This window comes from Achromobacter sp. MYb9 (genome assembly GCF_002975275.1).
Lineage (GTDB): Bacteria > Pseudomonadota > Gammaproteobacteria > Burkholderiales > Burkholderiaceae_B > Achromobacter.
On record NZ_PCOQ01000001.1, the window covers coordinates 567,912 to 680,770 of the forward strand.

The 112,859-nt window shown below is 64.5% G+C and carries 108 protein-coding genes and 5 tRNA genes (2 of these 113 cut by a window edge); 57 read left to right on the forward strand and 56 right to left on the reverse strand.

The window, feature by feature from the left end; translation table 11 throughout:
- Positions 1–739: the 5' portion of a LysR family transcriptional regulator gene (locus CQ050_RS02560; protein WP_105555254.1), read on the reverse strand. 188 nt of this gene lie to the left of the window's left edge; only the first 739 of its 927 coding nucleotides appear in the window; the start codon lies at positions 737–739; its stop codon lies off the left edge, out of view.
- Between the two features lie 190 nt (positions 740–929).
- Here CQ050_RS02560 and CQ050_RS02565 point away from each other — a divergent pair, with 190 nt between their 5' ends.
- From CQ050_RS02565 to CQ050_RS02575, 3 genes are all read left to right on the forward strand, one after another.
- Positions 930–1,946 carry an RDD family protein gene (locus CQ050_RS02565; RefSeq protein WP_105555255.1) on the forward strand — a complete coding sequence of 339 codons (1,017 nt, stop codon included), beginning with the start codon at positions 930–932 and terminating at the stop codon, positions 1,944–1,946.
- A 24-nt stretch (positions 1,947–1,970) separates the two neighbouring features.
- Positions 1,971–3,506 carry a tetratricopeptide repeat protein gene (locus CQ050_RS02570; protein WP_105555256.1) on the forward strand — a complete coding sequence of 512 codons (1,536 nt, stop codon included), beginning with the start codon at positions 1,971–1,973 and terminating at the stop codon, positions 3,504–3,506.
- A gap of 465 nt (positions 3,507–3,971) precedes the next feature.
- Complete coding sequence (locus CQ050_RS02575) at positions 3,972–4,586, forward strand: PIN domain-containing protein (protein ID WP_105555257.1); 615 nt, start codon at positions 3,972–3,974, stop codon at positions 4,584–4,586.
- Between the two features lie 98 nt (positions 4,587–4,684).
- On the opposite strand, the gene CQ050_RS02580 is transcribed toward CQ050_RS02575, so the two are convergent.
- The 7 genes from CQ050_RS02580 to rpsO all read right to left on the reverse strand — a co-directional run bounded on the left by CQ050_RS02580 (position 4,685) and on the right by rpsO (position 11,797).
- Entirely contained in the window at positions 4,685–6,190 is a 1,506-nt protein-coding gene (locus tag CQ050_RS02580; RefSeq protein ID WP_105555258.1) for a tripartite tricarboxylate transporter permease, read from the reverse strand.
- Between the two features lie 9 nt (positions 6,191–6,199).
- On the reverse strand, positions 6,200–6,622 hold the full coding sequence (locus CQ050_RS02585; protein WP_105555259.1) for a tripartite tricarboxylate transporter TctB family protein: 423 nt from the start codon (positions 6,620–6,622) through the stop codon (positions 6,200–6,202).
- Between the two features lie 272 nt (positions 6,623–6,894).
- Positions 6,895–7,071 carry a hypothetical protein gene (locus CQ050_RS30800; RefSeq protein ID WP_158266033.1) on the reverse strand — a complete coding sequence of 59 codons (177 nt, stop codon included), beginning with the start codon at positions 7,069–7,071 and terminating at the stop codon, positions 6,895–6,897.
- Between the two features lie 59 nt (positions 7,072–7,130).
- Positions 7,131–8,348 (reverse strand): threonine ammonia-lyase, encoded by a 1,218-nt coding sequence (locus CQ050_RS02590; protein WP_105555260.1) that lies wholly within the window; start codon positions 8,346–8,348, stop codon positions 7,131–7,133.
- A gap of 15 nt (positions 8,349–8,363) precedes the next feature.
- Positions 8,364–9,089 (reverse strand): hypothetical protein, encoded by a 726-nt coding sequence (locus CQ050_RS02595; protein WP_105555261.1) that lies wholly within the window; start codon positions 9,087–9,089, stop codon positions 8,364–8,366.
- A gap of 181 nt (positions 9,090–9,270) precedes the next feature.
- Entirely contained in the window at positions 9,271–11,433 is a 2,163-nt protein-coding gene (pnp, locus tag CQ050_RS02600) for a polyribonucleotide nucleotidyltransferase (RefSeq protein ID WP_105555262.1), read from the reverse strand.
- A 94-nt stretch (positions 11,434–11,527) separates the two neighbouring features.
- The gene (gene rpsO / locus CQ050_RS02605) at positions 11,528–11,797 is read right to left on the reverse strand and encodes a 30S ribosomal protein S15 (protein ID WP_006223612.1); all 270 of its coding nucleotides are present in this window, start codon (positions 11,795–11,797) and stop codon (positions 11,528–11,530) included.
- Between the two features lie 297 nt (positions 11,798–12,094).
- Here rpsO and CQ050_RS02610 point away from each other — a divergent pair, with 297 nt between their 5' ends.
- Entirely contained in the window at positions 12,095–12,613 is a 519-nt protein-coding gene (locus CQ050_RS02610) for a hypothetical protein (protein WP_105555263.1), read from the forward strand.
- Positions 12,614–12,676: 63 nt separating this feature from the next.
- Here CQ050_RS02610 and pssA read toward each other — a convergent pair whose 3' ends face one another.
- The 4 genes from pssA to CQ050_RS02630 all read right to left on the reverse strand — a co-directional run bounded on the left by pssA (position 12,677) and on the right by CQ050_RS02630 (position 16,981).
- On the reverse strand, positions 12,677–13,450 hold the full coding sequence (gene pssA, locus CQ050_RS02615; protein WP_105555264.1) for a CDP-diacylglycerol--serine O-phosphatidyltransferase: 774 nt from the start codon (positions 13,448–13,450) through the stop codon (positions 12,677–12,679).
- Between the two features lie 166 nt (positions 13,451–13,616).
- Entirely contained in the window at positions 13,617–14,633 is a 1,017-nt protein-coding gene (ilvC, locus tag CQ050_RS02620; RefSeq protein WP_046807014.1) for a ketol-acid reductoisomerase, read from the reverse strand.
- A 76-nt stretch (positions 14,634–14,709) separates the two neighbouring features.
- Complete coding sequence (gene ilvN, locus CQ050_RS02625) at positions 14,710–15,201, reverse strand: acetolactate synthase small subunit (RefSeq protein WP_006217868.1); 492 nt, start codon at positions 15,199–15,201, stop codon at positions 14,710–14,712.
- A 10-nt stretch (positions 15,202–15,211) separates the two neighbouring features.
- Positions 15,212–16,981, reverse strand: a complete 1,770-nt coding sequence (locus tag CQ050_RS02630; RefSeq protein ID WP_255410149.1) for an acetolactate synthase 3 catalytic subunit — start codon at positions 16,979–16,981, stop codon at positions 15,212–15,214.
- Between the two features lie 428 nt (positions 16,982–17,409).
- Here CQ050_RS02630 and CQ050_RS02635 point away from each other — a divergent pair, with 428 nt between their 5' ends.
- Positions 17,410–19,635, forward strand: a complete 2,226-nt coding sequence (locus CQ050_RS02635; protein ID WP_105555266.1) for an FUSC family membrane protein — start codon at positions 17,410–17,412, stop codon at positions 19,633–19,635.
- A gap of 78 nt (positions 19,636–19,713) precedes the next feature.
- Here CQ050_RS02635 and yaaA read toward each other — a convergent pair whose 3' ends face one another.
- The 3 genes from yaaA to CQ050_RS02650 form a co-directional block, all read right to left on the reverse strand.
- Positions 19,714–20,487, reverse strand: coding sequence for a peroxide stress protein YaaA (gene yaaA, locus CQ050_RS02640; RefSeq protein ID WP_105555267.1), 774 nt, complete (start codon positions 20,485–20,487; stop codon positions 19,714–19,716).
- Between the two features lie 13 nt (positions 20,488–20,500).
- Complete coding sequence (locus CQ050_RS02645) at positions 20,501–21,283, reverse strand: 3-hydroxybutyrate dehydrogenase (protein ID WP_105555268.1); 783 nt, start codon at positions 21,281–21,283, stop codon at positions 20,501–20,503.
- Positions 21,284–21,386: 103 nt separating this feature from the next.
- The gene (locus tag CQ050_RS02650; RefSeq protein WP_105555269.1) at positions 21,387–22,604 is read right to left on the reverse strand and encodes a cation:proton antiporter; all 1,218 of its coding nucleotides are present in this window, start codon (positions 22,602–22,604) and stop codon (positions 21,387–21,389) included.
- Positions 22,605–22,900: 296 nt separating this feature from the next.
- Here CQ050_RS02650 and CQ050_RS02655 point away from each other — a divergent pair.
- A tRNA-Ser gene (locus tag CQ050_RS02655) sits at positions 22,901–22,991 on the forward strand.
- A gap of 134 nt (positions 22,992–23,125) precedes the next feature.
- Here CQ050_RS02655 and CQ050_RS02660 read toward each other — a convergent pair.
- The 4 genes from CQ050_RS02660 to CQ050_RS02675 all read right to left on the reverse strand — a co-directional run bounded on the left by CQ050_RS02660 (position 23,126) and on the right by CQ050_RS02675 (position 28,340).
- A complete protein-coding gene (locus CQ050_RS02660; RefSeq protein WP_304529339.1) occupies positions 23,126–24,730 on the reverse strand; it encodes a methyl-accepting chemotaxis protein in 1,605 nt (534 codons plus the stop codon).
- 360 nt (positions 24,731–25,090) lie between these two features.
- Positions 25,091–25,708, reverse strand: a complete 618-nt coding sequence (locus CQ050_RS02665) for a flavin reductase family protein (protein ID WP_105555271.1) — start codon at positions 25,706–25,708, stop codon at positions 25,091–25,093.
- Positions 25,709–25,711: 3 nt separating this feature from the next.
- Complete coding sequence (locus CQ050_RS02670; protein ID WP_105555272.1) at positions 25,712–26,671, reverse strand: carbon-nitrogen hydrolase family protein; 960 nt, start codon at positions 26,669–26,671, stop codon at positions 25,712–25,714.
- Between the two features lie 16 nt (positions 26,672–26,687).
- The gene (locus CQ050_RS02675; RefSeq protein ID WP_105555273.1) at positions 26,688–28,340 is read right to left on the reverse strand and encodes an MFS transporter; all 1,653 of its coding nucleotides are present in this window, start codon (positions 28,338–28,340) and stop codon (positions 26,688–26,690) included.
- 172 nt (positions 28,341–28,512) lie between these two features.
- On the opposite strand from CQ050_RS02675, the gene CQ050_RS02680 reads away from it, so the two are divergent.
- Positions 28,513–29,361, forward strand: a complete 849-nt coding sequence (locus CQ050_RS02680; protein WP_105555274.1) for an IclR family transcriptional regulator — start codon at positions 28,513–28,515, stop codon at positions 29,359–29,361.
- 25 nt (positions 29,362–29,386) lie between these two features.
- Here the strand turns inward: CQ050_RS02680 and CQ050_RS02685 are convergent, their stop codons facing one another.
- Together CQ050_RS02685 and CQ050_RS02690 are read right to left on the reverse strand one after the other, a co-directional pair.
- A complete protein-coding gene (locus CQ050_RS02685) occupies positions 29,387–30,373 on the reverse strand; it encodes a tripartite tricarboxylate transporter substrate binding protein (protein WP_105555275.1) in 987 nt (328 codons plus the stop codon).
- 73 nt (positions 30,374–30,446) lie between these two features.
- Positions 30,447–31,574 (reverse strand): mandelate racemase/muconate lactonizing enzyme family protein, encoded by a 1,128-nt coding sequence (locus CQ050_RS02690; protein ID WP_105555276.1) that lies wholly within the window; start codon positions 31,572–31,574, stop codon positions 30,447–30,449.
- Between the two features lie 162 nt (positions 31,575–31,736).
- Here CQ050_RS02690 and CQ050_RS02695 point away from each other — a divergent pair, with 162 nt between their 5' ends.
- Positions 31,737–32,621: a LysR family transcriptional regulator gene (locus CQ050_RS02695; protein WP_105555277.1), complete on the forward strand. Its 885-nt coding sequence runs from the start codon at positions 31,737–31,739 to the stop codon at positions 32,619–32,621.
- A gap of 12 nt (positions 32,622–32,633) precedes the next feature.
- Here CQ050_RS02695 and CQ050_RS02700 read toward each other — a convergent pair whose 3' ends face one another.
- Positions 32,634–33,872 (reverse strand): amidohydrolase family protein, encoded by a 1,239-nt coding sequence (locus CQ050_RS02700; RefSeq protein ID WP_105555278.1) that lies wholly within the window; start codon positions 33,870–33,872, stop codon positions 32,634–32,636.
- Positions 33,873–33,935: 63 nt separating this feature from the next.
- Positions 33,936–34,133 carry a hypothetical protein gene (locus CQ050_RS02705; RefSeq protein ID WP_199196731.1) on the reverse strand — a complete coding sequence of 66 codons (198 nt, stop codon included), beginning with the start codon at positions 34,131–34,133 and terminating at the stop codon, positions 33,936–33,938.
- Between the two features lie 189 nt (positions 34,134–34,322).
- On the opposite strand from CQ050_RS02705, the gene CQ050_RS02710 reads away from it, so the two are divergent.
- On the forward strand, positions 34,323–34,820 hold the full coding sequence (locus CQ050_RS02710) for a hypothetical protein (RefSeq protein WP_105555279.1): 498 nt from the start codon (positions 34,323–34,325) through the stop codon (positions 34,818–34,820).
- A 290-nt stretch (positions 34,821–35,110) separates the two neighbouring features.
- Entirely contained in the window at positions 35,111–35,455 is a 345-nt protein-coding gene (locus CQ050_RS02715; RefSeq protein WP_105555280.1) for a virulence factor, read from the forward strand.
- 299 nt (positions 35,456–35,754) lie between these two features.
- Here the strand turns inward: CQ050_RS02715 and CQ050_RS02720 are convergent, their stop codons facing one another.
- The 4 genes from CQ050_RS02720 to CQ050_RS02735 form a co-directional block, all read right to left on the reverse strand.
- Positions 35,755–36,003, reverse strand: coding sequence for a hypothetical protein (locus CQ050_RS02720; RefSeq protein WP_105555281.1), 249 nt, complete (start codon positions 36,001–36,003; stop codon positions 35,755–35,757).
- A 230-nt stretch (positions 36,004–36,233) separates the two neighbouring features.
- A complete protein-coding gene (gene serS / locus CQ050_RS02725) occupies positions 36,234–37,580 on the reverse strand; it encodes a serine--tRNA ligase (protein ID WP_105555282.1) in 1,347 nt (448 codons plus the stop codon).
- Positions 37,581–37,622: 42 nt separating this feature from the next.
- Entirely contained in the window at positions 37,623–38,963 is a 1,341-nt protein-coding gene (locus tag CQ050_RS02730; protein ID WP_105555283.1) for a replication-associated recombination protein A, read from the reverse strand.
- A gap of 90 nt (positions 38,964–39,053) precedes the next feature.
- A complete protein-coding gene (locus CQ050_RS02735) occupies positions 39,054–39,845 on the reverse strand; it encodes a deaminated glutathione amidase (RefSeq protein ID WP_105555284.1) in 792 nt (263 codons plus the stop codon).
- 176 nt (positions 39,846–40,021) lie between these two features.
- Here CQ050_RS02735 and CQ050_RS02740 point away from each other — a divergent pair, with 176 nt between their 5' ends.
- The 9 genes from CQ050_RS02740 (at position 40,022) to CQ050_RS02780 (ending at position 49,884) form a co-directional block, all read left to right on the forward strand.
- Complete coding sequence (locus CQ050_RS02740) at positions 40,022–41,290, forward strand: amino acid deaminase (RefSeq protein WP_105555285.1); 1,269 nt, start codon at positions 40,022–40,024, stop codon at positions 41,288–41,290.
- Positions 41,291–41,403: 113 nt separating this feature from the next.
- Entirely contained in the window at positions 41,404–42,963 is a 1,560-nt protein-coding gene (locus tag CQ050_RS02745; protein WP_105555286.1) for an ABC transporter substrate-binding protein, read from the forward strand.
- Positions 42,964–43,106: 143 nt separating this feature from the next.
- Complete coding sequence (locus CQ050_RS02750) at positions 43,107–44,048, forward strand: ABC transporter permease (protein WP_105555287.1); 942 nt, start codon at positions 43,107–43,109, stop codon at positions 44,046–44,048.
- Positions 44,049–44,186: 138 nt separating this feature from the next.
- The gene (locus CQ050_RS02755; RefSeq protein ID WP_369868242.1) at positions 44,187–45,038 is read left to right on the forward strand and encodes an ABC transporter permease; all 852 of its coding nucleotides are present in this window, start codon (positions 44,187–44,189) and stop codon (positions 45,036–45,038) included.
- 2 nt (positions 45,039–45,040) lie between these two features.
- Positions 45,041–46,048, forward strand: a complete 1,008-nt coding sequence (locus tag CQ050_RS02760) for an ABC transporter ATP-binding protein (protein ID WP_105555289.1) — start codon at positions 45,041–45,043, stop codon at positions 46,046–46,048.
- Positions 46,045–47,043: an ABC transporter ATP-binding protein gene (locus tag CQ050_RS02765; protein WP_105555290.1), complete on the forward strand. Its 999-nt coding sequence runs from the start codon at positions 46,045–46,047 to the stop codon at positions 47,041–47,043. Before CQ050_RS02760 ends, CQ050_RS02765 begins: the two co-directional genes overlap by 4 nt.
- 36 nt (positions 47,044–47,079) lie before the next feature.
- Positions 47,080–47,952 carry a MurR/RpiR family transcriptional regulator gene (locus CQ050_RS02770; RefSeq protein ID WP_105555291.1) on the forward strand — a complete coding sequence of 291 codons (873 nt, stop codon included), beginning with the start codon at positions 47,080–47,082 and terminating at the stop codon, positions 47,950–47,952.
- A gap of 14 nt (positions 47,953–47,966) precedes the next feature.
- Complete coding sequence (locus tag CQ050_RS02775) at positions 47,967–49,460, forward strand: amidohydrolase family protein (RefSeq protein WP_105555292.1); 1,494 nt, start codon at positions 47,967–47,969, stop codon at positions 49,458–49,460.
- Positions 49,461–49,470: 10 nt separating this feature from the next.
- The gene (locus CQ050_RS02780) at positions 49,471–49,884 is read left to right on the forward strand and encodes a RidA family protein (RefSeq protein WP_105555293.1); all 414 of its coding nucleotides are present in this window, start codon (positions 49,471–49,473) and stop codon (positions 49,882–49,884) included.
- A gap of 45 nt (positions 49,885–49,929) precedes the next feature.
- Here the strand turns inward: CQ050_RS02780 and lolA are convergent, their stop codons facing one another.
- Both lolA and CQ050_RS02790 read right to left on the reverse strand, forming a co-directional pair.
- Positions 49,930–50,553, reverse strand: coding sequence for an outer membrane lipoprotein chaperone LolA (gene lolA, locus CQ050_RS02785; protein ID WP_105555294.1), 624 nt, complete (start codon positions 50,551–50,553; stop codon positions 49,930–49,932).
- A complete protein-coding gene (locus tag CQ050_RS02790; RefSeq protein WP_105555569.1) occupies positions 50,553–52,937 on the reverse strand; it encodes a DNA translocase FtsK in 2,385 nt (794 codons plus the stop codon). The genes lolA and CQ050_RS02790 overlap by 1 nt, the downstream gene beginning before the upstream one ends.
- Before the next feature lie 42 nt (positions 52,938–52,979).
- On the opposite strand from CQ050_RS02790, the gene trxB reads away from it, so the two are divergent.
- The 5 genes from trxB to CQ050_RS02815 are packed head-to-tail and all read left to right on the forward strand — an operon-like array spanning position 52,980 to position 56,735.
- The gene (gene trxB, locus CQ050_RS02795) at positions 52,980–53,939 is read left to right on the forward strand and encodes a thioredoxin-disulfide reductase (protein ID WP_105555295.1); all 960 of its coding nucleotides are present in this window, start codon (positions 52,980–52,982) and stop codon (positions 53,937–53,939) included.
- Positions 53,926–54,594 carry a Smr/MutS family protein gene (locus CQ050_RS02800; RefSeq protein ID WP_105555296.1) on the forward strand — a complete coding sequence of 223 codons (669 nt, stop codon included), beginning with the start codon at positions 53,926–53,928 and terminating at the stop codon, positions 54,592–54,594. The genes trxB and CQ050_RS02800 overlap by 14 nt, the downstream gene beginning before the upstream one ends.
- Positions 54,591–54,920: a multidrug efflux SMR transporter gene (locus CQ050_RS02805; RefSeq protein WP_105555297.1), complete on the forward strand. Its 330-nt coding sequence runs from the start codon at positions 54,591–54,593 to the stop codon at positions 54,918–54,920. Before CQ050_RS02800 ends, CQ050_RS02805 begins: the two co-directional genes overlap by 4 nt.
- A gap of 23 nt (positions 54,921–54,943) precedes the next feature.
- Complete coding sequence (locus CQ050_RS02810) at positions 54,944–55,609, forward strand: hypothetical protein (protein ID WP_233213776.1); 666 nt, start codon at positions 54,944–54,946, stop codon at positions 55,607–55,609.
- Positions 55,596–56,735, forward strand: a complete 1,140-nt coding sequence (locus CQ050_RS02815) for a hypothetical protein (protein ID WP_105555299.1) — start codon at positions 55,596–55,598, stop codon at positions 56,733–56,735. The genes CQ050_RS02810 and CQ050_RS02815 overlap by 14 nt, the downstream gene beginning before the upstream one ends.
- On the opposite strand, the gene CQ050_RS02820 is transcribed toward CQ050_RS02815, so the two are convergent.
- Positions 56,732–58,822, reverse strand: a complete 2,091-nt coding sequence (locus tag CQ050_RS02820) for a sodium:solute symporter family protein (protein WP_105555300.1) — start codon at positions 58,820–58,822, stop codon at positions 56,732–56,734. The two genes, CQ050_RS02815 and CQ050_RS02820, sit on opposite strands and share 4 nt — an antisense overlap.
- On the reverse strand, positions 58,822–59,106 hold the full coding sequence (locus CQ050_RS02825; RefSeq protein ID WP_105555301.1) for a DUF4212 domain-containing protein: 285 nt from the start codon (positions 59,104–59,106) through the stop codon (positions 58,822–58,824). The genes CQ050_RS02820 and CQ050_RS02825 overlap by 1 nt, the downstream gene beginning before the upstream one ends.
- 932 nt (positions 59,107–60,038) lie before the next feature.
- On the opposite strand from CQ050_RS02825, the gene kdpF reads away from it, so the two are divergent.
- From kdpF to CQ050_RS02870, 9 genes are all read left to right on the forward strand, one after another.
- Positions 60,039–60,128, forward strand: a complete 90-nt coding sequence (gene kdpF / locus CQ050_RS02830; protein WP_039882847.1) for a K(+)-transporting ATPase subunit F — start codon at positions 60,039–60,041, stop codon at positions 60,126–60,128.
- Entirely contained in the window at positions 60,128–61,924 is a 1,797-nt protein-coding gene (kdpA, locus tag CQ050_RS02835; RefSeq protein ID WP_105555302.1) for a potassium-transporting ATPase subunit KdpA, read from the forward strand. Before kdpF ends, kdpA begins: the two co-directional genes overlap by 1 nt.
- 27 nt (positions 61,925–61,951) lie before the next feature.
- The gene (gene kdpB, locus CQ050_RS02840; protein ID WP_105555303.1) at positions 61,952–64,111 is read left to right on the forward strand and encodes a potassium-transporting ATPase subunit KdpB; all 2,160 of its coding nucleotides are present in this window, start codon (positions 61,952–61,954) and stop codon (positions 64,109–64,111) included.
- 58 nt (positions 64,112–64,169) lie between these two features.
- On the forward strand, positions 64,170–64,790 hold the full coding sequence (kdpC, locus tag CQ050_RS02845; RefSeq protein ID WP_105555304.1) for a potassium-transporting ATPase subunit KdpC: 621 nt from the start codon (positions 64,170–64,172) through the stop codon (positions 64,788–64,790).
- A gap of 51 nt (positions 64,791–64,841) precedes the next feature.
- Positions 64,842–67,628 (forward strand): sensor histidine kinase KdpD, encoded by a 2,787-nt coding sequence (locus CQ050_RS02850; RefSeq protein ID WP_105555305.1) that lies wholly within the window; start codon positions 64,842–64,844, stop codon positions 67,626–67,628.
- A gap of 12 nt (positions 67,629–67,640) precedes the next feature.
- The gene (kdpE, locus tag CQ050_RS02855) at positions 67,641–68,333 is read left to right on the forward strand and encodes a two-component system response regulator KdpE (protein WP_105555306.1); all 693 of its coding nucleotides are present in this window, start codon (positions 67,641–67,643) and stop codon (positions 68,331–68,333) included.
- A gap of 174 nt (positions 68,334–68,507) precedes the next feature.
- Entirely contained in the window at positions 68,508–69,290 is a 783-nt protein-coding gene (locus CQ050_RS02860; RefSeq protein WP_105555307.1) for a TorF family putative porin, read from the forward strand.
- A 143-nt stretch (positions 69,291–69,433) separates the two neighbouring features.
- Positions 69,434–69,769, forward strand: coding sequence for a hypothetical protein (locus CQ050_RS02865; RefSeq protein ID WP_233213777.1), 336 nt, complete (start codon positions 69,434–69,436; stop codon positions 69,767–69,769).
- Between the two features lie 9 nt (positions 69,770–69,778).
- The gene (locus CQ050_RS02870; protein WP_233213778.1) at positions 69,779–70,672 is read left to right on the forward strand and encodes a 4-hydroxy-tetrahydrodipicolinate synthase; all 894 of its coding nucleotides are present in this window, start codon (positions 69,779–69,781) and stop codon (positions 70,670–70,672) included.
- 9 nt (positions 70,673–70,681) lie between these two features.
- Here the strand turns inward: CQ050_RS02870 and CQ050_RS02875 are convergent, their stop codons facing one another.
- Together CQ050_RS02875 and icd are read right to left on the reverse strand one after the other, a co-directional pair.
- Positions 70,682–71,962 (reverse strand): O-antigen ligase family protein, encoded by a 1,281-nt coding sequence (locus CQ050_RS02875; protein WP_369868243.1) that lies wholly within the window; start codon positions 71,960–71,962, stop codon positions 70,682–70,684.
- A 117-nt stretch (positions 71,963–72,079) separates the two neighbouring features.
- Positions 72,080–73,336 carry an NADP-dependent isocitrate dehydrogenase gene (icd, locus tag CQ050_RS02880; RefSeq protein ID WP_050447222.1) on the reverse strand — a complete coding sequence of 419 codons (1,257 nt, stop codon included), beginning with the start codon at positions 73,334–73,336 and terminating at the stop codon, positions 72,080–72,082.
- Between the two features lie 250 nt (positions 73,337–73,586).
- Here icd and CQ050_RS02885 point away from each other — a divergent pair, with 250 nt between their 5' ends.
- Positions 73,587–74,012, forward strand: coding sequence for a DUF1841 family protein (locus CQ050_RS02885; protein WP_006223558.1), 426 nt, complete (start codon positions 73,587–73,589; stop codon positions 74,010–74,012).
- 73 nt (positions 74,013–74,085) lie between these two features.
- On the opposite strand, the gene CQ050_RS02890 is transcribed toward CQ050_RS02885, so the two are convergent.
- Both CQ050_RS02890 and CQ050_RS02895 read right to left on the reverse strand, forming a co-directional pair.
- On the reverse strand, positions 74,086–74,448 hold the full coding sequence (locus CQ050_RS02890) for a cytochrome c (RefSeq protein ID WP_105555309.1): 363 nt from the start codon (positions 74,446–74,448) through the stop codon (positions 74,086–74,088).
- Between the two features lie 11 nt (positions 74,449–74,459).
- On the reverse strand, positions 74,460–74,813 hold the full coding sequence (locus CQ050_RS02895; RefSeq protein WP_006217806.1) for a cytochrome c: 354 nt from the start codon (positions 74,811–74,813) through the stop codon (positions 74,460–74,462).
- Positions 74,814–74,991: 178 nt separating this feature from the next.
- Between CQ050_RS02895 and CQ050_RS02900 the strand changes: the two genes are divergently transcribed.
- Together CQ050_RS02900 and CQ050_RS02905 are read left to right on the forward strand one after the other, a co-directional pair.
- The gene (locus CQ050_RS02900) at positions 74,992–75,873 is read left to right on the forward strand and encodes a MoxR family ATPase (protein ID WP_105555310.1); all 882 of its coding nucleotides are present in this window, start codon (positions 74,992–74,994) and stop codon (positions 75,871–75,873) included.
- 25 nt (positions 75,874–75,898) lie between these two features.
- Positions 75,899–77,071 (forward strand): VWA domain-containing protein, encoded by a 1,173-nt coding sequence (locus CQ050_RS02905; protein WP_105555311.1) that lies wholly within the window; start codon positions 75,899–75,901, stop codon positions 77,069–77,071.
- 122 nt (positions 77,072–77,193) lie between these two features.
- Here CQ050_RS02905 and CQ050_RS02910 read toward each other — a convergent pair whose 3' ends face one another.
- From CQ050_RS02910 to CQ050_RS02920, 3 genes are all read right to left on the reverse strand, one after another.
- A complete protein-coding gene (locus tag CQ050_RS02910; protein ID WP_105555312.1) occupies positions 77,194–77,751 on the reverse strand; it encodes a GNAT family N-acetyltransferase in 558 nt (185 codons plus the stop codon).
- Between the two features lie 163 nt (positions 77,752–77,914).
- Positions 77,915–78,292, reverse strand: a complete 378-nt coding sequence (locus tag CQ050_RS02915; protein ID WP_105555572.1) for a hypothetical protein — start codon at positions 78,290–78,292, stop codon at positions 77,915–77,917.
- A 248-nt stretch (positions 78,293–78,540) separates the two neighbouring features.
- Complete coding sequence (locus CQ050_RS02920) at positions 78,541–79,140, reverse strand: GNAT family N-acetyltransferase (protein WP_105555313.1); 600 nt, start codon at positions 79,138–79,140, stop codon at positions 78,541–78,543.
- A 107-nt stretch (positions 79,141–79,247) separates the two neighbouring features.
- Here CQ050_RS02920 and CQ050_RS02925 point away from each other — a divergent pair, with 107 nt between their 5' ends.
- Together CQ050_RS02925 and CQ050_RS02930 are read left to right on the forward strand one after the other, a co-directional pair.
- On the forward strand, positions 79,248–82,004 hold the full coding sequence (locus CQ050_RS02925) for a pitrilysin family protein (RefSeq protein ID WP_105555573.1): 2,757 nt from the start codon (positions 79,248–79,250) through the stop codon (positions 82,002–82,004).
- A 286-nt stretch (positions 82,005–82,290) separates the two neighbouring features.
- On the forward strand, positions 82,291–82,680 hold the full coding sequence (locus tag CQ050_RS02930) for a DUF4148 domain-containing protein (RefSeq protein ID WP_105555314.1): 390 nt from the start codon (positions 82,291–82,293) through the stop codon (positions 82,678–82,680).
- Between the two features lie 422 nt (positions 82,681–83,102).
- Here the strand turns inward: CQ050_RS02930 and dnaJ are convergent, their stop codons facing one another.
- The 7 genes from dnaJ to hrcA all read right to left on the reverse strand — a co-directional run bounded on the left by dnaJ (position 83,103) and on the right by hrcA (position 89,856).
- Positions 83,103–84,236: a molecular chaperone DnaJ gene (dnaJ, locus tag CQ050_RS02935; protein ID WP_105555315.1), complete on the reverse strand. Its 1,134-nt coding sequence runs from the start codon at positions 84,234–84,236 to the stop codon at positions 83,103–83,105.
- Positions 84,237–84,345: 109 nt separating this feature from the next.
- Positions 84,346–86,271 carry a molecular chaperone DnaK gene (gene dnaK / locus CQ050_RS02940; RefSeq protein WP_105555316.1) on the reverse strand — a complete coding sequence of 642 codons (1,926 nt, stop codon included), beginning with the start codon at positions 86,269–86,271 and terminating at the stop codon, positions 84,346–84,348.
- A gap of 80 nt (positions 86,272–86,351) precedes the next feature.
- Positions 86,352–86,756, reverse strand: coding sequence for a thioredoxin family protein (locus CQ050_RS02945; protein WP_105555317.1), 405 nt, complete (start codon positions 86,754–86,756; stop codon positions 86,352–86,354).
- Positions 86,757–86,773: 17 nt separating this feature from the next.
- Positions 86,774–87,331 carry a nucleotide exchange factor GrpE gene (grpE, locus tag CQ050_RS02950; RefSeq protein WP_105555318.1) on the reverse strand — a complete coding sequence of 186 codons (558 nt, stop codon included), beginning with the start codon at positions 87,329–87,331 and terminating at the stop codon, positions 86,774–86,776.
- A 124-nt stretch (positions 87,332–87,455) separates the two neighbouring features.
- Positions 87,456–87,692 carry a hypothetical protein gene (locus CQ050_RS02955; protein ID WP_105555319.1) on the reverse strand — a complete coding sequence of 79 codons (237 nt, stop codon included), beginning with the start codon at positions 87,690–87,692 and terminating at the stop codon, positions 87,456–87,458.
- Positions 87,682–88,806: a ferrochelatase gene (gene hemH, locus CQ050_RS02960; protein ID WP_105555320.1), complete on the reverse strand. Its 1,125-nt coding sequence runs from the start codon at positions 88,804–88,806 to the stop codon at positions 87,682–87,684. The genes CQ050_RS02955 and hemH overlap by 11 nt, the downstream gene beginning before the upstream one ends.
- Before the next feature lie 45 nt (positions 88,807–88,851).
- On the reverse strand, positions 88,852–89,856 hold the full coding sequence (gene hrcA, locus CQ050_RS02965) for a heat-inducible transcriptional repressor HrcA (RefSeq protein WP_006223542.1): 1,005 nt from the start codon (positions 89,854–89,856) through the stop codon (positions 88,852–88,854).
- A 142-nt stretch (positions 89,857–89,998) separates the two neighbouring features.
- Here hrcA and CQ050_RS02970 point away from each other — a divergent pair, with 142 nt between their 5' ends.
- Together CQ050_RS02970 and recN are read left to right on the forward strand one after the other, a co-directional pair.
- On the forward strand, positions 89,999–90,898 hold the full coding sequence (locus CQ050_RS02970) for an NAD kinase (protein ID WP_105555574.1): 900 nt from the start codon (positions 89,999–90,001) through the stop codon (positions 90,896–90,898).
- 13 nt (positions 90,899–90,911) lie between these two features.
- Positions 90,912–92,573 carry a DNA repair protein RecN gene (recN, locus tag CQ050_RS02975; RefSeq protein ID WP_105555321.1) on the forward strand — a complete coding sequence of 554 codons (1,662 nt, stop codon included), beginning with the start codon at positions 90,912–90,914 and terminating at the stop codon, positions 92,571–92,573.
- Between the two features lie 176 nt (positions 92,574–92,749).
- Here the strand turns inward: recN and fur are convergent, their stop codons facing one another.
- Positions 92,750–93,169, reverse strand: a complete 420-nt coding sequence (gene fur, locus CQ050_RS02980) for a ferric iron uptake transcriptional regulator (RefSeq protein WP_006223539.1) — start codon at positions 93,167–93,169, stop codon at positions 92,750–92,752.
- 157 nt (positions 93,170–93,326) lie between these two features.
- On the opposite strand from fur, the gene CQ050_RS02985 reads away from it, so the two are divergent.
- Both CQ050_RS02985 and dapB read left to right on the forward strand, forming a co-directional pair.
- Positions 93,327–93,863 carry an outer membrane protein assembly factor BamE gene (locus tag CQ050_RS02985; RefSeq protein ID WP_105555322.1) on the forward strand — a complete coding sequence of 179 codons (537 nt, stop codon included), beginning with the start codon at positions 93,327–93,329 and terminating at the stop codon, positions 93,861–93,863.
- Between the two features lie 18 nt (positions 93,864–93,881).
- Positions 93,882–94,673 (forward strand): 4-hydroxy-tetrahydrodipicolinate reductase, encoded by a 792-nt coding sequence (dapB, locus tag CQ050_RS02990; RefSeq protein WP_105555323.1) that lies wholly within the window; start codon positions 93,882–93,884, stop codon positions 94,671–94,673.
- 105 nt (positions 94,674–94,778) lie between these two features.
- Here dapB and murB read toward each other — a convergent pair whose 3' ends face one another.
- On the reverse strand, positions 94,779–95,825 hold the full coding sequence (gene murB / locus CQ050_RS02995; RefSeq protein ID WP_105555324.1) for a UDP-N-acetylmuramate dehydrogenase: 1,047 nt from the start codon (positions 95,823–95,825) through the stop codon (positions 94,779–94,781).
- Between the two features lie 193 nt (positions 95,826–96,018).
- Between murB and CQ050_RS03000 the strand changes: the two genes are divergently transcribed.
- From CQ050_RS03000 to CQ050_RS03030, 7 genes are all read left to right on the forward strand, one after another.
- Positions 96,019–96,094: transfer RNA gene (locus CQ050_RS03000), tRNA-Gly, on the forward strand.
- Positions 96,095–96,302: 208 nt separating this feature from the next.
- Positions 96,303–96,378, forward strand: a tRNA-Gly gene (locus tag CQ050_RS03005).
- A gap of 102 nt (positions 96,379–96,480) precedes the next feature.
- The gene (locus tag CQ050_RS03010; RefSeq protein ID WP_105555325.1) at positions 96,481–97,095 is read left to right on the forward strand and encodes a hypothetical protein; all 615 of its coding nucleotides are present in this window, start codon (positions 96,481–96,483) and stop codon (positions 97,093–97,095) included.
- A 238-nt stretch (positions 97,096–97,333) separates the two neighbouring features.
- Positions 97,334–97,409, forward strand: a tRNA-Gly gene (locus CQ050_RS03015).
- A 55-nt stretch (positions 97,410–97,464) separates the two neighbouring features.
- Positions 97,465–97,538: transfer RNA gene (locus tag CQ050_RS03020), tRNA-Cys, on the forward strand.
- A 66-nt stretch (positions 97,539–97,604) separates the two neighbouring features.
- A complete protein-coding gene (locus tag CQ050_RS03025; protein ID WP_105555575.1) occupies positions 97,605–97,979 on the forward strand; it encodes a hypothetical protein in 375 nt (124 codons plus the stop codon).
- A 2-nt stretch (positions 97,980–97,981) separates the two neighbouring features.
- The gene (locus tag CQ050_RS03030; protein WP_105555326.1) at positions 97,982–98,578 is read left to right on the forward strand and encodes a DUF2946 family protein; all 597 of its coding nucleotides are present in this window, start codon (positions 97,982–97,984) and stop codon (positions 98,576–98,578) included.
- Here the strand turns inward: CQ050_RS03030 and CQ050_RS03035 are convergent.
- Together CQ050_RS03035 and CQ050_RS03040 are read right to left on the reverse strand one after the other, a co-directional pair.
- On the reverse strand, positions 98,575–99,006 hold the full coding sequence (locus tag CQ050_RS03035) for a nuclear transport factor 2 family protein (RefSeq protein WP_199196729.1): 432 nt from the start codon (positions 99,004–99,006) through the stop codon (positions 98,575–98,577). The two genes, CQ050_RS03030 and CQ050_RS03035, sit on opposite strands and share 4 nt — an antisense overlap.
- Before the next feature lie 131 nt (positions 99,007–99,137).
- On the reverse strand, positions 99,138–99,539 hold the full coding sequence (locus tag CQ050_RS03040) for a DoxX family protein (protein WP_105555327.1): 402 nt from the start codon (positions 99,537–99,539) through the stop codon (positions 99,138–99,140).
- A gap of 130 nt (positions 99,540–99,669) precedes the next feature.
- Between CQ050_RS03040 and CQ050_RS03045 the strand changes: the two genes are divergently transcribed.
- From CQ050_RS03045 to CQ050_RS03065, 5 genes are all read left to right on the forward strand, one after another.
- Positions 99,670–100,602 carry a LysR family transcriptional regulator gene (locus CQ050_RS03045; protein ID WP_233213779.1) on the forward strand — a complete coding sequence of 311 codons (933 nt, stop codon included), beginning with the start codon at positions 99,670–99,672 and terminating at the stop codon, positions 100,600–100,602.
- A gap of 10 nt (positions 100,603–100,612) precedes the next feature.
- Positions 100,613–101,194, forward strand: a complete 582-nt coding sequence (locus tag CQ050_RS03050; RefSeq protein WP_105555328.1) for an NUDIX hydrolase — start codon at positions 100,613–100,615, stop codon at positions 101,192–101,194.
- Complete coding sequence (aat, locus tag CQ050_RS03055) at positions 101,191–101,964, forward strand: leucyl/phenylalanyl-tRNA--protein transferase (protein WP_105555329.1); 774 nt, start codon at positions 101,191–101,193, stop codon at positions 101,962–101,964. Before CQ050_RS03050 ends, aat begins: the two co-directional genes overlap by 4 nt.
- A 40-nt stretch (positions 101,965–102,004) precedes the next feature.
- Complete coding sequence (locus CQ050_RS03060; RefSeq protein WP_105555330.1) at positions 102,005–102,739, forward strand: arginyltransferase; 735 nt, start codon at positions 102,005–102,007, stop codon at positions 102,737–102,739.
- A 75-nt stretch (positions 102,740–102,814) separates the two neighbouring features.
- A complete protein-coding gene (locus CQ050_RS03065) occupies positions 102,815–103,858 on the forward strand; it encodes a quinone-dependent dihydroorotate dehydrogenase (protein WP_105555331.1) in 1,044 nt (347 codons plus the stop codon).
- Between the two features lie 167 nt (positions 103,859–104,025).
- Here CQ050_RS03065 and phaP read toward each other — a convergent pair whose 3' ends face one another.
- Entirely contained in the window at positions 104,026–104,604 is a 579-nt protein-coding gene (phaP, locus tag CQ050_RS03070) for a TIGR01841 family phasin (protein ID WP_105555332.1), read from the reverse strand.
- Between the two features lie 382 nt (positions 104,605–104,986).
- On the opposite strand from phaP, the gene CQ050_RS03075 reads away from it, so the two are divergent.
- Positions 104,987–105,964: a tripartite tricarboxylate transporter substrate binding protein BugD gene (locus CQ050_RS03075; protein ID WP_105555333.1), complete on the forward strand. Its 978-nt coding sequence runs from the start codon at positions 104,987–104,989 to the stop codon at positions 105,962–105,964.
- A 55-nt stretch (positions 105,965–106,019) separates the two neighbouring features.
- On the opposite strand, the gene CQ050_RS03080 is transcribed toward CQ050_RS03075, so the two are convergent.
- The 3 genes from CQ050_RS03080 to CQ050_RS03090 form a co-directional block, all read right to left on the reverse strand.
- Positions 106,020–106,883 (reverse strand): IclR family transcriptional regulator, encoded by an 864-nt coding sequence (locus CQ050_RS03080; protein WP_105555334.1) that lies wholly within the window; start codon positions 106,881–106,883, stop codon positions 106,020–106,022.
- A 156-nt stretch (positions 106,884–107,039) separates the two neighbouring features.
- Positions 107,040–107,855, reverse strand: coding sequence for a molybdopterin-binding protein (locus tag CQ050_RS03085; RefSeq protein WP_105555335.1), 816 nt, complete (start codon positions 107,853–107,855; stop codon positions 107,040–107,042).
- Between the two features lie 35 nt (positions 107,856–107,890).
- Entirely contained in the window at positions 107,891–108,700 is an 810-nt protein-coding gene (locus CQ050_RS03090) for an EI24 domain-containing protein (RefSeq protein ID WP_105555336.1), read from the reverse strand.
- A 63-nt stretch (positions 108,701–108,763) separates the two neighbouring features.
- Between CQ050_RS03090 and CQ050_RS03095 the strand changes: the two genes are divergently transcribed.
- Positions 108,764–109,147, forward strand: a complete 384-nt coding sequence (locus CQ050_RS03095; RefSeq protein ID WP_105555337.1) for a thioredoxin family protein — start codon at positions 108,764–108,766, stop codon at positions 109,145–109,147.
- Between the two features lie 76 nt (positions 109,148–109,223).
- On the opposite strand, the gene CQ050_RS03100 is transcribed toward CQ050_RS03095, so the two are convergent.
- The 3 genes from CQ050_RS03100 to CQ050_RS03110 all read right to left on the reverse strand — a co-directional run bounded on the left by CQ050_RS03100 (position 109,224) and on the right by CQ050_RS03110 (position 112,104).
- On the reverse strand, positions 109,224–110,717 hold the full coding sequence (locus CQ050_RS03100) for a DEAD/DEAH box helicase (RefSeq protein ID WP_105555338.1): 1,494 nt from the start codon (positions 110,715–110,717) through the stop codon (positions 109,224–109,226).
- A 323-nt stretch (positions 110,718–111,040) separates the two neighbouring features.
- Entirely contained in the window at positions 111,041–111,376 is a 336-nt protein-coding gene (locus CQ050_RS03105; protein ID WP_105555339.1) for an AzlD domain-containing protein, read from the reverse strand.
- A complete protein-coding gene (locus tag CQ050_RS03110) occupies positions 111,373–112,104 on the reverse strand; it encodes an AzlC family ABC transporter permease (protein WP_199196717.1) in 732 nt (243 codons plus the stop codon). The genes CQ050_RS03105 and CQ050_RS03110 overlap by 4 nt, the downstream gene beginning before the upstream one ends.
- Positions 112,105–112,298: 194 nt before the next feature.
- Between CQ050_RS03110 and CQ050_RS03115 the strand changes: the two genes are divergently transcribed.
- Positions 112,299–112,859, forward strand: the 5' portion of a protein-coding gene (locus CQ050_RS03115) for a branched-chain amino acid transaminase (RefSeq protein ID WP_105555340.1). It continues 360 nt past the right edge of the window; only the first 561 of its 921 coding nucleotides appear in the window; it begins with the start codon at positions 112,299–112,301; its stop codon lies off the right edge, out of view.

Consider the following 112,859-nt stretch of genomic DNA (forward strand, 5'->3'; position numbering starts at 1 on the left):
TGCCGCGCGCGACCAGCATGCAGATGGTTTCGTGCGAACTCACGCGTGCACTGATGCGACGCGTCAGGCCCGCGTCTTTGGCCGCCTGCTCGAAGACGCTGCTGATGCCGTTGTCGCGGTTCAGCTCGATCTGTTCGAAAGGCAGCAGTTGGGCGTAATCCAATGCGTCGCGGTCCGCCAGCAGGTGCTGGCCCGGCACCACGGCGGCCAGCTCGCAATGACCGCAGGCGAACACCTGCAAGCCGTCATGACCGAAGTCCGATCCCGCCGCCACGTCGGCATGTCCGTCCAGCACGGCGCGGAACGCCGCTTGCGTCGTGTCTTCTTCCAGCGAGATGTCGATTTGTGGATACGCCCGGCGAAACGACTGGATCTGGGCAGGCAGGTCGCCCGACAAGGCGGCCACGCTGACGGCCAGCCGAATGTGCCCGCGCACGCCGGTCGCAAAGCCCGCCATCTCGCGATGCATGCGGTCCATGTCCTGCAGCAGCCGGCGTGCGTGGGTCGCCAGTGCATTGCCCGCCGGCGTGGGCTGCACGCCCTTGACGCCTCGCTCCAGCAGCGGCACGCCAAAGGCGTCTTCCATTTCCGACATGCGCTTGCTGACGGCGGACGGCACGATGTTCTCGCGGGCGGCGGCGCGCGCCAGACTCCCCTCCTCCAGCGCCGACAAGAACAATCGGAGCGAAACGGGGTCGATGTCGCGGGCGGCGGGAGATGCGGGCAGGACGGGCTTCATGGCACGAAGTGTCCTGCTTTGCCTGCCGCCGCAGGGATCGGGGTTTTCCCGCAGACAGGACCTGGGTATGATCCGCAGTCCGGCCGCGCTACGCGGCCTTCGTTTCGCGGATCACGCTTTCATGCAATGCCCACGCTGTAACTGGCAGAACCCGGCCTCCAATACCCTTTGCTTCAGTTGCCAAGCACCGTTGCCAGTTAAAACGGCTGCGGCCACGCCCGCGCCCACGCAGGCGCGCGCCAAACGGGCCGCCCCGGCGCAGGACGCGCCCGTGTTCCCCAGCATCTGGGTCCGGCTTGGCGCAACCGTCATCGACGGCCTGTTCATGGTGGCGGGGATCCTCACCCTGATCTGGGCGGCCTCGCTGACCTATGAAGGGTTGACCGGCCAGCCCCACCCCGTGCTGCTGTCGGTATTGGCGGGGCTGATCGGCTGGCTGCTGCCCGCCTTCATGGACGCCTGGGCAAACGGGTCCCCCGGCAAACGCCTGCTGAAGTTGCGCGTCGTGAACCGAAAGGCCCAAGCGCCCGGTCTGCTGCGGTCGATATGGCGCCACACGCTGAAGTACACGCTCAACCTTGCGCTGCCGGGCCTGTTCCACCACATCCAGCAAGCCATCTTCGGTGAACGGTCGATGCACAACGCCCTGGCCGGCACGCACGTCGTCGCCAGCCGGGCGCATCCGCGCGCGGTTCAGTCGGCGGTCGCCAAGACGCCCGCGGTCACCGGCACAGGAAAATTCCTGTTCTTCGTGTTCGGCGTGCTGGCGCTGGTGCTGGGTGGCGTGGTGATCGGCGTCGGCGTGATGAGCCAGGGCGATGGCGACAATCCCTTGCACGCGGACGTCCGCCGGTTCGACCTCGTGTCGGACCCCATCCGCATGCTGGTCGAGAACCACTACCGCAGCAAGAAGGCCTTCCCCGCAACGATGGCCGACATCGGCATGACCCAGGAATCGCTACAGAACAGCGGATTCTCCAAGCTGGAGTTCAATCCCGTCAACGGCGTGATGCGGCTGACGATCGCTGGCGAGCCTCGCACTGACGGGTTCCCCACGCTGGCCGGCAAACACTTGATGTACCTGCCGGAACTGCGCGCGGAAAAGAAAGGCGGCGGCATCCGCCGCTGGCAATGCGGCAGCGACGACATCGCCCGCGCCGATCGTCCCTACAGCTGCCGCCACGACACCGGCGCCTTTGTGCGCTAGCCCCTTGAATACGGAACGCCTTGCATGTCGAGTCTGATCGAAGCCATCCACCGCGCCGATGACGGCCATGACCACGCGCAGATGCTTGCCTTGTGCGAACGAGGCGTGCGCGAACAGCCCGGTTCCGCCGAAATGTGGGCCCTGCGCGCCCGCTATCACGACAAGCGCGGCGCCCACGCGCTGCGCGATGCCGACCTGGCCCGGTCGCTGGCATTGGACCCGCAGTGCAGCGACGCCCTGTGCGTACGCGCCACCGCGCTCTATGACGCGGGCGAACAGCAGGAGGCCTGGCGCATCGTGCGCGAAGGCCGTCAGCGCGCGCCCTCGCACTTCGGCTTGATGATGTCCGAAGCCTATCTGCTGATCAACGACCGCCGCCTGGATGCCGCCATCGAATGCTGGACCCGCGCCTCGCAATTGCGGCCGTCCGCCGCGGCGCCGCATTGCTATATCGGTTCCAACCTGCATAACGCTGGCCGCTACCAGGACGCGCTGCCCTACCATCAGCGCGCCGTCGCGCTGGCGCCCAATAACGGTGGGTTCCTGTACGACGCGGGCAACAACTACCGCCGCCTGGGCGACCTGAAGAACGCTATCGCGATGTTCGACCGCGCCCGCGCGATCCTGGGCGAGGAAAACGCCATCCAGCACAACCGGGCCTCGTGCCTGCAAGCGCTGGAGCGCCATGAAGACGCGGTAGAGGAATGGACCAGCCTGCTGCGCCGCGAGCCCGATTGGGATTGGCCGCTGGAAGGCAAGGCGCGGTCCCTGCACCGGCTGGGCCGCGCGGACGAAGCCGCGCCGCTGTGGCGGCATCTGGACGCGCTGTCGGACTCCGGCTGGGAAGGCCGCAAGGAACAGGCCCGCGAATTCGTGCGCAGCGGCGACCCCGAACTGGCCGAAAAGGCCTTGCAAGGGCTGGACCCGATGGAAAGCGGCGACGCCCAATTGCTGTTCGTGGCGGGCAACGCCCAGCGTGACCAGCGCAACTGGGAGCAAGCGTTGGCCTATTACCTGCGCGGCTACGAGATCGCGCCCGACAACGATTTCCTGCCCGGCAACGCCGCCGACATGCTGACCCGCCTGGAACGTTACGACGAAGCCCTGCCTCTGTCGGAAGTAGCGATTTCCCTGGACCCCGACTGGCTGAAATGGCGCCGGGTCCGCATCGACGCCCTGACGAACCTGGGCCGCGGCGCCGAAGCCGTGGCCGATGCCGATCGCGCTCTTGTGAAGTGGCCGGACAGCGGCCCGCTGCACGCCGAACGCATCAACGCGTTGAATGCGGCCAAGCAGTATGAAGCAGCCCTGGCCGCGTGCGACCGCCTGGTCGGGCTGGATCCCGACTACCGCAGTTGGGCCCTCTTTTCACGGGGAGAAATCTACGGCCACTTGAAGCGCCATGCCGAATCGGCCATGGCTTTCCGCCAGGCCGCCGCCTCGTACCAGCAGAACGGCAAAGCCAATTACCAGGACCTGTCGCTGCGCCGGGCCCAGGCCGCGGAAGAGGCCGCTGCCTCGCCGCGCGGGTTCCTGGGCCGCTTGTTCGGCCGGAAATAGGCGTTAAGCGGGGGCGTGCTTACCCGGATTTTCCCGGGGCGGGCCAATGCCCCTGCGCCCAAGATGGTATAGTCACGCCCGCTGCCGGCCCTGCATGGGCCGCGCAACGCCCGAGTGGTGAAATTGGTAGACACAAGGGACTTAAACTAATTTGAGCCCTTTGGAGGAAACTCCAAAGGTGTAGCCCGTCAAATTCGGCGAACGCCCTGGACCTGTTCCGAGCCAACGCCGAGCCAAGCCCCGGTTGAAAAACCGGGGAAGGTGTAGAGAGCAGACGGCGGGCACCTAAGGCCGCAAGGCTATGGTGAAGGCGTGCTCCAGACCACGAACAGCGTTTTCGCGCTGGCGGCGAAAGCCGAAGTGGTAAGAAAATCCCTCGGCCGCAAGGCCGTACCGGTTCGATTCCGGTCTCGGGCACCACTATTCTTGCCGTTAAAAGGCCTTGGCCTTTCACCCTCCCCCATCTTGACCGCTCCCGCCGCTCCTGCCCCCTTTATCGTCCTGGACGCCTGCGTGCTGATGTCCGGCATCCTGCGCCGGCTATTGCTGCGCCTGGCCGAGGCTGGCGTGTTCATTCCGGTCTGGACGGAGCGCATCGGCGAGGAGTGGCGCCGCAACGCCTCGCGCATCTGGGACATTCCGCCGGAAGTGCTGGCCGAGTTCTGGGCCGACATGAACGCCCGCTTTCCCCAGGCCAACGAAGCCGACACGCAGGTCTATGAAGCGTCGCTGCGCTACAGCGACCCGAAAGACTTCCATGTGATTGCCGCGGGCTTGGCCCGGCGCGCGCGCTGCGGCCTGCAACAGCCGCCCGTCGTGCAGATCGCCACCTGGAACCTGAAGGATTTCAATCGGTCGGAATTGCGCCGTCAGGGGCTGGATGTGTACAACCCGGACCGCATGCTGCTGCAATGGTGGCAAGGCAACGCCGAGCGCATGCGCGAAGCCATCGCCCAGATCCCCGCCGACTACGTCGCGCTGGGCCGCGAGCCCGAGCCGCTGTCCACGACCTTGCATCGTGAACGCCTGTATGGCTTTAAAAGCCTGGTGGCGCGCGACACGGACAAAAAAGCGGGCTGAAAAAAAGAGGGCTGAAGAAGCGGGCTGAAAAGCGCGCAAAAAAAGGGCCTGGCCGGCTTGCACCGCACCAGACCCGGAGCCAAGCTTGTTCCCCGCGGTCAGCCGACCTCGACGAACGTTTCTTCGCGCTTCTTGCGCAGCGCCGGCAGCATCACCAGTACCAGCAGAATGGCGGCCAGCGCCAGCAACGTGGCGGATAGCGGGCGCGTGACGAAGGTGCTGAATTCCCCTCGCGACAACAACAGCGCCCGGCGGAAGTTCTCTTCCATCATCGGACCCAGGACCAGGCCCAGCAACAGTGGCGCACCCTCGCAGCCCAACTTGCTCCAGACATACCCAATGACGCCGAAGATAGCGAACATGAAGATGTCGAACACGTTGTAGTTAAGTGAATACACCCCGATTGTGCAGAACACCAAAATCGCCGGGAACAGCATGCGGTAGGGAACGCGCAGCAACTTCACCCAGATGCCGATCAGCGGCAGGTTCAAAATCACCAGCATCAGGTTGCCGATCCACATCGACGCAATCAAGCCCCAGAACAGCTCGGGGTGGCTCGTCATCACTTGCGGGCCAGGCTGGATGTTGTGGATCGTCATCGCGCCCACCATCAAGGCCATGACGGCATTGCCCGGGATACCCAGCGTCAGCAGCGGGATGAAAGAGGTTTGCGCGCCCGCGTTGTTGGCGGATTCCGGGCCCGCCAGGCCGGCCGGATGCCCCTTGCCGAAACGCTCGGGTTGCTTCGACAGCTTCTTCTCAAGCGTGTACGAGGCGAACGCCGACAGCACGGAACCGCCGCCCGGCAAGATGCCCAGCGCCGAACCCAGGGCGGTGCCCCGGACGATGGCGGGCGCCGCTTCGCGGAATTCCTGCCGGCTGGGGTACAGGGAACCTACCTTGTCGGTAATCTCGACCCGGTTCTCTTTTTGCTCCAGGTTTGCCATGATTTCAGACAGCCCGAAAACGCCCATCGCGACGATGGCGAAGTCGATACCGTCCTGCAATTCCGGGATGCTGAAATCGTAGCGGGCAACGCCCGAATTGACGTCGGTGCCGACCATGCCCAGCAGCAGCCCCAGCAAGATCATGCAGATGGCCTTGGGCAGCGACCCCGAAGCCAGCACGACAGCGCCGATCAGGCCCAGGGCCATCAACGAAAAGTACTCGGCGGGTCCGAACGCAAACGCGACTTCCGCCAGCGGCGGCGCGAACGCTGCGATCAACACGGTGGCGACGCTGCCCGCGAAGAATGACCCGATGGCGGCAAGCGACAAGGCCGCGCCGGCCCGGCCGTTGCGCGCCATCTGGTGACCATCCAGCACCGTCACCACAGCGGACGTTTCGCCCGGCAGGTTCACCAGAATGGCCGTCGTCGAGCCTCCGTACTGGGTGCCGTAATAAATGCCCGCCAGCATGATCAAGCCGGCCGTGGGCGGCAGCACATACGTGATGGGAAGCAGCATCGCGATGGTGGGCACCGGGCCCAGGCCCGGCAACACACCAACCAGCGTGCCCAGCAGGCAGCCCAGGAATGCATAGCTGAGGTTTTCCGGCGTGAACGCCACGGAGAAACCCAGCATCAGGTTTTGCAGTAGTTCCATTGCGGTCTCCTAGTTGGCGAATGCGCTGGGCCACAGGGGAAAAATCAGGCCCAGGCCGCGTATGAACGCAAGGTAGGAGAACGCCACGAGGAACAGGCCGTTGGCAACGGCGACTTTCCAGTTGAATTCGTGGCTGGCGAGACTGCTGATGAGCACCAGCAGGAAAACTGAAAGGTAAAGCCCCAGGTGTTGAAGCGCGAAACCGTACAACACCACTGACCCCACCACCAGGAAGAGGATGCGGAAATCGTAACGGCTGATGGTGGTTGTCTGGGCGTTCTTTGCCAGTGCGCTGATCAGCACGACCGCGCCCATCAGCGCCAGCACGATGCCCAGCCAGAACGGGAAATATCCCGGTCCCATGCGGGCCGCGCTTCCCATGGAATATTCGGTGGCCTGCGCGGAAAAGGCCCCTCCTAAAGCAATAAACATGGCTCCGGACCAAAAGTCCTGTCTGTTTCTAATCAAGCTGCGGTCTCCCTAGTCTGACGCGCCGAACAATCACTGGAAACAACGGCGCGTGCTTATAGCGACGCCTTTCCGCGCTGAACGAATGACAGGCGGAAAAGCGAAGTGGGAGATGCTAAATCGCATGACGACATATCGAATATCCGGAAGAACCATAACTTTTTTCGGGATATCCCTAAGCCAAATAGTGGACAGTTTTTTCTCGATTGGCCGCGATGTCGGCTTTCAAATACCCTTCAACTTCCTTTCAACGCAGGCACCATGCGGATGTTCGCGATGGCAAAAAAAGTTCCAGGGGTGGCGCAGAAATTTTTCTGCCGCGCATGCGCCACACAAATTTTTTTCGACGACAGCCAACGGAAACGGGCAGCCCAAAGTGAAAACGCCCGCAAGATGCGGGCGTTCGGGATCAAGGTACGGTTGCGGTCAAGTCGGCATCAAGCCTCTGCTGCCGATGCCGCTGGCGCGGCCGTCAATGGTCGTGGTTGCTGGCCGCGAAGCCCGCAGCGTTCAGGATGTCGATCACTTCCAGGATGTGCTCCGGCCCGCGCGTCTGCAAGACGAAGTCCACCTCGACGTTGCGCACCGGCAATGACGTGAAGGCACGCTGGTGATGCACTTCGGTGATGTTGGCCTGCGCATCGGCGATCAACTTGGTGGCGTGGGCCAATGCGCCCGGCAGGTCGCGCAAGTCCACGCGGATGCGGGCCAGGCGCCCGGCGCGCACCATGCCGCGTTCGATCAGTTCGCCCAGCATCAGCGGATCGATGTTGCCGCCCGTCAGCACCAGTCCGATGCGCTTGCCCTTGAAGCGGTCGCTGCCCGCCTCCTGCGCGCGCAGCAGCGCGGCCAGGCCAGCCGCGCCCGCGCCTTCCACCACGGTCTTCTCGATTTCCAGCAGCACGACGATGGCGTGCTCGATATCGCTTTCACTGACCAGTTCGATCTGATCGACCAACCGGCTGACGATCGGCTGGGTCAGCGCGCCCGGCGACTTCACGGCGATGCCTTCGGCAATGGTGTACAGACCCTGCGGCATGGATACGCCCTTGACGGCGGCGTACATCGACGGAAAGCGTTCGGTCTGCACGCCCACGATCTCGATACCGGGCTTCAAGGCCTTGGCGGCCGTGGCGACGCCCGAGATCAGGCCACCACCGCCGATGGCGATCACCAGCGTGTCCAATTGGGGCTGGTCTTCCAACATTTCCAGCGCAACCGTGCCTTGTCCCGAAATGACGGCTTCATCGTCATAGGGGTGGATCATGATCAGGCCGCGCGCTTGCGCCAGCTCGTAGCCATGGGCCTTGGCATCGTCGAAGGTATCGCCAGCCAGCACGACCTCGGCGCCAAAGCGCCGGGTGTTGGCCACTTTGACCGTGGGGGTGAAACGCGGCATCACGATCACGGCCGGCACGCCCATGCGCTGCGCATGGTAGGCCACGCCCTGGGCATGGTTGCCGGCCGACACGGCGATCACGCCCTTGGCACGCTCGTCATCCGACAGGGTCAGCATGCGGTTCAACGCGCCGCGTTCCTTGAACGACGCGGTGAATTGCAGGTTCTCGAACTTCAGCCAGATCTCGGCGCCGAAGATGTCGGACAGCGTGCGCGACAGGGTAAAGGGGGTCTTCAGCACCTGGCCGCGCAAGTTTTCGCGGGCGGTCTGGATAGAGGCGATATCGATCACGATGGGTAGATCCTGTTAGCGCACGGGCAGGAAATTGAATAGCAGCAGGCCCTGCGCGTAGTTGATTCCGATGCGCCGCGAATTCTCGCCCAGCAAGTTGGCGATCAAGTCCAGCCGGCCGATGATGGCGCCGAACTCGCGCTCGAAGCTCAGGTTCGTGGCGTTGGGGGACATTTCATTGGCCAGCAATAGCAGCTCGCCTTGATTGTTGCGGCGCGATGCCAGCAACCAGGCGGCGGCCTCGACATTCCGTGCGGCATTGTAGACGCGCTGGCCGTCCAGCGCGTCGGTGGCGTACAGCCGGGTCTTGCCGTTGTGGGCCGCGATGATGGTGTCGGCCATGCCGTAGATGAAGGCGCCGACGCGGTCGCCGGTGTAGTTGGGGTCAAGGGAGACGGCCAGGATCTGGATGTCGCGCAGGCCGGCAAGATCGCCGGGCGGAATGCGGACTTCAATCGCGTGCTTGACCCGGTTGACGGCCTCTTTCTGGTCCGCCACGCCGGTCTTGCGCCATTCGCGGGGATTGCGGCGGTAGAGCTTGTCCAGCAGCGAATACAGGCTGGACAGGTTGTCGCGTACTTCCAGTGTGACGGTACGGTTGAAGTCGGTCTGGCCGAATTGATCGGCGGACATGCCTTCGCTGTTGGGTCCGCGCTGGCCCGGCCCCGGACCGCTCATGCAGCCGGCCAGCAGCACGGTAAGCAGCACCGCGGCGGTGGCGCCCCCCGGCCCTCCCGTCATACTAGGCTCATCCGATTCCCCCTTTCTCGCGCAAGACTTTACAGCAAGGTCGGCGAAGTTGGGAGACGTCGGCGGGTTGAAGTCGCAAGAAGATGAATCAGCGGCGGGCCCGGATTTTTGTGTGGTGCAATAAAAAAACGGCGCCTTGCGGCGCCGTTCTTCGTTCAATCAGCCTGCCAGCTTATTCAGCTTGCGGTTCCGACTGAGGGGCGGCTTCCGGCGCGGCAGCGGGCTGCTGCGCTTCGATGCCACCGATTGCCTTGATGGACAGGCGCAGGCGGCCCTTGTCGTCGGCCTCGATGACCTTGACGCGGACTTGCTGGCCGACCTTCAGCACATCGTTGATGTTCGCGATGCGATAGTTGGCGATTTCCGAGATGTGCAGCAGGCCATCACGGCCCGGCAGCACTTGCACGATGGCGCCGAAGTCCAGCAGGCGCAGGACCGAGCCTTCGTAGATCTGGCCCACTTCGACGTCAGCCGTCAGTTCGACGATGCGGCGCTGGGCTTCTTTGGCCTGCCCTTCGTCGACGCTGGCGATCACGATCGTGCCGTCGTCGGAGATGTCGATCTGCGTGCCGGTTTCTTCGGTCAGCGCGCGGATGGTGGCGCCGCCCTTGCCGATCACGTCACGGATCTTCTCGGGGTTGATCTTGATGGTCAGCATGCGCGGAGCGAAAGCCGAGAGCTCGCCGCGCGAACCGTCCAGCGCTTCCTTCATCTTGGTCAGGATGTGCAGGCGGCCTTCGCGGGCTTGCGCCAGCGCCACTTGCATGATTTCCTTCGTGATGCCCTGGATCTTGATGTCCATCTGCAGTGCGGTGACGCCGTTTTCGGTGCCCGCGACCTTGAAGTCCATGTCGCCCAGGTGATCTTCGTCACCCAGAATGTCGGTCAGCACGGCGAACTTGCCGCCGTCCAGGATCAGGCCCATGGCCACACCGGCCACGTGATCCTTGACCGGCACGCCGGCGTCCATCATGGCCAGCGAGCCGCCGCAGACCGAAGCCATCGACGACGAGCCGTTGGACTCGGTGATTTCCGACACGATGCGGATCGTGTACTGGAAGTCTTCCGGTGCCGGCAGCAGCGGGATCAGCGAGCGCTTGGCCAGACGGCCGTGGCCGATTTCGCGGCGCTTGGGCACACCGATGCGGCCCGTTTCGCCGGTGGCGAACGGAGGCATGTTGTAGTGCATCATGAAGCGGTCGCGGTATTCACCCATGAGCGCGTCGATGATCTGTTCGTCTTGCTTGGTGCCCAGCGTGGCAACGACCAGCGCTTGCGTTTCACCACGGGTGAACAGCGCGCTGCCGTGTGCGCGGGGCAGCACGCCCAGACGCACGCTGATGGGGCGCACGGTGCGGGTGTCGCGACCGTCGATACGCGGTTCGCCGTTCAGGATCTGACCGCGAACGATGGCCGATTCCAGCGAGAACATGATGTTGTCGACGGTCACGGCGTCGGGCACGGACTCGCCCTTTTCAGCAGCGGCGGCAGCCAGCTTGGCCGACACCTCGGCCGACACTTCGCGCAGCTTGGCGGTGCGGGCCTGCTTTTCGCGGATCTGGTAGGCGGCGTTCAGGCCGTCCTGGGCAGCCGAGGTCACGGCGGCGATCAGGGCTTCGTCCTTGGCGGGCGCTTGCCAATCCCAGTCGGGCTTGCCAGCGTCCTTCACCAGTTCGTGAATGGCGTTGATGACAGCCTGCATTTGCTCGTGGCCGAAGACCACGCCGCCCAGCATGATTTCTTCGGACAGCTGTTGGGCTTCCGATTCAACCATCAGCACGGCGTTTTCGGTACCGGCAACCACCAGGTCCAGCTTCGACGACTTCAGTTGCGAAGCGGTCGGGTTCAGGGCGTACTGGCCGTCGATGTAGCCCACGCGCGCGGCGCCGATCGGGCCGTTGAACGGGATACCCGAAATGGCCAGCGCGGCCGAAGCGCCGATCATGGCGGCGATGTCGGGATCAATCTCGGGATTGACCGACAGCGTGTGGATGACCACCTGGACTTCGTTGTAGAAGTCTTCGGGGAACAGCGGACGCAGCGGACGGTCGATCAGGCGCGAGGTCAGCGTTTCCTTTTCGGACGGCTTGCCTTCACGCTTGAAGAACCCACCCGGAATACGGCCGGCAGCGTAGGTCTTCTCGATGTAGTCGACGGTCAGCGGGAAAAACGTTTGACCCGGCTTGGCCTTCTTGGAAGCCACGACAGTGGCCAGGACGACGGTGTCCTCGATCGACACCACAACGGCGCCGGAGGCCTGGCGAGCGATTTCGCCAGTTTCCAGGACGACCGTATGCTGGCCGTATTGGAACGATTTTGTCACTTTGTTGAACATGACGATTATTCCTTACAAATGAAAAACCGTGGCCGTCGCGACAATACGTCGCACCGACCACGGTTATTGCGTCATGGGGAGCCAGCCCCGTCGATCACTTACGCAGACCGAGTTTTTCGATCAGAGCGCGGTACGAATCGGGATTGCGGCCCTTGAGATAGTCGAGCAGCTTGCGGCGACGGCTGACCATACGCAGCAGACCGCGGCGCGAGTGATGGTCCTTCATGTGTTCTTTGAAGTGACCAGTCAGTTCGTTGATACGGGCGGTGAGCAGAGCCACCTGAACTTCGGGGGAGCCGGTATCGCCTTGAGCGCGTTGGAACTGCGCAACGATATCGGATTTCTTGATGTCAGCTACAGACATTGATGACCTCTTCGGACATGCGACAGGGCCGAGGTGCCCTGACGTGGTTTGGAAAAAATTTGCGTAAATCCCGGCGATAAGCGTTTTTGCTTTCTCACTGCTGCTTCAATAGCTGCGAAGTGCCCCTTTGGAGCCCCCCTGCAGCCGGACTGCCGGCGCAAAGCATCTTGCAAAATCAATACACTTGATAAAGCTCGATGATTATAGCTGATTCGCTAGAATTACCCCAGAGACGGTTTCGGCCCCGCCGGCAGAGGCCGGCGGCCGCCCCGTGCGGCGCCCCTGAGGAGCAAATATATGTCTAAATATTACAACACAACCCGTATCGCCCTCGCCTCGCTGGCGCTGGCCGGGCTTGCCGCATGCGCCAACCTGGCCCAGGTGCCGCCCGGCACCCCCTACGCCGAGGTCCTGACGCAATTCGGCCAGCCCAACTTTGAATGCCCGCAGGCGGGCGGCGGGCGCCGTGTGATCTGGACGCAACAGCCCATGGGCCAGTACGCCTGGGGCACCAATGTCGGCACCGACGGCCGCGTGGGACAAGTGCTGCCCCTGCTGACCGACGCCCATTTCAAAGTGCTGGAGACCGGCGACTGGGGCCCCGACCGCGTGCGCTGCGAATTCGGCCCGCCCGCCCGCATCGAAGAAACCGGCCTGGGCGAGAAACGCGAAGTCGTGTGGTCGTACCGCTACAAGGAAAACGGCGTCTGGAATTCGCTGATGTACGTTTACATGAGCCGCGACGGCAGCAAGCTGACGCACTTCCACCCCGGCCCCGACCCCATGTACGACGACGAAAAATTCATGTGGCGCTGACGCTGCCCCCAAAAACACAAAACCCGCCGTTCCCGGCGGGTTTTGTCTTGTAGGGCCACGCAATCAGGAAGACTGGCTCCGGCGTTCTTGCGTCAGGCGGCGCGCCTTGTTCCAGCGCCAGCCCCACATGACCCAGCCCGACAGGCCATACAGCACGAACAGGCCGAATAGCACCACCGGGGGATCGCTGGACACGAACACGAACACGGCCACCACCAGCAAGATGCCCCAGAACGGCACGCTGCGGCCCAGGGCGAAGCTCTTGCCGCTGAAAAACGGCGCGTTGGACACCATCGTGATGCCGGCGTACATGGTCAGCGTGAACGCCACCCAGGCCATCAGGCTGTCATGGATGGGCAGCTTGTTATCCACGGCAAGCCAGACGAAACCCGCCACCAGCGCGGCCGCGGCCGGGCTGGGCAAGCCCTGGAAATAGCGTTTGTCGACGACAGCGATGTTGGTATTGAAGCGCGCCAGGCGCAGCGCGGCCCCGGCCACGTAGACGAAGGCGGCAAGCCAGCCCCAACGGCCCAGGTCGTTCAGGATCCACTCGTACATGACCAGCGCGGGCGCCACGCCGAACGACGTCATGTCCGACAGCGAGTCGTATTGTTCGCCGAAGGCCGACTGCGTATTGGTCAGCCGGGCGACGCGGCCGTCCATGCCGTCCAGCACCATGGCCACGAAAATGGCGATGGCGGCGACTTCGAAGCGATCGTTCATGGCCTGCACCACGGCATAGAACCCCGCGAACAGTGCCGCGGTGGTGAATGCGTTGGGAAGCAGGTAGATGCTTCGGTGGCGGTTCTCGGAATCGCGCATGGAAAAATTTGGCATGGTCTCAATAACTTACAACGGACGGTGAAAGGTTAACCCATCTGGCCCCGCTTGCGGGCTACAGCAAGCCGCATGCCTGAGCAATAAGCCAAGAAAAAGCGGCATGCCTTCGCAGGCATGCCGCTTTGAACGCTTACGCGCGGGGAAACCCGCGCCTGGGCATCGATCAGTTCTTGGACTTGTCCACCAGCTTGTTGGCGGCGATCCAGGGCATCATGGCGCGCAGCTTGCCGCCCACTTGCTCGATCTGCGATTCCGCGTTGATGCGGCGGCGCGAGGTCAGGGTCGGGGCGCCGGCGGTGTTTTCCAGGATGAACTTCTTGGCGTATTCGCCGGTCTGGATGTCCGTCAGGCACTGGCGCATGGCCTTGCGGGTTTCGTCGGTAACGATCTTCGGGCCCGTTTCGTACTCGCCGAATTCGGCGTTGTTCGAAATCGAGTAGTTCATGTTGGCGATGCCGCCTTCATAGATCAGGTCGACGATCAGCTTCAATTCGTGCAGGCATTCGAAGTACGCCATTTCGGGCGCGTAGCCGGCTTCCACCAGCGTGTCGAAACCGGCCTTGATCAGTTCGACGGTACCGCCGCACAGCACGGCTTGTTCGCCGAACAGGTCGGTTTCGGTTTCTTCGCGGAAGTTGGTTTCGATGATGCCGGCACGGCCGCCGCCGTTGGCGCTGGCGTACGACAGGGCCACGTCACGCGCGGCGCCCGACTTGTCCTGGTACACGGCCACCAGGTGGGGCACGCCGCCACCTTGCTTGTACGTGTTGCGCACCGTGTGGCCGGGGGCCTTCGGGGCGATCATGATGACGTCGATGTCTTCGCGCGGCACGACCTGGCCGTAGTGGACGTTGAAGCCGTGGGCGAAAGCCAGGGCGGCGCCGGCCTTGATGTTGCCGTGCACTTCCTTGTTGTAGACCGAGGCGATGTTCTCGTCGGGCAGCAACATCATGACGATGTCGGCGGCCTTCACGGCGTCAGCCACTTCCTTGACTTCCAGACCGGCGTTGGCGGCCTTGTTCCACGAAGCGCCGTCCTTGCGCAGGCCGACGATGACCTTCACGCCCGACTCATGCAGGTTCTGCGCGTGCGCATGGCCTTGCGAACCGTAGCCGATGATGGCAACGGTCTTGCCTTTGATGAGGGACAGATCGCAGTCTTTGTCGTAGAAAACTTTCATGGTTGTGCTCCAGATTCCAGTATTTTGGATATTCGATTAATTCAGATGTAGGGTGTGGCGTGGCCTGGAAGGCCGGTCAAATCTTCAAAATCCGTTCACCGCGTCCGATGCCGGACACGCCGGTGCGTACGGTTTCAAGGATGGCACTGCGGTCCAGGGCTTCCAGGAAGGCCTGTACTTTTTCCTGCACCCCGGTCAATTCGATGGTGTAGGACTTGTCGGTCACGTCGATGATGCGGCCGCGGAAGATGTCCGCCATGCGCTTCATCTCTTCGCGTTCCTTGCCGACGGCGCGCACCTTCACGAGCATCAGCTCGCGCTCGATGTGGGCGCCTTCGGTCAAGTCCACCACCTTGACGACATCCACCAGGCGGTTCAGGTGCTTGGTGATCTGTTCGATGACCTCGTCGGAACCGGTGGTCACGATGGTCATGCGCGACAGCGTGGCGTCCTCGGTGGGCGCCACGGTCAGGGTCTCGATGTTGTAGCCCCGCGCGGAAAACAGCCCCACCACGCGCGACAGCGCGCCGGGTTCGTTTTCGAGGAGGACGGAAATCACGTGCTTCATGGTGGCCTCCTTACAGGTCTTCAGAGCCAAGCAGCATTTCGGTCAGCCCACGGCCGGCCTTGACCATCGGCCACACGTTTTCGGTGCGGTCGGTGATGAAGTCCAAAAAGACCAGGCGTTCCTTGTGCTTGCCAAAGGCTTCGCGCAGCGCAGGTTCGACATCCGCCGGACGCTCGATACGCAGACCCACGTGGCCATAGGCCTCGGCCACCTTGACGAAGTCGGGCAGCGAATCCATGTAGGACTCGGAATAGCGCGAGCCGTAATCGATCTGCTGCCATTGCCGGACCATGCCCAGAAAGCGGTTGTTCAGGCAGACGATCTTGGGCGTCAGGCGGTATTGATGGCAGGTCGACAGTTCCTGGATGTTCATCTGGATCGACGCTTCGCCGGTGATGACGGCGACGTCGTGCCCAGGGTTGGCCATCTGCACGCCCATCGCGTACGGCAGCCCCACACCCATGGTGCCCAGGCCGCCGGAGTTGATCCAGCGGCGCGGCTTGTCGAACTTGTAATACTGGGCCGCCCACATCTGGTGCTGGCCCACGTCGGACGTGACGAAGGCGTCGCCGCCCGTCACTTCCCAGAGCTTTTCCACCACGTATTGCGGCTTGATGACTTCGTCCGAGTTGGCGAACTTCAGGCATTCCTTGCCGCGCCAGGTCTCGACCTGGTCCCACCACTTGGCGATGGGAGCCGGCTTGTGCTCGGCGGAGGCGATCTCGTATTGGGCGCTGAGGTCGGCCAGCACGTCCTTGACGTTACCGACGATCGGGACGTCCACGCGCACGCGCTTGGAGATCGACGACGGATCGATATCGATATGGATGATCTTGCGGGCGTTCTGCGCGAAGTGCTTGGGATTGCCGATCACGCGGTCATCGAAACGGGCCCCGATGGCCAGCAGCACGTCGCAGTGCTGCATCGCCATATTGGCTTCGTACGTGCCGTGCATGCCGGGCATGCCCACGAACTGGCCGCTGCTGGCCGGGTAACCGCCCAGACCCATCAGGGTGCTGGTGCACGGCGCGCCCAGCTGCGACACAAGCTTGTTGAGCTCGGGCGCGGCGTTCGACAGGATGACCCCGCCGCCCGTGTAGATCATCGGCCGCTCGGCGGCCAGCAGCATCTGCACGGCTTTCTTGATTTGCCCCTGGTGGCCCTTGTTGACGGGCGCGTAGGAACGCATCGAGATCTCGCCCTTGGGCGGCGTGTACTTGCACTGCGCGACGGTGATGTCCTTGGGGATATCGACCAGCACCGGGCCGGGACGGCCCGTGCGCGCGATGTAGAACGCGCGGCGCATGGTTTCGGCCAGGTCCTTGACGTCGCGCACCAGGAAGTTGTGCTTGACGCAGGGACGCGTGATGCCGACGGTGTCGCATTCCTGGAACGCATCTTCGCCGATGGCCGCAGTGGGCACTTGCCCGCTGATGATGACCATGGGGATGGAATCCATATAGGCGGTGGCAATGCCGGTGACGGCATTGGTCACGCCCGGGCCGCTGGTCACCAGGCAGACGCCAACCTTTTGCGACGAGCGCGAATAGGCATCGGCGGCGTGCACGGCAGCTTGCTCGTGACGAACCAGGATATGCTGAAATTTGTCTTGCTTGAAGATCGCGTCGTAGATGTAAAGCACTGCGCCGCCGGGATAGCCGAAAACGTGTTCCACGCCCTCATCGGCCAGGCAGCGCACGACGATATCGGCGCCATTCATTTCCATGTTGTATTTCCTTTCAGTACCGGCCCTGCAACCCTGACTGCTGCTCGCCCGGATACGGCGGCAACGGAACCCATACCGGCTACGACAACATGATCCGGCGCTTAGCGGCTCACGGAGCCACGCCACCCGGACACCCTGCCGACCCGGCACACGCTCGACAGAACGCAGTGCAAACGCCCCTTGGGGACGCTGGAGGTCGAAATGGAAGCTTCGGCAACACACGCTTGTGGCGCGGCCAACAGCAGGTATCACTGCGGCAGGATGGCTGGGAGGTGACCCTGACCATCCGCCTCAACGCGCCGGTATCGGATAGGCAGACCGGCGCAAGAGATGGAATTTACCGCGTTGCGTCAAAGGTAGCAAATCGATGTTTCGGGACCGTTGCACGCGCGATGCAGGGAAAGTCCGGTGCCCATCCGGCCCCAAAAAATCCACGGGCGTCTCTATACTTGTTCCGTTGCCTAGAACCCAGCCGCCGCCCCATGGATTTGCGCATTGCCAGCATTCGCCGCTTCCTCTACAGCCACTACTTCTTCGGAGGCGTGCGCCAGGGGGTCGGCATGCTGCTGCCTGTCCTGGTGCTGGGCGGCATCTTCGGCAACTACACCACGGGGCTGGTGGCGACCTTCGGCGCGCAATGCCTGGCGATCATCGATCAACCCGGCGGGCCGCAACGCCACCGCACCAACGAGATGCTGGGCGGCGCCGCGCTGGGCACGCTGACCGTCATCATCACGGGACTGGCATCGACGCACCCGGTGATGATCTGGCTGGTCGTCATCGCGCAATGCTTCGTCTATTCGATGTTCACCGTATTCGGCAAGCGCGGCGGGCTGATCGGCTTTGCCGGCCTGCTGCTGATGACCCTGACCATGCATTCGCCGCTGGAGCCGCACGAGGTGCTGGCGCACGCCGTGGCCACGCTGGGCGGTGCCCTGTTCTATGTGGTGTTCAGCCTGGGCTTTTCGCGCCTGTTCTGGCTGCGCGAGGAACAGCAGGCGATGTCGGTGGCGCTGTTCGCCACGGGCGATTACGTCGCCGCCCGCGCCGCCTTCTACGACGAGACGGCCGACCTGGACGAGGCCTATCGCACCCTGATCCAACGCCAATCCGTCATGACGGAAAAGCACCAGGCCGCCCGCGACATGGTGCTGCGCGCCCTGCCGCGCGGCAAGGGCGCGGGCGACCGCCAGCGCGTGATGATCTGGAACATGTTCGTCGACATGCTTCAGTTGCTGGACACGCTGGTCGCCACGCACACCGACTACGCCGCGCTGCGCCGCACGCTGGCCGGCAACGATTGCCTGATGTTCATGCGCGACGCGCTGGTGAAGATGTCGCTGGAGTTGAATCGCATTGCGCTGGACGTGTCGCGCGGCCGCCAGGTGCAGTACCGCAGCAGCGCCAAGGCGGAACTGCGCGCCATCGAATATGAAATCGAACAGCTTAAGCAGCAGGGCCTGGGCGAACGCGAACCCGAAATGCTGGCGCTGATCATCCAGGTGCTGCGCCGCCTGCGCAATTCGGCCCGGATCGTCGACCGGCTGGCCGACCACACGGCGGCTTCGCCGGATGCCAAGCCGACCGACGTGCTGCGCATCAACAAGTCGTTGACCCGATTCATCTCGCGCCAGGAATTCCGCTTTGGACTGCTGACCAGCAACCTGCGCCTGGATTCGCCGCATTTCCGCTATGCGCTTCGGGTGACGGCTGCCGCCGCCATCGCGATGACGCTGGCCAGCCGCTGGCTGTCGCCCGCCTTCTCGGCGCACAACTACTGGATCATGCTGACCATCGTCATCATCATGAAGCCCGGTTTCGCGCTGACGCGGCAGCGCAACGGCTGGCGGCTGATGGGCACCCTGATCGGCTGCATCTGCGCACTGCTGCTGTTCAACGTGACCGACCGGCCGGGAGTCCTGTTCGCCGTGCTGCTGGGCGCCTGCATCATGGGCAACAGCCTGGTGCAGCTGAACTACATGGCCAGCGCCATCTTCAACACGCTTTTCGTGGTGCTGGTCTTCCACTTCGTATCGCCGGGCACGGTGTCGATGTCCGTGATTGGCGAACGCGCCATCGACACGCTGCTGGGTTGCACGCTGGCGCTGGTTTGCAGCTATATCCTGCCGTGGTGGGAAGCGCGCTACCTGAGGCCGCTGGCCGCCGCCGCCACGCGCGCCAACCGCGAGTACCTGCTGGCCGGGCTGCGCTATGCCGACGCCATGCAGGCGCACGGCGCCCCGGCAGGCGGGGCCGCCGCCGAAACGCCAGCGGTGATCGACGCGGACCTGGCCTGGCGCCTGGCGCGCAAGAACGTGCACATCGCGTTCAGCAATTTCGCCGAAGCCTTCTACCGGATGATGAGCGAACCGAAATCGCATCAGGTCAGCGTGCCCGAGCTAAACAACCTGCTGATCCAGAACCACGTGCTGGCCTCGCAGATCACCGCCGCGATTCCCATCCTGGCCGCGCTGCCAAAAACACCCGAGGCGGTGCAGTTGGCGATGAACGGCATGGTCGACCTGCTGGATGAACGCCGCCCCGAGATCGCCGCGCCCCTGCCGACGCAGTTCGACACGGAAGGCGAACAGGCCGCGCTGGCCTACCCCGTCAAGCAGATGCTGAAGGCGTCCCACATGATCCGGCAAGAGTTGCGGGCCCTGGCCGACCCGGCGCATGCGCCACCGATGGCGGCCATGGCGTCTTGATCGAGACGGTGATCACGCAATAAAAAAACCGGCCTGGAAACAGGCCGGTTTTTGCTTCGCGCGGCGATCCGCCCCGGATCAGGCCAGCTTGCGCCGGAACACCAGTTTGTCGTCCGACGACGCCGACGCGTCATAGGCGTAGCCTTCCAGGTCGAAACCATGCAGGCCTTCGGGCTTGGTGACCTTGTGCTGGATCGCGTAGCGCGCCATCAGGCCACGCGCGCGCTTGGCGTGGAAGCTGATGATCTTCCAGGCGTCGTTCTTCCAGTCCTGGAACACGCACTGCACCACCCGGGCCTTCAGCGTTTTCAGGTCGACCGACTTGAAATACTCTTCAGACGCCAGGTTGACGATCACCGGCGATTTCTTGCCTTCCTGGCGCTCATTCAGGTAGCCCGCGATGGTCGATCCCCAGTACTCGTACAGGTTTTTGCCTTTGGGCGTTTGCAGCCGCGTGCCCATTTCCAGGCGGTACGGCTGCATCAGGTCCAGCGGACGCAACACGCCGTACAGGCCGCTCAGGATGGCCACGTGCTCTTGTGCCCAATCCAGCTGCTTGGCCGACAGGGTCGACGCGTCCAGTCCTTCGTACACGTCGCCATTGAAGGCCAGCACGGCCTGACGCGAATTGGTCTGTGTGAAGGTGCGCTTCCAGTGGGCGTAGCGCTGCGCGTTCAGCTCGGACAGGGCCGGGCTCAGGCTCATCAGTTCGGCAATGTCGTCCGCGGACTTGGTCTTCAGCACCTTGATCAGGCCGGCGGCCTGGTCCACGAACAGCGGCTGGGTGTGCGTCTCGATATGCAGCGGCGAGTCGTAGTCCAGCTTCTTGGCGGGGGAAAGCAGAAACAGCATTCGGGTTCCTTTATTAACGCGCCGTCCAGCCGCCATCGACCGAGACGGACGTTCCAGTGATTTGCGCCGCGGCGTCCGACGCCAGGAACACGGCGGTGCCGCCCAGTTGTTCGGGCGTCACGAATTGCAGCGAAGGCTGCTTTTCGCTGAGCAGTTCGCGGGCAGCGGTTTCCTGGTCGACGCCGTTCTTTTCAGCCAGCGCGGTGATCTGCTTTTCCACCAGCGGGGTGCGCACCCAACCCGGGCAAATGGAATTGGCGGTGATGCCCTGGCCGGCGGTTTCCAGCGCCGTGACCTTGGTGAAGCCGACCACGCCGTGCTTGGCGGCCACATAGGCCGACTTGTTGGCGGAGGCCACCAGCCCGTGCGCCGAGGCGATGTTGATGATGCGGCCAAAGCCCTGCTTCTTCATGTGCGGCAAGGCGGCCGCGGTGCCATGGAACACGGCCGACAGGTTCAACGCCAGAATGGCATCCCACTTTTCGGCGGGAAAATCCTCGATCAGCGCGGTGTGCTGGATGCCTGCGTTATTGACCAGGATGTCGATGCGGCCCAGCTGGCGGACCGTGTTCTCGACCAGTCCCCGCACCGCGTCGCCCTTGGACAGGTCGGCGCCGTCGTAGATGACCTTTACGCCATGCTTGTCGGCCAAGCCGGCGCGCACTTTTTCGATCTCGGCGGCGTCGCCGAAACCATTCAGGACGATATCGGCCCCTTGCTGGGCGAAGGCCGTGGCGATACCCAGACCGATGCCGCTGGTGGAACCGGTGACAAGGGCGACTTTTCCTTTGAGCATGACATTCTCCTGTGATCTGGCTTAGCGCGAGATGCGAAAACGGGGTTCAAGTGTAGCTGCCCGGCATGACGGCAATCATGCCATGCCCCCACACCCGGCGGGGTCAAGCTGCGGGGGGCGGGTTGCGGGGCTCGGCTGGCGCTTGCCCGTCGATGGCGACGGGCTCGGCGGTGGGCAGGTCGGCCATGCCGCCCCGGCTTTCCGGCACGCGCTCCAGCAGCTTGATCAGCACCGGCACCACGCCCATCGACACCGCCACCACCACCGCCAGCACGTCGCGCTGCTCCAGGTTCATCAGATGGTTGTCCCAGGCCTCGTTGAAAATGGCGAAGCTGAATTCCCCGCCCTGCGCCAGCACCATGGCAAACAGCAGGCGGTGATAGCGCGGCAGACCCAGAAAACGCGCAAAGCCGTACAAGACCAGCGCCTTGATCGCCAGCAAGGCCGCCACGCCGGCGATGATGAGCTTCCAGTGGACCGCCACCACCGCCAGATTGATGGACATCCCGATGGCCAGGAAGAACAGCCCCAGCAGCAGGCCCTTGAACGGGTCGATGGCCTTTTCCAGGTCGTGCCGGTAACGCGATTCCGCCATCAGCACCCCCACCAGAAAACCGCCCAGACCGGCGGACAGCCCCGCGTAGTCGAACAGCTGCGCCGCCCCCACCACCATCAGCAGCGCCGCCGCCGTGAACAGTTCGTTCAGTTCCGCTTTGGCGGCCCAGCCCAGCAGCCGCAGCCGATAGGCCACCGCCACCACCGCCACGGCGACCAGCGCTTCCTTGAACGACGGCGCCGACGTGCCGTCGGCTCCCAGCAGGCCGGCGGCCACCAGCATCGGAATCGCCGCCATGTCCTGGAACAGCAGGACGCCCAGCGCCGACCGGCCCAGCGGCGTGCGGGTCAGTGCGCGTTCGTCCAGCAGCCGCAGCGCCACCGCCGTCGACGACAACGCCAGCGACAGCCCGCACAGCACCGCCGCCTGCCACTCCATGCCCGCCAGGTGCCGTAGCGCCGCGCCAAACACCAGCCCCAGCAGCAGGCCGCACGCCAGCATCTGGAAGGATCCCAGCACGAAGACCTCGTTGCGCATCGCCCAGAGCCGCTTGGGCGACAGCTCCAGCCCGATGATGAACAGCATCATCACCACGCCCCACTGGGACACGTTGATCATGGTGTCCACATTGGTCACCAGCTTCAGGCAGGACGGCCCGATCAGCACGCCCGCGATCAGGTAGCCGGGGATGGCGCCCAGCCCAAGCCGCTGGGTGATCGGCACGCACAGGACGGCGGCAAGCAAGAGAATAAGGATCAGATCCATGTAGGGAAGAGGTTGCCTGGTGGGTGCGGGCCAAGGATCGAGATGCCCGCGTTGGGGGGAATTCTGGACAAAGATTGCCGGCGCCGGAAGCCCGGGGTAAGCCGCCGTAGAGATTTTTTTCCACCCCCTTTACACACAAGAAAAAAATCCTGTAGAATTGCGGGCTTCGCTGCTCCGACAACGAAGATCCTTCCGACCAGGGATCTTGGAGTGAGAAACCCGCCCTACTGCTTTAAGTCGTCTAGTTAAACGGCAAGAGCGAAGGCAGGAATTTCACCGTTACGGAACCCAGCAACGGAGAGGTGGCAGAGTGGTCGAATGTACCTGACTCGAAATCAGGCGTACGGTATCCCCGTACCGTGGGTTCGAATCCCACCCTCTCCGCCAGTATTCAAGAACGAAGCCCCTGAGAAATCAGGGGCTTTTTTCTTTTCGGCACATTAAGCCCGGGTAGGGGTAGCGGGCACTGATCCCCCCGACGCAACGCTGAAGTGGCGCCTGCCAGCAGGCGCCACTCCGTATCAGTATGCCGCGATCTGCTTCACGGGCGCGGCCAATCGCGCGTCTTGCGTGCGTGGCCCCACCGCATGCCCCGCCCCCGGCAGCTTGAACGCGCTGACCGCCCGCATCAGGTCGGCGGCCTGATCCTGCATGGAACCCGCGGCGGCCGCGGCCTCTTCCACCAGCGCGGCGTTCTGCTGCGTGACTTCGTCCATTTGGGACACGGCCCGATTGACCTGTTCGATGCCGTCGGCCTGCTCGGCGGACGCCGCCGCGATTTCGCCCATGATGTCCGTCACACGCTGCACCGAGCTGACGATTTCCTGCATCGTCGACCCCGCGCGTTCGGCGCTGACCGAGCCCTGGCTGATCTTCTGCACGGTGTCTTCGATCAGCGTCTTGATTTCCTTGGCGGCCTGCGCGCTGCGCTGCGCCAGGGTGCGGACCTCGGCGGCCACCACCGCGAAGCCCTTGCCCTGCTCGCCCGCCCGCGCCGCCTCGACCGCGGCGTTCAGCGCCAGGATGTTGGTCTGGAACGCGATGCCGTCGATAACCGACACGATGTCGGCGATCTTGACCGAGCTGGACGAGATCGCGCTCATCGTGCTGACGACTTCGGACACGGTGGCGCCGCCGCGGGACGCGGTGTCGGACGCCGTGGCGGCCAGCTGGTTCGCCTGGCGCGCGCTGTCGGCGTTCTGCTTCACCGTGGACGACAACTGTTCCATGGATGCGGCGGTCTCTTCCAGCGATGCGGCCTGCTGCTCGGTGCGGGACGACAGGTCGGTGTTGCCGGCCGCGATCTCGCTAGACGCGGACGCCATGCTGTCCACGCCGGTCCGGATGCGGGCGATGGTGCCTGCCAGGTTGGCGTTCATGGATTCCAGCGCCTGCATCAGCTGCCCGATTTCGTCGCGCGACGTCACGGTGACCGTGCTGGTCAAGTCATTGGCGGCGACCGTGCGCGCCACGCGCACCGCTGCGGACAAGGGGCGGGTGATGCCACGGGTCAGCAAAACGGCCAGTAGCAACCCGCTGACGACGGCAAGGGAACCGATCGCGATCATCCAGAAATTCGCGGTGGCGTAGGCGCCCTGGATCTCCGCCGCGCGCGCGTCGATGTCGGCGCGCTGCAGCGTCGACAGCTTGGTGATCTGGTCGATGAACTGGCGCGTGGCCGGCAGGAATTCCTGGGTGAATACTTTGTCGGCCGAGGTCAGGTCGCCCTCCTGCTTGGCTTTGAAGATTGCGTCGCGCGTGCGCAGGTAGTCCGCCCGGGATTTGCGGATACCGTCCCATAACTGCTTTTCTTCGCTGGTTTCGATCAACGGTTCGATCTGCTGCTGCAACGCCGAAGAATTACGGGAAGACGCGGCGGCTTCTTCGGTGAAAAAGCCGGCCAGGCTGGCGTCAGCGCTTTTGGCGATGGCGGTGGTCCGGGTGACCCCGGTCTGGATGTTGCGGGCCCAATCGCTGATCAGGCGCTCTTTGATCAGCGAGCGCTGGGTGACGGTCTCGACCGATTCGTTGATGTTGCCCAAACTGACCAACCCCACGATGCACATGACGATGATCAGGGCCAGCAACACGGAAAAGCCGCTCGCCAGACGGGTTCCAAGCTTCATATTTTTCATACTGCCTCCAGCATCCAGCCAGGCGCTGGGATGCGGGGTTCGGCAGTTGCCGGGCGCCGGCCAAAGGCCGCCTCCCCTGCAAGCCAGACGCCCGCAAGCCCCTGGATGATCCGCCCCCAAAATATTGGTGTTCGATGTGTCGAGAAAATGCCGCCGGAGAAGTCGGAATCGAGGATTCTCGCAACGGTCCAGCACATGCTAGCAGCCGGAATTTGGCGGGCATCGAGCGAACTGGAGACCTTTTTGACAGAAGCTCCCGCGTTTGCGTAACCGTCGCAAAGCAGCCATGGACGAACCGCCCCGGGGCCGCCGCAGGCAAAAAAAAGCGGCCTGATCGGCCGCCCTGGCACGTCAATCGGCGACGGTTGGCCGCGCCAGCTGGAACAGATCCGTGCTGCGGGCATACCACCCGCTGCCGTGCATGCGCGCCACCAGGCCCATCTCGGCGGTTTTCACGTAACCGCGCTCGGCGTCCTGCACAAAGGCGTCATCCACATGCGCGCCCAGCACCCGGCCGATGACCACGACCTGATGCGGCCCGGTCACGATCGTTGCCTGGCTGACGCATTCCAGCGACACCGGGCTGCCCTGGATCAGGGGCGGCCGCACATGCGCGGCCGGCAGCGCCGTCAGCCCGGCCTTGGCCAACTCGTCCACGCCGGGCGGATAGTCCGCGCAGGTCTGGTTCATCTGCTGCATCATCGACTCCGGCACCAGGTTCACCACGAACTCGCCGTTTTCGATGATGTTGGCGCTGGTGTCCTTGAGCTCGCCATTGGCGCGGCGCATCAGGCCGATGGCAACCGTGGGCGGTTCATGCCCCATGACGTTGAAGAAGCTGAACGGCGCCGCGTTCACGCAACCCTCGGCCGATATCGTGGTGACCCACGCGATCGGGCGGGGCGTGACGGTCGAGGTCAGAAGCTTATAGACCGTCTGCGAGGGCAAGGCGCTGAAATCGAAATGCATGACTCAGAGCTCCTGCTGGCCGATCGCGCCCTGGGCGGATACCGCCCGTTTTTCGCGGGTGTCGACGTGCAGCTGGAACACGTCCGGCCGCGCGTAATGGCCGGACACGTCGAAGTCGTACTTGCCGCGCAGGATCTGATTGGGGTTGATGTCGGCGTACAGGATCGTTTCGGCGGAAAAGTCCGGGCCGGCCAGCACTTCGCCCAAGGGGTCGATGATGGCGCTGCCGCCGCGCATCAGCACGGTATCCGGGCTGTCGCCCAGGGCGCATTCGAAGTCTTCCGGATAGGCGTCGCGGCGCAGGTGCTGGCAGGCGGTCAGCACATAACAGCGGCCTTCCAGGGCGATGTGGCGCATGCTGGGGATCCAGCTGTCGCGGTCATCCGCCGTGGGCGCGCAATACAGCGCCACGCCCTGGCTGTACATGTACATGCGCAGCATGGGCATGTAGTTTTCCCAGCAGATAACGGCGCCGATCTTGCCGTAGGGCGTGTCGAAGACGGGCATCGTCGACCCATCGCCAAAGCCCCAGATCAGCCGTTCGCCCGCGGTCGGCATCAGTTTGCGGTGCTTGCCGGCAAGCCCTTCCTGCCCGTTGAAATACAGCACGGTGCAATACAGCGTGCCGCCGTCGGCCTCGATGCAGCCCATCACGACGAAGGTACCGGTGTCGGCGGCGGCCTGGGCCACGACCGCCACTTCTTCGCCGTCCAGGCGGATGGCTTGCTGGTGATAGCTGGCAAAGGCGTCGCGGCCTTCGGCCTTGCGCATGCCGATGGGCGCGCCGAAGGAATTGCCCTTGGGGTAGCCGCCCAGGAAGGCTTCGGGAAACACCAGCACCCGGGCGCCCTGCTCCGCCGCCTGGCGGATCAGGGAGGCCGCCTTATGGGCGCAAGCCAGGCTGTCGGTCGGGATGGACGCCGCCTGAATGACGGCGGCCTTGAAGCTCGATTGCACGGACATGTTTCTCCTCGCTCTTTTAATGGTTGGGATCTTCGTCGATGGCCTGGGCGCGGGTGTTCGGCAGGAACAGGCTGCCAATGACGCCCACCACGACCATCACGGCCACCGGATACATCAGGCCACCGAAGATATTGCCGCTGGCCTGCGCCAGATAGGTTGCGGTGAACGGCACGATCCCGCCGAAGATACCGGCGCCGATGTGGTACGGGAAGGATAGCGCGGTATAGCGGATGCGGGCCGGGAACAGTTCGACCAGATAGGACGCGACCGGTCCGTAGACCATCGCGACGACGGCCGTCATCAACACCAGGATCAGGATGATCGTGGCGCGGTCGACCCGTGCGGGGTCGGCGCGGTCCGGGTAACCGGCGGCCGTCAGCGCGCGGGCGTAGCCGGCGCGGTCGAAGCCGTTGACGGTGACGCCGCCCACGCTCATGGCGATGTCCTGGCCGGGCAGCGGGGCCGCGTATTCGAAGTTGATACCCTTGCCGACCAGGAATTTCTTGGCCTGCACGCATACTTTCTTATGATCGGCATGGCTGCCGATCATGGCGGCCTGCAAGCCGAAGTCGCAGGCGCCGCCGCTCGTGTCGGCGTGCACGCGCACCGGCGTGCTTTGCATGGCCTGGGCCAGCGCTGGGTTGCCGGCCCTCAGCAGCACGTCGAACATGGAGTGATAGCCGATGGCGGCGATGAACAGGCCCGCCATCATGATCCATTTGCGGCCGATGCGATCGGACAGCCAGCCGAACAGCACGAAGGTCGGGGCGCCGATGATGAAGCCGATCAAGATCAACGTGTAGACGCTGGTCTGGTCGATCTGCACCGCCTGCTGCAGGAAGATCATCACGTAGAACTGCCCCGTGAAGTAGGTCGCGCCCTGGCCGGCGGTCACGCCGATCAGCGCCAGCAGCACCAGCCGCAGGCTGGACCATTGGCCAAACGTTTCCTTGATCGGGTTCTTCGACAGGCGGTTCTGCTGCTTCATGCGCGTGAAGACGGGCGATTCATGCAGCTTGGCGCGCACATAGATCGAAATGGCCAGCATCACGATCGACAGGATGAACGGCAGGCGCCAGCCCCATTGCCGGAAATCCTCGGCGCTCATGGCCGCCTGGGTGCACAGGATGACGATCAGCGACAGGATCAGGCCGGCCGACGAGGTGATCTGGATCCAGCCGGTCAAGAGGCCGCGGCGCTTGGGCTCGCAGTGCTCGGCCACGTAGATCACGGCGCCGCCGTATTCGCCGCCCACCGCCAGCCCCTGGATGACGCGCAGCGTCAGCAACAGAATCCACGACAGGTGGCCCGCCGATTCATAGGTGGGCAGGCAGCCGATCAACACCGTGGCGCCCCCCATCATCACGACCGTGATCAGGAAGGTGTACTTGCGGCCCCATTTGTCGCCCAGGTAGCCGAACATCACCGCGCCCAGCGGACGGATGATGAAGCCCACGGCCAGCGCGCCCAATGCGGCAAGCAGCGCCACCGTGGGGTTGTCCTGCGGAAACAGCACCTGGCTCATGAAGACGGCCAGGGTCCCGTAGATGAAAAAGTCATACCACTCGAACAGCGTGCCCAGCGTCGAGGCCACCACCACCTGGCGTTCCTCTTTCCTGCTGAGCGTCGGCCCGGCGTCTATCCGCTGCATTGCGACGTTAGCTTCCATGCTTGCATTCCCCAGTCGTTTTTAATTGATACTGCTGTACGCATTAACTATTATCAAACTTGAATCGAGGCGCGACATAGCTGGGGGAAACCCGGAAAACCTGTCCCCGCCACCGGCCGGAACAGGGCCGGGCCGCTGCTACACTGCCGCCAAAGACACCGTGGAGACAGTGATGGCAAGGCCCGCCGGCAAGGTTGAAAAGAACGCGGAACAGGCGCCGACCGCCGCGCGCCGCGGCATCCAGTCGATTGAAGTGGGGTTCCGGATCCTGGACGTGATCCGCAAGACGGGCCGCCCGATGCCCTTGAAGGAAATCGCCGACGCCTGTGAACTGACCGTGCCGAACGTGCACTATTACCTGGTCAGTTTCCAGAAAGTGGGCGTGGTGCAGCAGCATGCGGACACCGGGCACTATGGCCTGGGACCCTATGCCTTGCGGCTGGGGCTGGCGGCCCTGGAACAATTCGACGTGTTCACCACGGCGCGGCCCATCATGGCCGAGGTGGCCGCCGTCACGGGGCACACCGTGTTCCTGGGGGTGTGGGGCAACAAGGGGCCCACGATCGTCTACCGGGTGGAAGGCAGCCGCAGCCGCCCGTTGCTGGAACTACGCGTGGGCAGCGTGATGCCCTTGCTGTCGTCCGCCCTGGGCCGCAACTTCCTGGCCCATCTGCCGGATGCCCTGACCCGGGACCTGCTAGAGCAGGAGCTGGCCTCGGCGGTGCCGGAAAGCCATGGCGGCGCGCCCGGCAATTCCTATACGGCCAAAGATGTGCAGGCCATCCGCGACGAGGTCCGGAAGCACCACATCAGCCGCTGTCGTCACGCGCTGTTGCCGCACTTCACCTCCCTGTCGGCGCCCATCTTCGACATGCTGGGCGAAATGACCGCCGCCATCACCTTGATGGGGCCGGTGGGCGCGATCGATGATGAACTGGAATCCGGCACTGCGCGCCTGCTGCGCGAGAAAGCCCGCTCGATCTCGGCAATGGCGGGCTGGGTGGACCCGGACGCGCGCTAAGCCGCGTCGCGGGCCGTTCGCCGCGTCAGCTTTCGACGACGATCTTCGCGTCTTTGATCGTCTTCGCGTATTTCTGCTGTTCCTGGGTCATGAAGTCGGCAAAGCGCTGCACGTTGCCGCCGCCGTCTTCCGCGCCCACCTGCGCCAGCTTTTCCTGCACGTCCGGCATGGCCAGCACGCGGTCGATGTCGCGGTTCATGCGCTGGACCATGGCGCCGGGCATCTTGCCTGGCCCCACCATGCCGAACCAGATGCTGGCTTCGAACCCCGGATAGCCCTGCTCGGCCACCGTCGGCACGTCCGGCTGGCTCTTGGAACGCTGCTGCAAGGTCTGCGCCAGCGCGATCACCTTGCCCGATTGCAGCAACGGCGTCGCGGTCGTCATGCCTTCAAAGCAATACTGCACGTGGCCACCCATCAGATCGTTCATTAGCGGAGCCGATCCCTTGTACGGAACGTGCAGCACGTCGATGCCGGCGCGCGCCTTGAATATTTCCAGCGCCAGGTGCTGGGCCGATCCCGCGCCGGCCGAGCCGAACACGATCTTGCCCGGCTGCGCGCGGCACAGCTTGACCAGGTCGGGCAATGTCTTGGCCGGCTGCGACGCGCCGCCGATCAGGATGGTGGGCGTCTTGCCCACCAGCGCGATGGGCGAAAAATCGCGGTCCACGGAATAAGCCAGTTTCGGCTGCAGCCCCGGCGCGATGCCGTGGCTATTCACGTGTGCCATCAAGAGGGTGTTGCCATCATTGGGTTGCCGCGCCACCTGCTCGGCGGCGATGATGCCGGCCGCGCCCGCGCGGTTTTCCACGATGACGGGGATGTTCCACAACACGCCCAGCTTCTGCCCCAGCAAGCGGGCCAGCACATCGGTGCCCCCGCCCGCCGGAAAGCCGACCACGATCTTCACGGGGCCGGACGGCAAGTCCGGCTGTTGCGCCCGGGCCGCGGCGGGCAGGACGAGGCCCACCCCCAGCGCCGCGGCGCCGGTCATGAATTGCCTGCGTTGCATTCTTGTCTCCTCGCGCCGGTCCCGTAGGCCGGCGGCTGGTTTTAGCAAAGCACTGCCTGCTTGCGGTGCGGCCTCAACGGCCGACCCGGACCCACTTCCCGAACCGTTCTACCATGCGCTCGTCGAACCCGAAGCCCAGGCCGGGCTCCTGGTGCAACACCACGCGCCCTTGCTTGTGCGTCAACTGACGATCAACCAGTTTGCGGAAGTTCAGCACCTGGTCGTCCCAGAAGAATTCGACGTAGCGCGCGTTCGGCGTGGCCGCGACAAGCGGCGCATGCACGTCGTGGAACCAGTGCGGGCAGACGACCACGCCATAGCTGGCGGCGGTAGCCGCGATGCGCTTCCATTCTGTGATGCCGCCGCACACGGCGGCGTCCGTCTGCAGGATGCCGGCCGCTCCCTTGTCCAGCAGCTCCTTGTGATACCAGCGGCCATAGCCAATTTCGGCGGTCGCGATCGGCAGGTGCGTCAGGCGCGCCAGCTTGGCATGGCTGTCGATGTCGTCCGGGCTGAAGGGCTCTTCGATGAAATAGGGCTCGTACTGTTCGAAGCGGCGGATGTACTGCATGGCCTGGGTCACGTCCTGCCAGGCGTTGTTGCAGTCCATCATCAATTCGACGTCCGGACCCACGGCCTCGCGCGCAGCCTTCAGCCGCGCTTCTTCCTCGCGCGGCGACAGGCGGCCAGTCTTCATCTTGACGGCACGAAAGCCCTTGTCCACATAGCTGGCCATTTCTTCGCCCAGATGCTGCGGCGTCTTTCCGTCCAGGTAGTAGCCGCCGCTGGCGTAGGCGGGCACGGTTTCAAGTTCCATCGCGCCCAGGAATTTGTGCAGCGGCAGGCCGGCGGTCTTGGCGTTCAAGTCCCACAACGCGATGTCCAGCGCGCTCAGTGCGCGCATCACGGTGCCCTGGCGGCCTTGCAGCAGCGCCTCCTGGTACATGGATTGCCACAGGCCTTCAACGGCATGCGAATCCTTGCCCAGCAGCACGGGCCCCAGCAGGCTTTGCACCGCTGCCTCGAAGATGGCGCCGCCGGCGCTGCCCACATAGCAAAAGCCGATGCCTTCCACGCCATCGGTGGAACGCACCTTGACCAGGCCATAGTGCCGCGTCGAGACGGTGCGGTTCGAGAACGAGGTGACTTTGTCCAACGGCACCGCGGCGGCGCATACGTCGATGGATTCAATGATGGGCACGGCAGGCTCCTTGAGAAAGGGAAATTCCGATAGGCGGCGCCAACGCGGTCTTGCGCAGGCTGAATGCTCTGGACGTATTCTTCCCTTCGCCAAAGAAAACAACAATTATCGTCACGCATCTTTAGAATACGGATATTCCATCTTCCCAAAAGGCTTGCCGCCGTGGATTCGCGCTTCCTGCAAACCTATGTGCACGTGGTGGAACTGGGCTCCATCGCCCAGGCCGCGCGGCACCAGGGCCTGACGCCCGCCACGGTGCAGCAGCGGCTGCGGGCGCTGGAAGCCGACGTGGGCAGCGCACTGATCGCCCGCTCCGGGCGCACCGTCAAACCCACACCGGCCGGTCTTCGCATCCTGGAGCGTGCGCGCCAGATCTTGCGCGACGTGCGCGACCTGCGCTCGGCCGCCAGCGACACCGAGCTGCCCGCCGGCCCTTTGCGGCTGGGCGCCACGCCCACCGCGCTGACCGGCATCATGCCGCCCATACTGCGGACCTGGGTCGCTCGCCATCCGCATATCGAGATCTATATCGAGCCCGCTCCCACCACCCTGCTGTACGGCAAGGTGCTGTCGGGCGAACTGGACGGCGCGCTGCTGGTGCACCCGCTGTTTCCGTTGCCCAAGACCTGCGCGTGGCGCGATCTCCGGCACGAACCCCTGGTGCTGGTCACCCCTGCCGACATGACGGTGCGCGATCCGCTGGCGGTGATCGCGCGCGAACCCTACATCTGCTATGACCGCAGCGTGGTCGGCGGCAAGATGGCGGACGACTATCTGCGGGCGCGCAACCTGCGGCCGCACGTGCGCTTCGAGCTTGATGGAATCGATTCCATCGCCAAGCTGGTTTCGGAGGGATTGGGGGTGGCGTTGCTGCCCGACTGGGCCGCCTCCGACACGCCGCCCGCGCGGGTCAAACGCTGGCCGTTGCCCGCGCCGTGCCCGGTGCGCACCGTGGGCGCGATCTGGCTGCGCGCGGGCGTGCGGTCGGAATTGATGCGGGCGTTCGTGGAACTGACCGAGTCGCAACTCGGCCTGTCCCCGCCCTAGCGCCCTGGCACCTCAGGCGATGGCATCCAGGCCGTTGCGTGCGACGATGGCGCCGCCCGCCACGACCAGGCGGCGGGGCTTGCGGGTCACCACGGCTTCGGCCACGCAACTGGCGTCCACCAGGACCAAGTCGGCGCGCGCGCCAGGGGTCAAGCCGTAATCGGCGAACCCACAGGCACGGGCAGCCGCCCCGGAGACGCAATCGAACGCCCATTCGACCTCGTCGTCGCGCCGCAGGTCGTTGCGCAGGCCGATCATCATGGCGCGCGCCAGCATGTCGGGGCTGCCATAGGGCGTCCAGGTATCGCGGATGCCGTCATTCCCGCCGAAGATCGTCACGCCGGCCTCGCGGCAGGCGCGCACGGCCGGCACGGGCCGCGATGGCGGCGCGGTGGTCAGTACGGCCGTGTCCAACGCGGCCAGGCGCCGCAGCAAGCCGTCCAGCCGCTTGGCGTCGATCCCGCCCAGACAGAAAGCATGGCTGATGACCACCTTGCCTTGCATGCCCAGTGCGGCCACGCGGTCCAGAATCAGGTCCAAGGTGAACGCGCCCAACTCGCCGGGTTCGTGCAGATGGATATCCACCGGCTTGCCATGTTTGTCCGCCAGGCCGAACAACACGTCCAGGGATTTCGCGGGATCGCGGTCGATGGCCGAGGGGTCCAGCCCGCCCAGCACGTCGGCGCCCTGCGCCAACGCCTGATCCAGCAATTCGGCGGTGCCTGGCCGTATCAGCAAGCCCGACTGCGGAAACGCCACGGTCTGGATGTCGACACGGCCGGCCAGTTCCTCGCGGATGGCATGCACGCCGTCCAGATGGCGCAAGCCGGCGTCGGTGTCCACATCGACGTGGCTGCGGATTCGGGTGGTGCCTTCACGCAGGAAGGCCAACGCCAGCGCGCGCGCGTGGCTGCCCGCGTCGTGGCCGGTGCTGGCCCGCCAGGCGCGCTCGTTGTCGATGCGGTCCGTCAGCGCGGACCCGACCTCGTTCACGTACCAGGGCGATTCCCAGTTCGTCTTGTCCAGGTGGGTGTGCCCTTCGATCAAGCCAGGCAGCAGCAAGGCGCCACCGCCGTCTTCCACCAAAGTATCGGCCGCCGCAGCACCGGCTGCCGCAGCATCGGCTGCCGCGGCACCAGCCGCCGCAGCATCGACGCCGGGGCCAATCCGGACGATGCGGCCCGCCCGCACCAGCACGTCCACCGCATCGTCGCGCGAGACGCGGACATTCTTCAATAACAGGTCGGTCATGGCATGTTCCGCACAAGCGCAAGCAGCCGGCCCGAACGGCCGGCTAGGACACCCCCTTGGGCATCAGGCTTGCGGGGGTTCGATCCAGAAGAAGCGTTCGCCCTGGCGAACCATATCGGCCACGCCTTCGGCGCCAATACGGTAGTCGGTGCCCATGAGGGAAGCGCCGCCGTCTTCGTGGATGTGGATGACGGCCAGCGGATCATTCGCCATGGTGTACCAGTAGTAGCCAGGCTTGAGGTCATGCAGGTCTGTATTCATGCCTTGAGTATACAAATAACGACGCCGGTACAAAAAGACAACACTCATACAAACCGTGCCTGACATCGCGAAGACGACAGGTCATACTTGCCCGCACCTAGATAAAAATAGCTGGTGCACGAGTCACACATCGATTGGACGCACTGCCGAAAATGGTCGGGGGTTAATCGATAGGAGAATAGCGAGCGCATGAAAAGGCAGCCACTTCAATTCAGCGAACCGCTTAAACAGGCCGTGTTGGACGGCTCCAAAGTGCAGAGCCGCCGCATTTTGAAGCCGCAGCCGACTAAACCCACGACCGTCTGGTACGCCGATGCCGAAGACTCCGGCAGGTGGGTGGCCATGGGTCCGAACCGAGATAATCCCGCCGAGTTGCGCAAAACGTCCAGCTGGGTGCGATGTCCCTACGGAAAATCCGGCGAGAGCATCATATTGACGGATGAAGCCGGCCAGCCGTTCGCCAGCGCGGTGATCGTGGGCGTGCGCATACAGCGTTTGCAAAACCTGACCGAAGCCGACGCGCGTGCCGAAGGCACGCAAGCGCTGTATGAGTCATCGGCGTTGCTACCGGGCGTACCGCTTCAAACGGCGTTCGCGCTGACGTGGTGTGAACGCTACGGTTCGCATGCCTGGGCGGCGAATCCGTGGGTCTGGGTCGTGGAATTCCGGCGCCAGCAGGCCGAATAAGCGCGGCGCCCCTCCGCCCGCGCCTGGCGGGCCATGCCGGGTTGGTGACGGCGTGTAACTCGCTACCCGGACTTCATCTCATTCCACTTGATTTCAATCCATTTCAAGTGCGGGTTTACCAGGGCGGGCGCACCACGCCGCAGTGCAGCACCTGCCTGGATTCATACAGGGCAGCAGTTGCGGATTGTCGCTATTGAGGGAGGCTCGCTTACGAAAAGCGTGCCGGAAAGCCCGAAAATAGGGCCGTCGAATACTCAACTTTGCTGCGTCATGCAGCAGGCAGGTGCAACATGAAAAAATGGCTTATCGCAAGTGTTGGTGCCGCGGGTCTGCTGATCTCCAGCGTCGCACTGGCCCGTGTGGATGTGGGCATTTCCATCGGCATCCCCGGGGTGGTCTATCCGGCGCCGGTGTATGTCGCACCCGCCCCGGTCTATGTGGCCCCGCCACCGCCCGTCTATTACCGTCCGGCGCCGGTGTATGTCGCCCCGCCGGTGGTATACCCCGCCCCGGTCTATTATCGCGGCGGCCCCTACTGGCGCGGCGGCCCGCCGCAACGTTACTACGGCGGCAACGGCCATTACCGTGGACATGGACACGGACATGGGCACGACCGCGGCGATTGGCGCCGTTGAAAAAGGCAAAGGCCACTCGAATGAGTGGCCTTTTTTGTCGCCCGGCGGTCCCAACATAAAAAGGACTCCCTGGGGAGCAAACATACGAAGCATCCGAGGCCTGGGGCCATGATGCCGTTCCGTCAGGGCATTGTCCGGTGCCCTCGCTGGAACCCAGTCAGGCTGCGGGAGCCTGTACCGGTTTGCCAACCAGGACGGCCGGCTTCTGCACTGCCACATTGGCCTTGTTGGCCTCTTGCGACGATTCCTGAACAAGATCAATCCATCTGCGGGGCGCGCTTGACGCCCGCCACCAACCATTATGCGGACGCATGAGCAAACTCCGGTTCACCATTGAAACGCACGCCATTGATTTCTTGGAACAGTTGGCGGCTTTCCTGTTCTGCTTCGTGCAAGTCCGAGAACGGCGCCTGTCCGGGCACTGTCCAGCATTTTTCCGGTGCGGTACCGCCGACTCGGCGTGTCCATATCTGCACGCGGTAGCCCTGCTCTTCTTCATGAGCGACAGAGCATCTCACACGAAAATCTCCAATCTTTCTTGAAGTCATGGACAACTCCTTGTTTTATATGTGAATGAAGCGTGTAGAACGCGGGTGTATTGTGCCGTAACTATCCGGCCCTTTTATTAAAAATACACAATTGCTCACATCAAAATCAAGCACACACGCGAGTGAGCATAATCAGGGAAAGCGACAGGAATATGTCGCATGATAAAAAAAAACGGAGCCCGCAGGCTCCGTCTTTTTATCCTCCAAATGGAGGATAGGCGCGATACGCGTCAGGGTTTCAGTACCGTCAAGCCGCCCATGTAAGGCTGCAAAGCTTCCGGGACATGCACGCTGCCGTCGGCTTGCTGATGATTTTCCAGCACGGCCACCAACGCACGGCCGACCGCCAGGCCCGAACCGTTCAAGGTGTGCACGAATTCCGGTTTACCTTGTGCATTGCGGAAACGCGCTTGCATGCGGCGGGCCTGGAATGTCTCGCAGTTGGACACCGACGAAATCTCGCGCCAGGTGTTTTGCGCCGGCAACCAGACTTCCAGGTCGTAGGTCTTGGCGGCGCCAAAACCCATGTCGCCCGTGCACAACAGCATGACGCGATACGGCAGGCCCAGCAATTGCAGCACGCGCTCGGCATGGCCGACCATGTCTTCCAATGCCTCGTAAGACTGGTCCGGCTGCGTGATCTGCACCATTTCGACCTTGTCGAACTGGTGTTGACGGATCATGCCGCGGGTATCGCGGCCGCCGCTGCCGGCTTCGGAACGGAAGCACGGCGTGTGGGCGGTGAGCTTGAGCGGCAGGTCGGCGGCGGACTGGATGGTGTCGCGCGCCACGCTGGTCAGCGTGATTTCCGACGTGGAGATCAGGTATTGGTCTTCCCGCACGTACGGATTGCCCGCGGCGTCCACCTTGGGGTCGTCATCGCCGCCGCCCTTGGAGACCGCGAACATGTCGTCCTTGAATTTCGGCAACTGCCCGGTTCCGTAAAGGGTCGAGGCGTTGACGATATAGGGCGTGTAGCACTCGGTGTAGCCGTGCGTGCCCGTTTGCAGGTCCAGCATGAACTGGGACAGCGCACGGTGCAGGCGGGCGATCGGGCCGCGCATGAACGAAAAGCGCGCACCCGACAGCTTGGCCGCCATGTCGAAATCCAGGCCCAACGGTTCGCCGATGGCGACGTGGTCGCGCGCGTCGAACGCCAGGGCCGGCGGATTGCCGTCGGCGCCAGCGGCGCCCGGCAGCCAGCGGCGGACCTCGACGTTGTCGTCGGCGGACTCGCCCTGCGGCACGCTGGCGTGGGGCAGGTTCGGCACTGACATCAGCAGGTCGTTGAGCGGAGCCTGCAAGGCAGCCAGCTCTTCTTCCAGTTGCTTCAGGCGGACCGGCACGGCCTGCGATTCGGCCATGACGGCGCTGGCGTCTTCGCCCTTCGCCTTCAACTGACCGATCTGCTTGGCCAGCGCGTTGCGGCGGGCTTGCAGGGACTCGGTTTCGGTCTGGACGGCCTTGCGGCGAGACTCCAGATCGTTGAACCGTTCCGTGTCGAAGGACACGCCACGGCTCTTGAGGCGGTCTACGACGGTTTGCAGGTCTTTACGCAGCAGTATCGGGTCTAGCATGGTGATGTCAGTGAGGTTGCGGAAGGCGAAGGGCGTGGCCCATCACCGGTTCTTGGCGCGTTCCTGCGCGTCCAGCTCACGCAGGAATGCCAACTTTTGCTGGATTTTAGCCTCCAGGCCGCGATCGGTCGGCCGATAGAAGGAAGGCTTCAGTCCATCAGGGAAATATTGTTCGCCCGCGGCGTAGCCATGCGGCTCGTCGTGGGCATAGCGGTAGGCCTTGCCGTGCCCCAGTTGCTTCATCAGCTTGGTGGGCGCGTTGCGCAGATGGATGGGCACCGGCGCGCTGCCGTGCTCCGCCGCAAACTGGCGTGCCTGATTGTAGGCGTTGTAGACGGCATTGGATTTGGCCGCGCAGGCCATGTAGACCACGGCTTGCGCCAGCGCCAGCTCGCCCTCGGGCGAACCCAGGCGTTCATAGATGTCGGCGCCATTGACCGCCAGGTCGGTGGCGCGCGGATCGGCCAGGCCGATATCTTCGACCGCCATGCGCACCAGCCGGCGCGACAGGTATTTGGGATCGGCGCCGCCGTCGATCATGCGGCAGAACCAGTAGAGGGCGGCGTCCGGGTTGGACCCGCGCACCGATTTATGCAGCGCGCTGATCTGGTCGTAGAAGGCGTCGCCGCCTTTGTCGAAGCGCCGCAGGTTCTGCGACAGCGAGATCTCCAGCCAGGCGGCGTCCACCGAGTCGCGGCCCGCCGACTGTGCCGATTCGGCCACGACTTCCACCGCGCTGATAAGACGACGGGCGTCGCCGTCGGCCCAGGCCGCCAGTTGTTCGCGCGCGTCGGCCTCCACACGGATGGCTTCGCCCTCTTCCAGCCCATCGTTCAACGCAGCGACCGCGCGGTCGACCAGTTGCTGCAGTTCTTCGGGCGAAAGCGATTGCAGCACGTACACCCGCGCCCGCGACAGCAAGGCCGAGTTGACCTCGAACGAGGGGTTCTCGGTGGTGGCGCCGATAAAAGTGAACAGCCCGCTTTCCACGTAGGGCAAAAAGGCGTCCTGCTGCGCCTTGTTGAAGCGGTGCACCTCGTCGACGAAGAGGATGGTGCGGCGGCCCTGGCCTTGCGCCACTTGCGCCACCGTGACGGCCTCGCGAATGTCCTTGACGCCGCCCAGCACGGCCGAAATGGCGATGAACTGCGCGTCGAAACCGTCGGCCATCAGGCGCGCCAGCGTGGTCTTGCCCACGCCCGGCGGCCCCCAGAAGATCATGGAGTGCGGACGGCCGGATTCGAAAGCGACACGCAGGGGCTTATCGGGGCCCAGCAGGTGCGATTGCCCGACGACGTCGGACAACGTGCGCGGGCGCAGGCGCTCGGCCAGGGGCACGTAAGGCCGATGGGCGGGATCGGCCGCGAAGAGATCGTTGCTCATTGGCAGCAGATGAGGGAAGACAGCAAGAAGTTCAAGTGGGTATTACACCATGACCGCCGCCGCGGGCCCGGCCCCGCGGCCCGCGGCCGTTCAGGACAATTCCGGCGGCGCGAAGCGGCGGTTGGCCAACACCGGCAGCACGCGGCGGGCATGCGCCAGGCGCTCGGGGTCGATGTCCGCGAACACCAGCGCCGGCGCCTCGCCCGCGCGCGCCGTCACGACGCCCAAGGGGTCCACCACCATGCTGCAACCGATATTGCGTTCGCCGCATTCGCCGGTAGCCGCCACATAGCAGGTGTTCTCCAGCGCGCGCGCCGTGACGAGGACTTCCCAGTGCATTTCCTTCAGCGGGCCGCGTACCCAGGCGGCCGGCAACACCAGCAGGTCCGCGCCGTCCAGCGCCAGGCGGCGCGCCATTTCGGGAAAGCGCACGTCGTAGCAGGTCATCAGGCCCACGCGCAGGCCGCCGATTTCAAGCAAGGGCGGGATTTCAGTGCCAGGCGTGACGTTGGTGGACTCTTTCATGTTGAAAGCGTCGTACAGGTGCAGCTTGCGGTACTGCGACACGATTTCGCCGTCACGCAGCGTGACAAGCGTGTTCCAGACCCGCCCTTCTCCGGTGGGGATGTGCACGCACATCATGGTCGACAGGGACGAACCCCGGCTTGCCGCAAGCAAACGGCTCATGAACGGACCATCGAGCGGTTGCGCGGCCTTCAACACGATCTGCGGATCGGTGATGTCGCGAGCCAGGATGCCTTCGGGCAGCACCAGCAGATCGGCTCCGCCCGCGCGGGCGCGCTCCATCAGGTCGACGCAGACTTGGGCGTTCTCTTCCCAGACGCGGCTAACGGCGAACTGGCCCAAAGCAACTTTCAGCATGGCTTTTCCTTGTGCGGATCAGTATTTTCCGGCTTGTGCCCGGCATTTCCTATTGTCGCGCCAACTGGTCCGACGTGCCGACTACGGGTAACTCCTAGCTCCCGCTTGTAAATTTCTTTCACGATAATGAAAAAAATAGACTTTGACGTAAATATTTTCCATAACCGACGCCCGCCATGACGAACTCCTCCTCCCCCGCAGCCTTGTTGGACGTGAACGGCAAAGGCCTGGGCGCGTTCCCCGAGTCCTGTACCACCGCCGACGTGGCGGCCCTGAACTGGAACCTGCTGGACGAAGACGTCAGCCTGCCGGTAGCGGTGCTGTACGAGGCCCGCGTCCGCCACAACCTGCAGTGGATGCAGCAGTTCATGGAGGCCTACCACGTCAAGCTGGCGCCGCACGGCAAGACCACGATGAGCCCTGCCCTGTTCAAGCGCCAGATCGACAACGGCGCCTGGGGCATCACGCTGGCGACCGCGCCGCAGGTGCTGGCCGCGTACCAGCACGGCATCCGCCGCGTGCTGATGGCCAACCAACTGGTTGGCCGCGCCAACATGGCCATCATCGCCCGCCTGCTGCAAGATCCCGCCTTTACCTATTTCTGCATTGTGGATTCCGCCGCCAATGCTGCCCAGTTGGGCCAGTTCTTCGGCGAGCAGGGCCTGACCTTGCCCGTGCTGATCGAACTGGGCCCCGCAGGCGGACGCACGGGCGTGCGCAATGACGCGCAGTTCCAAGCCGTGGTCGAGGAAATCGGCCGGTGGCCCGGCCTGGCGCTGGCCGGCATCGAAGTTTATGAAGGCGTGCTGCAGGAAGAAGGCGCCATTCGCGCCTTCCTTCGCCGCGCCACCGACGCCCTGCGCGCCCTGGCCACCGCCGGGCGCCTGCGCAAGAGCGGCCCCGCCGTGATTTCCGGCGCCGGCTCGGCCTGGTTCGACGTGGTGGCCGAAGAGTTCTCGCAGCTGGACATCGGCGCCCCGCTGGAAGTGGTGCTGCGCCCCGGCTGCTATCTGTCGCACGACGTAGGCGTCTACCGTTCGGCGGCGGAACGCATCAACGCCCACAACCCCGTGGCACGGAAGATGGAACCGGGCCTGTTGCCCGCCTTGCAGGTCTGGGCTTACGTGCAATCGCTGCCCGAACCCGGCCGCGCCATCATCGCCATGGGCAAGCGCGACGCGGCGTTCGACGCCGGCCTGCCCACGCCCGCCCTGCAATTCCGCCCCGGCCAGAACGCGCCCGCCGACGCGCCGCCAACATGGAAGCTGACCGCCATGATGGACCAGCACGCGTTCATGCAGATTGGCGAAGGCGACGACATCCAGGTCGGCGACATGATCGCTTTCGATATTTCCCACCCCTGCCTGACGTTCGACAAGTGGCGCCAGGTGTTGCTGGTGGACGAGCAGTACCGCGTCACCGACGTGGCCGAAACCTTCTTCTGAACGTCCCCCGCCCGCCGCACCGCGCCAAGCCCGAGGGGGCGGTAAGACCCGGGATCCAGGCGCTTGACCGATACCCCGCGACAACCTGTTTTTGACCCTCTGGAGAGAGAATCATGAACTTCCGACCCTCCCGGCGAGGCGGTAGGCTGACCAGCCTGCTCGCGGCCGGCGCAATTGGCTTGACCGCATTGTCGTCCCCCGCCCTCTGTGCCGCGCCCGTCAAGGGAGGCACGATATCCGTCGCCACCATCGGCGAGCCGCCGACGCTGGATCCGATGACCAGCACCGCCGATCTGGTGGGCATCCTGACGCAGCATTTCTTCGAAACGCTCTACACCTTCGACGCCAAGTGGAACCTGACTCCGCTGCTGGCCGACAAGATGCCGGACGTTACCCCCGACGGCCTGATCTACACCATCCCGCTGCGCCAGGGCATCACGTTCCACGATGGTTCCAAGATGGACTCGTCGGACGTGCTGGCATCGCTTAAGCGCTGGACCGAGACCGCCACGCGCGGCAAGGGCGCCGCCAAGGTGATCAGCAGCATCGAAGCGCCCGACGCCAACACCATCCGCATCACGCTCAAGCAGCCCTATGCGCCGCTGACCGCGCTGCTGGCCATGAACAACGCCGCGGCCGTCATCATGCCCAAAGGCAAGATTGCGCCGGTGCTGACCGAAATCGTCGGCACGGGGCCCTACCAGTTGAAGGCCCGCGTGCCGGACCAGTACATCCAGCTGGTGCGTTTCGAAGGCTACAAGCAGCGCGAAGGCGAGCCCGACGGCTATGGCGGCGCGCGCAAGCAGTACCTGGACGAAATCCGCTTCGTGCCGGTCAGCAACGCCAATACCCGCTCGGAAGCCGCTGCCGCCGGCCAGTTCGACTATGTCGACTCGCTGCCGGTGGAAGCGCTGGACAAGCTCAAGGGCGGCCGTTCGGACCCGGTGATGCTGAAGCCCTTCGGCTGGCCGCGCCTGGTGCTCAATACCAAGCAAGGCATCATGTCCAACCTGGCCGTGCGCCAGGCGGTGCAATTGGCGCTGAACGAAGAAGACATGCTGTTCGCCGCCTTTGGCAACAAGGACTTCTACAAGCTGAACGGCGACCTGTATCCGGAAGGCTACCCGTGGGCCACGTCGCTGGGCGGCAAGGTCTACAACAAGGCCGACTCCGCCGCCGCCAAGAAACTCTTGGACAGCGCCAACATGGCCGACAAGAAGATCCGCATCCTGACCAGCCAGCAATACGAGTTTCATTACAAGATGGCGCTGGTGGCCGCGGAATACCTGAAGGCCGCCGGCTTCACGGTGGACATGCAGGTTGTGGATTGGGCCACCCTGACGCAACGCCGCCAGGACCCCGCCGTGTGGGACATCTTCATTACGCACAGCGTTTTCCTGCCGGAACCCGCGCTGATCGACTTCCCCTCCAAGGATGCGCCGGGCTGGTGGGACACGCCGCGCCGCGCACAGGTGATGGACGCCTTCAACCAGGCGCGCACGCAGGAAGAGCGCATCAAGCGCTGGGCCGACGTGCAACAGGCCGTGTATGACGAGATTCCCTTCGTCAAGGTCGGTGACTTCAATGCCCAGGCTGCGCGTTCCCCGTCGCTGCAAGGCACCAAGCCCGCCCCGTGGCCGTTCTTCTGGAACGCCTGGAAGGCCCCCAAATAACGGCGCGCGGTACCTGGGATGAGGGACAGCGCGGCAGGGCAAGGCAGGAACCCGCCTGCCTGCCGCGCAAAACCCATCATTGGACGGTGGTGCCGTGGTTGGCTCCACGCACCGTCCCGAATGACGTTTTTTAGGACATCATCGTGTTGCGTTATCTCTTAAACCGGCTGGTCGGGCTGGTGGCCGTGATGTTCATCGTCGCGACCATCGTGTTCGTCATCATCCGCGTCACGCCCGGCGATCCGGCGGCCGTGATGCTGGGGCCGCAGGCCAGCCAGCAGGACATCGCGGCGCTGCGCACGCAGTTGGGGCTGGACCAGCCGATGGCGATGCAGTACCTGTCGTGGCTGGGCAAGCTGGCGCAGGGCGACCTGGGCCAATCCATCTTCATGAACAAGCCCGTGCTGTCGGCGCTGGCGGACCGCGCCGAGCCCACGATCTTGCTCACCCTGATGTCGCTGCTGATCGCCAGCGCGATCGCGCTGCCCGTGGGCATCCTGTCCGCGGTCAAGCGCGGCACCACGCTGGACCAGTCAGTGCTGTCGTTCTCGATGTTCACCTCCAGCGTGCCCAGTTTCTGGTTGGGCCTGCTGCTGATGCAGATCTTCTCGGTGAAGCTGGGCTGGCTGCCGGTATCCGGTTATGGCGGCCCCGACGCATCGCTGGCCACGCGCCTGTCGCACCTGATCTTGCCCGCCGTGGTGCTGGGCCTGGTGAATTCCGCGCTGATCACCCGCTTCATCCGTGCCAGCATGCTGGACGTGCTGCGCGACGACTATGTGCGCACCGCGCGGGCCAAGGGCCTGCCGGAAAGCAAAGTCATCCTGAAGCACGCGGTGCGCAACGCGCTGATCCCCATCCTGACGGTGCTGGGCCTGACGACCGCCCTCCTGATCAGCGGCGCCGTCGTGACCGAGACCGTGTTCGGCCTGCCCGGCGTGGGCAGCCTGGTGGTGTCGGCGGTATTGCGCCGCGACTATCCCGTCATCCAGGGCGCGTTGCTGGTCATCGCGGCGATCTACGTCCTGATCAATCTACTCATCGACCTGCTGTACCTGGTGGTCGATCCTCGGGTCCGTTACTAATGATGCGCCCCACCCCCGAAGCGCCAGCGGCGCTTCCCCCTCAAGGGGGCGCCGCCTGCGGCCCGGCAAAGCCGGCTCCGCGCGGCCCCGATCCGATGCACCGCAAGTGGAGCAACTGAAATGACAACCGGATCTACTATGAATTCCGGAACCGACCGCTGGCAGGTGCTGCGCCTGCTGGTGTCCCGCAAGACGGTTCTCGTCAGCCTGATCGTGATCATCGTGCTGGTGGCCGCCGCGCTGCTGGCGCCGTGGGTCAGCCCCTACGACCCATTCAAGCTGTCCATCATGAACCGGCTGAAGGCGCCGGGCGCCGCGCACTGGTTTGGCACCGACGACTTCGGGCGCGACGTGTTCAGCCGCGTCATCCACGGCGGCCGGCTGTCGCTGATGGTGGGCTTTTCCGTCGTGATCGTGTCCAGCGTGCTGGGCATTGCGCTGGGGCTGGTTGCCGGCTTCTTCCGGTCGGCCGACAAATTCGTATCGCGCCTGATCGACGCCATGATGGCGTTCCCCGACATCCTGCTGGCAATTTCGCTGGTGGCCGCGCTGGGGCCGTCGCTGATCAACGTGGTGATTGCGCTGGGCATCGTCTACACGCCGCGCCTGGCCCGCATCGTGCGCGCCTCGACGCTCGTGATCCGCGAGCTGCCCTTCGTGGAAGCGGCCCGCGCGCTGGGCGTGCCCACCTGGCGCATCGTCACCGTGCACGTGCTGCGCAACCTGGTGTCGCCCATTCTGGTGCAAGGCACGTTCATCTTCGCCTACGCGATCCTGGCCGAAGCCGGGCTGTCGTTCCTGGGCGTGGGCGTGTCGCCAGACATCCCCACCTGGGGCACCATGATCAACGCCGGCCAGCAGTACATGGGCTCGGCTGACTGGATCATGATCTTTCCCGGCATCGCCATCGTGCTGTCCGTGTTGTCGCTGCAACTGGTCGGCGACGGACTGCGCGACGTACTCGATCCGCGCCTGCGCAAGGAGCTGTAATCATGACGGCAAGCACCCGAGACGTCGTGCTGTCCGTGGAAGGGTTGAAAACCTGGTTCCACAGCCGCGACGGCATCGCCAAATCCGTGGACGGCGTCACGTTCGACCTGGCCCGCGGCGAAACGCTGGCCATCGTGGGCGAATCCGGTTCCGGAAAGTCCGTGACCAGCCTGTCCATCATGGGCCTGCTGCCCAAGCCGGCCGGCCGCATCGAAGGCGGCAAGATCCTGTACCGCGACCGCCGGGGCACGCAGCACGACCTGGCCCGCGCCACGCCCGCCACCCTGCAGAAGATCCGCGGCGCTGAAATCGCCATGATCTTCCAGGAGCCGATGACCAGCCTGAATCCGCTGTACACGGTGGGCGACCAGATCGCCGAAGCGGTGCTGCAGCACGAAGGCGGGTCCCATGCCGCGGCGATCCGGCGCGCCCGCGAAATGCTGGAACGCGTGGAGATTCCCGCCGCCGACCGCCGCGTCAACGAATACCCGCACCAGATGTCCGGCGGCATGCGGCAACGCGTGATGATCGCGCTGGCGCTGGCCTGTAATCCCGCCGTGCTGATCGCGGACGAGCCCACCACGGCGCTGGACGTCACCGTGCAGGCGCAGATCCTGGACCTGCTGCGCCGACTGCAGCAAGAGATGAACATGAGCATCCTGTTCATCACGCACAACCTGGGCGTCGTGGCCGAAATCGCGCATCGCGTGGCGGTTATGTACGCCGGACGCGTGGTGGAAGACGCCGGCGTCTACGACCTGTTTGAAAAGCCCACGCACCCGTACACCCGCGGCCTGTTGTCCTGCCTGCCCACCGCCGCCCTGCTGGCCTCGGGCGAACGCCTGCGCGCCATCCCGGGCAACGTACCCAGCGTGCTGTCGCTGCCGGCCGGCTGCACCTTCGCGCCGCGCTGCGAACTGGCCGCCGACGACTGCCGCTCCGCCGTGCCCGAACTGATCGCCGTGCAACCCGAACATCGCGCGCGCTGCATCAAGGTGAACCCGATATGACGAGCCCCCAAGTGACCGTGCGCGCCGAAGACCCGCTGGTCCGCATCGAAGACCTGAAAGTCCACTTTCCGACCTCGCAGGCGCGCAACGCCCCCGTGGTGCGGGCCGTGGACGGCGTGAGCTTCGATGTGCCGAAGAACACCATCGTGGGCCTGGTTGGGGAATCAGGGTCGGGCAAGACCACCACCGGCCGCGCGCTGCTGCGGCTGTTCGCGCCCACGGCGGGCCGCATCCTGTTCGACGGCCACGACATCACCAAGCTGAACGAAAAACAGATGCTGCCGTGGCGCCGCCGCATGCAGATCGTGTTCCAGGACCCTTACGCCAGCCTCAATCCCCGCATGACGGTGGCCGAGATCCTGGGCGAGGCGCTGGACACGCATCGGCTGGCGCAACACCGCCGCTCGGCGCGTATCGGTGAACTGCTGGAGCGGGTGGGCCTGAACGCCGACCACAGCCGCCGCTATCCGCACGAGTTCTCGGGCGGCCAGCGCCAGCGCATCGGTATCGCCCGCGCGTTGGCGGTGGAGCCGGATTTCATCGTGGCGGACGAACCCGTATCCGCCCTGGACGTCTCGGTGCAGGCGCAGGTGCTGAACCTGCTGCAGGATCTGCAGCGCGACCTGGGGCTGACCATGCTGTTCGTGGCCCACGACCTGGCGGTGGTGGATTATCTTTGCGACGAAGTCGTCGTGATGTATCTGGGCCGCGTCATGGAACGCGGGCCGACCAGCGAGGTCTACGCCCGGCCGCGCCATCCCTATACCCGCGCGCTGCTGTCCGCCGCGCCGGTGCCGGACCCGCGCGCCCCGCGTTCGCGTATTCTGCTTAAAGGCGATATCCCCAGCCCCGTCAACCCGCCGTCCGGCTGCGTGTTCCGCACACGCTGCCCGCACGCCATCGATGCTTGCGCGACGATCGAAGCGCAAGCCGTCGAGGTGGATCCGGGCCACTTCGTGGCCTGTTCACGCATCGGCGCCCCCGAGCTGGCCTAACCTTCGCCCCGTCCAGATCTGATCCAGGAATCCCACATGAACATCATCCGCGACATCGTCTTCCAGATACGCAGTCGGCGGGACGCACTGAGCGTGACTGAACGCAAGGTTGCGGACGCCATCCTGGACGACATCATGTGGGGCGCCAGCGCCACGGTCGACCAGCTGGCCACGAAGGCCGGCGTCAGTATCGCCACCATCTCGCGCTTTGCGCGCACGGTGGGCTGCGACGACACCCGCGACCTGAAGATGAAGCTGGCGCAGGCCAGCACGGTGGGCAGCCGCTTCCTGGACCCCAGCGCGCCCGCCGAGGAAAGCACGTTCTACGCCCGCATCTACGCCGACATCGAAAGCACGCTGCGCGCGCACTTGCCCACCTTCACGGAACAGTTGTTCGAGCAGGCATCGGCCATCGTCGATGGCGCCCGCATGATCTACGTGTTCGGCATGGGCGGCGCGTCCGCCGTGCTGGCGCAGGAAGTGCAGTCACGCCTGGTGCGCCTGGGGTACCCCATCGCCGTCTACAGCGACGCCGTGCTGCTGCGCATGGTGGCCGCCACGCTGGACGAGCGCGACGCCGTGCTGATCCTGTCGGCCTCCGGCCTTACCCCCGAAATCGTCGGCGCCGCCCGCATCGTCAAGCAATACCGCGCCCGCATCGTCGCCATCACGGACGCCACGTCCGAACTGGCCCAACTGGCCGACGTGGTGCTGCCGATTCGCACCGACGAAACCGATTTCATCTACAAACCCTCGGCATCGCGCTACGCGATGATGCTGGCCATCGACCTGCTGTCGACCGAGCTGGCCATGTTGAACCAAGAGGAAAACCGCGAACGCCTGCGCCGCATCAAGCTGGCGCTGGACGAGCACCGCGGTGGCCCGAACCGTTTGCCGCTGGGCGATTGAACCTGGAACCCAAGATGTACGACACCCTCATTGGCAACGTCCGTGTCCTGGACGGCACCGGCGGCGCCGAATACCGCGCCAGCGTGGCCCTGGCCGATGGCCGCATCGCCGCCATCGGCCCCCTGCCCGGCGCGCAGGCCCGCCACATCGTCGACGGCACGGACCTGGCGCTGGCCCCCGGCTTCATCGACGTGCACACGCATGACGACACCAACGTCATCCGCACGCCCGGCATGCTGCCCAAGCTGTCGCAGGGCGTGACCACCGTGGTGGTGGGCAATTGCGGCATCAGCGCATCGCCCGTGTCGCTGCCGGCGGAGCCTCCCGACCCCATGAACCTGCTGGGCGGCCGCGAAGACTTCAGCTACCCCACTTTCGCCGACTACACCCGCGCCATCGAAACCGCGCGGCCGGCGGTCAACGTTGCCGCGCTGGTCGGCCACACCGCCTTGCGCAGCAACCACATGGACCGCCTGGACCGCGCCGCCACGCCGGCCGAAGTGCTGGCCATGCGCGAGCAGTTGCGCGATGCGCTGGCGCATGGCGCGATCGGGCTGAGCACCGGCCTGGCCTACGCGTCCGCCATCGAGGCCGACACGGACGAAGTCAAATTGCTGGCCGAAGCGCTGGACGAATTCGGCGCCCTGTACACGACGCACCTGCGTTCGGAGTTCGCGGCCATCCTGGAAGCCATGCAGGAGGCGTTCGACATCGCCTTGCACGCCCGCGTGCCGGTGGTGGTGTCGCACCTGAAATGCGCGGGCGCCGGCAACTGGGGCCGCACGAAGGAAGTGCTGTTCAGCCTTGAGAACGCGGGCCGCCTGCAGCATGTGGGGTGCGACTGTTATCCGTATTCGGCCAGCTCGTCCACGCTGGACTTGAAGCAGGTCACCGACGAATTCGACATCGACATCACGTGGTCCGTGCCGCACCCCGAGCAGGCGCGCCGCAAGTTGGCCGCCATTGCCGCCGACTGGGGCGTGACGCTGCTTGCGGCCGCGCGCCGCCTGCAACCGGCCGGCGCCGTGTATCACAACATGCATGAAGACGACGTGCGCCGCGTGCTGTCGCACCCGTTGACGATGGTGGGTTCGGACGGTCTGCCCAACGACCCGATGCCGCATCCACGGCTGTGGGGCGCGTTCCCCCGCGTGCTGGGCCATTACAGCCGCGATGTCGGGCTGTTCCCGCTGAGTCAGGCGGTGCACAAGATGACCGGCCTGTCCGCCGCCCGCTTCGGCCTGGCCGACCGTGGCCTGGTGCGCGAGGGCTATCACGCCGATCTGGTGCTGTTCAATCCGGACACCGTCATCGACCGCGCCACCTTCGCCGCGCCCGTCCAGACCGCAGCCGGCATCGAAGCCGTGTGGGTGAACGGCGCCTTGTCTTACCACCAGGGGCAGCCTACTGGCGACCGCGCCGGGCGCTGGCTGCCGCGCAACGGCGACCTCCGCGCGAGCTTCGCGGCGGCGTCTTCCCTTTCTCCGGCATCACCCCCATCCCAATAAGGAGCCATCCATGAGCAATGCCCCCACCCCCGACAAGAACGGCATCACCCGCTACGGCGTCGCTGGCGGTACCGGCCAGGGCGGTTCCCACATGCCGTTCGCGCGCGCCGTCGCCGCCGACGGCTGGCTGCACGTGTCCGGCCAGGTGCCAATGGAAAATGGCGAGGTGATCGAAGGCGGCACCGTCGCGCAATGCCACAAGGCCATCCAGCAACTGCTGGCCATCCTGAAGGAAGCGGGCTATGGCCCGGAACACGTCGTGCGCTGCGGCGTATGGCTGGACGACGCCCGCGACTTCCCGTCGTTCAACAAGGTGTTCAAGGAATACTTCGGCGAAAACCCGCCCGCCCGCGCCTGCGTGCAGTCCAGCCTGATGGTGGACGCCAAGGTCGAGATCGATTGCGTGGCGTACAAGCGTCCTTGATGGGGCCTTGCCAAGAAAATGGCCCGGTGATCATCGGGCCATTTTTTACATCTTCACCACATCGACGCCTTTGGGCGCCGTGAACTGGAATTCCTTGTCCGCCAACGTGGGGTTGGGGGCGATCGCCGACAAATCGACGCGGGTGGTCTGGCCGAACGAATCCAGCAATTCCACGCGGACCGGCAGATTGTCCTTCATGCCGATATCCACGCGCGAAAAACCCGCGTCGGCCGTGCGCGGCTTGGCGCGCAGCCACTCCACGCCGTCCTTGGACGGCAGCGCCGACACGTCGAACGATTGCTCGAGCGAACCGGAACCGAACAGGATGGCGGCGGGAGACGTGCCGATGGCGGCGTCCACCTTGCGCTCGGTTACCTGAGCCAGGTCGGGATCGAACTGGAACACCGTGCGGCCGTCGGAGATGACGAGCTGCTCGTACGGCTTTTGCACCGCCCACTTGAACTTGCCCGGACGTTGGAACGAAAACACCCCGGTCTGCGCGGGCTGCGTGCGGCCCTGATTGTTCACCGTGTATTGCGAGAACGAGCCGGTAGCCGCCGTGACGGTCGAGACAAAGGCCTTCAATTGCTCTTGCGCGCTGGCGGCGAACGCCAGGGCGGGCGCCAGGCTCAAGGCGGTGGCGATGGCCAGGCGGCGAAACGTCTTCATCATGCTTCCTCTCGGGCGGCAGCGGCGGCGGGGACCAGGATCTCCCGGTTGCCATTGGACTGCATCGCCGACACCATACCCGATTGCTCCATTTGCTCGAGTAACCGGGCCGCGCGGTTGTAACCAATGCGCAGATGGCGCTGCACCAGCGAGATCGAGGCGCGGCGGTGCTTCAGCACCACTTCGCATGCCTGGTCGTACATCGGGTCGGACTCGGCGTCGCCGCCGATGCCGGTGACGCTGCTGGCACCTTCGCCGTTATCGCCCTCGAGCCCGCCTTCCAGCAGGCCTTCGATGTAATTCGGTTCGCCCTGCGCCTTCAGGCTTTCCACCACGCGGTGCACTTCATCGTCGCTGCAGAACGCGCCGTGCACGCGTACCGGCAGGCCAGTGCCCGGCGGCATGTAGAGCATGTCGCCCTGCCCCAGCAGGGTTTCAGCGCCCATTTGGTCGAGAATGGTGCGCGAGTCGATCTTGGACGACACCTGGAAGGCAATGCGCGTGGGGATGTTGGCCTTGATCAGGCCCGTAATGACGTCCACGCTGGGACGCTGCGTGGCCAGTATCAGGTGGATGCCGGCGGCGCGCGCTTTCTGCGCCAGGCGGGCGATCAGTTCTTCGATCTTCTTGCCCACCACCATCATCAAGTCGGCCAGTTCGTCGATGACCACCACGATGGTGGGCAGCGGCGACAGCGGCTCGGGCGCATCGGGCGTCAGCGAGAACGGGTTCGGGATGGGTTCTTCGCGCTTGATGGCGTCGCGGATCTTGGTGTTGTAGCCCGCCAGGTTGCGCACCCCCATCTTGCTCATCAGGCGGTAGCGTTTTTCCATTTCGCCCACGCACCAGTTCAGCGCGTTGGACGCATGGCGCATGTCGGTGACGACGGGGGCCAGCAGGTGCGGGATGCCCTCGTAGACGCTCATTTCGAGCATCTTCGGGTCAATCAGGATCAAGCGGGTATGGGACGCGTCGGCCTTGTACAGCAAGGACAGGATCATGGCGTTGATCCCCACGGACTTGCCCGAACCGGTGGTGCCCGCCACCAGCAGGTGGGGCATCTTGGCCAGATCGGCCACGACCGGGTTGCCGGCGATGTCCTTGCCCAGCGCCATCGTCACGACCGAGTGGCTGGCGTGATAGGTCTGCGAGCCCAGGATTTCAGACAGGCGCACCATCTGGCGGCGCGGGTTGGGCAGTTCCAGGCCCATCAGGTTCTTGCCGGGAATGGTTTCCACCACCCGGATGCTGACCAGGCTGAGCGCGCGCGCCAGGTCCTTGGCCAGGTTCACGATCTGGCTGCCTTTCACGCCGGTCGCCGGTTCGATCTCATAGCGCGTGATGACCGGGCCGGCCTGCGCCGCCACCACGGTGACGGACACGCCGAAGTCGGCCAGCTTCTTTTCGATCAGGCGCGACGTGAATTCGATGGTCTCGGCCGAGACGGTTTCCTGGTTCGTCAGCGGGGGATCCAGCAGGCTGATCGCCGGCAGGTCGCCTTCGGCGCCGCCCGAGGGCGCGAAGAACAGCGATTGCTGCTTTTCCTTTTCGACGCGTTCGGACTTGGGCACCACGGTAATCGCGGGTTCGATGCGTACCGGCTGCTCGTGCACCAGCTTTTCCTGCTTGGCCTCGACCTGCTCGGTGCGCACGGCCTTGGCCACCTGGCCGACCTTGCGGTCTTCGCGGGCGGCGTAGGAATTACGGATGCGGCGGACAAGGCCTTCCATCCAGGAACCCACGCGTTCCGCCACGGCCAGCCAAGAGAACGAGAAGAACAGGCTAAGGCCGATGGCCAGCATGACCAGGAAGGCCAGCGTGCTGCCGGTGAAGCCGATGCTGCGGCTGATCAGGTCGGCCAGCGTGTGGCCAATGACGCCACCGGCGCCACTGGCATTTTCGGACGCACCAGGCAGATGCGTGCCGCGGCTGGCCAGGCGCAAGGCTTCCATGCCCAGCGAGCCCAGCAGCAGCAGGAAGAAGCCGATGCCCTCTTCCCAGTGGACACGGGGCAACACTTCCGGTTGTTTACTATTAGTTACCTTAAGCTGGCTGGCCAGACGGCGGTAGCCCGCGCGCACCCGGTGCAGCAGCAGGACGACCCACCACCAGGCCGAGAAGCCAAAGAGATAGAGCAGGATGTCCGCCAGATAGGCGCCCAGCCGTCCCCCGTGGTTGCGCACGACGTCGCCGGGCACGGAGTGCGACCAGCCAGGGTCGGATGCGCTCCAGGTGGCCAGCACCAGGGTGAGCCAGGCCGCCAGGGCGGCAAATAGGATCCAGCGGGCCTCGCGCAGCAACGCGGAAATACGCGTTTGTAGCGGCGAAGGCCCGTTGCGGGTGTTGCGCGAGGCGCGGGGAGAAGCAGTCGAGATACGCGGCATGCGGCTCATTATAATTGGGCGTTAACCTAAAGATACCCGCCCATGTCCACGCCCACGCACGCTAAAGTTTTGATACTCGGTTCCGGCCCTGCCGGTTACACGGCGGCCGTCTATGCGGCACGCGCCAATCTGAGCCCTGTTCTCGTTACAGGTCTGGCCCAAGGCGGCCAGCTCATGACCACCACGGATGTCGACAATTGGCCGGCCGACGCGGATGGCGTGCAGGGTCCGGACCTGATGCAGCGCTTCCAGAAGCACGCCGAACGCTTCAACACCGAGATGCTGTTCGACCACATCGCGAAGGTCGACTTGTCCAAGCGCCCGTTCACGCTGACCGGCGACACCGGCAAGATCTACACCTGCGACGCCCTTATCATCGCTACCGGCGCTTCGGCCAAGTACCTGGGCCTGCCGTCCGAGCAGTCCTTCATGGGCCGCGGCGTGTCCGGCTGCGCCACGTGCGACGGCTTCTTCTACCGCAACCAGGACGTGGTCGTGGTCGGCGGCGGCAACACCGCCGTCGAAGAAGCCCTGTACCTGTCGAACATCTGCCGCAAGGTCACCCTGATCCACCGCCGCGACAAATTCCGCGCCGAACCGATCCTGGTCGACAAGATGATGGCCAAGGTCGAGAACGGCAACATGGCGCTGAAGACGTTCCACACGCTTGAAGAAGTGCTGGGCGACGACAGCGGTGTAACCGGCGTGCGCGTTCGCCACGTGGACACTGGTGTCACCGAAGACATGGCCGTCACCGGCGCCTTCATCGCCATCGGCCACCAGCCGAACACGGAAATCTTCCAGGGCCAGCTGGAAATGAAGGACGGCTACATCGTCACCAAGAGCGGCCTGTCGGGCATGGCCACGATGACTTCCGTTCCGGGCGTGTTCGCCGCGGGCGACGTCCAGGACCACGTCTATCGCCAGGCCATCACCAGCGCCGGCACGGGTTGCATGGCCGCCCTGGACGCTCAACGGTGGTTGGAGAATGCGGGGCAGTAAGGTCGGCCTGGCCGACCTGAAACGCCTGAAGAAAGACCTGCAGGCCGAGCGCGAGCGCGAAGCGCTGGCCAAGCGGGTCGCGGTGCTGAAGAAGCCGGAAAGCCCCCCCATGGATGACATGGCCGCTTTCCGACGCACGATGAAGTCCGTCACGCCGATCAAGGCGGACGCCCGGGTCGAGCACAAGCCGGCGGCGGAACCCGCCCCGGCGCTGCGCCGCGCCAACGCGCTGGGCGAAGCCCCGTCCCGCGCGGACGCCGGCGTGTCCGACGGCGGCGAAATCATGCACCTGCTGTCCGAGGGCGGCACGGCCTTCGTGCGCAGCGACGCCGCGCCCGACACGGCCCGCAACCTGCGGCGCGGCCAATGGCGCGCGGGCGCGGAACTGGATCTGCATGGCTTGCGCGTCGAACAGGCCCGCCACGCGCTGCTGTCTTTCCTGGACGAATGCCAGGAACACGGCATCCGCTGCGTTCGCGTCGTGCATGGCAAGGGCTATGGTTCGCAAGGGCTGGAGCCGGTGCTGAAAGACAAGGCGCGCACCTGGCTGGTGCAAAAGAATGAAGTCCTGGCGTTTTCCGAAGCGCCCGAGCGCGAAGGCGGCGCAGGCGCGCTGCTGGTGCTGTTGCGGCAATCCGAAGGAATGCGCAAATGAAATGGCTCTACCTGGGCGTGGCGATCATCGCCGAGATCTTCGCCACCAGCGCCCTCAAGGGCTCCGAAGGCTTCACCCGCCTGGTGCCGTCGCTGATCACGGTGATGGGCTACCTGATCTCGTTCTATTTCCTGTCGCTGACGCTGCGCGAGATCCCGGTGGGCATCGCCTACGCCATCTGGTCCGGCGTGGGCATCGTGCTGATATCGATCGTGGGCGCCGTGCTGTTCAAGCAACAGCTGGACACGCCCGCGCTGATCGGCATTGGCCTCATCATCGCCGGCGTGGTGGTGATGAACGTGTTCTCCAAATCCGTTTCGCATTGAACCGCCGCGCCGAACCGCCGGCCGTGTCCCGGGTCCGCCGCTGGACGGCGGCCAGATGGTGCGCGGCCAGGTGGTGCGCGGCCTGGTTTTGCGTAGCCTGGCTGGGCGTGGGCGGCCTGGGCTTGCTGCCGGCCGGCAACGCCTGGGCGGCGGGGTTCGACCGCGCCGCGGAACTTGTCCGCTACCGCGCCTGGCTGACGGATTTCAAACACGACCTGGACCGCTTTTCCGCGTCGCCGCGCGCGCTGTCCGACGCCGAGCTGGACGCCCTGTTCGCGCGCACGGTGGTGCCCGGTTCACGCGGGGCCGCGTTCATCCGCCAGAGTTTCGCCCTGCGCGGCAGCGACGGCGCCTATTTCCCGCAGACCGGCCCGCGCACCGTGTTCCTGGGCGTGCTGGACAGCGGCATCCCAGCCGGCCAGGGCGGCCTGTACCCGGAATCCGACCCGGCGCTGAAGGTTGCGGATCTGACCGTCTGGTACCTGCATGTGGACGTAGGCGACATGACCAATACCTACCTGCTGTCGGACAAACACTTTACGCCGTACCGGCTGCCGCCTCCCGGCAAGCTGGAACGCAACGCCTACCCGTTCCTGCTGATGGATACCCGCGACGTCGCGCTGCGCCTGGGCGGCGTCAGCAGCGAACTCTGGGGGCTGATCGTCTACCTGCACAATGCCGCGCGCTGAATCCGCCCTGCGCCTGCTTGCGCTGACGGCCCTGTCGATGGCGCCCGGGCTGGCCAACGCCCTGTGCGAACCGCTGGCGGCCTCCGCGCAGCGCCAGACCCTGGTGACGGACATCTCGCTGGACAGCACCCATACCTTGCTGGCGCTGGACGGTTCGCGCATTCCTTCCTGGCAAGCCGCCGTCACCGTGGAAATCGGCGCGCAGGCCAGGCCTGTCGTCTGGGCCGAACGCGTCGACTGGTCGGTGTATGCCGCCGCGCCGGATGCACGCATTGGCGTCACGATGCTGCGGTTCGAGACCGGCGCCAACGGCCGCCGGCATCTGTGCGGCATCGCGCGCTACAGCGCCAGTGCCGTGGATGCCGCTCGTGAAGCCGGCAAGGCCGCCCTGCCGGCACCCGACGCGGAAACCCGCTACTACTATGGCGATGGCGACCGGCTGACCGGATATGAAGAGCGCTCCCGCGCGGCCGATGGCCGCCCGAACCCGCCAGTACGCTACTGCCTGCGCTATGACGAACACGGCTGGCTGGCCGAGCTGGGCGCCAACGATTGCGCCGCGCCTTCCCAGCCGATCACTCGCTATGTGCATGACACAGCGGGCCGGCTGCAGCGCGTCATCACCTATCAGGACGCCTCCGGCGAGGCGTCCCAGGTCGACACGTACGATGGCCAGGGGCGCCGGACGCAGCGCCATGCCCGTCAAAAGACCGGCTGGACAGACGGAGTGCAAACCTTGGGGCTGCCCTATCGCGAGGTCCCAAGCGAATACGCCGTGCTGGTGTTGCCCGGCCCCGCGTGGCAACCGCCCGCGCTGGATTCCTACCACTATGACTGGGCCATCGTACGCCCCAGGTCCGACAACGGCGACCACGACGTCTATGCCGCCAAGCGTGACCCCGCCCAGGTGCTGGCCAAAGGCAACAGCGGCAACGGCAGCCAATTCGCCCTGACGGCCGTGCAGAAGCAGCGCATCTGGGACGCCGCCGGCAAGACGCCGGGCGGCGTGCAATGGCTATGGGCACCCGGCCAGATCTTTACCTTGCTGCAAGCCCTGCCCCGCGCGGCGTGGGCCGCCTGCACCGACCCCGCAAACCGCACGGCCGACGCCTGCGGAACGCCTTAGGCGTTTTCGGCTGGCGGCCGGGGAGCCGCCGGGTGGCGCAGATAATCCACCAGCGCCAGCGTCGCCCGGTCGGGCGGCGGCGTCAGCAACGACACCACGATGATGGTCAGGAAGGCGACCGGCGCCCCGAATATGCCGGCCGCGATCGGCTGGATCCCCCACCACAGGTCTACCGGCTGCGTGCGCGAAATGCCCAGCACCCACTCGCGCAGCCAAGGATGCGTGTGCGTCATGTAGGCGAAGGTCGCGGCCAGGCCCGCGGCCATGCCCAGGGTAGCGCCCCATTTGTTGGCGCGCCGCCAGAACACCCCCATCACCAGCGCAGGGAAGAACGACGAGGCGGCGAACGAGAACGCGGCGGACACCATGAAGAGAATGTCCGCGGGCTTGCGCGCGGCGACCCACGCCGCGCCAAACGCCACCACCAGCAGCAGGATTTTCGACACCATCACCCGGCGCGCGGCCGACATGCGCGGCGACACCATCCGGTACCACATGTCATGCGACAGCGAATTGGACAAGGTCAGCAGCAGACCGTCGGCGGTGGACAGCGCGGCCGCCAGCCCGCCAGCCGCGACCAGCCCTGAAATCACATACGGCAGCCCGCCGATCTCGGGCATGGCCAGCACGACCACATCGGCGCCCATGCTGATCTCGCTTAATTGCACGACGCCGTCGCGGTTGATATCGGTGACGTCCAGCAGATTGGCATCCACCGCGCTCCAGGCATGCACCCAATTGGGCAGGCTCAGGAAATTCGAGCCGACCACCTGCGTATAGACCTCGTACTTGACCAGCAGGGCCAGCGCAGGCGCCATGAAATACAGCAGCAGAATGAACAGCAGCGACCAGCACACCGATTTGCGCGCCTCGATCACCGAGGGCGTGGTGTATGAGCGCATCAGGATATGCGGCATGCCCGCCGTCCCCAGCATCAGGCACAGCACCAGCGCCAGGAAATTGATGCGCATGTTGCGCCGCTCTTCCGGATCTTTGGCGGGGAATGGCTCGGCGTGCGGGGTGGGCGGGGCCGCCCGGGCCTCGAAGGTCGTGCGCGCTTGCGACCAGACCACGCGCGCATCCTCCACGCTGGCCGGATAGGCGGCCAGCTCGCGCTCCGCGGAACGGATCTCGACCATTGGCGCGTCGCTGGCGTTCAGTTGGGCCAGGCGGCTGCGCAGCTTGTCCTTTTCCAGCGCCCAGGATTCCGGCAGCGCCTGCACCCGCTGCGCCATCTGGTCGGCGTGCTGCTGCCAAAGCCGGCGCACTTCGATTTCGGACGGGTCGTTCTGCAGGTAGATCTCTTTCTCGGTCACCTGCTGCAGCACCACGCCGGCCGACAACTGCGGCACGGGCATGTTGGTGTGCTTGACGGACAACCACACCACCGGCACCAGATAGGCGATGACCAGGATGATGTACTGCCCCACCTGCGTCCAGGTCACGGCGCGCATGCCGCCCAGGAACGAGCAGACCAGCATGCCGCCCAACGCCACGAAGATGCCGAGTTCAAACGAAATGCCGGTCATGCGCGTGGTGATGATGCCCACGCCGTAAATCTGGGCCACCAGATAAGTGAATGAGCACAGGATGGCGCAGGCCACGCCCGCCAGCCGCGGCATGTTGCCGCCGTAGCGCGCGCCCATGAAGTCGGGAATGGTGTACTGGCCGAAGCGCCGCAGATACGGCGCCAGCAGCATCGCCACCAGTACGTAGCCGCCGGTCCAGCCCATGATGTAGGCCAGCCCGCCGTAGCCGGTCAGGTACAGCGTGCCCGCGACCCCGATGAAGGACGCCACCGACATCCAGTCGGCGGCCGTGGCCATGCCGTTGTAGATGGCGGGCACGCGCCGTCCAGCCACGTAGTATTCGACCTGGTCCGAGGTCCGGCACACGATGCCGATGCCGGCGTACAGGCTGACGGTGACCAACAGGAAGACATAGCCGATCCAGTTGCGCGGCATCCCCAGGATCTCGGCCAGCGCCATCAACAAAATCATCAGCGCGAAGCCGGCGGTGTAAAGCACGTAGATGCGGCGCAGGCGGATCCGGAATTGCTGGGGGGTATCTCCGGTGAAAAACGGCATCAGCGATCCCCGCCGGCGGCGTCGGCCTCGGCCCGCTCATCGGCCCGGTTCATGACGCGGGCGTATACGCCGATGATGATCAGGTAGGCCAACGGCGCGCCGTAGGCCGCCATCCAGAAGGCAAACGGCCAGCCGATGAAATCGAAGGTCAGGCTGCGGGCAAAAAAGGCGGGAATAAACGTCAGCGCCGCCCAAACGGCAAGCAGCAACAGGATCAGCCGCAAGTTGCGGCGCCAATACGGAAGGGAAACGGGCTTGGAGGTCGGAGCGCGGGGTTCGGGCATAGCTAGGATGTAGAGACCCTACCTGGATAGCGCGAAACGCTGCGTCTGAAAAGCCCCTGCGGATGAAATCCAGGCTTTTTATGCGACAACGGCTGGCACTGCCTGGTGCCAGCCGTTGTGCGTTTTGCTTTTTTTGAGTACTGCTTTACTTTTTTTATGTACCGGTGCCGCCGGTATTTGCCCATGCAGGGCTTTGTCTCCTCACCTGCATGGGAAGAGATTCTGCACCAAGTGCGGGAATGCCACACTAGGGGAATGCCCTAAGACGGAGCATTCATTTACATATTCCATGCACCACAACAGTGCAATTTGACGACAAAGTTCTAAATATTGGGATTTTTTGGCCAAAAAGCCCGAATTGAGCCAAATTCAGAAATCCGTCCCATCCCGAAATATGACGCCCGCCACCGCACCATGCCCGGAATCGGGCGCGGCCCGCAATCGGGCCAGCCCTTCGCGCCCCGGATGCAAACCTGCGTATAAGAAGAAGGGAAAGGCGCCTGCGAAACCATAAGCCAGCTTTCAAAAGCACCCGCAGCCTCAAGAAGAACGCCCCAGACCCCAGAAAAATAGCCGCGCCGCCGCCGGGCCGCCCCAAGGCGGCGCAGCCCCCTCGGGGGGGCTGCAAGCGTGCGGAGCATGCGCAGCGTGGGGGTCCCCGCCCCGGGGGCTCTTTATTTTTTGTTTACACCCCCCTCCCCAACCTATATCCCATTTTTACCCCCTGCTCCGTAACCTGCCGGTGTCCTGATTGGTCACCTGGCCTGCCCGGCGCGCATCCGCTGTTGCCGCGCAGGCCCGTCGTTCGAAGGGAGCCGCGCTCCCGGGAGGAAAAACGTGGATGCCATCTATATCGCCGTCTTCGCCGTCATGGCCGGGCTGATTGCCGCCCTGCTGCGGTTCTGCGAAGCCCTGTCTACGGGAGAGCCGTCATGAACTGGCTCTATTGGATCAGCGGCCTGACCGCCGCGCTGCTGTTCGTGTATCTGCTGGTCGCCCTGTTCAAACCGGAGAAATTCTGATGACCGCCGAATTCGTCGGATTGCTGGTCCTGTACCTGGCAGTCCTGCTTGCGATTGCGCCCCTGCTCGGGCGCTACATCCGCATCGCCATGGAAAACGGGCAATCCCGGCTGACCGCCTGGGGCCGCCCGTTCGAGCGCGGCATCTACCGGCTTGCGGGCATCGACCCGCAAGCCGAGATGGGCTGGAAGCGCTACACCGTGGCCGTGCTGGCCTTCAACATCATCGGCATCCTGGTGGTTTACGGCCTGCAACGAGTCCAGGGCATGCTGCCGCTGAACCCGGCAGGGATGGGCGCCGTGACGCCGGACTCGGCCCTGAACACCGCCATCAGCTTTGTCAGCAATACGAACTGGCAGGGCTACGGCGGCGAAGCCACGATGAGCTACCTGACGCAGATGCTGGCGCTGACGGTGCAGAACTTCTTTTCGGCCGCCACCGGCATCGCCGTGCTGTTCGCGCTGATTCGCGGCTTGGCGCGCCACTGTTCCGCCACCGTCGGCAATTTCTGGACCGACATCATCCGCTGCACGCTGTATGTGCTGCTGCCGCTGTCCTTCGTGCTGGCACTGGCGCTGGTCAGCCAGGGCGTGATTCAGAACTTCAGCCCCTACCAGGACGTGCAGACCGTTGAAGCCCTGCACTATGACCAGCCGCGCGTGGACAGCCAGGGCCAGCCGGTGCTGGACGCCAACGGCCAGCCCGTGACCGCCCCCGCCGTCACGTCGACGCAAACGCTGGCGATGGGCCCGGTGGCCTCGCAAGAAGCCATCAAGCTGCTGGGCACCAATGGCGGCGGCTTCTTCAACGCCAACTCGGCGCATCCGTTCGAGAACGCGACGCCGCTGGCGAACTTCCTCGAGATGCTGGCCATCCTGATGATTCCCGCCTCGCTGTGCTTCGCCTTCGGCGAGATGGTGGGCAGCCGGCGCCAGGGCATCGCGATCCTGGCGGCGATGACCGTGCTGTTCGCGGTCTTCGCGCTGGGCACCGCCTACTTTGAACAGCAGCCCAACCCCATGGCGGCGCAGGCCGGCGCCGACAGCGCCATGACCGCGTTCTCGCCGGGCGGCAACATGGAAGGCAAGGAAACGCGCTTCGGCATCGCCGCCACGTCGCTCTTCGCCGTCATCACCACGGCCGCATCCTGCGGCGCGGTCAACGGCATGCACGATTCCCTGACCGCCATGGGCGGGCTGTCGCCGATGCTGCTGATGCAGTTGGGCGAAGTGGTCTACGGGGGCGTGGGGTCCGGCCTGTACGGCATGCTGGCCTTCGCCATCCTCGCGGTCTTCATCGCCGGCCTGATGATCGGCCGCACCCCGGAATACCTGGGCAAGAAGATCGAGGCGCACGACATGAAGATGGTGTCCATCGTCATCCTGGCCACGCCGCTGCTGGTGCTGGGCGGCACTGCGCTGGCCGTCTCCGTGTCGGCGGGCCAGGCCGGCGTGCTGAACCCCGGCATCCATGGCTTCTCGGAAATCCTCTACGCGCTGTCCTCGGCCGCCAACAACAACGGCAGTGCGTTCGCCGGGCTGTCCGCCAACACGCCCTTCTACAACGTGTTGCTGGGCATCGCCATGTGGTTCGGCCGCTTCGCCGTGATCGTCGCCGTGATGGCGATGGCCGGGTCGCTGGCGGCCAAGCGCCGGCTACCCGCCGGCCCCGGCAGCATGCCCACGACCGGCCCCCTCTTCGTGGTGCTGCTGATCGGCGCCGTGCTACTGGTGGGCGCCTTGACCTATGTGCCCGCCCTGGCCCTGGGCCCGGTCGCCGAACACCTGCAACCTTGAATGCAACACAACAGGCTAGGAAAGAAAATGGCCAAGATTGAAATGCCAACAACCAGCGCCGGCGGCGGTGCCGCCCGCGCGCCCGAAGCAGCCTCGCAAGACCGTCCTTTCGGCATGTGGTCGCGCTCGCTGGTCGGGCCCGCCGTGCTGGACAGCCTGCGCAAGCTCTCGCCCGCCGCGCAGTTGAAGAACCCCGTGATGTTCGTCGTCTACGTCGGCAGCATCCTGACGACGCTGTTGTGGGTCGTGGCCTTGCGCGGCCAGGCCGAAGCCCCCGCCGGCTTCATCCTGGCCATCTCCGTATGGCTGTGGTTCACGGTGCTGTTCGCCAACTTCGCCGAAGCCTTGGCCGAAGGTCGCGGCAAGCAGCAGGCGGCGACGTTGCGCGGCCTGCGCACCACCATCAACGCCCGGCTGCTGAAGAACTTCCGCGACGCGGACATCCGCGACGCGCAGCCCGGGCAATGGCGCGAGCAAGCTGTCAGCCAGCCCTCGGGCCTGCTGCGGCGCGACGACGTGGTGCTGGTCGAAGCGGGCGAGACCATCCCGGGCGACGGCCAGGTGATCGCGGGCGTCGCCTCGGTGGACGAAAGCGCCATCACTGGTGAATCCGCGCCCGTCATTCGCGAGTCCGGTGGCGACTTCTCGTCGGTCACGGGCGGAACGCGCGTGCTGTCCGACTGGATCTTCGTACGCATCGCGGCCGATCCCGGCGAGAGCTTCCTGGACCGCATGATCGCCATGGTGGAAGGCGCCAAGCGCCAGAAGACCCCGAACGAACTGGCGCTGACCATCCTGCTGGTCGGCCTGACCGTGGTGTTCCTGCTGGTGGTCGTGACGCTGATGCCGTTCTCGATCTACGCGGTCACCGCGGCCGGCGGCGGTTCAGCGGTCACGGTGACCGTGCTGGTGGCGCTGCTGGTGTGCCTGATCCCGACCACCATCGGCGGCCTGCTTTCGGCCATCGGCGTGGCAGGCATGAGCCGCATGATGAGCGCCAACGTCATCGCCACGTCGGGCCGCGCGGTGGAAGCCGCGGGCGACGTCGACGTGCTGCTGCTGGACAAGACCGGCACCATCACGTTCGGCAACCGCCAGGCTTCCACGTTCCTGCCCGCGCCGGGCGTGTCGCCGCGCGAACTGGCCGACGCGGCCCGCCTGGCCTCGCTGGCCGACGAAACGCCGGAAGGCCGCAGCATCGTGGCGTTGGCCGACAAGACCCTCCATGCGCCGGCGTCCGCCATGGCCGGCGTCGAATTCGTGCCCTTCACGGCGCAGTCGCGCATGAGCGGCGTGAACCTGGGCGACCGCCTGATCCGCAAGGGTGCGGTCGACGCCATCCAGGCCTGGCTGGCCGAGCAAGCAGCCACCGTGCCCGAACAGGTCGTACGCCTGGCCGAAGACGTGGCCCGCCGCGGCAGCACGCCGCTGATGGTCAGCGACGGCAACCGCGCGCTTGGCGTGGTGGAACTCAAGGACATCGTCAAGCCCGGCATCCAGTCGCGCTTCGCCGAGTTGCGCCGCATGGGCATCAAGACCGTGATGATCACGGGCGACAACAAGCTGACGGCAGCCTCCATCGCCGCCGAAGCCGGCGTGGACGACTTCCTGGCGGAAGCCACGCCCGAGGCCAAGCTGAAGCTGATCCGCGCCTATCAGGCCGAAGGCCGGCTGGTGGCGATGACCGGCGACGGCACCAACGACGCCCCCGCGCTGGCGCAGGCCGATGTGGCGGTGGCGATGAACTCGGGCACGCAGGCCGCGAAAGAGGCCGGCAACATGGTGGACCTGGACTCCAACCCCACCAAGCTGATCGAGATCGTCGAAATCGGCAAGCAAATGCTGATGACCCGCGGTGCGCTGACCACCTTCAGCGTGGCCAACGATGTGGCCAAGTACTTCGCCATCATCCCGGCCGCGTTCGCCACGGTCTATCCGCAGCTCAACGTGCTGAACATCATGGGCCTGGCCACGCCGGCCTCGGCCATCCTGTCGGCCGTGATCTTCAACGCGCTGATCATCGTCGTGCTGATCCCGCTGGCGCTCAAGGGCGTGCGCTACCGGCCGCTGGGCGCTTCCGTGCTGCTGCGACGCAACCTGCTCGTCTACGGCCTGGGCGGCCTGCTGGTGCCGTTCGTGGGCATCAAGCTGGTCGACATGGTGCTGGCCGCGCTGGGCTGGGCGTAGGCCCGGCCTCAAGCCCGACCGCTACACCATGCCCCACCCTGAAAAATAGGAATCCATCATGAAACACGCAACGCAATCTGCTCCCGCCCTGCCCCGCCCGGGCGGCATCCTGCGGCCGGCGCTGGTCGTCTTCGCCGCCTTGACCCTGGTGACCGGCCTGGCCTACCCCTTCCTGACGCGCGGCGTGGCCGCCGCCGTGTTCCCGCACGAAGCGGCGGGTTCGCTGATCAAACAGGGGGACAAGGTCGTCGGTTCGGAACTGATCGGCCAGTCTTTCACATCGCCGCAGTACTTCTGGGGCCGCCCTTCGGCCACCGCGCCGATGCCGTATAACGCGGCCGCTTCCGGCGGGTCGAACCTGGGTCCGCGCAACCCCGCGCTGGCCGAAGCCATCCAGGCCCGCATCGCGGCCCTGAAGGCGGCCGACCCGGAAAACCCCACGCCGGTGCCGGTGGACCTGATCACGGCGTCGGGCAGCGGCCTGGATCCGCACATCAGCCCGGCTGCGGCAAGCTACCAGGCGGCCCGGGTGGCCCGCGCCCGCCAGCTGCCGCGCGCGCAGGTCGACGCTTTGATCCAGGCCAATACCGAAAAGCCATGGCTGGGCGTGCTGGGCGACCCGGTCGTCAATGTGCTGATGCTGAACCTGGCGCTGGACCAATTGGGCACGGCGCGTTGATGACGCAGCGTATAGTATTGCCAGCTTTCCCCACCCCACCCTTGCGCGTTCATGGCTGACATTGCTGGCGAGCGTCCCGACCCCGACGCGCTCTTGAAGACCCTGGACGACGCCGCGCGCCAGGCGGTGCACGGCAAGCTGCGCGTGTACTTCGGGTCGTCGGCCGGCGTGGGCAAGACCTACGCCATGCTGGTCGCGGCACGGGCGCAGGCCGCGCAGGGGGTCAGCGTGCTGGCAGGCATCGTCGAGACCCATGGCCGCCGTGAAACCGCCAGCCTGCTGGACGGCCTGGCGGTCCTGCCGTTGAAGGAAGTTGCGTACCGCGGCCATGTCCTGAAGGAATTCGACCTGGACGGCGCCCTGGCGGCGCGGCCCGGCCTGGTGCTGGTGGACGAACTGGCGCACTCGAACGCGCCCGGCTCCCGCCACGCCAAGCGCTGGCAAGACATCCAGGAATTGCTGTCGGCCGGCATCGACGTCTGGACCACGCTGAACGTGCAGCATCTGGACAGCCTGAACGAAGCGGTGAGCAGCATCACCGGAGTGCGTGTCTGGGAAACCGTGCCGGACGAGGTGTTCGACGCCGCCGACGAGGTCATTCTGGTGGACCTGTCTGCCGACGAACTGCTGCGGCGGCTGAAGGAGGGCAAGGTCTACCTGCCCGAACAGGCCCGGCATGCCACCCGGAATTTCTTCCGCAAGGGCAATCTCATCGCCCTGCGCGAACTGGCGCTGCGCCGTACCGCCGACCACGTCGACGATGACGTCCAGGCCTACCGGCGCGACCGCGCCATCGAACCCGTCTGGCGCACCCGCGAGGCCGTGGTCGCCTGCGTCGGCCCGGACATCGACGCCGAATACGTCATTCGCAGCGCGCACCGGCTAAGCCAGCAGCTGGAATGCGACCTGCATGTCGTCACCATCGATACCCCGCGCGCGGCGCCCACGCCACAGGCCGAGCAAGACCGCATGCAGCGCAGCCTGGCCTTGGCGGATTCGCTGGGGGCCCGCACCGAAACCCTGGCAGGCGGCGACATGGTCGATGCCGTGGTGCGCTACGTGCGCCGGCACAACATCACCAAGGCCATCGTCGGCCGCACGCGCGCTACCGGCCTGCAACGCCTGCGCCTGTCGGTGTCGGCCCTGCTGACCGCGGCCATCACGCCGGGCTGGCTGTGGCGCCGGCACAGTTTCGCCGACATGCTGGCCGCCGGCTGCCCCGAAATCGACATCATCCGGCTGGGCGCCCCGCCGCTTCCGGCCAGCGCCGCCCCCGGCCGCAACCCCCTCACCCTGGCTCGCCGCGCCGGCCTGGGCGCCGATGAACGCAATGGCCGGCCGCTTGCCGGCTACGCCTGGGCGCTGTGCTATTGCGCGGCCGCCACTGGCCTGTCGATGCTGGCGTTTCCCGCGCTGCACCAGACCAACATCGTCATGCTGTTCCTGCTGGCGGTCATGGGCGTGGCGCTGCGTCACGGACGCGGTCCCGCCGCGCTGGCGTCCGTCGTCAGCGTGGGACTGTTCGATTTTTTCTTCGTGCAGCCGCTGGCCTCGTTCGCCGTTTCCGACGTGCAATACCTGCTGACCTTCGCCGTGCTGCTGACGGTGGGCCTGCTGATCGGGCAACTGACGGCCGGGCTGCGCCTGCAGGCGCAGGTGTCGGTCAAGCGCGAGGCCGATGCGCGCAGCCTGTACGAATTCGCGCGGGAGCTGTCGTCCGCGTTGCTGCCCGAGCAGATCGTGGCGTCGGCCGGCGCTTTCGTCCACGCCACCTTCGGCTCGCGGTGCGCGCTGTACATCCTGGGCCTGGACGACCGGCTGAAGCTGGCCTCGCCCGCTGCCGACGACATGCCGCCCCTGGAATCGGCGCTGGCCCAATGGGTCTATGACCATGGCCAGCCCGCGGGCGCAGGCACGCCAACGCTGTCCAACAGCGACCTGCTGTACCTGCCGTTGAAAGCGCCCATGCGCACGCGCGGCGTGCTGGCGTTGGCGGCACCGCGCCGCAGCCTGTTCACCCATCCGGATTCCCGGCGGCAGATCGAGGCCTACGCGACACTGATCGCCATTGCGCTGGAACGGCTGCATTACGTGGAAGTCGCGCAGCAAGCGCTGGTCAGCATGGAATCGGAGCGGCTGCGCAACTCGCTGTTGGCGGCCGTCTCGCACGACCTGCGCACGCCGTTGACCAGCCTGATCGGCATGACCGACACCTTGACCCGCCAACAGGCGGCGTTGCCCCTTGATGTGCAAGACACCGTGCGCGCCATGCGCGACCAGGCGCAGCGCATGCACGCGCTGGTCGTCAACCTGCTCGACATGGCGCGGCTGCAAAGCCGCGACACGCCGTTGCGCCTGGAATGGCAGTCCATCGAAGAACTGGTGGGCGCGTCGTTGGCCGCCATGCGCGAACCCCTGGCAGGCCACCACGTCGCCGTGGACAGCCTGTCGCAGTTGCCACTGGTGGAATGCGACGGCGTGCTGATCGAACGCGTGCTGTGCAACCTGCTTGAGAACGCGGCCAAATACACGCCTCCGGGCAGCACGCTGCGCATTCACGCCGCCGTGCACGAAGAAGAACTGCGCGTGGCCGTCAGCGACAACGGCCCCGGCGTGGCGCCAGGCGCCGAACGCCGCATCTTTGAAAAATTCACGCGTGGCGAACGCGAATCGGCCACGCCCGGCGTCGGATTGGGCCTAGCCGTTTGCGAAGCCATCATCTCGGCCCACCATGGCCGCATCTGGGTCGAACACACGCCGGGGCTGGCCTCTGGCGCGCAATTCGTCTTCAGCCTGCCGCTGGGCACGCCGCCCGCGATTCAACCCGAAACCCTTTGACCGGCCATCCGCATGTTCGACTACCAACCTACCGTCCTGATCATTGAAGATGACGCCAACATCCGGCGCTTCGTCCGCCAGGCGTTGGAAAGCGAGGGGTGCGCCGTGCACGAGGCCGACACCGTCAAGCGCGGCCTGATCGAAGCCGGCACCCGCCAACCCGATGCCATCGTGCTGGACCTGGGGCTGCCCGACGAAGACGGCATGACCCTGATCCGGGAACTGCGCGGCTGGACCGAAGTGCCCGTGCTGGTGCTGTCGGCCCGCAGCGCCGAAGCCGACAAGGTAGCCGCGCTGGACGCCGGCGCCGACGATTACCTGACCAAGCCGTTCGGCGTCAGCGAACTGCTGGCCCGGCTGCGCGTGCTGCTGCGCCGGCATGCGCGAGGCGGCGCAGGCAACGCGGCCGAGATCGCCTTTGGCGACGTGCGCGTCGACTTCTCCAAGCGCGTCGTCGAACGCGCCGGCCAGCACGTGCATCTGACCGCCATGGAATACCGCCTGCTTGCCGCGCTCTTGGCGCACCGCGGCAAGGTCATGACGCATCGCGAACTGCTGCGCGAGGTCTGGGGCCCCTCCCACGTGGAAAGCAACCACTACCTGCGGATCTACATGGGCCATCTGCGCCAGAAGCTCGAAGCCGATCCTGCCCAGCCCGTCTACCTGTTGACCGAAATCGGCGTGGGCTACCGCTTCGCGGGCTGAATTCCGCGCCATCCGTGCCGCGTTGGCGCGTGGTACATGGTACGTCGCATCACAGGCCCTCACGCGGCCTCACGCGGCCTTTACACGGCCGATATGCGGATGGCGCGAGTCTTGTCTCGGGCTTTATGCCGATCCTCCTATTGTTGCGATCCCGTTCAACAACCGGAGCATCCCATGTCCCGCCATCCCCTGGCCGCGCTGCTTTTATTGACCCTGGGCGCCACCGCTCACGCCAGCGACACGCCGGCCGCCACGGCCCCCGCCACCGCCGCCTCCGCCTCCGCCTCCGACCTCAGCCTGAGCGCCAACGTCACGCTGGCCAGCCAGTACCGCTACCGCGGCCTGATGCAGTCGAACAACAAGCCCGCCATCCAGGGCGGCTTCGACCTGGCGCACGCCAGCGGCTTCTACCTGGGCAACTGGAATTCCAGTATCAGCTGGCTTGGCGACACCAACAGCGAGGTCTCCGCGCCCGTGGAAATGGACTTCTACGGCGGCTACAAGGGCAACCTGACCGACAACGTGCCCGTCGACCTGGGCGTCTTGCAGTACTACTATCCCGGCGACTACCCGTCCGGCTACACCAGCCCCGATACCACCGAGCTATACGCCGGCATTGGCTATGGCCCGGTGATGTTCAAGTACTCCATTGCCCTGACCAATCTGTTTGGTTTCGCCGACAGCAAGTACAGCCAGTATTTCGACCTTTCCGGCAATATCGACACCGGCGTCTGGGGCCTCGTGGTCAACGCGCATGTGGGCCGCCAGGTCGTGCGCAACGTCGACAACGGCACCTACACCGATTGGAAGCTCGGTCTGACCAAGGACTTCGGCCAGGGCCTGTCGGTCTCGCTGGCCTACCTTGACACCAATGCGGACCGCGCCGTCTACACCAACACACGCGGACGCGACATGGGCCGCGCGACCGGCCTGCTGTCAATGACCAAGACCTTCTGAACAGCCCGGGGCGTTGACGCGTTTTTTACGCGCCGCGCCTGCTTTTATCGGCAGGATTTACGGTGCGGTTCCTATAGTGGAATCGTCATCAACCAACCGGAACCGCGGATCGCGCCTTACCGCGCACCGCCCGCCTCACCGCCATGATTCCCCGACTGGATCGCCGCAGCCACGTTTCCCCCGACCATTCCCCGGCCGCTTCCCTGCCCTTGGCGCCCTTGCCGCAGTCCGACAGGGTGGCCCTGACAGTCAGGATCGACACGCTGGACGCCTTGAAGGTCCGCCTGGCGCTGCATCGAGAACTGGGCGACCGCATCGGCGTATACCTGCTATCGGTGGACCACGCCCATGCCCAGAGCGTCCTGCAACTGCAATGCGCCCGAGGCGAACTCGATGGCTTGATGCAAGCGATCATGCGCGGCCTGCCCCAAGCAGAATTCGGCCCGGTGCGCCCCGCGTCCGCAGTCACGGTGCAATAAGCCATGGACATGCCAGCCAAAACGGTTTTCGACGGCATCTGGTTGCCGATGATCACGCCACTGCGTGGCGGCTATGTGGACCTGGACGCCGCGCAGGCGCTGGCCCGCTACTACCGCAATGCCGGCATCGCGGGCCTGGTCCTGTTCGGCTCCACCGGCGAGGGCAATCTACTGAGCCTGTCGGAGAAGACCGACATGATCGAGGCCATCGCCAGCGACCCGCATGCGTTGCCGCTGGTGTTCGGCGCGGGCGGCGTCGATACGCGCGGTGTCGCCACCGCCATCCGCCGGCTGGACAAGTACGCGCCCGCCGGCTATCTGGTGCCACCGCCCTATTATCTGGGCCCGTCGCAGCCCGGCATTCTCTGGCACTACCGTCAGATCGCCTGGGCCACCGAACGCCCGATCATCCTGTACAACATCCCCAAGCGGACGGGCGTCACCATGACCGTCGAAACCATGGAGACGCTGGCGCTCTTGCCCAACTTCACGGCCGTCAAGGAATGCAATCCGTCGGTACTGGCCACCTTGAACGCGCGCGGCAAGCTGCACGCGCTATGCGGCGAAGACCTGGCGCTGCTGGACCACTGGCTGGCCGGCGGCCGCGGCGCCATCCCGGCCGCGGCGCATCTGTATCCCGAACGCTACGTCGAAGTCATGCAGCTGGCGCGCGACGGCCATGCCGAGGCCGCGCGTGAACTGTTCGAGCCCTTGCGCGGCCTGATCCGATTGCTGTTCGCCGAACCCAACCCCGCGCCGCTCAAGCGCGCCCTGTCGTTGCAGGGGCTGATCGCCGACGAGCTGCGCATGCCCATGATGCCGGCAAGCCGGGAACTCACCTCGCGGCTGCAACGCGCCATGAGTGCCGTCCAGGCGTCGCCCAGCCGGCTGCAGACCGCTTAACCAGACCGCTTAACCCGGGTGCGAGACCGGGGCCTGGTCGGCCCCGACGGCACGCGGCAAACGAGGCGTCGTCAACGCGATCAAGGTCACGACGATGAGCGAATAGTTGGGCACGCTGCGCATGTTGCGGAACATCATCTCGGTCAGGCTGAAGGCGCAAAAGCCCAGACAGAACAGCAGCCCCAGTTGCGCCCCCACGCGGATCACCCGGTCGTCGCTGGCCAGCCGCCGGAAGAAGATGGCCGCCGGCAACAGGTATAGCGTCAGGATACTGATCAGGCCCAGCAGCCCGTAACCGGACAACGCGGCCAGCAGATCGTTGTGGGGTTCGCCGAATCCCTCCACCACTTCCTCGGTCACGACGCCCTGGCTTTGCAGTTGCAGCAGCTCCTCGCGGAACTTGCTGGGGCCGATGCCGACGATAGGGCTTTTCTGGAACATCAGCGTCGACGCGTGCCATAGCTGCAACCGGATGCCGAACGACGTGTCGCGGTTGGCCGACGTCGCAAAGCCGTCAACGTCTTTCGCGATTTCATGCATGCGGCTGCTGAATGTCCAAATGGCGGCAGCGCTTGCAGCAAGCGCCGCACAGACCGCCAGCGCGCAATACACCTTGTGGCGGCGCTTCCAATTGCGCAGGCCAAGCAAGAAGACCAGCCCAAGAATGGGCAATAGCATCCAGCTGCTACGCGTCTCGGACTCCCAGGTCGCGACAATGCTCAACACCACCGCCAACAGCTTCACACCCGTCTCGACACGCGGCCAACGCGTGCTCGCGCCCCACCCCAAGGTCAGCAGGGTCATCGCACCAAACAGCAACGTCATATTCGCGAACGCCACCGCGTTGTAACGCCCGCCCACATCGATCACGCCTCCGCGCCCTAGCTTCGCCATGGTCACGATCAACAGCACAGAGCCCGCAAACGTGCCCACGACGATGCTCCACTGCACCAGCTTGAGCCGGTGCTGAGGCGCACGCAGCAAGAGCCAGAGCACCGGAATTGCAAGCGCAAACCGCAGCAGCTTTTCCAGTTCGGAATTACTCCACACTCCTCGGACGAGGAATGTGACGAACATACAGGCCAGTGGCAGCAATAGCGCCAGCGCCATCGGCCATAAGGCTTTGAAGTCCATCGGTTCGTAGTGCTTTACGGCATTGACGGCCAGCGCGATCAGGGCGAGTCCCCCCGCCAGATAGACAACGGCGGGGCCCCCCACGGGACTGGTCAATGCCAGCGCGGGAACCAGCAACACAAGCCAGGTGGCCAGGGATACATACAATCGGGGCACAGCGATCAACCTAGTAGTAACAGCGGGACACGACGAACATCTTGCGGGTCAGGCGGACAAAACCCGCCCGCCATGACGGCGGGCGGGTTCAGCGGGACTTGCCGAGCCGGACGGAATTTACATGTTTTCGATCATGACCTGGCCAAAGCCCGAGCACGACACCTGGGTCGCACCTTCCAGCAGGCGGGCAAAATCGTACGTCACCTTCTTGGACAGGATGGATTTCTCCATGCTGGAGATGATCAGGTCGGCCGCTTCGGTCCAGCCCATGTGGCGCAGCATCATTTCCGCCGACAGGATTTCGGAACCCGGGTTCACGTAGTCCTTGCCGGCGTACTTGGGCGCCGTACCGTGGGTGGCTTCGAACATGGCGACCGAATCCGACAGGTTGGCGCCCGGCGCGATGCCGATGCCGCCCACTTGCGCGGCCAGCGCGTCGGAAATGTAGTCGCCGTTCAGGTTCAGCGTCGCGATCACGTCGTATTCGGCCGGGCGCAGCAGGATCTGCTGCAGGAAGGCGTCGGCGATCACGTCCTTGACGATGATCTCGCGGCCGGTCCTCGGGTTCTTGAACTTGCACCACGGGCCGCCGTCGATCAGTTGGGCGCCGAATTCCTTTTGCAGCAATTCGTAGCCCCAATCACGGAAACCTCCTTCCGTGAATTTCATGATGTTGCCCTTGTGCACCAGCGTCAGCGACGTGCGGTCGTTGTCGATGACGTACTGGGCGGCCTTGCGCACCAGGCGCTCGGTGCCTTCGCGCGACACCGGCTTGATGCCGATGGAGGACGTGTTCGGGAAACGGATCTTCTTCACGCCAAGCTTGGTCTGCAGGAACTGGATCAGTTCCTTGGCCTGCTCGCTTTCGGCCATGTATTCGATACCGGCATAGATGTCTTCCGAGTTCTCGCGGAAGATCACCATGTTGGTCTTCTCGGGTTCACGCACCGGGGACGGCACGCCCTTGAAGTACGCCACCGGGCGCAGGCAGACGTACAGGTCCAGTTGCTGGCGCAACGCCACGTTCAGCGAACGGATGCCGCCGCCGACCGGGGTCGTCAGCGGGCCCTTGATGGACACCACGTAGTCTTTGACGACTTCCAGGGTTTCATCGGGAAGCCAGACGTCCGGGCCGTAGACCTTGGTGGCCTTTTCGCCGGCATAGACTTCCATCCAGTGGATCTTGCGCTTGCCGCCATAGGCTTTCTGCACGGCCGCGTCCACGACCTTGATCATGACGGGGGTGATATCTGCGCCCGTGCCGTCGCCTTCAATGAAGGGAACGATGGGCTGTTCAGGCACATTCAGCGAGAAATCGGCGTTGACCGTGATTTTCTGGCCGCCAGCGGGAACCTTGATATGTTGGTAGGACATGAATGCTCCATTTGCTCCGGGTGGTTTTTCTGCACGCGCCGCATCGGAAAGCGTCCGATTCCGCGGGGAGACCGACCTCGCGAACCGCACACAGGATGGCGGATACCGATCAATTCTATATCGCAAAGGGCCCGCCGGGCCCCACCCCTTCCCGAGCAATGAAAAAAAGCCCCCGCAGGCGCGCTTTTTTGCCTGCGAGCGGCCGAGCGGTAAAATACCCGTCTTCCCCCCGTATTCCGCCCCCTCGCAGATGTTCAATCCCTCCCGCGACCAAGTTCGCGAATTCTTTATCGATACCTGGCGCAAGCACCGCGCAAACGAGGTGCTGACGCCGCTTGAGGCCATGGCCCTGGACTGGATCATCGAGCATCCCGAATACCACGGCGACCTCGAAAGCCCGGATGCCATGACCATGGAGTACGCCGTGGAGAAGGGGCGCACTAATCCCTTCCTGCATCTGTCCATGCACCTGGCGATCGCCGAGCAATTGTCCATCGACCATCCGCCGGGCATCCGCCGCGCTTACCAGCAGCTGACCGCGCGCTCCGACGCGCACCAGGCCGCGCACGAAATCATGGAATGCCTGGGACAGGTGGTATGGGAAGCGCAGCGCCTGGGCACGCCCATGGACAGCGACACGTACATCGACCTGATCCGCCGCCGCGCCAGCCTCTGAAGAAGCCGCCGGCCCCATGAAAAAAACCCTCGGAAAGCCCCGAGGGTTTTTTGTTGGCCGAGTCCGGCTGAGCCTACTTGCGCACGCCCAGGTCGCTGGGCAGGGACGCCAGCCAGGCCGACACGTTCGAGATGTCCTGGTCGGACAACTGCGTGGCGAAAGCGCCCATGATGGGGTTCTTGCGCACGTTGGCCGTGGCCGCGCTGCCGGAAGCGCCGCGCTTGTAGGCCTTCAGGGCGTGAGCCAGGTAGTCGGCGTGCTGGCCGGCCAGCGTCGGGTAGGCCGGGTCCACCGCCGTCTTGGCGTCGGCGCCATGGCAGGACGCGCAATTGAATTTGTCGAAAACGGCCTTCCCGGCCGCCAGATCCTGCGCCTGGGCGGCGGTGCCCGCGATGGCCAGGGTCGCGCCCGCAAGGGCAAGCATGGTGCGGTTCATGGTTTTGCCCCTTATTTGAGATTCGAGTAGTACGCGGCCAGGTCGGCGATGTCCTGGTCGGACAGGCTGCCGGCAATGGCGTCCATCGTGGGATGGCTGCGCGCGCCTTTCTTGTACTCGTTAAGGGCGGTCTCGATGTATTTGGCGTTCTGGCCAGCAATCATCGGCACGTGATAAAGCTCGGGAAAGGTCGCCTTGTAGCCTTCGATGCCGTGGCAGCCGATGCACATGGAAACTTTGTCGCGGGCGTTCTGGATGTTGCCGACAGGCGCTGCGTCAGCAGCAACAGCCTGGCCGGCGATCGCACAGGATGCCATCGCGGCCAACACGGAAACCGTGCACTTCAGAGAGGTTCGCAACTTCATTGGAATGGCTCTTCTTGGTATGGCTTAAGGACTAGGGCCTGCATCACACGAAAAGGCCCCCTGCAAACACGTTGCGGGTCGAACCCAACTGCAAAACCGCCTGATTGTACGATAATTGCTCAGGATTAATACCTTACGATGGTATTGATCACCGTCAATCCTCGGAAGCCATCAGACAATGTCCGCAGCCCAATCCGCCTCTTCGACCTCGCCCGCCCGCTTCAACGGAACCGACAGCTACGTCGCCACCGATGACCTGAAGCTGGCCGTCAACGCCGCCCTGACCCTGCAGCGGCCGCTGCTGATCAAGGGGGAACCCGGCACGGGCAAGACCATGCTGGCGGAAGAAGTGGCGCGGGCGCTGGGACGGCCATTGCTGCAATGGCACATCAAGTCCACGACCAAGGCACATCAGGGCCTGTACGAATACGATGCGGTGTCGCGCCTGCGAGACTCGCAGCTGGGCGACGAAAAAGTCCGCGACATCCGTAACTACATCGTGCAGGGTACCCTGTGGCAGGCCTTCCAGGCCGATGAACCCGTGGTGCTGCTGATCGACGAGATCGACAAAGCCGACATTGAATTTCCCAATGACCTGCTGCGCGAATTGGACCGCATGGAATTCCATGTGTACGAAACGCGCGAGACCATCGCCGCGCGCCACCGCCCGCTCGTCATCATCACGTCCAACAACGAGAAAGACCTGCCGGACGCCTTCCTGCGCCGCTGCTTCTTCCACTACATCCGCTTCCCCGACCGCGAGACCATGCGCGACATCGTGGCCGTGCACTACCCGCACCTGAAGCAGGATGTGCTGCGTGCCGCGCTGGACACGTTCTTCGCGCTGCGCGACGCGCCGGGCCTGAAGAAAAAGCCGTCCACCTCCGAATTGCTGGACTGGCTGCGCCTGCTGCTGGCCGAAGACGCCAGCGCCGCCGAGATCGACGCCCACACCGCCACCGCCGTGCCGCTGATGGCCGGCGCGCTCTTGAAAAACGAGCAAGACGTGCACCTGCTGGAACGCCTCGCGGCCATGACCCGCGGCGGCCAGCGCCGGTGATCTTGCAGCGACTGGCGGCCCGCACATGCTGATCGATTTCTTCTATCACCTCCGGGCGCACAAGCTGCCCGTCTCGGTCAAGGAATACCTGACCCTCGTGGACGCATTGCGCCAGGACCTGATGGCGCCCACGCTGGACGAGTTCTACTTCCTGGCGCGCGCCACGCTCGTCAAGGACGAGTCGCTCTACGATCGCTTCGACAAGGCTTTCGGCGCCTACTACAAGGGCATCGAAGCCGCCTTGCCAGCCGGCAAAGAGATTCCCCTGGACTGGCTGATCAAGCAGTTCGAGAAGAGCCTGTCGCCCGAAGAAAAGGCCGCGATCGAAAAACACGGCTGGGACAAGCTGATGGAGCTCTTCAAGGAACGCATGGAAGAGCAGAAAGAGCGCCACGCGGGCGGCAGCAAATGGATCGGCACCGGCGGCACCTCGCCGTTCGGCAACGGCGGCTATCACCCCGAGGGCATCCGCGTGGGCGGCGCCTCGGCGGGCAACCGCTCGGCGGTCAAAGTCTGGGACATGCGGCAGTTCAAGGACTACGACGATCAGGTCGAACTGGGCACGCGCAACTTCAAGGTGGCGCTACGCAGACTACGCCGCTTCGCGCGCCAAGGGGCCGAGCTGGAGCTGGACCTGGACGACACCATCGCCAGCACCGCGCGCAACGCCGGCCATCTGGACCTGCGCATGGTGCCCGAACGCCACAACACCGTGAAAGTGCTGATGTTGCTGGACGTGGGCGGCAGCATGGACGACCACATCGGCCGCGTGGAAGAACTGTTCTCGGCGGCGCGCAGCGAATTCCGCAATCTGGAAGTCTATTATTTCCACAACTGCCCCTACGAAAGCCTGTGGCAAAGCAACCGCCGGCGCCAGAACGAACGTTTCGACACCTGGGACGTGCTGCGCAAGTACAACCCGGACTGGCGCCTGATCATCGTTGGCGACGCCACCATGAGCCCCTACGAAATCCTGCAACCCGGCGGCTCTGTCGAACACTACAACAAGGAACCCGGCGCGCAATGGATGCGGCGGCTACTGGACGCCTGGCCCAAATCGGTCTGGCTGAACCCCGAACCCACGGCCTCCTGGCAATACCGGCAATCCATCGCGCTGATGCGCGACATCATGCAAGACCGCATGTACCCGGTCACCGTCGCCGGGCTTGAACAGGCCATGCGCGTCCTGTCCAAGTAGGCACCGGGTAGCGCGGCAGGCGCGGCTCAAGAACGCGGGCCCGGTCCGCGCCAGATCCGCGCCAGGTCCGCGCCAGATCCATGCCCGATCCGCGCGCAAGCCATCGAATCAGTCTTCAGCCCTCAGCCGTCCACCGGCTGTTCGGGCGTATCCAGCGTCAGCTGATAAAACGCCAGATCCAGCCAGCGTCCGAACTTGAAGCCGGCTTCCTTGATGGTGCCGGAGTGTTTGAAGCCCAGCTTCTCGTGCAGGCGAATGCTGCCCTCGTTCGAGGCGTCTATGCCGCCGACCAGCACGTGCACCTGGTTGGCGCGCGCCCGTTCAATCAGCACGCGCATCATGGCCTCGCCCAGGCCCATCCCCCGGAACCGCCCGTCCACGTAGACCGAGTGCTCTACCGAGTACTTGAACGCGGGCCAGGCACGGAACGTGCCATAGCTGGCGAACGCCATCAGTTCGCCCGCCGCGTTTTCGAACCCGACCACCGGAAAGCCCCCCTGCTGCTTGGCCTGGAACCAGCCTAGCATCGCTTCGCGCGGCCGCGGCTTGTAGTCGTACAGCGCGGTAGACGTCGCAATGGCGTCGTTGAAGATGGCGAGTATCTGATCCGCATGACGTTCATGCGTACAGTCGACCAGGATGGCGCCGTCTGGCGCGAGGGAGTCAGCGGTCAAATTCATGACGAAGGATTGTACGCCCCCACGCTTCACCCACTCCGTGGGTTCGCTGCCCCCAAGGGGGCTGTTTTTCCTTGGGGCGGCCCGGCGGAAAAACGGCCCCGGGGTGCCAAAAAAAACCGGCGAATTCGCCGGTTCAGTGAGTTGCTGCCGCTTCTGGCCACTCTCAGGCGGCGCGGCTCTCCACAGATCGATGGGCGGCGGACGCGCGACGCAAGCCGGGACACTGGCGCCACGACAGTTCGTCGGCGTCCATGTCCAGGTCAAACAGGTCGTTGGCGGCCGGCCAGGGATGGTGGCGCGCCGCGGCGCCTTCCATTTCCAGCACATGTCCGGCAAACCCGCGGGGCGAACCTCCGCACTCCGCGAAATACCGTTGAGTGCTCAGGTCCACCACATAGGTGGTCATGTCATGCGTCAATATGGCCACGAATTGGCCGTCATCACTGGCATAGGCGTACTGGAATTGCCCTTTGATCCCGTCACCGCTCAAGGCGTTGCCGGTCAATTGGGACAAGGCACGCGTGACGATCTCGGTCAGCATGGGTCGTTCCTCCGAAAAATGCGCCGGCAGGATGCCGGCAGCGAAGGCGCGAACGACAAGCACCGGCACCGCGCTCGCGGCGGCGTCTGGCGTTGGACGGGAAGCCGGTAGACGGCTGTCGCGCATCCCGTCGGCAACAGCTACTACATGCGTCAAAGCTTACACCCGCGCGGCCAGCCACCCAAATTTGCCTTGTGCGCTAACGATGTTGCATCGCAGCACCCTATGCCGATGCGGTTTTCGGGCGATTATGCGGCGGCGACCGGCGTTCCGCCTGGGTCTGTGTCACCGTTTTGATGGCTGCGCCACTGTTCCCGGTCCATGCGGTACAGCACATGCCGACGCAGCGGATGGCCTTGCGGAACGGCGGGATGATCGAAAGGCTCGGCGTCCTGCCGCATGCCCAGGCGGGCCATCACCGCCCGCGACCGCTGGTTGCCCACGGCGGTAAACGCGACGATCTCCGCCAGCCCAACCTGCTCGAATCCCACGCGCAACGCAGCCCACGCCGCCTCGCTGGCGTAGCCGCGCCCCCAGAACGGCCAGGCCAGGCGCCAGCCGATCTCGACGCCCGGGGCGAACGGCAACGCCGGCGGCATCGGTTTGATGCCCACGAATCCCACGAAAGGCGCCACGCCAGGCGCCTCTACCGCCCAGAGGCCCCAACCATGCTCGTCGATCCCTGCCGCCAGCCTGCTGGCCAGCGCATCGCTTTCCGGCGCGGTGAGCGGCATCAGGAATTCCGTGACGCGCGGGTCCGCGTTCATCTCGGCAAACGGCTTGCGGTCATCGGCGCGCCATTGCCGCAACACCAGGCGCGGCGTTTCTACTTCCAGCGATAAAGACATATCTGATTTCCTTGCCGTACGGCGGCAGGCGCTGCAGGAGCGGCCCTTGAACCATTGCCAACGTATACACTCCAACGGATTCTGCCATGCCAAAGGAATTGTCTGCCATGCGCCTGTCCCTATCGAAGCTGCCGCGCCCGCTGGGTGTGCTGCTGTTTTCCTCCTTCCTGGCCTTCCAGGCCGGGGCCGCCAGCCTTCCGGCCGGCGTCTCGGAGGCCGCCTCGATTGAAGGCATCACCGAATACCGATTGGCCAATGGCCTGAGAGTGCTGCTGGTTCCCGATGAGTCCAAGCCCTCGACCACGGTCAACATGACCTACCTGGTGGGCTCGCGCAACGAAAACTACGGCCAGACCGGCATGGCGCACCTGCTTGAACACATGCTGTTCAAAGGCACGTCCACCACCCGCAACGCCATGGGCGAGTTCTCGCGCCGCGGCCTGCAAGCCAACGGCTCGACCTCCAGCGACCGCACCAACTATTTCGCCAGCTTCGCCGCCAACCCCGACACCCTCAAGTGGTATCTGGGCTGGCAAGCCGACGCCATGGTCAATTCCCTGATCGCCCGGGAAGACCTGGATTCGGAAATGACCGTGGTGCGCAATGAAATGGAAAGCGGCGAAAACAGCCCATCCCGCATCCTGATGCAGAAGATGCAGGCCGCCGCGTACCAATGGCACAGCTATGGCAAGAACACCATCGGCGCCCGCTCCGACGTGGAAAACGTGGACATCGGGCAACTGCGCGCCTTCTACCACGAGTATTACCAGCCCGATAACGCCGTGCTGATCGTGGCCGGCAAGTTCGACCCGCAGACCACGCTGGCCGACATCGAGGCCACGCTGGGCAAGCTGCCCAAGCCTGACCGCAAGCTCCCGCCCGAATACACCGTCGAACCGGTGCAGGATGGCGAACGCTCGGTGACGCTGCGCCGCACCGGCGGCACCCCGCTGGTGGCCGCGATGTACCACATCCCCGCCGCCGGCAGCCCCGATTTCGTCCCGCTGGACCTGGCCACCGTCATCCTGTCCGACACGCCGTCGGGCCGCCTGTACCACGCGCTGGTCGCCACCAAGCTGGCCTCTGGCGTGTTCGGCTTCACCATGGAAAACCGCGATCCGGGCCTGGCGATGTTCGGCGCGCAATTGCCGCCGGGCAAGAGTCTGGACACCGCCGTGAAGGCCCTGACCAGCACCCTGGAAACGCTGGCCAAAAAGCCGTTCACGCAGCAGGAATTGGACCGCGCCCGCAGCAAATGGCTGACGGCATGGGAACAAACCTATAGCGATCCCGAGCAAGTCGGCGTGGCCCTGTCCGAAGCCATCGCCGCGGGCGACTGGCGCCTGTTCTTCCTGCAGCGCGATCGCGCCCGCAAGGCCTCGCTGGCCGAAGTCCAGCAAGCCGCCGTCACGTACCTGGTGCAAAGCAACCGCATCGAAGGCCGCTATATCCCCACGGAAAAGCCCCTGCGCGCTCCGCAGTTGCAGCGCGAGGACCTGACCGCCGTATTCAAGGACTACAAGGGCGATCCGGACTTCAAGGCCGCTTCCGCGTTTGATCCCACCCCGGGCAACATCGACAAGCTGACCCAGCGCAAAAAGCTGGACCTGCCCAACGGCCCGGTCCAGTTGGCCCTGTTGCCCAAGGCCACCCGCGGCAACCGGGTGCAGGCCCAGATGCTGATCCAGTTCGGCAACGAAAAAGACCTGCTCGGCCAGCGCGTGAACTCCAGCGCCGTGGCCGACCTGCTGACCCGTGGCACGCCGAAGCTGTCGCGCCAGGACATCCAGGACCGCCTGGACAAGCTGCAGGCCGAACTCGGCTTCAGCGGCGGCGGCACCACCCTCAAGGTCGCCATGTCGACCAAAGGCGAGAACCTGCCCGAACTGACCGCGCTGGCGCTTGAAATCGTGCGCAACGCCAACTTCCCGAAAGAGCAGCTGGACGAATACCAACGCCAGCTTGAAACCTCGATCCAGAACGCCATGACCGAGCCTTCGGCGCTGGCCGGCCGCGCGTTGGCCCGCCAGGATAATCCGTGGCCTGCCAACGACCTGCGCTACGTGCCCACGTTCGAAGAATCGCTTGCCAGCGTGCGTGGCCTGAACCGCGACGCCCTGGTGAAGTTCCACGCCAAGTTCTACGGCGCGGGCAAGATCGAGTATTCGGCCGTCGGTGACTTCGAGCCGGAAGCCGTGGAAAAGGCCATCAAGGCCGGCCTGGCCGGCTGGAAGAAGGCGCCCGCCTATACCCGGGTCGCCAATCCGTACCGCGACATCCCCGCCAAGCAATTCGACATCGACACGCCCGACAAGGCCAACGCGTTCTACATCTCGCGCATGCCGCTGAAGTTGCAGGACACGGATGCCGATTACGCGTCCCTGTACCTGGCCAACTACTTGTTCGGCGCGTCCGAAACCTCGCGCCTGTGGAATCGCGTGCGCGAAACCGAGGGCCTGTCCTACAACGTGCGCAGCTCGCTGTCGGTGTCCTCGTTCGAACCCAGCGCCAGCTGGACCATGTACGCCATCTATGCGCCCCAGAACCGCGAACGCCTGGAAAAAGCCATCAACGAAGAGCTTGCCCGTGTCTTGAAAGACGGTTTCTCAGAGAAGGAAATCTCGGACGGCATCAACGCCCTGCTGAACTACCGCAACCTGGCCCGCGCGCAAGACGACATCCTGGCGGGCACGTGGCTGGACTACCTGCAACGCGGCCGCACGTTTGAATGGTCGGCCGAGATGGACAAGAAGATCTCGGCGCTGACGCCCGACGCGGTCAATGCGGCGCTCCGCAAATACCTGCGTGCGGACGGCTTCAGCACCGCGGTCGCCGGCGACTTCAAGAAGAAAGCCGCGCCCTGACGCCTGCGCGCGCCCCATCCGCCCCTGCCTCGGCAGGGGCTTTTTTTTGCATGATGAAACGTCGCCGCTTCCGCGCCCCGGCCTTCGATTCGGCAAAACCATGCCACCAACGGGGAAATTTATGCATAACCGATCGATTACTCGGTTATTTGGAAAGATGTTTTCAGGGAATACGGGTTTATCCCAGGTGGGATAACGCGCAGAATTCAGTCATCGGGAAACGAAACGAACCACGACGGAGGGCCGCCGGATTCGGTCCCCACTTGAAAACGATTGGAGGTCTACCATGAAAACCCTAACCACCACCCTGTTGCTATCCCTGGCCCTGGTTGGCGTCGGCGCCCAAGCCGCCGGCGTTGAACAAGGCAAGACCCGCGACCAGGTCGCGACCGAGCTGCAGCAAGCCAAGGCCACCGGCCAATACACCTTCGGTGAGCTGGACTATCCGCCCGCCTTGCCGCAAGCCGCCAGCCTGAGCTCGCAAGACGTGCAAGCCCAATTGCAACAAGCCAAGATCAGCGGCCAATACACGTTCGGCGAACTCGAATACCCGCCCGTCGTCGCCGCACCGGCCGCCGTCAAGACGCGCGCCGAAGTCCAGCAGGAATTGGCCCAAGCCAAGGCCAGCGGTCAATACACGTTCGGCGAACTGGAATATCCGCCGATCACCCGGTGAGCTGCTTGCTGTAGCCCGGCCGGCCTCAGGCGGCATCATGGCTTGGGGCCGGTTTTTTCGGATACAGCGGCAACCGCAGTAGTAGCTGTTGAAGTACTGGAAGTTGCTGTTGAAGTACTGGAAGTTGCTGTTGAAGTTCGAAGTCGAAACTGAAGTCGATGTAGAAGTTGCAGTTGCAGTAAAGAGGTGCAGTTGCAGTAAAGAGGTGCAGTTGCAGTAAAGCAGTTGCTGTCGTAGTAAAGAAGTTGCAGTAGCAGTGAGGCCGCGGCGAATGCCGCGGCCTTTTTCATTGCGGGACGCGGCCCTATCGGCGGCGCTTGCGAAGCCGACCCGCGCCAATGAAAACACCCCGCAGCCGGATAGCGGTTCCGGTCTGCGGGGTGCATGGGTCAACGTTGGCGGCCAGGGCCGCCTGGCGCGATCTAGCTGAAGAATTCCTTCACGCGGTCCGTCCAGGACTTGCTTTGCGGCGAGTGGCGGTCGCCCCCGTCGTTCAGCGACGTCTCGAATTGGCGCAGGATGCTCTTCTGGTCTTCGCTCAGGCGAACCGGCGTTTCCACGACGACGTGGCAGTACAGATCACCCGGATAACTGCCCCGCACGCCGCGGATGCCCTTGCCGCGCAGGCGGAAGGTCTTGCCGGACTGCGTGCCTTCGGGAATCGAGATCTCGGCCTTGCCGCCCAGCGTGGGCACCTGAAGCTCGCCGCCCAATGCCGCCGTGGTGAACGGGATGGTCAGTTCGCAGTGCAGATCGTCGCCGTCGCGCTGGAAGATCTTGTGCTGCTTGATGTGGATTTCCACATACAAGTCGCCCGGAGGGCCGCCATTGATGCCCGGCTCGCCATTGCCGCTGGAGCGGATGCGCATGCCGTCGTCGATGCCGGCCGGAATCTTGACCTGCAAGGTCTTGTTGCGGCGGATGCGGCCCACGCCATCGCAGGACGGGCACGGGTCGGTAATTTCCTTGCCGTTGCCGTGGCAAGTGGGGCAAGTCTGCTGCACGCTGAAGAAACCTTGCTGCATGCGCACGGCGCCCGAACCGCCGCAGGTGCGGCAGGTCTTGGGCGAAGTGCCGGCCTTGGCGCCAGAGCCGTGGCAGGTATCGCAGTTTTCCCAGCTGGGCACGCGGATTTCGGTATCGAAGCCGGCCGCGGCCTGTTCCAACGTGATTTCCAGCGCGTACTTCAGGTCGGCGCCGCGGTACACCTGCGGGCCGCCGCCGCGACGGCCACCGCCGCCGGCACCGCCGAAAATTTCGCCAAAGATATCGCCAAAGGCGTCGGCGAAGCCGCCGCCCATGCCCGCTCCCCCCATGCCGGCGGAGTTCGGATCGACGCCCGCATGGCCATAGCGGTCATACGCGGCGCGCTTCTGTTCGTCACCCAGGACCTCGTAGGCTTCCTTGGCTTCCTTGAACTTCTCTTCGGCTTCTTTGCTGTCCGGATTGCGGTCCGGGTGGTACTTCATGGCCAGCTTTCGATAGGCCTTCTTGAGTTCGTCGTCCGCGGCGTTTTTCGCTACGCCCAGGACTTCGTAATAGTCGCGTTTTGCCATGATCCGTGGGCTCAAAAACGAGCCATCTTTTCAGTGCTACAGAATGAGTACGCCCGGTAGGCGGATTTCTCCGGCTACCGGGCGGCAGAGGCTGGTCAGTGCCCGGCCATTATTGGTCGCGCTTGACTTCCTTGAAGTCGGCGTCGACGACGTTGTCGTCCACCGGCTTCGCGTTGTCGGCCGCTTGCTGCTGGCCGGCGGCTTGTTGCGCCTGCATGTCGGCGTACATCTTCTCGCCCAGCTTCTGCGAGGCGGTCGACAGGGCTTCCGCCTTGGCGTCGATCGCGGCCTTGTCGCCATCCTTCAAGGTGTCTTCCAGGTCCTTGATGGCGGCTTCGATGCTTTCCTTCTCAGCCGCTTCAAGCTTGTCGCCATACTCGGTCAACGACTTGCGGGTGGCGTGCACCAGCGCGTCGGCCTGGTTGCGCGACTGCGCGAGTTCGGCAACGCGGTGGTCTTCCTCGGCGTTGGCCTCGGCATCCTTGACCATGCGCTGGATCTCGTCTTCCGACAGACCCGAATTGGCCTTGATGGTGATCTTGTTTTCCTTGCCGGTGCCCTTGTCCTTCGCGGACACATGCAGGATGCCGTTGGCGTCGATGTCGAACGTGACTTCGATCTGCGGCATGCCACGCGGCGACGGCGGGATCCCTTCAAGGTTGAACTCGCCCAGCGCCTTGTTGCCCGCGGCAATTTCGCGTTCGCCCTGGAACACCTTGATCGTCACGGCCGGCTGGTTGTCGTCGGCGGTCGAGAAGGTCTGCGAGAACCGGGTCGGGATCGTCGTGTTCTTCTGGATCATCTTCGTCATCACGCCGCCCAGGGTTTCGATACCCAGCGACAGCGGCGTCACGTCCAGCAGCAGCACGTCCTTGCGGTCGCCCGACAGCACGGAACCTTGGATGGCGGCGCCAGCGGCGACGGCTTCATCGGGGTTCACGTCCTTGCGCGGATCCTTGCCGAAGAATTCCTTCACCTTTTCCTGGACCTTGGGCATGCGGGTCATGCCGCCGACCAGGATCACGTCATCGATGTCGGAAACCTTCACGCCGGCGTCCTTGATGGCCACGCGGCACGGCTCGATCGTGCGTTCGATCAGTTCTTCGACCAGCGCTTCCAGCTTGGCGCGCGTGATCTTCAGGTTCAAGTGCTTCGGACCCGAGGCATCCGCCGTGATGTACGGCAGGTTGATTTCGGTCTGCTGAGCGGACGACAGTTCGATCTTGGCCTTTTCAGCGGCTTCCTTCAGGCGTTGCAGCGCCAGCACGTCCTTGGACAGATCGACGCCTTGCTCTTTCTTGAACTCGGCGATGATGTAGTCAATGATGCGCTGGTCGAAGTCTTCGCCGCCCAGGAAGGTGTCGCCGTTGGTCGACAGCACTTCGAACTGCTTTTCACCGTCAACGTCGGCGATTTCGATGATGGACACGTCGAACGTGCCACCGCCCAGGTCATAAACGGCGATCTTGCGGTCGCCCTTTTCGGTCTTGTCCAGGCCGAACGCCAACGCGGCCGCGGTGGGCTCGTTGATGATGCGCTTGACTTCCAGGCCGGCGATGCGGCCGGCGTCCTTGGTGGCCTGGCGCTGGCTGTCGTTGAAGTAGGCGGGCACGGTGATGACGGCCTCGGTCACTTCTTCGCCCAGGTAGTCCTCGGCGGTCTTCTTCATCTTGCGCAGCACGTCGGCCGACACTTGGGGAGGCGCCATCTTCTTGCCGCGCACTTCCACCCAGGCGTCGCCGTTGTCGGCGCGGGCAATGGTGTAGGGCATCAGGTTGATGTCCTTTTGCACCGCTTTTTCTTCAAACTTGCGACCGATCAGGCGCTTCACCGCATACAGGGTGTTGCGCGGGTTGGTCACGGCCTGGCGCTTGGCGGGAGCGCCGACCAGGGTCTCGCCGTCGTCCATGTAGGCGACGATCGAGGGGGTGGTGCGAGCACCTTCCGCGTTTTCAATGATTTTGACCTGCCCGCCGTCCATGACAGCCACGCAGCTGTTGGTCGTGCCCAGGTCAATGCCAATAATCTTGCTCATGGTGGGTACCTTGAATTAAATCTATGAAAATAGAGGGAAACTTCTTGTCCCCACATAACTGGGGCTACTCGCAGGGTTTTTCAAGACGCCTGGCCGGAATTTTCCGCACCCGGGTCCTGTAACCGCTGGATGGCCGCCGTGAACTGGGGCAATCCGGGCCAGCCGGTGATACGTCCAAGCCGCTTTCCAGCCCGGAACAATACAAAAGTGGGGACGCCATGCAGGGAAAAGCGACGGCCCAGGGGCTCGTCCGCATAGACATCGGCCTCGAACCAGGTCAGGCCCAGGCCTAGCAACGTTTCCTGGTGCAGCAACGCCGCCTGCTTGAAAAGATTGCAGTTATAGCAATCCTGGCCCCACAAAAACACGCAACGCAGGTCCGACCCCGGCGCCAGGACCACGGCCGCATCGAATCCGCCAGAGTCGACATGACGCATGCCGTACACCTGGAAGACCTGAGCCGGATCGAAACGAGGGTCGGTCATGGCGCGCTGGGCCGCAATCAGCCTTGGCCCGCGGACACCACCACCAGCGCCGGGCGCAGAGTACGGTCGGCGATGGCGTAGCCTTTTTGCAGCAGCTGCAGCACGGTGTTGGCGGGCTGTGCGTTGGGGATCGACGAAATGGCTTGATGCAGGTGCGGGTCGAACTTGTCGCCCTGGGCCGGCGCGATTTCCTTGAGCAGATTGCGCTCAAAGGCCGCGGCCAGTTGCTTCAGGGTGACTTCGACGCCTTCACGCAACGTTTCGACGGTCTGGTCGGGCTGGGCCAAGGCGGCTTCCAGGCTGTCCTTGACCGGAACCAGGCTTTCAGCGAACGACTCGATGCCGAATTTGCGCGCTTTGGACACTTCTTCCTGAGCGCGGCGGCGCACGTTCTCGGCTTCGGCCTGCACGCGCAGAAGCTGGTCGTGCTGTTCATTGACGGTGGCCTGGGCCGCGTCCAGCTGGGCGCGCAACTCGTCCAGCTCGGCCTGCGCGGCGTCCTGGGCGGCGGGGGCCGCGTCGGCGTTCTGGCCGACTTCGGGCGTCTGATCAACAGGCTCGTGGGGTGCCGTCATGGGGAATCCTCCAAAAAGAATGGCTTTCGCAGACATGAATGGGGGCCAATACCCCTATTTCAAGCCCGGGATAGCGAAATATTCCCTGACGGCGCCCGCCCGGACGCCCGGGCGGAGCACCCGCTTACTTCTTGTGGGGTTGGGCCGGCGCGACCGGGTCGCTGGCGGGGAAACTCTCTTTCAATGCGCGATCGACCCGGGCGTCGTCTTCGTCCGGCTCCGGCCGGACCGCGATGGGATCGCTGGCGGGAAAGGTCTCGGCCAGCGCTTCGTCCAGGTCGTGCTCGACCTGATCTTCGTCAACCGGGGTGGTAACCGTCCCCTTTTTCACGACCTTGCCGCTCTTGGGATCATGGTGCATGCGCCTTCTCCTTCAAGTCCGTGGTGGCCCGGGATGTCAGCGGCCAGCCCTGCAAGTTTCGTTCCACTATGCCGGCCAGGCCGGCGATCCAGGCGGGATCGTCGTTCAGTGCAGGGATGTAGCGGAATTGCTTGCCGCCTGCCTCGACAAACGCGTCGCGGCATTCCAGGCTGATCTCTTCCAGGGTTTCCAGACAGTCTGCCACAAATCCCGGGCACACCACATCCACCTCGGTCACCCCCGAGGCCGCCAGCGCCTTGAGCGTGGGTTCGGTGTAGGGCTCCAGCCAGCGGGCGGTGCCGAAGCGGCTCTGGAAGGTCACTTCGATCTGTTCGCGCGGCAGGGAAAGGCGTTGCGACAACAGGCGCGCGGAGTCCATGCAGTCGCGATAATAGGGGTCGCCCAGCTCGATCGAGTAGCGCGGCAGGCCGTGAAAGCTCATCACCAGCTTCTGCGGCTTGCCGTGTTCACGCCAGAAGGACTCGATCCGCGCGGCCAACGGGTCCAGCCACGCCGGGTCTTCGTGAAAGCGCTTGGTGAAGCGCAGTTCGGGCTGGTCTCGCAGGCGCCCGGCGTGCCGGGTCACCGCGTCGACCACCGTGGCCGTCGTGCTGGCGGCATATTGCGGATACAACGGCACGGTCAGGATGCGCTCGCAGCCCGCAGCGCGCAGGCGCGTGATCGCATCGGGAATCGACGGATTGCCATAGCGCATGCCCAATTCCACCACGGCATCAATGCCCGCCGCCTGCAACGCCGCGCGCACGCCGTCGGCCTGCCGCTGGCTATAGACCATCAGGGGCGAGCCCTCTTTCAGCCACACCCCGGCATAGCGCGGCGCCAGCTTCTTGGGACGCATGGTCAGCACCAGCCCATGCAGGATGGGCTTCCACAGGTAGCGGGGAATTTCGATCACGCGGGGGTCGGACAGGAATTCGCCCAGGTATTTCTTGATGCCCGCCTTGTCCGGGGTATCGGGCGTGCCCAGGTTCACCAGCAGCACGCCAACCTTGCCCGGGCCGCGCGGCGGAGGGTCTTCGTTGAAGGGGTCGTCCTGCTCGGTTTCCGGCAGATAGCGTTCAGGCCACAAGTACTTGAACAGGCGAAGAAACACGAAGACTCCCCTTCCTCCGCGAGGAGGATGTAGCTTTGAATGGAACTACTGGTTGTGGCTGAGCGCGTTGGACAACAGGCGCGCCGTGATGTCCACGATGGGAATGACGCGCTCGTAAGCCATGCGGGTGGGGCCGATCACGCCCAGCGTGCCCACCACCTTGCCATCCACGCCGTACGGCGCGGTAATGACCGAGACCTCTTCCATCGGCACAAGCTGCGAGTCGCCGCCGATGTAGATCTGCACCCCCTGTGCGCGGCTGGACACATCCAGCAATTGCAGCAGATCGGTCTTTTTTTCGAACAGCGAGAACATCTTGCGCAGCCGGTCCATATCGGACGCGATGTCCGTCACGTCCAACAGCTTGCGCTCGCCGGAAATAATCATGGCGTCGCCGTCTTCGGCCGCCTCCGCGCTGGCTTCCACCGCCGCCTGCATCAGGCGCGAGATATCTTCGCGCAGTTGGGCAAGTTCGGTGGACAGGGTCTGCCGCACGGCATTGAAGGACTTGCCGGCAAAATGCATGTTGAAGAAATTGCCGGCTTCCAGCAATTCGGCTTCGACATAATCGCGCTGCACGAACAGGATCCGGTTCTGGACGTCGCCATCGGGCGTGACGATGATCAGCAGCACCCGCTTGTCGGACAGACGGATGAATTCGATCTGGCGGAACACCTGGGCGCGCTTGGGGGTCAGCACCACCCCCGCGAACTGCGTCAGGTTCGACAGCAGCGCAGCCGCCGCATTGACGGCGCGGGTGGGTTCCGCAGCCGACAGCATTTCGCCCATATTGTGCGGCTGCAGCTGATAGGACTGCACGGCCAGCAAGGAATCGACGAACATGCGGTAACCCCGCGGCGTGGGGACACGGCCGGCGGACGTATGCGGGCTATGGATCAGCCCCAGCTCTTCCAGGTCCGCCATGACATTGCGGATCGTGGCCGGGGACAAGTCGAAGACTTTCGATAGCGTCCGCGAGCCGACGGGCTGCCCATCGGCGATGTAGCGTTCTATCAACGCTTTCAGTAGTGCGCGTGCGCGGTCATCCATAACAGGTATTTTAGGGAATCTTTTCCGATTAAGGCGATTTTTGTCCTGCACGCCGATATGCGGCCCCATATAATCGGCAAATCAGCCCGCCCCGGCGGGTTCCGGCATCCTGGTTTTGCCCTTTTTCGATAAGCACGCATCCATGCACTTTCCTACCGTCGCCCTGATCGGCAGATACCAGGACACCGGCCTGGACACCCCGCTGAGAGCGCTTGCGCACGCGCTGACGCAAGCGGGCCGGCACGTGCTCATCGACGCCGATACCGCCCGCAACACCGGCTTGACCGAGTATCCCGTCGCGACGCTCGAAGAAATCGGCAAGCGCGCGTCGCTGGCCGTCGTGATGGGTGGCGACGGCACCGTGCTGGGCGCGGGCCGGCATCTGGCGCCTTTCGGCGTGCCGCTGGTCGGCATCAACCACGGCCGATTGGGCTTCATCACCGACATCCCGCTGCAGGACGCGCATGGCGCATTGGCACGCGTGCTCGAAGGCAGCTTCCAGATCGAAGAGCGCATGCTGCTGGAAGGCAGCGTGTGGCGCGGCGACCAAAAAATGTATTCCGCGTCGGCCTTGAACGACGTCGTGCTGAACCGCGCCGGACGCGGCGGCATGATCGAGGTGCGCGTCGAGCTGGACGGCGCGTTCATGTACACGCAACGCGCCGATGGCCTGATCATCGCCACGCCCACGGGTTCCACCGCGTACGCGCTGTCCGCGAACGGTCCCATCCTGCACCCCGGCATGAACGCCATGGTGCTGGTGCCCGTGGCGCCGCAAACGCTGTCGAACCGCCCCATCGTGATTCCCGACACCGGCGTGCTGAACATGACACTGACGGCGATGGGCCGCGTGGAAGTTGGCGCCAGCGTGCATTTCGACATGCAGACGTGGTCGGACCTGCAACCCGGCGACCGCATCGTCGTGCAACGCGCGCCCCACACCATCCGCTTCGTGCATCCCGAGGGGTACAGCTTCTTTTCCACCCTGCGCCGCAAGCTGCACTGGAACCTGATGCCCCAAGCCACCGACAACGTAGAGTAGTAAGCGCCCCGACATGCTGCGCACCCTGCATATCCGCGACTTCGTCATCGTCGAACAGACCGAAATTCATTTTGGCCCCGGCTTCACCGTCTTCTCCGGCGAGACCGGCGCGGGCAAATCCATCCTGGTGGACGCGCTGGCGCTGACGCTCGGCGAACGCGGCGACGCCAGCATGCTGCGCGAAGGCGCGCCGCGCGCCGACATCACGGCGGTCTTCGACACGCCCAAATCGCTGCACGCCTGGCTGGCCGAGCGCCAGATCGACGCCGACGACGAACTGTCGCTGCGCCGCGTAATCGACGCGCAGGGCCGAAGCCGCGCCTACATCAACGGCACGCCCGCCACCGTGGCTCAGCTCCGCGAGCTGGGCGACAGCCTGGTCGACATCCACGGCCAGCACGCCCATCAAAGCTTGATGCGCCCCGATGCCCAGCGCGACCTGCTGGACGCCCACGGTGGCCATGGCGACCTGCGCCAGGCCGTCGGCCAGGCCTGGAAACAATGGCGCGCGGTGGCCCGCCAACTCGAGGCCGCCGAAAAAGACGCGGCCAGCCTTGCCACCGAGCGCGACCGCCTGCAATGGCAGGCCGACGAACTGGACCAATTGGCCTTGGGGCCCGACGAATGGGACGCGCTGCAATCCGAGCACACCCGCCTGTCGCACTCCCAATCGCTGTTGGACGGGGCGTCGCAAATCCTGGAAGCGCTGGACGGTGAAGGCGATTCCGCGCACCACCGCATCACGGCCGCCAACCACCGGATTCAGCAGATGCTGCGGCACGACCCGGGCCTGCAAGGCGTCCACGACGAGCTGGAATCCGCCCGCATCGCCATCAGCGAAGCCGTGTCGGACCTGAACAACTACGTCAGCCGCGTCGATCTGGATCCCAAGCGCCTGGCCGACGTGGAAGCGCGGCTGGGCCTGGTGTTTGAAACCGCGCGCAAATTCCGGGTCGAACCCAATGCGCTATGCGAACTGCGCGACTCGCTGCACGCCGAATTGGCCGCCTTGCAGGCCGCGGGCGACATCGACGCCTTGCGCGCCCAGTCCGCCGCCGCCCAGGCGCAATACGATGCCATGGCCGGCAAGCTCAGCACCGCCCGCCGCAAGGTTGCGAAAGACCTGGGCAAGCAGGTTACGCTGGCCATGCAGACGCTGGCCATGCAAGGCGGCAAATTCGAGCCCACGCTCACCGCGGCCGCGCCCTCGGCCCACGGTAATGAACAGGTCGAGTTCCTGGTGGCTGGCCATGCCGGCACCACGCCCCGCCCCCTGGCCAAAGTGGCCTCGGGCGGTGAACTGTCGCGCATCTCGCTGGCGCTTTCCGTCATCGCCAGCCGCGCGGCCCGCGTCCCCACGCTGATCTTCGACGAAGTCGACAGCGGCGTCGGCGGCGCGGTGGCCGAAGCCGTCGGCAAACTGCTGCGCGAACTGGGCGAACGCCATCAGGTGCTGTGCGTCACCCATTTGCCGCAGGTCGCCGCCTGCGGCAACAACCAATTCCTGGTCAGCAAGACCGAATCGCGCGGCACGACCCGTTCCAGCATCAAAGAGCTGGACGCCCCCGCCCGGGTCGAAGAGATCGCCCGGATGCTGGGCGGGATCAAGCTCACCGCCACCACCCGCGAACACGCCCGGGAAATGCTGGAAGGCTTCGGCCAACCGGCCGCCTGATTTCCGCTTACGCCTCACATCCCCTCCGCCCCGCCCGCTGCAATCACCACCCCCCCGTGGCCTGCGGGGCGTATTGCCGCGCCCATGAAAAAGCCCCTTCTACAGGAAGGGGCTTTTACTCTCACTCACCCGCGACGAGCGCGGCCGCGGGCGGTGCGACGGGGCGGCTTGGCTGCTTAGCGGCCTTTCAAGCAGCTGCCGCAGATGCCGTAAAGCACCATCGCATGGCTTTCCAGCGCGAAGCCATTGTCTTTGGCGATCTTTTGCTGGCGCTTTTCGATGTCCGGATCCGAAAACTCGACAACCTTGCCGCAGTTCGTGCAGATGAGGTGATCGTGGTGATCGCCATCATTGAGTTCGAACACGGCCTTGCCGCTGTCGAACTGGCTGCGGGCCAGGATGCCGGCCTGCTCGAACTGCGTCAGCACGCGATAGACAGTCGCCAGGCCGATTTCGACGTTTTCGCCGATCAGGGCGCGATAGACGTCTTCGGCGCTAAGGTGACGCTGGTCGGATTTACGGAAAATATCAAGAATCTTCAGGCGGGGAAATGTCGCCTTCAAACCCATGTTCTTCAGTTCGCTTTGGTCGCTCATGGTGTAATCGCTCTCCGTCCGCGTTGGCATGGGCAAGGATGTGGGGCGCGCCGCGAGCCGGCTCCCCTGAATTCATGCCGCCCCGCGGAACTATCCTTATGAAACCTTTATGATAACGGTTTTGTCTGCTTCCAAATAATAGGGGCGCGTAGTGTCCATGATTGCACGAATTCCCTCCCGCTCGCTGAAGACCGGATTGGCCGTTGCCGCCCTGGCCGTCGCCCTTGCCGGCTGCTCCGGGGACAAGTGGGGCTTCCCCTACAAGGCCGGCGTCCAGCAAGGCAACTGGATCACCCAGGAACAAGTCGCTCTGCTGCAGCCCGGCATGACGCGCGAACAGGTGCGCTTTGCGCTTGGCAGCCCCACGCTGACCAGCGTGCTGCACGCCAATCGCTGGGACTACCCCTACTACTACAAGCCCGGCTACGGCGAAGCCCGTGAACGCAAGTTCACCGTCTGGTTCGAGAACGACCGGCTGACCCGCTGGGAAGGCGACAAGCAGCCCGACCTGCAACCCTATCAGCTGAATACGCCCAGCGCCACGTCCGACGAAAAGGCCGACAAGCGCCTGGACCAGGACGAGGCCCGGTTGAAGGAAGAAGCGGACCAGCAGAAGCGTGATTCGGCCGCCCCGGTCAGCCCGCTGAACCAATACCCCGGCCAGCCCGGCAACGCGCCCGAGCCGCTCCGCTAACTCCAAGGATTCTTCTACATGCGTATTGCAATTGCCGGCGCCAGCGGCCGTATGGGCCAGATGCTGATCGATGCCGTCCTCAAGTCCTCCGGCCTGCAACTGACGGTTGCGCTGGACCGCCAGGGCTCGTCCGCCTTGGGCCAGGATGCCGGCGCCCCGCTGGGCCAACAGACCGGCGTGCCCATCACCGATGACCTCGACGCCCTGGCCCAAGCCGACTGCCTGATCGACTTCACCCGCCCCGAAGGTACGCTCGAGCACTTGCAAGCCTGCGTCAAGCACGGCACGCGCGCCGTGATCGGCACGACCGGCTTCGACGACAACGGCCGCGCCGCGATCGAAGTCGCCGCGCAGAAGATCGCCATCGTGTTCGCACCCAACATGAGCGTCGGCGTCAACGCCACGCTCAAGCTGCTGGACATGGCTGCCCGCATCCTGAATTCCGGCTACGACGTCGAAGTGTTCGAAGCGCACCACCGCAACAAGGTCGACGCGCCGTCGGGCACCGCCTTGAAGATGGGCGAAACCATCGCATCAGCCTGGGATGTCGCCCTGCCCGACGTGGCCACCTGGAGCCGCCATGGCGACACCGGCGTGCGCAAGCCCGGCACCATCGGCTTTTCGGTCTTGCGCGGCGGCGATATCGTGGGCGACCACACGGTGTCGTTCTGCGGCATCGGCGAACGCATCGAGATCACTCACCGTTCGGCCAGCCGCGCCACCTACGCCGAGGGCGCGCTGCGCGCCGCGCGCTTCCTGGAAGACAAGCACAACGGCCTGTACGACATGCAATCCGTGCTGGGCTTCTAAGGCCGGGCCGACACGAAAAAGGATCCCTCGGGATCCTTTTTTTTTGCCCGGAGAAAAGGCGGCCCAGGGCGGGCGAATACCGGAGGCGTCGGCAGCGGCCGCCGCTCAGACGACGACCGGCTCGGGCTCCAGCCTGACGCCATAGCGGTCGGCGACGGCCTGCTGAATCGCTTGCGCCAACCCCATGATGTCCGTCGCGGTGGCCCCGCCGCGGTTCACCAGCACGAGCGCCTGCCGGTCATGCACGCCCGCCGCGCCCAACGCCCGTCCCTTCCAGCCGCACTGATCAATCAGCCAGCCCGCGGCCAACTTGTAGCCCCCGTCCGGCTGGGCATAGGACACCAGCCCGGGAAACCGCTCCGCCAGGCTGTCGCGCACGCCCGCCGAGACGATGGGATTCTTGAAGAAGCTGCCCGCATTGCCGGTCACGGCAGGGTCGGGCAATTTGGCGCGACGGATCTCGCACACGGCGTCGAAAATGTCGCGCGCGGCCGGCGCCCCTTGTGCCAGTCGCGCATGGCGTTGCAGGTCCGGGTAGCCCAGCACGGGCTGCCATGGCCGGGGCAATGCGAAGCGCACGCTGACGATGATCCAGCGGCCGGGCGCGTCGTGCTTGAAGGCACTGTCGCGATAGGAAAAGCGGCAATCGTCCGCCTGCATTTCAACGAGCCGTCCCGCCGGCACGTCCCACGCTGTCAGGCTATGGAAGCGCGCATCGAACTCCACGCCATAGGCGCCGATGTTCTGCACGGGCGCAGCCCCCACCGTACCGGGGATCAGTGCCAGATTTTCCAGGCCGTCCCAGCCGTTGTCCACGCAGGTTCCCACGAAGCGATGCCAGTTCTCGCCGCCCGAGGCCTCGACCAGCCACGCATCGGGTCGCGCCTCAAGCAAGCGCACGCCCTTGAACGCCACCTGGGCCACCAGGCCCGGCACTCGCCGCGGCAGCACCACATTGCTGCCGCCCCCCAGCACAAGCAGCGAGTCGGCCTGCCGCGCAAGCGCCGACAACGCGGGCAATTGCGCAGGGTCGCTCAACGTGACGAACGCGTCGGACTGGGACACCAGGCCCAAGGTATTGAGCCGGGTCAGGTCTTGGGCAGCGGGGATCAACGCAACAGGCGCGGCGTTGGAGGGGGCAGGATTTGACATGGGTGCTACTGGCTATGCTATAGTTTCTGTCTTCGCTCATATTACTTGATTGAGTGTTTGGGCCTGATGTTCACGCAACGCCATGCTCATGACAAACTCAAAAAAATCATGTAAGATGCGCGCCTTCTGATCGATAACCAAGTTGATCAGAGTGAATAAGAAAAAGGTTCTGGATCGTTTTTTCAGAATCCACGCGGGAGTAGCTCAGTTGGTAGAGCGCAACCTTGCCAAGGTTGAGGTCGCGAGTTCGAGACTCGTCTCCCGCTCCAAATTCAGATTTGCAGCGTTTTTTTGAAAATTCTGCAAATCATTAAAAAGGGCCTGCGGGCCCTTTTTTCATGCCCGCTCGATACGCATGCATGTCGCAAGCTCTCCTCGCCGCGTGCAAACTTTTTAAATTTCTGTATACTTCCGCCTCTCTTGCAAAGAACAACGTTTCGGGTTGCACAAATCCAGATGTCTTCAGCGCGGGAAAATGCGGGAGTAGCTCAGTTGGTAGAGCGCAACCTTGCCAAGGTTGAGGTCGCGAGTTCGAGACTCGTCTCCCGCTCCACATTCAAAAAGGCCCAGACTTCGGTTTGGGCCTTTTGCTTTGTGTGCGGGTTTAGCCATGGCGGGTTTAGCAACGGCGGATTTTGCAAAGAGGACATAGGCGATGGACAGCGTATTAATCCTGCTGATGGTGGCCTTGGCATGGCAAGTGTTGCGCGTGCGCTACCAGCGCGCGCGCATCGCCTTGCTGGGGCGGCATTTGGGCAGCTTGCAGCTTGAGCGTCACATGGAAACGCTGACGCAAGGCTACTCGCGCGCCATTCGCGAAGAAACCGAATCGCGCCAGCTGCAGGTGCTGGAAACTTTTGCCCAGACCGAACGCGCCATGGCATCACAGGCAAACTCGCTGGCCAACGCGATGCAAAAGGAAAGCCCGCAGGCCGCCCGCATATCTATGCTCTCGCTTTGCGTGCCGTACATCGAACGCTTTGTTCCTGCGGTAACCCGGGATTTTCGTGAACTGCTGCACATCCACGCAGCCGGGCTGCGTCACGTCGTGGACAACGAAGATCACCTGGACGCGAAAGCCCGCGCGTTCCAACTCTCGGCAGAGCTATATCTGCTGCAGCACAGCTGCCATTGGTTCTGCAAATCTCGCGCAGTGGCCGATGCGCGATTGATGCTGCGGCATCAGGTCAACCATCAAAAAGTGCTGGAATCGGTATCTGCGGCGACCCGCCACGCCTATCAGCAATGGCAGCGTGGCGATGAACGCTAATTCCGCCCCGCCCCTTTTTCCACACAAGCCAAAATTTTCGTGTATAATTGCTGTCTTTGGTGGAGACGGGTTCGGAGATAACTTCAAAGAACCAGCAAGCAGAGAACAAGCAAAAAGCTTCTGCGGACCTTCACCAAACATGCAGCGATGCATGTGGTACTGATGTATGGGGTACCGATGCATGTAGTACCAATGCATGCGGTACTGAAATAGGTACCAAGCAATATAGCAGTACAAAGCGGGAGTAGCTCAGTTGGTAGAGCGCAACCTTGCCAAGGTTGAGGTCGCGAGTTCGAGACTCGTCTCCCGCTCCAAATACAAAAAGGAAGCAACGGCCAACACCGCGCTTCCTTTTTTCTTGCAAGTGCTGGCGCAATGGCAGAGTGGTCATGCAGCGGATTGCAAATCCGTGTACGTCGGTTCGATTCCGGCTTGCGCCTCCAGCATCTTTTCCCCCTCCCCCTGCATTTCGTTACGCATCCCTACGCGCCGTCAATCGAATGATTGCTATGGTGACGCCGTTTTCATTTGACGTCGAACCCATGCACCGCATCCTGATTTTCCGCGGCCGTTCCCGCACGTATTTCCGCGCATCTTCCCCTTTGCTGGCCTTGTCGACCGCCGCGCTGCTGTCGCTTGCGCCGCTGACGGCCGAAGCTGATTCCGACCGCCATGAGCATCGCCACGGTCGCGAATACAAAGAGAAGTACTGGGAAGGCAACTGCCGGGTCGAGCGCAAATGGAAGCGCAACGGCGAATACCAGGAAAAGCGCAAATGCCGTGACGATTATCATCAGGGCTACATGGCGCCGCCGCAGGTCATCATGCCCATGGCCGCGCCCGCGATCGTCATCACCCCTCCCCCCATCATCATCCGGCCCTGAACATGGATCAATCGGTGAAGGACGCCATCGCCCGGTGGCCCGACGTGCCCGCGGTATTCGGTTGGTTGTCGCTGGACGGCCGCGGCCGCTGGCGCCTGCACCCGCAAGGCCAGGCCACGCAAGGCGGCGAAGGCGAGTCCATCACCAATACCCAGATCCTGGAATTCATCAACCGCAACTACGGGCATGACCACGCGGGCAGATGGTTCTTTCAGAACGGGCCGCAGCGCGTCTTCGTGCGCCTGGACGCCGCCCCGTTCGTGCTGCGGTTAAGCGACGACAACGGCCACCTGGTCACCCATACGAATGTGCCGGTTGAATCCATCAGCGGATGGTGGCTGGACGACGCAGGCCAGCTGTATGCGATGACGCAGGCGGGTGGAGGCATCGTGCTGGACCGGGACCTGCCCGCGCTGCTGGAGAAGCTTGTCGCGGAACCGGGGAAGCCCTTGCTGGACGCGCTGGCCGATCTGGCACCCGGCCAGTCCATTGCCGTCTCTTGGCCCGGGGCCTACCCGGCCGCGCCACTGCGGCCGATCACCAGGCAGGCGGTCGTGCAGCAATTGGCATTCGACCCCAACCCTGCTGCCCAGCCTTAGAACATGCCGTTGGCATTGGCGGACTGCTCGGGAATGGGCTGCACCGCATCCCAATGCTCGACGATCTTGCCCTGCTCCAAGCGAAAGATATCGATGATGGCGTTGCCGCGCGAGCCGGGTTCGCGCACCGCGTGCACGTGCAGGATCACATAATCGCCATCGGTGAAGACGCGCTTGATCTCGCTGTGCGAGGCCGGGAATTTATCGCGCAGGAAGGCGACGAACTTGCGAAAGCCCTCGGGGCCGTCGGCCGCGTTGGGATTGTGCTGCACATAGCGGTCGCCCACATATTTCAGCGCGGCATCCGCATCCTTCTGATTCAGTCCCTTCTCGTAGAAAGCCAGCACCGCGGCCTTGTTGGCGGCCTCTTGCTCGGGGCTTGCCTGCACGGCGGGCGACAAGGCGGCGGCACACAACAACGCGCCCATGGCGCGTCGGATCAGTGGCATCGGAACAATCATCGGGACTCCTGAATGAAAAAAGGCGGCCGGCTCATTCTATGAGCCGGCCGCCCTATCCACCATGGCCGTGTCGATAGACAGTCTGGTGCGCGCAGCGATCAGCCGCGGCCGCTTTTGACCAACGCGAACTTGCCGTCGCCCAGCAGCGCCAGCACGGCCGCCGCCACCGTCAGGAAGATCGGATATTCCCAACCGCCGCCGGCGTTGCCGAAACCCCAGCCATTACCGAAGTGGACGGTCGAGGCCACGAACAATTGCACCACCGCGATGGCGGCAACCCAGCGCGGCACGACACCCAGGATCAACAGCGCGCCCGCGGCGACTTCAAAGAACGTAACCGGGTAAGCCAGCCAGCCGGCGAAGCCGATCTTGGCAAAAAACTGCGCGGTGCCGGGCAGCGTGAACACCAATAGCTTGGTCAAGCCGTGGGCGAGGAACATGACGCCAAGGGCGACACGCAGCAACAGCGCGGCGTAGGGCGCGGTACGGGTATCAATCATTGCGCTCTCCTTGAGCGGTGCAGGAACCGCCCAAAGCGGGGCGATTCATCTTGGCCGCTATTCTTGCGATTCCAAAAACAAAGATAAACATGCAGAATTGCAAATTATTGTTCCCCGTTAGGAAACAATCTTGGACACCCACACCGCCATGCAGACCTTCGCCAAGGTCGTGGAACTGGGCTCATTCGCGGCCGCGGCCGACAAAATGGGGCAGGCGCGGTCCGTCGTGACGCGGCAGATCGCCTACCTGGAACAGAAGTACGGCGTGCGCCTCTTGAACCGCACCACGCGCAAGCTCAGCATGACCGACGCAGGCCGTGCCTTCTACGACCGCGTCCGGCCGATCCTGGCCGAAGTCACTGACCTGGAACTGTCGCTGCAAGCCGAAGGCCAGCGCCCCAGCGGCCGGCTGCGAGTGAGCGCGCCGGTGTCGTTCGGCATCCTGCACCTGGGACCCGCGATTGCCGAGTATCTGCTGCGCTACCCCGACGTCATCATCGACCTGGACCTGAGCGACCGGGTGGTCGATCTGGTGGAAGACGGATTCGACGTGGCGGTGCGTATCGGCCCGCTATTGGATTCTTCTCTGGTGGCGCGCCCGCTGGCGCCGCAGCAACTGCGGGTCTGCGCGGCGCCGGCCTATCTGGCCCGCCACGGCACGCCCACAACGCCTGAAGACCTGAAGCAGCACCGCTGCCTGCACTACGCCTACGCCAGTACCGGCAACGAATGGCACTTCGAGAAAGACGGCGTCACGCATCTGGTCCGCGTGAACGCCGCCCTGCGCGCCAATAACGGCGACGTACTGCGCACGGCTTCGCTGGCGGGGCACGGCGTCATCCTGCAACCTGAATTCCTGGTGGGAGACGATATCCGCGCCGGGCGGCTGGTGACGCTGCTTGCCGACTACGCGCACACGCCGATTTCCATGTACGCCATCTATCCCCATCGGCGCTTCCTGTCGCCCAAGGTACGGTCTTTCATCGAACACCTGGAAGCGCGATTCGGCAACCCGGCCCCTGCCGCCCCGGGACGGCGCGCCAGTCCCCGCCGCAGCCGTTAGAATCCTACCCATGACCGCCAAACCGTCCATCGAATACTTCCCCGCCCCCCGCCGATCGCTTTTCTGCAGCCAGTGCGGCACGCCCGTCAACCGCCGGGTGCCGGAAGGCGACAACCGTGAACGCGACATCTGCGATCACTGCGGCGCGATCCACTACCAGAATCCGCGTCTGGTGGTCGGCACGGTCCCGGTCTGGGAAAACCGCGTCCTGCTTTGCCGGCGCGCGATTGAACCGCGCTACAACACCTGGACACTGCCTGCGGGCTTCATGGAGCTAAGCGAGAGCACCGCGCAAGGCGCCGCCCGCGAGACGCTGGAGGAATCCGGCGCGCACATCAAGCTGGGAGAGCTCTACACCCTGATCGACCTGCCTCAGATCGACCAGGTGCACGTGTTCTACCTGGCTCAGGCGCTGGGCCCCGAACTGGACCCCGGCCCTGAAAGCCTGGAAGCCCGGTGGTACGACGAAGCCGAGATTCCCTGGGACGATCTGGCTTTCCGCACCGTCGCCACGACGCTGCGGCACTACTTCGAAGACCGCAAGCAAGGCGTCTTCGTTCCCCACCACTACACCCTAGAATCGCACCGTTGAAGCTGCCCTGGCTTGCCGTCGACACTCCGTTTCCACCAGCGGAACTTGCGCTGACGGAGCCTGACGGCCTGCTGGCGGCGGGCGCGGACCTGTCCCAGGAACGGCTGATCCAGGCGTACTCCAACGGCATCTTCCCCTGGTATTCGGAAGGCGAGCCCGTGCTGTGGTGGAGCCCCGATCCCCGCATGGTGCTGGCGCTTGCCGACTTTTCGCCGTCGCATTCGCTGCGCAAGCTGCTGCGGCAGATCTCCAGCCAGGAACACGACGCGTCGCCGCGCGTTCAGGTACGCGTGGACACGGTTTTCCCAGAGGTGATGGCGCATTGCGCCGCGCCGCGCGACGGCCAGCCCGGCACCTGGATCACCGGCCCCATGCAACAGGCCTACGCGGGCTGGCACCAGGCCGGATATGTGCACAGCATCGAGACCTGGATCGACGGCGAACTGGCGGGCGGCCTGTATGGCATCAGCCTGGGCCGCATGTTCTTCGGGGAATCCATGTTCACGCGCGTGCCCAACGCGTCGAAGATCGCGCTGGCCTACCTGGTGCGTTACCTGAGCGGTCACGGCGTGGCGTGCATCGATTGCCAGCAACAGACGCGGCACTTGGCCAGCCTGGGCGCGCGGCCGATTTCCCGGACGCAGTTTCTGCAGCATGTGCGCCACGCGACGGCGCAAACGCCCATTCCCTGGACCCGGGGAATCCTGGACAGCAGCGGGCGCCTCACGCCCGATGCCACATCCAACGCCGACTTAGGCGTTAATATGTAGCCATCCGTCGCGGACTTGTCGTCGCGATGCGCAATCCCCCATGAGCCAGCTCAAAGAACTTCCCTTCTCCACGCTGCAGTTCTACGCAACCGCTCCCTACCCTTGCAGCTACTTGCCAGGTCGCCAGGCTCGGTCGCAGGTTGCCGCGCCCGGCCATCTGATCAACGCCGGCACCTATTCCCAACTGGTCGAGCAAGGCTTCCGCCGCAGCGGCCTGTTCACGTACCGTCCCCATTGCGACAACTGCCAGGCCTGTGTGCCCGTGCGCGTGGACACCGCCGGGTTCGCCCCCAACCGCAGCCAGCGCCGCGCTTGGCGAGATCACCAGGACCTGCAATCTTTCGTCGCCGAACTGGCGTGGTCGCCCGAACATTACCGGCTGTATACGCGTTATCAACAGGGGCGGCACCCGGGCGGCGGCATGGACGAAGACAGCCGCACCCAATATGCGCAATTCCTGCTGACCAGCCGCGTGAACACGCGCCTGGTGGAATTCCGCGACCCCGAAGGGGTGCTGATGATGGTCTCCATCATCGACGTGCTGGACGACGGCCTGTCGTCGGTCTACACGTTCTACGACCCCGATGTCGAGGGTAGCCTGGGCACCTACAGCATCCTGTGGCAGATCGAGCAATGCCGTAATCTGAACCTGCCCTGGCTGTACCTGGGCTATTGGATCAAGGACAGCCGAAAAATGTCCTATAAGTCCAGCTTCCACCCCGCGCAGTTCCTGGCCGACGGCGAATGGCGCGACCAGGTTGTTCCGTCCCCCTGATTTCTCCCGCCACGGGGGCCATGCGCCCCCGGTCCCGCCGCAAGGCCGGGGAAATTCGCTCTACAATTCCGCCCCATGTCTATCCTCTTCCACGCCTATCCCCTGGCCCGCCCGGCGCTGTTCGCCATGGACGCGGAAACCGCCCACGAAGTCACGCTATCGGGCCTGCAACGCGCCTACGAGTGCGGCGCCACGCGCAAGCTGATGCATGCGCGGCCCACGGCGCCCAGCACGCTGATGGGCATGCAATTGGCCAACCCGATCGGGCTTGCAGCGGGGCTGGACAAGAACGGCGCCTATATCGACGCGCTGGGCAATCTGGGGTTTGGCTTCATTGAAGTCGGTACGGTCACCCCGCGCGCGCAGCCCGGCAACCCGAAACCGCGCATGTTCCGCCTGCCGCGCGCCAATGCGCTGATCAACCGGCTGGGCTTCAACAATCTGGGCCTGGACGCGTTCCTGACCAATGTGCAGCGCAGCCAATGGCGTAAGCAAGGCGGCATTCTGGGCTTGAACATCGGCAAAAACGCCGATACGCCGATCGAACGCGCGGCCGACGATTACCTGATCGGCCTGGAAGGCGTGTATCCCCATGCCGACTACGTGACGGTGAATATCTCGTCGCCGAACACCAAAAACCTGCGCGCGCTGCAAAGCGGCGATGAGCTGTCGGCGTTGCTGGGGCAACTGGCGGACAAGCGCCGTGCGCTGGAAGACCAGCACCAGCGCCGCGTGCCGATGGCGGTGAAGATTGCCCCCGACCTGACGCAAGAGCAGATCGATGCGATCGCCGATATCCTGCCGCGTCACGGCATCGACGGCGTCATTGCCACCAACACCACACTGTCGCGCGACTCGGTCGCTGGCCAGGCGCACGCCGACGAAGCGGGCGGCCTGTCCGGCGCGCCGGTGCATGAGCTGTCATTGAAAGTGATACGCCGCCTGAAGGAACAACTGGGCGACAGCCTGGCCATCATTGGCGTGGGCGGCGTGCTGTCGGGCCAGCAGGCCCGCGAAAAAATGGCCGCGGGCGCAGATGCCGTGCAGTTGTACACAGGCCTGATCTATCGCGGCCCGGCTTTGGTCGGCGAATGCGTGCATGCTGTCTCAAAAAGATAGCGCCCTACGCCACGCACGCTGCGCGCCCTTGCTGCCCCAACCTTGCTGCCAGCCCCCACGCAGGGCAAAAAAAGGGGCCACCCGGTGGGTGGCCCTAATTCCAGCTCTGCTCTGTCACTCAACAGTACTACATTACTGCGATTTGCGCAGCATCGCGCGCCAGAGACTTAGGCGGTGCGACGGCTACGGCTGGCGACCTTGGTGGCGGCATCGGCGGCATCCGTGGCTGCCTTGAAGGTCGCGTTGGCGGCGGCATTCAGGTTCGATTCGGCGACTTCGGCAGCCTGCTTGGCGGCCTTGGTGACGGAATCGTAAGCGCTGGTCGCGGTGGCCAGCGAGGACTTGAACAGGGCGACGGCGCTTTCGGAGCCGGCGGGGGCGTTCTTCGAGAACTGGTCGACGGCTTCGCTCAGCTGTTGCTGGCCTTCGGCGATCTGTTCTTCGGTCAGTTTGACCAGGCTGCCCTGCACGCCGGCGACGATGTCATACACGTGCTTGGTGTAAGCCATGGCCTTTTCGGCGCCCGGCTGCAGCAGACCGGAGGCGAACGCCGCGGCTTCTTGCGGGTCCTTCACTTCGGCGGCTTGTTGCGAACGCTGGGCGACTTCGTCCAGGGTGGCGCGCACGACCTTGAGGTTCAGCTCGACCAGCTTTTCAAAGCCGGCGAAAACAGCGGATTGGGCGGCCACGAAAGTGTTGATGCTGGCCTTCTGGCGGTCCAGAACTTGTTGCGGAATTGCGCTCATAGAATGCTCCTTTATGGGTAGCCGGACGCTTCCGGCAAGTCAGGATGGTTGTCTGCGACGAAAATAAAACGTGCGCGGAAACTGGTACTACAAGCTACCGCCGGCCCGTTTGATGCACTGCACAATTCACATTCTAGACTGGCAAAATTCCTTGTCAAGCAGTTTTTGTGCAACGCAACAAGTATTTGCACTTCTTCGGTGCACGCCCTGGGCACGCCTTTGATCTTGCACAAGAATTTCCCATGATTCGGGAAATACCGGACATGACGGCGTATCAATTCTTTTCTAAACTGCTTTCACGCTGATGACAGACAAATACAAATCAAAAGTCAGCGGTCAATAACTAAATCGCAGCAAGTAAAACCCTGCAATTGGAGACTTCATGACCCTCATTCCCCGCACGCTTTCGGCCCTGCTCGCGGCCAGCGCCATGCTCGCGGCCGGCGCCGCCCACGCGGAATACCCGGAACGCCCCATCAATATGGTGGTGCCGTTCGCTGCAGGCGGCCCGACCGATAACGTCGCCCGCTCGCTGGCGGAAGCCATGCGGCCAAGTCTGGGCCAGACGGTTGTGGTGGAAAACAAAGGCGGTGCCGGTGGCACCATCGGCACGACGCAGGTCGCCCGCGCCCAACCGGACGGCTATTCCATCCTGCTGATGCATGCCGGCTTCTCCACGGCGCCGTCGCTCTACAAGAATCCGGGGTACGACCCCTACAAGAGCTTCGAGCCTATCGGCCTGGTCGTCGACGTGCCCATGACCATCATCGCCCGCTCGGACTTCCCGCCCAACAACATCAAGGAATTGGCCGAGTACGTCAAACAGAACAAGGACAAGGTTTCGCTGGCCAACGCCGGCATCGGCGCCGCCAGCCATCTGTGCGGCACCATGCTGGTGGAAGCGCTGGGCGTCCAACTGCTGACGATCCCTTACAAGGGTACCGCCCCGGCCATGAACGACCTGCTGGGCAAGCAGGTGGACCTGATGTGCGACCAGACCACCAACACGACCCAACAGATCGAAAGCGGCAAGGTCAAGGCCTACGCCGTGACCAGCCTGCAGCGCGTGCCGACGTTGCCCAAGTTGCCGACCATGGACGAATCCGGCTACAAGGGCTTCGAGGTGGGCATCTGGCACGGGATGTGGGTGCCGAAGGGCACGCCCAAGCCGGTGGTCGACAAGCTGATCAAGAGCCTGCAGGCCGGCCTGGCCGACCCGAAGTTCCAGGAGCGCATGAAGCAATTGGGCGCGACGGTGCTGACGTCCGAAGCGAATCCGCAAGGGCTGGAAGCCAAGGTCAAGCAGCAAGTGCCTCAGTGGGCCGAGCTGTTCAAGAAGGCCGGCGTCGAACAGCAGTAACCGCCGCAGAATGAAGAAAAGCCCCGCAAGGGGCTTTTCTTCATTCTGCGCCACCCTATGGGCGCAGGGCTTCCGCCGCCATCCCAAGCCCATTGAAACCCGGGGATACCGACGGTTCGTAGCCCAGCGCTTCCGAAATACTGGCCGCCGTGTCGACCAGGGCCTTGATCCAGTCGTCTTGCAAGCGCTCGGCCGGGGCCGAGATGGACAGGCCCGCCACCAGCTTGCCGGTGTCGTCGAAAATGCCTGCGGCGATGCACCGCACGCCAAGTTCCAGTTCTTCGTTGTCGCGGGCGTATCCATGGCGGCGCACCAGGGCCAGCTCGCGCTCCAGGCGGTCCAGGTCGGTCAGGCTGTTGCGCGTGTGACCGGCCAGGCCGGTGCGCAACGCATAGGCCCGGACCTGCCGCGTGTCTCCGGTGGACAGGAACAGTTTACCGGTGGAGGTCAGGTGCAAGGGGGCGCGGCCGCCGATGGCGCGAACCACCTGCATGCCGGAGCGTTCGCTCCAGGCGCGGTCGATGTAGACGATTTCGTCGCCTTGCTGGACCGACAGGTTGATGGTTTGCCCGGTCAGTTTGTGCAGCGAGCGCATGGCCGATATGGCCGCCTCGCGCACGTTCAGCCGCCCTTTCACCAGCGACCCCAGTTCCAGCAGGCGCATGCCCAGCTGGTACAGGCCGTTGTCGACGCGTTCGACGTAGCGGCCTACGACCAGGTCATTCAGGATGCGATGGGCGGTGGACGCATGCAGGCCGGTGGTGGCGGACAGTTCCTTGAGGGTTACCGGGTCCTGCTGCGCGGCAAGCGCGTCCAGCAGGCGCATGGCACGCTCGATCACCTGGATGGCGATGGGGTGAGCGGAAGCGCCTTCGGTTTCGGCGTCCAGGGGATTGCGGGGGGGTGAAAGACGGGGCATAGGGGCAGGTTCGGGCTTGCGCCGCGCCGCCGAAAAAGACCGGCCTTGCGGCAACGCAGCAAACAGTTCTTTCCCGTATTGTGAAATTTACCGCGCCATTTGGCAATCGGTTTTTAAGCAATAAACGGGTCCGCACCCGTTTATTGCCGATCCGGCTTAGTTAGCGAGCGGCGGCGCCAGCTTTCCGCCCAGGCGCAGCACTTCGGCCCGTAAAAACTCCAGCGCCTCTGCGGAAGCGGCGGGTTCGCCCTTGACGCCCAGCTCGATGTGCGGCGTGCCGCCGGCCTCGCCGACGCTCGGCAGGCTGAAGGCGCGCACGTCGGGCCAGCGCGTTTCAACGCTGACCATGGCCGGCGTGATGCGCGATTCGGGCATGCTGAACACCAAGAAGGAATGCTCGACATGGGCCCGCACATGTTGCAGTGCACGATAGCGGGTATCGAGGGTCCATTCCAGCATCGGCCACGCCATGACCGGGAAGCCGGGCACGAAAGTGTGGTCCTGGATGAAGAAGCCCGGAATGCGGTTGTACGGGTTCGGGACAATCTCGCAACCTGCCGGGAACATGCCCATCTGCAGGCGCTGCTGATTCTCGGGAGCGCTCATGTCGGCGGTGCCCTGCCCCTTGGCCGCCATTTCGGCGGTGCGCAACGCGATCGCCTCTTCGGCCTCGGGGTGCAAGGCCAGCGGCAGACCCAGCGCCGCGGCAGCCGCCTGGCGGGTGTGGTCGTCGGGCGTGCCGCCGATGCCGCCGCACGAAAGCACGACGTCGCCGGTGGCGAAGCTGCGCCGATAAGCGGCAGCCAGCGTATCGCGGTCATCGGGCAGCACTTCCGCCCAACTCAGCTGCATGCCGCGCGCGCTGAGAAGCTCGACGACCTTGGAAAAGTGCTTGTCCTGACGGCGGCCGGAGAGGATTTCATCCCCGACGATGATGAGGCCAATACGGCGGGCGGCGGATTCTACGGCCATGTCCGGTTCCAAAAGGTAAAGGGAAGAGACGCCGGTCAGGCGTCGATGACGCGGTCCTCGCGCAAGCGCTTCAGCGCTTCCAGTCCGTAATGCGCGTAGACCAGCGCCGAGAACACCGGCAGGATAATCCAGGCGGGCGGCAACAGGTTCAATAGCGAGCAGATCAAGCCAATACTCCAGAAGCCGCCGTTATGGCGTTCGAGGATCAGCTTGCGCTCGTCCGGGCTGGCGTGTTCGACGATGGCGTCCACGCGCATCATGCGCGAGAACGCGAACGCCCACCAGAAGATCGACAACACGATGGCCATCGGCGGCACCAGCCATAACGGCAGCGTCAACAGCCAGCCGGCGGCAAACGCCGCGGACACCCACACCGCGTTCCAGACGCTGACCGCCGTGGCGTTCTTGCCCTGCCGCGTGACAGTGGCGTATTCGCGCTGCCCAACGTGGCGCAGGACAAGCGGCATCACGAAGACTGCCGCGATCGCCAGGCCCAGGATGCCGGATACCGGCAACAGGATGGCCACCGCGATGATGGGAACGAGATAGATCTTGAGCGAGAACAGCCCCATCGCCAGCATCCAGTCCTCTGCGCGGTTGACGAAGTCCCAGCGCGCGGCCTCGGCGGCCAGCCACGCATTGAGCGGCGTCCAGAACAGGTACAGCAGCAAGAAGGCGCCGATCAGCGCGATCAGGAACGGCAGCAGCACCGCGAACAGCATGCTGGGATGGCATTGCGATACCAGCGCGCGCTTGAACGCCTGGCCCACGGTGACGGCGCCGGCCCCGGCGGCGGTTAGGCGGCCATTGCCGGGCGGGGTGGAATCAGTGCGCAATGCGGTCATGGGAGCGGAAAAAGGCGGTGGACATCCCGGGTATGATAGTCAAACACGCCTTCATCTGCTGACATGTCTCTACTCGTACCCGGTACCGACCTTGCCGCCCTGCGCGCGCGGCTTGGCGCAACCCCCGACACCTGGCTGGTGGCCTGCTTCTGCGCGGCCTGGTGCGACACCTGCGAGCAATACAAGCCCAAACTCGAGGCGCTGGCCGCCACACTGCCGCAGCACGTCTTCGCCTGGATCGACATCGAAGACCACGCGGAACTGCTGGGCGATGAAGACGTCGAGAACTTCCCCACCCTGCTGGTGCAGATCGGCCGCCGGGTGGTGTTCTACGGCCCCATGCTGCCGCACATCGGGCACCTGGAACGGTTGCTGGAAAGCGTGGATGAAAACAGTCCGGCCGTCATCACGGAACTGCCCGACCTGCCGAAATTACTGGCGGCCTGAGCCGGCGCCGGTCGTCCCATCATGAAAAAACCCGCAAGGCCTTTCGGCGTTGCGGGTTTTTTTATGCCGGAAGGCGTCAGTTCTTGCGCGAACCACCCAGCAGTACCGCCACCTGGCGCTTGGGCGTCGAAGACGTATTGCCGTTGCTGTTGGCCGCTGGCTCTTCGGCGGCCGAGGCGGTCGACGAAGGCTCGTACGGTTTCAGGAAGAAGTCGTCGACCGGTTGACGCGAACCGCCAGAGGTATAACCCGAGCGGCGGTCCGACGAACGGCCGCGATCACCACGATCGCCGCGGCCGGCATCGCGGCTTTCGCGGCCTTCACGGCCTTCGCGCGAAGAACCGGTGCGCTCGTCGCTGCGGCGATGGCTGCGCGCCACGGCGTCGGCCGGCAGATCAAGGGTGCCGCGCGGCACTTCGCGCTTGATCAGCTTTTCGATATCGAGCAGGAAACGTTCTTCGTCGGCCGTGAACAGCGCGATGGCTTCGCCGGATGCGCCGGCGCGGCCGGTACGGCCGATACGGTGCACGTAGTCTTCGGCGTTGTAGGGCAAGTCGTAATTGATGACGCAAGGCACGCCGGCCACGTCCAGGCCGCGGGCCGCCACGTCGGTGGCCACCAGCACTTCGAGCTCACCCGCCTTGAAGGCTTCCAGCGCTTTCATGCGGTCGGCCTGCGTCTTGTCGCCGTGGATCGATTCGGCTTTGACCCCGTCGCGTTCCAGTTCGCGGGCCAGGCGCGCGGTGCCGATCTTGGTGTTCGAGAACACGATGACCTGCTTCAACCCACGCGACTTCACCAGATGCACAACGGCGGCGCGCTTCGCGTCGCTCGGCATCTTGTAGGCGATCTGCGTGATCGTCGTCGCCGTGGCATTGCGCGCCGCGACTTCGATTTCAACGGGGTGGTTCAGATACGAACGGCCGAGCTTGCGGATTTCGTTGCTGAAGGTGGCCGAAAACAGAAGGCCCTGACGCTGCGTGGGCAGCAGTCGGATGATGCGTTCCAGGTCGGGCAAAAAGCCCATATCCAGCATGCGGTCCGCTTCGTCCAGCACCAGGATGCCGACTTGGCTGAGATTCACGTTCTTTTGTTCGACGTGGTCCAGCAAGCGGCCGGGAGTCGCCACCAGTACTTCGCAACCACGGCGCAGTGCTTCCTTCTGCGGACCAATATCCACGCCGCCAAACACCACGGCAGACCGCAACGGCGTCTGCTTGCTGTAGCGCTTGACGCTTTCGTACACCTGGTCGGCCAGTTCACGCGTGGGCGTGAGGATCAGCGCACGCACCGGATGGCGCGCGGGCGACGCGCTGGTGTTCGCCAGCGGCATCAGCCGGTGCAGGATGGGCAGCGTGAACGCGGCCGTCTTGCCGGTGCCTGTCTGGGCGGCGCCCATGACATCGCGCCCTTCCACCACGACGGGGATGGCTTGGGCCTGGATGGGCGTGGGAATGGTGTAGCCGGTTTCGGCGATGGACTGCAGCAACAGGGGATGCAGCCCGAAATCGGCGAACGTCGGCGCGGGCGCGTCAACGGGAGGTGCTACGGATTGAGTGGATTCAGTCATCAGGGTTTGGCAGATACCGGGACCAGTGAAAAAGAACAAAACGAGAGTGCTACATGCACTGCACTACATATGCATCGGGGCAACCCGAATACGCGTGGCCGCAATGCGACGGCACGCACATTGCCGCGAAGCGCGATGGGCTTCACGGGCAATCGGCACCCGGCCTTGCAAGGCCAGTCGGCGCATTCTGGATTCGATACTTATGAGGGCAGTACCAGGCCCGGATTGCTGTGGATAACTTAATTTTAGCGCAGCCGCCTTACCACACGCTCAAACAGCGTGTATGTCCACCAGATGGACTATTTGTGACCAAAATTGGGATGTCAGCCCGCCAGCCAGCGCAGGCCCCACAACACGACCATGCCGACGACGATCACCATCACCGCGCTGCGGGTGCGCAGGAACACCAGGATGGCCACCACGCCGGCCACCAATTTGTAGTCGAAGACCGGTCCCAACCCCGCCTTCCAGGGCAGCAGGTCCGGCACCACGATGGCCGTCAGCGCCGCGGCGGGCGCATAGCGCAGCGCCCGGCGCACGCCGTCCGGCAGGGGGATGTAATCCCCGAACAGCATGAAACCGGCACGCGTGAGCACGCTGCACAAGGCCAACAGCAGGATGGCGGAATAGACGTAGAGCTCGGAAGGCCAGAGGGTCATGGTCGCGCCTTGAAGAAACGTTCGGCCCACATGCCCGCCACCACGCCGGCGATGACGGCCGCCGCCAGGCCCAGCCGCAGCGGCAGCACCTGGCCGACCCAGGCGACCACGCCAGCCGCCAGCATGGACACGAGCATCGGCTTGGAACTGGCCAGCGGCACCGTGATCGCCAGCAGCGCCAGCACCGCGGCAAAATCCAGCGACCAGTTCGTGGGCACCATCGTCCCCAGATAGATGCCGATGATCGAGGACGACTGCCAGACCAGCCAGCCCGGGACGATCGTGCCCAGGAAGAACCACAGTTGTTCGCGCGTGCCGCGCTCCGCCGAATCGCCATAGCGCGGCATGAACAGCACGAAGCCCATGTCGGTCGTGAAATAGCCCAGCCCCAGCCGCTTGGGCCAGGACAGGTGCCGGAAGTAAGGATGGAGCGCGGCGCCAAAGATGATGAAACGCAGGTTCACGACGCAGCCGGCGGCGAAAATCAGCCACAGCGGCGCGCCGGTGGCGATCAGCGGCAGCGACGTCAATTGGGCGGACCCCGCGTAAAGCAGCAGGGTCATGGCCAGCGCCATGGTCTCGGTCAGGCCGGACTTCACCATGGCCACCCCGGTCACCAGGCCCCAGGTCGCCGTGGCGATGAGAGCCGGGACGATGGCATGGATGCCGGCGCGGAATGCGGCCAGGCGTTCCTGGCGGATTTCGGGAAGCGCGGATTCAGAGGACAACGGCTGGCCCCTGGCGATTCGGACAGGACGACATGGGAACTCTAACGGGTTGCGCGGGCCAAATGGCACCACGCCGGTGCGCGGACAGGCCGGTATTGTAACCTCGCCGCTTGATACAATAGGCGCCCCGAGTTTCTTGACCGCTTGGGGCCTGACGCGCGGCGCCAGGCCTGGCGCCCTGTGTGGAGAAGACCATGTCGATGGCTGACCGCGACGGTTTCATCTGGTATGACGGCAAGCTCGTCCCATGGCGAGACGCGACGACGCACGTCCTGACGCATTCCCTCCACTACGGCCTGTCCGTCTTCGAAGGCGTGCGCGCCTACAAGTCCGAGATCGGCACCGCCATTTTCCGCCTGGAAGACCACACCAACCGCCTCTTCAATTCGGCGCACATCTACCAGATCCCCATGCCGTTCGATCGCGACACGATCAACGACGCGCAGCGGATGGTCGTGCGTGAAAACCAGCTGGAATCCGGCTACCTGCGGCCGCTGGTCTTCTACGGTCCGGAAAAAATGGGCGTGTCGCCCAAGGGCGCCCGCGTGCACGTGGCCATCGCCGCCTGGCCGTGGGGCGCCTACCTGGGCGAAGAGGCCCTGTCCCAGGGCATCCGAGTCAAGGTGTCGTCGTTCGCCCGCCAGCACGTGAACGTCACGATGCCGCGCGCCAAGGTCGCCACCACCTATGCCAATTCCATCCTGGCCAACACCGAAGCCTTGCAAGATGGCTACGACGAGGCCCTGCTGCTGGAC

Bases quoted from the DNA above. Each gene is read 5' to 3' on its own strand.
- CQ050_RS02570 (WP_105555256.1), top strand. From the start codon at position 1,971: ATGTCGAGTCTGATCGAAGCCATCCACCGCGCCGATGACGGCCATGAC.
- CQ050_RS02580 (WP_105555258.1), bottom strand. From the start codon at position 6,190: ATGGAACTACTGCAAAACCTGATGCTGGGTTTCTCCGTGGCGTTCACG.
- CQ050_RS02585 (WP_105555259.1), bottom strand. From the start codon at position 6,622: ATGTTTATTGCTTTAGGAGGGGCCTTTTCCGCGCAGGCCACCGAATAT.
- CQ050_RS02595 (WP_105555261.1), bottom strand. From the start codon at position 9,089: ATGACGGGAGGGCCGGGGGGCGCCACCGCCGCGGTGCTGCTTACCGTG.
- pnp (WP_105555262.1), bottom strand. From the start codon at position 11,433: ATGTTCAACAAAGTGACAAAATCGTTCCAATACGGCCAGCATACGGTC.
- rpsO (WP_006223612.1), bottom strand. From the start codon at position 11,797: ATGTCTGTAGCTGACATCAAGAAATCCGATATCGTTGCGCAGTTCCAA.
- CQ050_RS02610 (WP_105555263.1), top strand. From the start codon at position 12,095: ATGTCTAAATATTACAACACAACCCGTATCGCCCTCGCCTCGCTGGCG.
- pssA (WP_105555264.1), bottom strand. From the start codon at position 13,450: ATGCCAAATTTTTCCATGCGCGATTCCGAGAACCGCCACCGAAGCATC.
- ilvC (WP_046807014.1), bottom strand. From the start codon at position 14,633: ATGAAAGTTTTCTACGACAAAGACTGCGATCTGTCCCTCATCAAAGGC.
- ilvN (WP_006217868.1), bottom strand. From the start codon at position 15,201: ATGAAGCACGTGATTTCCGTCCTCCTCGAAAACGAACCCGGCGCGCTG.
- CQ050_RS02635 (WP_105555266.1), top strand. From the start codon at position 17,410: ATGGATTTGCGCATTGCCAGCATTCGCCGCTTCCTCTACAGCCACTAC.
- yaaA (WP_105555267.1), bottom strand. From the start codon at position 20,487: ATGCTGTTTCTGCTTTCCCCCGCCAAGAAGCTGGACTACGACTCGCCG.
- CQ050_RS02645 (WP_105555268.1), bottom strand. From the start codon at position 21,283: ATGCTCAAAGGAAAAGTCGCCCTTGTCACCGGTTCCACCAGCGGCATC.
- CQ050_RS02650 (WP_105555269.1), bottom strand. From the start codon at position 22,604: ATGGATCTGATCCTTATTCTCTTGCTTGCCGCCGTCCTGTGCGTGCCG.
- CQ050_RS02660 (WP_304529339.1), bottom strand. From the start codon at position 24,730: ATGAAGCTTGGAACCCGTCTGGCGAGCGGCTTTTCCGTGTTGCTGGCC.
- CQ050_RS02665 (WP_105555271.1), bottom strand. From the start codon at position 25,708: ATGCATTTCGATTTCAGCGCCTTGCCCTCGCAGACGGTCTATAAGCTT.
- CQ050_RS02670 (WP_105555272.1), bottom strand. From the start codon at position 26,671: ATGTCCGTGCAATCGAGCTTCAAGGCCGCCGTCATTCAGGCGGCGTCC.
- CQ050_RS02675 (WP_105555273.1), bottom strand. From the start codon at position 28,340: ATGGAAGCTAACGTCGCAATGCAGCGGATAGACGCCGGGCCGACGCTC.
- CQ050_RS02680 (WP_105555274.1), top strand. From the start codon at position 28,513: ATGGCAAGGCCCGCCGGCAAGGTTGAAAAGAACGCGGAACAGGCGCCG.
- CQ050_RS02685 (WP_105555275.1), bottom strand. From the start codon at position 30,373: ATGCAACGCAGGCAATTCATGACCGGCGCCGCGGCGCTGGGGGTGGGC.
- CQ050_RS02700 (WP_105555278.1), bottom strand. From the start codon at position 33,872: ATGACCGACCTGTTATTGAAGAATGTCCGCGTCTCGCGCGACGATGCG.
- CQ050_RS02705 (WP_199196731.1), bottom strand. From the start codon at position 34,133: ATGAATACAGACCTGCATGACCTCAAGCCTGGCTACTACTGGTACACC.
- CQ050_RS02710 (WP_105555279.1), top strand. From the start codon at position 34,323: ATGAAAAGGCAGCCACTTCAATTCAGCGAACCGCTTAAACAGGCCGTG.
- CQ050_RS02715 (WP_105555280.1), top strand. From the start codon at position 35,111: ATGAAAAAATGGCTTATCGCAAGTGTTGGTGCCGCGGGTCTGCTGATC.
- CQ050_RS02720 (WP_105555281.1), bottom strand. From the start codon at position 36,003: ATGACTTCAAGAAAGATTGGAGATTTTCGTGTGAGATGCTCTGTCGCT.
- serS (WP_105555282.1), bottom strand. From the start codon at position 37,580: ATGCTAGACCCGATACTGCTGCGTAAAGACCTGCAAACCGTCGTAGAC.
- CQ050_RS02730 (WP_105555283.1), bottom strand. From the start codon at position 38,963: ATGAGCAACGATCTCTTCGCGGCCGATCCCGCCCATCGGCCTTACGTG.
- CQ050_RS02735 (WP_105555284.1), bottom strand. From the start codon at position 39,845: ATGCTGAAAGTTGCTTTGGGCCAGTTCGCCGTTAGCCGCGTCTGGGAA.
- CQ050_RS02740 (WP_105555285.1), top strand. From the start codon at position 40,022: ATGACGAACTCCTCCTCCCCCGCAGCCTTGTTGGACGTGAACGGCAAA.
- CQ050_RS02745 (WP_105555286.1), top strand. From the start codon at position 41,404: ATGAACTTCCGACCCTCCCGGCGAGGCGGTAGGCTGACCAGCCTGCTC.
- CQ050_RS02755 (WP_369868242.1), top strand. From the start codon at position 44,187: ATGAATTCCGGAACCGACCGCTGGCAGGTGCTGCGCCTGCTGGTGTCC.
- CQ050_RS02760 (WP_105555289.1), top strand. From the start codon at position 45,041: ATGACGGCAAGCACCCGAGACGTCGTGCTGTCCGTGGAAGGGTTGAAA.
- CQ050_RS02765 (WP_105555290.1), top strand. From the start codon at position 46,045: ATGACGAGCCCCCAAGTGACCGTGCGCGCCGAAGACCCGCTGGTCCGC.
- CQ050_RS02770 (WP_105555291.1), top strand. From the start codon at position 47,080: ATGAACATCATCCGCGACATCGTCTTCCAGATACGCAGTCGGCGGGAC.
- CQ050_RS02775 (WP_105555292.1), top strand. From the start codon at position 47,967: ATGTACGACACCCTCATTGGCAACGTCCGTGTCCTGGACGGCACCGGC.
- CQ050_RS02780 (WP_105555293.1), top strand. From the start codon at position 49,471: ATGAGCAATGCCCCCACCCCCGACAAGAACGGCATCACCCGCTACGGC.
- lolA (WP_105555294.1), bottom strand. From the start codon at position 50,553: ATGAAGACGTTTCGCCGCCTGGCCATCGCCACCGCCTTGAGCCTGGCG.
- CQ050_RS02790 (WP_105555569.1), bottom strand. From the start codon at position 52,937: ATGCCGCGTATCTCGACTGCTTCTCCCCGCGCCTCGCGCAACACCCGC.
- trxB (WP_105555295.1), top strand. From the start codon at position 52,980: ATGTCCACGCCCACGCACGCTAAAGTTTTGATACTCGGTTCCGGCCCT.
- CQ050_RS02800 (WP_105555296.1), top strand. From the start codon at position 53,926: ATGCGGGGCAGTAAGGTCGGCCTGGCCGACCTGAAACGCCTGAAGAAA.
- CQ050_RS02805 (WP_105555297.1), top strand. From the start codon at position 54,591: ATGAAATGGCTCTACCTGGGCGTGGCGATCATCGCCGAGATCTTCGCC.
- CQ050_RS02815 (WP_105555299.1), top strand. From the start codon at position 55,596: ATGCCGCGCGCTGAATCCGCCCTGCGCCTGCTTGCGCTGACGGCCCTG.
- CQ050_RS02820 (WP_105555300.1), bottom strand. From the start codon at position 58,822: ATGCCGTTTTTCACCGGAGATACCCCCCAGCAATTCCGGATCCGCCTG.
- CQ050_RS02825 (WP_105555301.1), bottom strand. From the start codon at position 59,106: ATGCCCGAACCCCGCGCTCCGACCTCCAAGCCCGTTTCCCTTCCGTAT.
- kdpF (WP_039882847.1), top strand. From the start codon at position 60,039: ATGAACTGGCTCTATTGGATCAGCGGCCTGACCGCCGCGCTGCTGTTC.
- kdpA (WP_105555302.1), top strand. From the start codon at position 60,128: ATGACCGCCGAATTCGTCGGATTGCTGGTCCTGTACCTGGCAGTCCTG.
- kdpB (WP_105555303.1), top strand. From the start codon at position 61,952: ATGGCCAAGATTGAAATGCCAACAACCAGCGCCGGCGGCGGTGCCGCC.
- kdpC (WP_105555304.1), top strand. From the start codon at position 64,170: ATGAAACACGCAACGCAATCTGCTCCCGCCCTGCCCCGCCCGGGCGGC.
- CQ050_RS02850 (WP_105555305.1), top strand. From the start codon at position 64,842: ATGGCTGACATTGCTGGCGAGCGTCCCGACCCCGACGCGCTCTTGAAG.
- kdpE (WP_105555306.1), top strand. From the start codon at position 67,641: ATGTTCGACTACCAACCTACCGTCCTGATCATTGAAGATGACGCCAAC.
- CQ050_RS02860 (WP_105555307.1), top strand. From the start codon at position 68,508: ATGTCCCGCCATCCCCTGGCCGCGCTGCTTTTATTGACCCTGGGCGCC.
- CQ050_RS02865 (WP_233213777.1), top strand. From the start codon at position 69,434: ATGATTCCCCGACTGGATCGCCGCAGCCACGTTTCCCCCGACCATTCC.
- CQ050_RS02870 (WP_233213778.1), top strand. From the start codon at position 69,779: ATGCCAGCCAAAACGGTTTTCGACGGCATCTGGTTGCCGATGATCACG.
- icd (WP_050447222.1), bottom strand. From the start codon at position 73,336: ATGTCCTACCAACATATCAAGGTTCCCGCTGGCGGCCAGAAAATCACG.
- CQ050_RS02885 (WP_006223558.1), top strand. From the start codon at position 73,587: ATGTTCAATCCCTCCCGCGACCAAGTTCGCGAATTCTTTATCGATACC.
- CQ050_RS02890 (WP_105555309.1), bottom strand. From the start codon at position 74,448: ATGAACCGCACCATGCTTGCCCTTGCGGGCGCGACCCTGGCCATCGCG.
- CQ050_RS02895 (WP_006217806.1), bottom strand. From the start codon at position 74,813: ATGAAGTTGCGAACCTCTCTGAAGTGCACGGTTTCCGTGTTGGCCGCG.
- CQ050_RS02900 (WP_105555310.1), top strand. From the start codon at position 74,992: ATGTCCGCAGCCCAATCCGCCTCTTCGACCTCGCCCGCCCGCTTCAAC.
- CQ050_RS02905 (WP_105555311.1), top strand. From the start codon at position 75,899: ATGCTGATCGATTTCTTCTATCACCTCCGGGCGCACAAGCTGCCCGTC.
- CQ050_RS02910 (WP_105555312.1), bottom strand. From the start codon at position 77,751: ATGAATTTGACCGCTGACTCCCTCGCGCCAGACGGCGCCATCCTGGTC.
- CQ050_RS02915 (WP_105555572.1), bottom strand. From the start codon at position 78,292: ATGCTGACCGAGATCGTCACGCGTGCCTTGTCCCAATTGACCGGCAAC.
- CQ050_RS02920 (WP_105555313.1), bottom strand. From the start codon at position 79,140: ATGTCTTTATCGCTGGAAGTAGAAACGCCGCGCCTGGTGTTGCGGCAA.
- CQ050_RS02925 (WP_105555573.1), top strand. From the start codon at position 79,248: ATGCGCCTGTCCCTATCGAAGCTGCCGCGCCCGCTGGGTGTGCTGCTG.
- CQ050_RS02930 (WP_105555314.1), top strand. From the start codon at position 82,291: ATGAAAACCCTAACCACCACCCTGTTGCTATCCCTGGCCCTGGTTGGC.
- dnaJ (WP_105555315.1), bottom strand. From the start codon at position 84,236: ATGGCAAAACGCGACTATTACGAAGTCCTGGGCGTAGCGAAAAACGCC.
- dnaK (WP_105555316.1), bottom strand. From the start codon at position 86,271: ATGAGCAAGATTATTGGCATTGACCTGGGCACGACCAACAGCTGCGTG.
- CQ050_RS02945 (WP_105555317.1), bottom strand. From the start codon at position 86,756: ATGACCGACCCTCGTTTCGATCCGGCTCAGGTCTTCCAGGTGTACGGC.
- grpE (WP_105555318.1), bottom strand. From the start codon at position 87,331: ATGACGGCACCCCACGAGCCTGTTGATCAGACGCCCGAAGTCGGCCAG.
- CQ050_RS02955 (WP_105555319.1), bottom strand. From the start codon at position 87,692: ATGCACCATGATCCCAAGAGCGGCAAGGTCGTGAAAAAGGGGACGGTT.
- hrcA (WP_006223542.1), bottom strand. From the start codon at position 89,856: ATGGATGACCGCGCACGCGCACTACTGAAAGCGTTGATAGAACGCTAC.
- CQ050_RS02970 (WP_105555574.1), top strand. From the start codon at position 89,999: ATGCACTTTCCTACCGTCGCCCTGATCGGCAGATACCAGGACACCGGC.
- recN (WP_105555321.1), top strand. From the start codon at position 90,912: ATGCTGCGCACCCTGCATATCCGCGACTTCGTCATCGTCGAACAGACC.
- fur (WP_006223539.1), bottom strand. From the start codon at position 93,169: ATGAGCGACCAAAGCGAACTGAAGAACATGGGTTTGAAGGCGACATTT.
- CQ050_RS02985 (WP_105555322.1), top strand. From the start codon at position 93,327: ATGATTGCACGAATTCCCTCCCGCTCGCTGAAGACCGGATTGGCCGTT.
- dapB (WP_105555323.1), top strand. From the start codon at position 93,882: ATGCGTATTGCAATTGCCGGCGCCAGCGGCCGTATGGGCCAGATGCTG.
- murB (WP_105555324.1), bottom strand. From the start codon at position 95,825: ATGTCAAATCCTGCCCCCTCCAACGCCGCGCCTGTTGCGTTGATCCCC.
- CQ050_RS03010 (WP_105555325.1), top strand. From the start codon at position 96,481: ATGGACAGCGTATTAATCCTGCTGATGGTGGCCTTGGCATGGCAAGTG.
- CQ050_RS03025 (WP_105555575.1), top strand. From the start codon at position 97,605: ATGGTGACGCCGTTTTCATTTGACGTCGAACCCATGCACCGCATCCTG.
- CQ050_RS03030 (WP_105555326.1), top strand. From the start codon at position 97,982: ATGGATCAATCGGTGAAGGACGCCATCGCCCGGTGGCCCGACGTGCCC.
- CQ050_RS03035 (WP_199196729.1), bottom strand. From the start codon at position 99,006: ATGGGCGCGTTGTTGTGTGCCGCCGCCTTGTCGCCCGCCGTGCAGGCA.
- CQ050_RS03040 (WP_105555327.1), bottom strand. From the start codon at position 99,539: ATGATTGATACCCGTACCGCGCCCTACGCCGCGCTGTTGCTGCGTGTC.
- CQ050_RS03050 (WP_105555328.1), top strand. From the start codon at position 100,613: ATGACCGCCAAACCGTCCATCGAATACTTCCCCGCCCCCCGCCGATCG.
- CQ050_RS03060 (WP_105555330.1), top strand. From the start codon at position 102,005: ATGAGCCAGCTCAAAGAACTTCCCTTCTCCACGCTGCAGTTCTACGCA.
- CQ050_RS03065 (WP_105555331.1), top strand. From the start codon at position 102,815: ATGTCTATCCTCTTCCACGCCTATCCCCTGGCCCGCCCGGCGCTGTTC.
- phaP (WP_105555332.1), bottom strand. From the start codon at position 104,604: ATGAGCGCAATTCCGCAACAAGTTCTGGACCGCCAGAAGGCCAGCATC.
- CQ050_RS03075 (WP_105555333.1), top strand. From the start codon at position 104,987: ATGACCCTCATTCCCCGCACGCTTTCGGCCCTGCTCGCGGCCAGCGCC.
- CQ050_RS03080 (WP_105555334.1), bottom strand. From the start codon at position 106,883: ATGCCCCGTCTTTCACCCCCCCGCAATCCCCTGGACGCCGAAACCGAA.
- CQ050_RS03085 (WP_105555335.1), bottom strand. From the start codon at position 107,855: ATGGCCGTAGAATCCGCCGCCCGCCGTATTGGCCTCATCATCGTCGGG.
- CQ050_RS03090 (WP_105555336.1), bottom strand. From the start codon at position 108,700: ATGACCGCATTGCGCACTGATTCCACCCCGCCCGGCAATGGCCGCCTA.
- CQ050_RS03095 (WP_105555337.1), top strand. From the start codon at position 108,764: ATGTCTCTACTCGTACCCGGTACCGACCTTGCCGCCCTGCGCGCGCGG.
- CQ050_RS03100 (WP_105555338.1), bottom strand. From the start codon at position 110,717: ATGACTGAATCCACTCAATCCGTAGCACCTCCCGTTGACGCGCCCGCG.
- CQ050_RS03105 (WP_105555339.1), bottom strand. From the start codon at position 111,376: ATGACCCTCTGGCCTTCCGAGCTCTACGTCTATTCCGCCATCCTGCTG.